The sequence below is a fragment of the Bradyrhizobium cedriense genome (assembly GCF_054602315.1).
Genome location: NZ_JBTSWB010000005.1, coordinates 319645 through 431379 on the forward strand (window position 1 = coordinate 319645; position 111735 = coordinate 431379).

108 protein-coding genes, 1 tRNA gene and 1 pseudogene (1 of these 110 only partly in view) are annotated in these 111735 nt (G+C 64.8%); 56 read left to right on the top strand and 54 right to left on the bottom strand.

Annotated elements, in window-relative coordinates:
- Positions 1-96: 96 nt before the first annotated feature.
- The 5 genes from ACYCVF_RS22730 (at position 97) to ACYCVF_RS22750 (ending at position 4892) form a co-directional block, all read left to right on the top strand.
- Positions 97-1224 carry a TRAP transporter substrate-binding protein gene (locus ACYCVF_RS22730; RefSeq protein WP_459600439.1) on the top strand — a complete coding sequence of 376 codons (1128 nt, stop codon included), beginning with the start codon at positions 97-99 and terminating at the stop codon, positions 1222-1224.
- Positions 1225-1341: 117 nt separating this feature from the next.
- Positions 1342-1944, top strand: coding sequence for a TRAP transporter small permease subunit (locus ACYCVF_RS22735; RefSeq protein WP_459600441.1), 603 nt, complete (start codon positions 1342-1344; stop codon positions 1942-1944).
- Positions 1941-3290, top strand: coding sequence for a TRAP transporter large permease (locus tag ACYCVF_RS22740; RefSeq protein WP_459600443.1), 1350 nt, complete (start codon positions 1941-1943; stop codon positions 3288-3290). The genes ACYCVF_RS22735 and ACYCVF_RS22740 overlap by 4 nt, the downstream gene beginning before the upstream one ends.
- Positions 3291-3321: 31 nt before the next feature.
- Positions 3322-4722: an amidase gene (locus tag ACYCVF_RS22745; RefSeq protein WP_459600445.1), complete on the top strand. Its 1401-nt coding sequence runs from the start codon at positions 3322-3324 to the stop codon at positions 4720-4722.
- Positions 4719-4892, top strand: a complete 174-nt coding sequence (locus ACYCVF_RS22750; RefSeq protein WP_459600447.1) for a hypothetical protein — start codon at positions 4719-4721, stop codon at positions 4890-4892. Before ACYCVF_RS22745 ends, ACYCVF_RS22750 begins: the two co-directional genes overlap by 4 nt.
- A 43-nt stretch (positions 4893-4935) precedes the next feature.
- Here the strand turns inward: ACYCVF_RS22750 and ACYCVF_RS22755 are convergent, their stop codons facing one another.
- From ACYCVF_RS22755 to ACYCVF_RS22780, 6 genes are all read right to left on the bottom strand, one after another.
- Positions 4936-5904, bottom strand: a complete 969-nt coding sequence (locus ACYCVF_RS22755; RefSeq protein ID WP_459600449.1) for an ABC transporter ATP-binding protein — start codon at positions 5902-5904, stop codon at positions 4936-4938.
- Positions 5901-6896, bottom strand: coding sequence for an ABC transporter ATP-binding protein (locus ACYCVF_RS22760; protein ID WP_459600451.1), 996 nt, complete (start codon positions 6894-6896; stop codon positions 5901-5903). The genes ACYCVF_RS22755 and ACYCVF_RS22760 overlap by 4 nt, the downstream gene beginning before the upstream one ends.
- Positions 6896-7813, bottom strand: coding sequence for an ABC transporter permease (locus tag ACYCVF_RS22765; RefSeq protein ID WP_459600453.1), 918 nt, complete (start codon positions 7811-7813; stop codon positions 6896-6898). Before ACYCVF_RS22765 ends, ACYCVF_RS22760 begins: the two co-directional genes overlap by 1 nt.
- Positions 7779-8738, bottom strand: a complete 960-nt coding sequence (locus tag ACYCVF_RS22770; protein ID WP_459600455.1) for an ABC transporter permease — start codon at positions 8736-8738, stop codon at positions 7779-7781. The genes ACYCVF_RS22765 and ACYCVF_RS22770 overlap by 35 nt, the downstream gene beginning before the upstream one ends.
- A 26-nt stretch (positions 8739-8764) precedes the next feature.
- Positions 8765-10555: a peptide ABC transporter substrate-binding protein gene (locus ACYCVF_RS22775; RefSeq protein ID WP_459600457.1), complete on the bottom strand. Its 1791-nt coding sequence runs from the start codon at positions 10553-10555 to the stop codon at positions 8765-8767.
- A 261-nt stretch (positions 10556-10816) separates the two neighbouring features.
- Positions 10817-12235 (bottom strand): M20 family metallopeptidase, encoded by a 1419-nt coding sequence (locus ACYCVF_RS22780; RefSeq protein ID WP_459600459.1) that lies wholly within the window; start codon positions 12233-12235, stop codon positions 10817-10819.
- 287 nt (positions 12236-12522) lie between these two features.
- Here ACYCVF_RS22780 and ACYCVF_RS22785 point away from each other — a divergent pair, with 287 nt between their 5' ends.
- From ACYCVF_RS22785 to ACYCVF_RS22795, 3 genes are all read left to right on the top strand, one after another.
- Entirely contained in the window at positions 12523-13494 is a 972-nt protein-coding gene (locus tag ACYCVF_RS22785; protein ID WP_459600461.1) for a S1C family serine protease, read from the top strand.
- Positions 13495-13519: 25 nt separating this feature from the next.
- Entirely contained in the window at positions 13520-14590 is a 1071-nt protein-coding gene (locus tag ACYCVF_RS22790) for a carboxylesterase family protein (protein ID WP_459600463.1), read from the top strand.
- Between the two features lie 81 nt (positions 14591-14671).
- The gene (locus tag ACYCVF_RS22795; RefSeq protein ID WP_018316294.1) at positions 14672-14878 is read left to right on the top strand and encodes a hypothetical protein; all 207 of its coding nucleotides are present in this window, start codon (positions 14672-14674) and stop codon (positions 14876-14878) included.
- A gap of 78 nt (positions 14879-14956) precedes the next feature.
- Here ACYCVF_RS22795 and ACYCVF_RS22800 read toward each other — a convergent pair whose 3' ends face one another.
- From ACYCVF_RS22800 to ACYCVF_RS22820, 5 genes are all read right to left on the bottom strand, one after another.
- A complete protein-coding gene (locus tag ACYCVF_RS22800) occupies positions 14957-15619 on the bottom strand; it encodes a DsbA family protein (RefSeq protein ID WP_459600466.1) in 663 nt (220 codons plus the stop codon).
- A gap of 86 nt (positions 15620-15705) precedes the next feature.
- Complete coding sequence (locus ACYCVF_RS22805) at positions 15706-16428, bottom strand: LrgB family protein (RefSeq protein WP_459600467.1); 723 nt, start codon at positions 16426-16428, stop codon at positions 15706-15708.
- A complete protein-coding gene (locus ACYCVF_RS22810; RefSeq protein ID WP_459600469.1) occupies positions 16425-16808 on the bottom strand; it encodes a CidA/LrgA family protein in 384 nt (127 codons plus the stop codon). The genes ACYCVF_RS22805 and ACYCVF_RS22810 overlap by 4 nt, the downstream gene beginning before the upstream one ends.
- A 44-nt stretch (positions 16809-16852) precedes the next feature.
- On the bottom strand, positions 16853-17329 hold the full coding sequence (locus tag ACYCVF_RS22815) for a PaaI family thioesterase (protein ID WP_459600471.1): 477 nt from the start codon (positions 17327-17329) through the stop codon (positions 16853-16855).
- Positions 17330-17332: 3 nt separating this feature from the next.
- The gene (locus ACYCVF_RS22820) at positions 17333-17758 is read right to left on the bottom strand and encodes an acyl-CoA thioesterase (RefSeq protein WP_459600473.1); all 426 of its coding nucleotides are present in this window, start codon (positions 17756-17758) and stop codon (positions 17333-17335) included.
- Positions 17759-17866: 108 nt separating this feature from the next.
- Between ACYCVF_RS22820 and ACYCVF_RS22825 the strand changes: the two genes are divergently transcribed.
- On the top strand, positions 17867-18415 hold the full coding sequence (locus tag ACYCVF_RS22825; RefSeq protein ID WP_459600475.1) for a TetR/AcrR family transcriptional regulator: 549 nt from the start codon (positions 17867-17869) through the stop codon (positions 18413-18415).
- A 46-nt stretch (positions 18416-18461) separates the two neighbouring features.
- Here the strand turns inward: ACYCVF_RS22825 and ACYCVF_RS22830 are convergent, their stop codons facing one another.
- Positions 18462-18944, bottom strand: coding sequence for a hypothetical protein (locus tag ACYCVF_RS22830; protein WP_459600477.1), 483 nt, complete (start codon positions 18942-18944; stop codon positions 18462-18464).
- 201 nt (positions 18945-19145) lie between these two features.
- On the opposite strand from ACYCVF_RS22830, the gene ACYCVF_RS22835 reads away from it, so the two are divergent.
- The gene (locus tag ACYCVF_RS22835; RefSeq protein WP_459600479.1) at positions 19146-19448 is read left to right on the top strand and encodes a PsiF family protein; all 303 of its coding nucleotides are present in this window, start codon (positions 19146-19148) and stop codon (positions 19446-19448) included.
- Positions 19449-19547: 99 nt separating this feature from the next.
- Positions 19548-20636 (top strand): AbrB family transcriptional regulator, encoded by a 1089-nt coding sequence (locus ACYCVF_RS22840; protein ID WP_459600481.1) that lies wholly within the window; start codon positions 19548-19550, stop codon positions 20634-20636.
- Positions 20637-20639: 3 nt separating this feature from the next.
- On the opposite strand, the gene ACYCVF_RS22845 is transcribed toward ACYCVF_RS22840, so the two are convergent.
- Positions 20640-21179: a disulfide bond formation protein B gene (locus ACYCVF_RS22845; protein ID WP_459600483.1), complete on the bottom strand. Its 540-nt coding sequence runs from the start codon at positions 21177-21179 to the stop codon at positions 20640-20642.
- A gap of 155 nt (positions 21180-21334) precedes the next feature.
- On the opposite strand from ACYCVF_RS22845, the gene ACYCVF_RS22850 reads away from it, so the two are divergent.
- The 5 genes from ACYCVF_RS22850 (at position 21335) to ACYCVF_RS22870 (ending at position 28139) form a co-directional block, all read left to right on the top strand.
- A tRNA-Leu gene (locus ACYCVF_RS22850) sits at positions 21335-21419 on the top strand.
- An 845-nt stretch (positions 21420-22264) separates the two neighbouring features.
- A complete protein-coding gene (locus ACYCVF_RS22855; RefSeq protein ID WP_459600485.1) occupies positions 22265-22498 on the top strand; it encodes a hypothetical protein in 234 nt (77 codons plus the stop codon).
- A 173-nt stretch (positions 22499-22671) separates the two neighbouring features.
- On the top strand, positions 22672-25410 hold the full coding sequence (locus tag ACYCVF_RS22860) for a DUF2235 domain-containing protein (RefSeq protein WP_459600487.1): 2739 nt from the start codon (positions 22672-22674) through the stop codon (positions 25408-25410).
- Positions 25411-25533: 123 nt separating this feature from the next.
- Positions 25534-26217: a response regulator gene (locus ACYCVF_RS22865; RefSeq protein ID WP_459600489.1), complete on the top strand. Its 684-nt coding sequence runs from the start codon at positions 25534-25536 to the stop codon at positions 26215-26217.
- A complete protein-coding gene (locus ACYCVF_RS22870; protein ID WP_459600491.1) occupies positions 26214-28139 on the top strand; it encodes a sensor histidine kinase in 1926 nt (641 codons plus the stop codon). Before ACYCVF_RS22865 ends, ACYCVF_RS22870 begins: the two co-directional genes overlap by 4 nt.
- 137 nt (positions 28140-28276) lie before the next feature.
- Here ACYCVF_RS22870 and ACYCVF_RS22875 read toward each other — a convergent pair whose 3' ends face one another.
- Entirely contained in the window at positions 28277-28567 is a 291-nt protein-coding gene (locus ACYCVF_RS22875; RefSeq protein ID WP_459600493.1) for a hypothetical protein, read from the bottom strand.
- 235 nt (positions 28568-28802) lie between these two features.
- Here ACYCVF_RS22875 and ACYCVF_RS22880 point away from each other — a divergent pair, with 235 nt between their 5' ends.
- Positions 28803-29027: a cysteine rich repeat-containing protein gene (locus tag ACYCVF_RS22880; RefSeq protein WP_061022681.1), complete on the top strand. Its 225-nt coding sequence runs from the start codon at positions 28803-28805 to the stop codon at positions 29025-29027.
- A 262-nt stretch (positions 29028-29289) separates the two neighbouring features.
- On the opposite strand, the gene ACYCVF_RS22885 is transcribed toward ACYCVF_RS22880, so the two are convergent.
- Both ACYCVF_RS22885 and mddA read right to left on the bottom strand, forming a co-directional pair.
- Positions 29290-29712: a GFA family protein gene (locus ACYCVF_RS22885; RefSeq protein WP_459600496.1), complete on the bottom strand. Its 423-nt coding sequence runs from the start codon at positions 29710-29712 to the stop codon at positions 29290-29292.
- Between the two features lie 92 nt (positions 29713-29804).
- Positions 29805-30593, bottom strand: coding sequence for a methanethiol S-methyltransferase (gene mddA / locus ACYCVF_RS22890; protein WP_459600498.1), 789 nt, complete (start codon positions 30591-30593; stop codon positions 29805-29807).
- Positions 30594-30726: 133 nt separating this feature from the next.
- Here mddA and ACYCVF_RS22895 point away from each other — a divergent pair, with 133 nt between their 5' ends.
- On the top strand, positions 30727-32274 hold the full coding sequence (locus ACYCVF_RS22895) for a winged helix-turn-helix domain-containing protein (RefSeq protein ID WP_459600500.1): 1548 nt from the start codon (positions 30727-30729) through the stop codon (positions 32272-32274).
- Positions 32275-32295: 21 nt separating this feature from the next.
- On the opposite strand, the gene irr is transcribed toward ACYCVF_RS22895, so the two are convergent.
- Entirely contained in the window at positions 32296-32784 is a 489-nt protein-coding gene (irr, locus tag ACYCVF_RS22900) for a Fur family transcriptional regulator Irr (protein WP_459600502.1), read from the bottom strand.
- 176 nt (positions 32785-32960) lie between these two features.
- On the opposite strand from irr, the gene ACYCVF_RS22905 reads away from it, so the two are divergent.
- The 7 genes from ACYCVF_RS22905 (at position 32961) to ACYCVF_RS22935 (ending at position 40333) form a co-directional block, all read left to right on the top strand.
- The gene (locus tag ACYCVF_RS22905) at positions 32961-33272 is read left to right on the top strand and encodes a hypothetical protein (protein ID WP_459600504.1); all 312 of its coding nucleotides are present in this window, start codon (positions 32961-32963) and stop codon (positions 33270-33272) included.
- A 297-nt stretch (positions 33273-33569) separates the two neighbouring features.
- On the top strand, positions 33570-35120 hold the full coding sequence (locus ACYCVF_RS22910) for an ABC transporter substrate-binding protein (protein WP_459600506.1): 1551 nt from the start codon (positions 33570-33572) through the stop codon (positions 35118-35120).
- Between the two features lie 198 nt (positions 35121-35318).
- Positions 35319-36290: an ABC transporter permease gene (locus ACYCVF_RS22915; protein WP_459600508.1), complete on the top strand. Its 972-nt coding sequence runs from the start codon at positions 35319-35321 to the stop codon at positions 36288-36290.
- A complete protein-coding gene (locus tag ACYCVF_RS22920) occupies positions 36287-37126 on the top strand; it encodes an ABC transporter permease (protein WP_459600510.1) in 840 nt (279 codons plus the stop codon). Before ACYCVF_RS22915 ends, ACYCVF_RS22920 begins: the two co-directional genes overlap by 4 nt.
- A gap of 1 nt (position 37127) precedes the next feature.
- The gene (locus tag ACYCVF_RS22925) at positions 37128-38747 is read left to right on the top strand and encodes an ABC transporter ATP-binding protein (RefSeq protein ID WP_459600512.1); all 1620 of its coding nucleotides are present in this window, start codon (positions 37128-37130) and stop codon (positions 38745-38747) included.
- A 167-nt stretch (positions 38748-38914) separates the two neighbouring features.
- A complete protein-coding gene (locus ACYCVF_RS22930; protein ID WP_459600514.1) occupies positions 38915-39088 on the top strand; it encodes a hypothetical protein in 174 nt (57 codons plus the stop codon).
- Between the two features lie 309 nt (positions 39089-39397).
- A complete protein-coding gene (locus tag ACYCVF_RS22935) occupies positions 39398-40333 on the top strand; it encodes an AEC family transporter (protein ID WP_459600516.1) in 936 nt (311 codons plus the stop codon).
- A gap of 33 nt (positions 40334-40366) precedes the next feature.
- On the opposite strand, the gene ACYCVF_RS22940 is transcribed toward ACYCVF_RS22935, so the two are convergent.
- The gene (locus ACYCVF_RS22940; protein WP_459600518.1) at positions 40367-40651 is read right to left on the bottom strand and encodes a hypothetical protein; all 285 of its coding nucleotides are present in this window, start codon (positions 40649-40651) and stop codon (positions 40367-40369) included.
- Positions 40652-40829: 178 nt separating this feature from the next.
- On the opposite strand from ACYCVF_RS22940, the gene ACYCVF_RS22945 reads away from it, so the two are divergent.
- The 4 genes from ACYCVF_RS22945 (at position 40830) to ACYCVF_RS22960 (ending at position 45699) form a co-directional block, all read left to right on the top strand.
- A complete protein-coding gene (locus ACYCVF_RS22945) occupies positions 40830-41150 on the top strand; it encodes a hypothetical protein (RefSeq protein ID WP_459600520.1) in 321 nt (106 codons plus the stop codon).
- Between the two features lie 225 nt (positions 41151-41375).
- Positions 41376-42101 carry an outer membrane protein gene (locus ACYCVF_RS22950; RefSeq protein ID WP_459600522.1) on the top strand — a complete coding sequence of 242 codons (726 nt, stop codon included), beginning with the start codon at positions 41376-41378 and terminating at the stop codon, positions 42099-42101.
- A 164-nt stretch (positions 42102-42265) separates the two neighbouring features.
- The gene (locus ACYCVF_RS22955) at positions 42266-44422 is read left to right on the top strand and encodes a methyl-accepting chemotaxis protein (protein WP_459600524.1); all 2157 of its coding nucleotides are present in this window, start codon (positions 42266-42268) and stop codon (positions 44420-44422) included.
- Positions 44423-44637: 215 nt separating this feature from the next.
- Positions 44638-45699: an MBL fold metallo-hydrolase gene (locus ACYCVF_RS22960; RefSeq protein WP_459600526.1), complete on the top strand. Its 1062-nt coding sequence runs from the start codon at positions 44638-44640 to the stop codon at positions 45697-45699.
- Positions 45700-45741: 42 nt separating this feature from the next.
- Here the strand turns inward: ACYCVF_RS22960 and aroQ are convergent, their stop codons facing one another.
- On the bottom strand, positions 45742-46173 hold the full coding sequence (gene aroQ, locus ACYCVF_RS22965) for a type II 3-dehydroquinate dehydratase (protein WP_459600528.1): 432 nt from the start codon (positions 46171-46173) through the stop codon (positions 45742-45744).
- Positions 46174-46513: 340 nt separating this feature from the next.
- On the opposite strand from aroQ, the gene hemA reads away from it, so the two are divergent.
- Positions 46514-47743, top strand: a complete 1230-nt coding sequence (hemA, locus tag ACYCVF_RS22970) for a 5-aminolevulinate synthase (protein WP_459600530.1) — start codon at positions 46514-46516, stop codon at positions 47741-47743.
- Between the two features lie 186 nt (positions 47744-47929).
- Positions 47930-51439, top strand: coding sequence for a PAS domain-containing hybrid sensor histidine kinase/response regulator (locus ACYCVF_RS22975; RefSeq protein WP_459600532.1), 3510 nt, complete (start codon positions 47930-47932; stop codon positions 51437-51439).
- A 307-nt stretch (positions 51440-51746) separates the two neighbouring features.
- Here the strand turns inward: ACYCVF_RS22975 and ACYCVF_RS22980 are convergent, their stop codons facing one another.
- The 3 genes and pseudogenes from ACYCVF_RS22980 to ACYCVF_RS22990 form a co-directional block, all read right to left on the bottom strand.
- Positions 51747-52301 (bottom strand): cytochrome P460 family protein, encoded by a 555-nt coding sequence (locus tag ACYCVF_RS22980; protein WP_459600534.1) that lies wholly within the window; start codon positions 52299-52301, stop codon positions 51747-51749.
- A gap of 73 nt (positions 52302-52374) precedes the next feature.
- Positions 52375-53403 carry an alpha/beta fold hydrolase gene (locus ACYCVF_RS22985; protein ID WP_459600536.1) on the bottom strand — a complete coding sequence of 343 codons (1029 nt, stop codon included), beginning with the start codon at positions 53401-53403 and terminating at the stop codon, positions 52375-52377.
- 31 nt (positions 53404-53434) lie between these two features.
- Positions 53435-53685 (bottom strand): annotated as a pseudogene (locus tag ACYCVF_RS22990) (OsmC family protein); the annotation flags it as partial.
- Positions 53686-53770: 85 nt separating this feature from the next.
- Here ACYCVF_RS22990 and ACYCVF_RS22995 point away from each other — a divergent pair.
- Positions 53771-54007: a hypothetical protein gene (locus ACYCVF_RS22995; protein WP_459600538.1), complete on the top strand. Its 237-nt coding sequence runs from the start codon at positions 53771-53773 to the stop codon at positions 54005-54007.
- Between the two features lie 259 nt (positions 54008-54266).
- Here ACYCVF_RS22995 and ACYCVF_RS23000 read toward each other — a convergent pair whose 3' ends face one another.
- The 3 genes from ACYCVF_RS23000 to ACYCVF_RS23010 form a co-directional block, all read right to left on the bottom strand.
- On the bottom strand, positions 54267-54947 hold the full coding sequence (locus ACYCVF_RS23000; protein ID WP_459600540.1) for a response regulator transcription factor: 681 nt from the start codon (positions 54945-54947) through the stop codon (positions 54267-54269).
- A 184-nt stretch (positions 54948-55131) separates the two neighbouring features.
- Positions 55132-57267 (bottom strand): DUF294 nucleotidyltransferase-like domain-containing protein, encoded by a 2136-nt coding sequence (locus ACYCVF_RS23005; RefSeq protein ID WP_459606624.1) that lies wholly within the window; start codon positions 57265-57267, stop codon positions 55132-55134.
- 72 nt (positions 57268-57339) lie between these two features.
- A complete protein-coding gene (locus tag ACYCVF_RS23010; RefSeq protein ID WP_459600544.1) occupies positions 57340-57948 on the bottom strand; it encodes a hypothetical protein in 609 nt (202 codons plus the stop codon).
- A gap of 269 nt (positions 57949-58217) precedes the next feature.
- On the opposite strand from ACYCVF_RS23010, the gene ACYCVF_RS23015 reads away from it, so the two are divergent.
- From ACYCVF_RS23015 to ACYCVF_RS23040, 6 genes are all read left to right on the top strand, one after another.
- Entirely contained in the window at positions 58218-58505 is a 288-nt protein-coding gene (locus ACYCVF_RS23015; protein WP_459600546.1) for a DUF4212 domain-containing protein, read from the top strand.
- 2 nt (positions 58506-58507) lie between these two features.
- Positions 58508-60487 (top strand): sodium:solute symporter family protein, encoded by a 1980-nt coding sequence (locus ACYCVF_RS23020; protein WP_459600548.1) that lies wholly within the window; start codon positions 58508-58510, stop codon positions 60485-60487.
- Positions 60488-60688: 201 nt separating this feature from the next.
- Positions 60689-61009: a hypothetical protein gene (locus tag ACYCVF_RS23025; RefSeq protein ID WP_459600550.1), complete on the top strand. Its 321-nt coding sequence runs from the start codon at positions 60689-60691 to the stop codon at positions 61007-61009.
- Positions 61006-61329, top strand: a complete 324-nt coding sequence (locus tag ACYCVF_RS23030) for a hypothetical protein (RefSeq protein WP_459600552.1) — start codon at positions 61006-61008, stop codon at positions 61327-61329. The genes ACYCVF_RS23025 and ACYCVF_RS23030 overlap by 4 nt, the downstream gene beginning before the upstream one ends.
- Positions 61330-61431: 102 nt before the next feature.
- Positions 61432-61800 carry a hypothetical protein gene (locus ACYCVF_RS23035; RefSeq protein ID WP_459600554.1) on the top strand — a complete coding sequence of 123 codons (369 nt, stop codon included), beginning with the start codon at positions 61432-61434 and terminating at the stop codon, positions 61798-61800.
- A 238-nt stretch (positions 61801-62038) separates the two neighbouring features.
- Positions 62039-63664: an MFS transporter gene (locus ACYCVF_RS23040; RefSeq protein WP_459600556.1), complete on the top strand. Its 1626-nt coding sequence runs from the start codon at positions 62039-62041 to the stop codon at positions 63662-63664.
- Positions 63665-63726: 62 nt separating this feature from the next.
- Here the strand turns inward: ACYCVF_RS23040 and ACYCVF_RS23045 are convergent, their stop codons facing one another.
- The 3 genes from ACYCVF_RS23045 to ACYCVF_RS23055 are packed head-to-tail and all read right to left on the bottom strand — an operon-like array spanning position 63727 to position 65009.
- Positions 63727-64200: a secondary thiamine-phosphate synthase enzyme YjbQ gene (locus ACYCVF_RS23045; RefSeq protein ID WP_459600557.1), complete on the bottom strand. Its 474-nt coding sequence runs from the start codon at positions 64198-64200 to the stop codon at positions 63727-63729.
- 8 nt (positions 64201-64208) lie between these two features.
- Positions 64209-64724 carry a hypothetical protein gene (locus ACYCVF_RS23050; RefSeq protein ID WP_459600559.1) on the bottom strand — a complete coding sequence of 172 codons (516 nt, stop codon included), beginning with the start codon at positions 64722-64724 and terminating at the stop codon, positions 64209-64211.
- 42 nt (positions 64725-64766) lie between these two features.
- A complete protein-coding gene (locus tag ACYCVF_RS23055) occupies positions 64767-65009 on the bottom strand; it encodes a hypothetical protein (RefSeq protein WP_459600561.1) in 243 nt (80 codons plus the stop codon).
- Positions 65010-65084: 75 nt separating this feature from the next.
- Between ACYCVF_RS23055 and ACYCVF_RS23060 the strand changes: the two genes are divergently transcribed.
- The 5 genes from ACYCVF_RS23060 (at position 65085) to ACYCVF_RS23080 (ending at position 67707) form a co-directional block, all read left to right on the top strand.
- The gene (locus ACYCVF_RS23060; RefSeq protein ID WP_459600563.1) at positions 65085-65459 is read left to right on the top strand and encodes an AtpZ/AtpI family protein; all 375 of its coding nucleotides are present in this window, start codon (positions 65085-65087) and stop codon (positions 65457-65459) included.
- Positions 65460-65563: 104 nt separating this feature from the next.
- The gene (locus tag ACYCVF_RS23065; protein ID WP_459600565.1) at positions 65564-66313 is read left to right on the top strand and encodes a F0F1 ATP synthase subunit A; all 750 of its coding nucleotides are present in this window, start codon (positions 65564-65566) and stop codon (positions 66311-66313) included.
- A gap of 52 nt (positions 66314-66365) precedes the next feature.
- Positions 66366-66596 (top strand): F0F1 ATP synthase subunit C, encoded by a 231-nt coding sequence (locus ACYCVF_RS23070; RefSeq protein WP_008541273.1) that lies wholly within the window; start codon positions 66366-66368, stop codon positions 66594-66596.
- A gap of 59 nt (positions 66597-66655) precedes the next feature.
- Positions 66656-67216: a F0F1 ATP synthase subunit B gene (locus ACYCVF_RS23075; protein WP_459600567.1), complete on the top strand. Its 561-nt coding sequence runs from the start codon at positions 66656-66658 to the stop codon at positions 67214-67216.
- A 5-nt stretch (positions 67217-67221) separates the two neighbouring features.
- The gene (locus ACYCVF_RS23080) at positions 67222-67707 is read left to right on the top strand and encodes a F0F1 ATP synthase subunit B family protein (RefSeq protein WP_459600569.1); all 486 of its coding nucleotides are present in this window, start codon (positions 67222-67224) and stop codon (positions 67705-67707) included.
- A 200-nt stretch (positions 67708-67907) separates the two neighbouring features.
- Here ACYCVF_RS23080 and ACYCVF_RS23085 read toward each other — a convergent pair whose 3' ends face one another.
- The 5 genes from ACYCVF_RS23085 to ACYCVF_RS23105 form a co-directional block, all read right to left on the bottom strand.
- Positions 67908-68558, bottom strand: coding sequence for a hypothetical protein (locus ACYCVF_RS23085; protein ID WP_459600571.1), 651 nt, complete (start codon positions 68556-68558; stop codon positions 67908-67910).
- A 140-nt stretch (positions 68559-68698) separates the two neighbouring features.
- Positions 68699-69286, bottom strand: a complete 588-nt coding sequence (locus tag ACYCVF_RS23090; protein ID WP_061022744.1) for a GNAT family N-acetyltransferase — start codon at positions 69284-69286, stop codon at positions 68699-68701.
- A gap of 38 nt (positions 69287-69324) precedes the next feature.
- On the bottom strand, positions 69325-70614 hold the full coding sequence (locus tag ACYCVF_RS23095) for a M16 family metallopeptidase (RefSeq protein ID WP_459600574.1): 1290 nt from the start codon (positions 70612-70614) through the stop codon (positions 69325-69327).
- On the bottom strand, positions 70611-72029 hold the full coding sequence (gene thrC / locus ACYCVF_RS23100; RefSeq protein ID WP_459600576.1) for a threonine synthase: 1419 nt from the start codon (positions 72027-72029) through the stop codon (positions 70611-70613). The genes ACYCVF_RS23095 and thrC overlap by 4 nt, the downstream gene beginning before the upstream one ends.
- A 542-nt stretch (positions 72030-72571) precedes the next feature.
- Positions 72572-73216 carry a response regulator transcription factor gene (locus ACYCVF_RS23105; protein ID WP_061022750.1) on the bottom strand — a complete coding sequence of 215 codons (645 nt, stop codon included), beginning with the start codon at positions 73214-73216 and terminating at the stop codon, positions 72572-72574.
- An 86-nt stretch (positions 73217-73302) separates the two neighbouring features.
- On the opposite strand from ACYCVF_RS23105, the gene ACYCVF_RS23110 reads away from it, so the two are divergent.
- Complete coding sequence (locus tag ACYCVF_RS23110) at positions 73303-74643, top strand: ATP-binding protein (RefSeq protein WP_459600578.1); 1341 nt, start codon at positions 73303-73305, stop codon at positions 74641-74643.
- 86 nt (positions 74644-74729) lie between these two features.
- On the opposite strand, the gene ACYCVF_RS23115 is transcribed toward ACYCVF_RS23110, so the two are convergent.
- The 9 genes from ACYCVF_RS23115 to coxB form a co-directional block, all read right to left on the bottom strand.
- Positions 74730-75095, bottom strand: a complete 366-nt coding sequence (locus ACYCVF_RS23115) for a nuclear transport factor 2 family protein (RefSeq protein WP_459600580.1) — start codon at positions 75093-75095, stop codon at positions 74730-74732.
- Positions 75096-75313: 218 nt separating this feature from the next.
- Positions 75314-76066: an SURF1 family protein gene (locus tag ACYCVF_RS23120; RefSeq protein ID WP_459600582.1), complete on the bottom strand. Its 753-nt coding sequence runs from the start codon at positions 76064-76066 to the stop codon at positions 75314-75316.
- Positions 76063-76464 carry a DUF983 domain-containing protein gene (locus ACYCVF_RS23125; protein WP_459600584.1) on the bottom strand — a complete coding sequence of 134 codons (402 nt, stop codon included), beginning with the start codon at positions 76462-76464 and terminating at the stop codon, positions 76063-76065. Before ACYCVF_RS23125 ends, ACYCVF_RS23120 begins: the two co-directional genes overlap by 4 nt.
- Before the next feature lie 96 nt (positions 76465-76560).
- The gene (locus tag ACYCVF_RS23130; protein WP_459600586.1) at positions 76561-77457 is read right to left on the bottom strand and encodes a cytochrome c oxidase subunit 3; all 897 of its coding nucleotides are present in this window, start codon (positions 77455-77457) and stop codon (positions 76561-76563) included.
- Between the two features lie 77 nt (positions 77458-77534).
- Positions 77535-78179: a cytochrome c oxidase assembly protein gene (locus ACYCVF_RS23135; RefSeq protein WP_459600588.1), complete on the bottom strand. Its 645-nt coding sequence runs from the start codon at positions 78177-78179 to the stop codon at positions 77535-77537.
- A gap of 5 nt (positions 78180-78184) precedes the next feature.
- Positions 78185-78349, bottom strand: a complete 165-nt coding sequence (locus tag ACYCVF_RS23140; RefSeq protein WP_061022762.1) for a hypothetical protein — start codon at positions 78347-78349, stop codon at positions 78185-78187.
- A 7-nt stretch (positions 78350-78356) separates the two neighbouring features.
- The gene (locus ACYCVF_RS23145; protein ID WP_459600590.1) at positions 78357-79301 is read right to left on the bottom strand and encodes a heme o synthase; all 945 of its coding nucleotides are present in this window, start codon (positions 79299-79301) and stop codon (positions 78357-78359) included.
- Between the two features lie 61 nt (positions 79302-79362).
- Positions 79363-80988: a cytochrome c oxidase subunit I gene (gene ctaD, locus ACYCVF_RS23150; protein WP_459600592.1), complete on the bottom strand. Its 1626-nt coding sequence runs from the start codon at positions 80986-80988 to the stop codon at positions 79363-79365.
- 86 nt (positions 80989-81074) lie between these two features.
- Entirely contained in the window at positions 81075-81929 is an 855-nt protein-coding gene (coxB, locus tag ACYCVF_RS23155) for a cytochrome c oxidase subunit II (protein ID WP_459600594.1), read from the bottom strand.
- A 447-nt stretch (positions 81930-82376) separates the two neighbouring features.
- Here coxB and ACYCVF_RS23160 point away from each other — a divergent pair, with 447 nt between their 5' ends.
- From ACYCVF_RS23160 to ACYCVF_RS23175, 4 genes are all read left to right on the top strand, one after another.
- The gene (locus ACYCVF_RS23160; protein ID WP_459606625.1) at positions 82377-82910 is read left to right on the top strand and encodes an invasion associated locus B family protein; all 534 of its coding nucleotides are present in this window, start codon (positions 82377-82379) and stop codon (positions 82908-82910) included.
- Between the two features lie 112 nt (positions 82911-83022).
- Positions 83023-84450 (top strand): metalloprotease TldD, encoded by a 1428-nt coding sequence (gene tldD / locus ACYCVF_RS23165; protein WP_459600599.1) that lies wholly within the window; start codon positions 83023-83025, stop codon positions 84448-84450.
- The gene (lepB, locus tag ACYCVF_RS23170) at positions 84447-85226 is read left to right on the top strand and encodes a signal peptidase I (protein ID WP_459600601.1); all 780 of its coding nucleotides are present in this window, start codon (positions 84447-84449) and stop codon (positions 85224-85226) included. Before tldD ends, lepB begins: the two co-directional genes overlap by 4 nt.
- Before the next feature lie 119 nt (positions 85227-85345).
- Complete coding sequence (locus ACYCVF_RS23175) at positions 85346-85912, top strand: nucleotidyltransferase family protein (protein ID WP_459600603.1); 567 nt, start codon at positions 85346-85348, stop codon at positions 85910-85912.
- A gap of 141 nt (positions 85913-86053) precedes the next feature.
- Here the strand turns inward: ACYCVF_RS23175 and ACYCVF_RS23180 are convergent, their stop codons facing one another.
- From ACYCVF_RS23180 to ACYCVF_RS23190, 3 genes are all read right to left on the bottom strand, one after another.
- Positions 86054-86620: a PAN domain-containing protein gene (locus ACYCVF_RS23180; protein ID WP_459600883.1), complete on the bottom strand. Its 567-nt coding sequence runs from the start codon at positions 86618-86620 to the stop codon at positions 86054-86056.
- Between the two features lie 113 nt (positions 86621-86733).
- Complete coding sequence (locus tag ACYCVF_RS23185; RefSeq protein WP_459600605.1) at positions 86734-88104, bottom strand: glutamate--cysteine ligase; 1371 nt, start codon at positions 88102-88104, stop codon at positions 86734-86736.
- Positions 88105-88203: 99 nt separating this feature from the next.
- On the bottom strand, positions 88204-88698 hold the full coding sequence (locus ACYCVF_RS23190; protein WP_459600607.1) for a MarR family winged helix-turn-helix transcriptional regulator: 495 nt from the start codon (positions 88696-88698) through the stop codon (positions 88204-88206).
- 604 nt (positions 88699-89302) lie between these two features.
- On the opposite strand from ACYCVF_RS23190, the gene ACYCVF_RS23195 reads away from it, so the two are divergent.
- Positions 89303-89647, top strand: coding sequence for a hypothetical protein (locus tag ACYCVF_RS23195; protein ID WP_459600609.1), 345 nt, complete (start codon positions 89303-89305; stop codon positions 89645-89647).
- Between the two features lie 52 nt (positions 89648-89699).
- Here ACYCVF_RS23195 and ACYCVF_RS23200 read toward each other — a convergent pair whose 3' ends face one another.
- From ACYCVF_RS23200 to ACYCVF_RS23215, 4 genes are read right to left on the bottom strand one after another with little or no spacing between them, the layout of a single operon-like run.
- On the bottom strand, positions 89700-91913 hold the full coding sequence (locus ACYCVF_RS23200; RefSeq protein ID WP_459600611.1) for an FAD-dependent oxidoreductase: 2214 nt from the start codon (positions 91911-91913) through the stop codon (positions 89700-89702).
- 18 nt (positions 91914-91931) lie between these two features.
- On the bottom strand, positions 91932-93140 hold the full coding sequence (locus ACYCVF_RS23205) for an acetyl-CoA C-acetyltransferase (protein ID WP_459600613.1): 1209 nt from the start codon (positions 93138-93140) through the stop codon (positions 91932-91934).
- 57 nt (positions 93141-93197) lie between these two features.
- Positions 93198-94988 carry an acyl-CoA dehydrogenase C-terminal domain-containing protein gene (locus ACYCVF_RS23210; RefSeq protein WP_459600615.1) on the bottom strand — a complete coding sequence of 597 codons (1791 nt, stop codon included), beginning with the start codon at positions 94986-94988 and terminating at the stop codon, positions 93198-93200.
- Positions 94989-95027: 39 nt separating this feature from the next.
- Entirely contained in the window at positions 95028-95411 is a 384-nt protein-coding gene (locus ACYCVF_RS23215; RefSeq protein ID WP_459600617.1) for a nuclear transport factor 2 family protein, read from the bottom strand.
- Between the two features lie 197 nt (positions 95412-95608).
- Between ACYCVF_RS23215 and ACYCVF_RS23220 the strand changes: the two genes are divergently transcribed.
- Positions 95609-96196: a PadR family transcriptional regulator gene (locus ACYCVF_RS23220; RefSeq protein WP_459600619.1), complete on the top strand. Its 588-nt coding sequence runs from the start codon at positions 95609-95611 to the stop codon at positions 96194-96196.
- 115 nt (positions 96197-96311) lie between these two features.
- Here the strand turns inward: ACYCVF_RS23220 and cax are convergent, their stop codons facing one another.
- A complete protein-coding gene (cax, locus tag ACYCVF_RS23225) occupies positions 96312-97412 on the bottom strand; it encodes a calcium/proton exchanger (RefSeq protein WP_459600885.1) in 1101 nt (366 codons plus the stop codon).
- 573 nt (positions 97413-97985) lie between these two features.
- On the opposite strand from cax, the gene ACYCVF_RS23230 reads away from it, so the two are divergent.
- The 3 genes from ACYCVF_RS23230 (at position 97986) to ACYCVF_RS23240 (ending at position 103440) form a co-directional block, all read left to right on the top strand.
- Positions 97986-101411 (top strand): tetratricopeptide repeat protein, encoded by a 3426-nt coding sequence (locus ACYCVF_RS23230; RefSeq protein WP_459600620.1) that lies wholly within the window; start codon positions 97986-97988, stop codon positions 101409-101411.
- A gap of 344 nt (positions 101412-101755) precedes the next feature.
- Positions 101756-102673 (top strand): sulfite exporter TauE/SafE family protein, encoded by a 918-nt coding sequence (locus ACYCVF_RS23235; RefSeq protein ID WP_459600622.1) that lies wholly within the window; start codon positions 101756-101758, stop codon positions 102671-102673.
- A complete protein-coding gene (locus tag ACYCVF_RS23240) occupies positions 102670-103440 on the top strand; it encodes a TIGR02186 family protein (protein WP_459600624.1) in 771 nt (256 codons plus the stop codon). Before ACYCVF_RS23235 ends, ACYCVF_RS23240 begins: the two co-directional genes overlap by 4 nt.
- A 167-nt stretch (positions 103441-103607) precedes the next feature.
- Here ACYCVF_RS23240 and ACYCVF_RS23245 read toward each other — a convergent pair whose 3' ends face one another.
- Positions 103608-104519: a DMT family transporter gene (locus ACYCVF_RS23245; RefSeq protein ID WP_459600626.1), complete on the bottom strand. Its 912-nt coding sequence runs from the start codon at positions 104517-104519 to the stop codon at positions 103608-103610.
- A 98-nt stretch (positions 104520-104617) separates the two neighbouring features.
- On the opposite strand from ACYCVF_RS23245, the gene ACYCVF_RS23250 reads away from it, so the two are divergent.
- Complete coding sequence (locus ACYCVF_RS23250) at positions 104618-105481, top strand: LysR substrate-binding domain-containing protein (RefSeq protein WP_459600887.1); 864 nt, start codon at positions 104618-104620, stop codon at positions 105479-105481.
- 23 nt (positions 105482-105504) lie between these two features.
- On the opposite strand, the gene ACYCVF_RS23255 is transcribed toward ACYCVF_RS23250, so the two are convergent.
- Positions 105505-105750, bottom strand: a complete 246-nt coding sequence (locus ACYCVF_RS23255) for a hypothetical protein (RefSeq protein WP_459600628.1) — start codon at positions 105748-105750, stop codon at positions 105505-105507.
- 202 nt (positions 105751-105952) lie between these two features.
- Here ACYCVF_RS23255 and ACYCVF_RS23260 point away from each other — a divergent pair, with 202 nt between their 5' ends.
- Positions 105953-108469 carry a glycogen/starch/alpha-glucan phosphorylase gene (locus tag ACYCVF_RS23260; protein WP_459600630.1) on the top strand — a complete coding sequence of 839 codons (2517 nt, stop codon included), beginning with the start codon at positions 105953-105955 and terminating at the stop codon, positions 108467-108469.
- Positions 108470-108658: 189 nt separating this feature from the next.
- Complete coding sequence (locus tag ACYCVF_RS23265) at positions 108659-109474, top strand: acyl-CoA thioesterase (RefSeq protein ID WP_459600632.1); 816 nt, start codon at positions 108659-108661, stop codon at positions 109472-109474.
- 168 nt (positions 109475-109642) lie between these two features.
- Here the strand turns inward: ACYCVF_RS23265 and ACYCVF_RS23270 are convergent, their stop codons facing one another.
- Together ACYCVF_RS23270 and ACYCVF_RS23275 are read right to left on the bottom strand one after the other, a co-directional pair.
- The gene (locus ACYCVF_RS23270) at positions 109643-111259 is read right to left on the bottom strand and encodes a phosphoenolpyruvate carboxykinase (protein WP_459600634.1); all 1617 of its coding nucleotides are present in this window, start codon (positions 111257-111259) and stop codon (positions 109643-109645) included.
- Positions 111260-111544: 285 nt separating this feature from the next.
- Positions 111545-111735 carry the end of a CHAT domain-containing tetratricopeptide repeat protein gene (locus ACYCVF_RS23275; RefSeq protein WP_459600636.1) on the bottom strand. It continues 2398 nt past the right edge of the window, so the window shows 191 of its 2589 coding nt (coding positions 2399-2589); its start codon lies off the right edge, out of view; it ends in the stop codon at positions 111545-111547.

Here is a 111735-nt window from a genome sequence, read left to right on the forward strand (position 1 = left end):
TGTGATCAAAGTCGCTGGAATGCGGCATACCCCCAGCGGTTAAAAACGAAGCGTACCGAAGCGCGTCAAACAACCAGGCCGCCAGGGAGGACGTCCATGACTGCAAAGTCTGAAAAGACCAGAACGACTCGTCGCAAATTCTTGCTGGCCGCCGGCGCGACCGGCGCTGCTGCAATCGCCATGCCGCAGGTCAGCCGGGCGCAGACAGTGACCATGAAGATGCAGGGCTCGTGGGGCAAGGCCGATGTCTTCAACGAGATGGCAGAAGACTATGTGAAGCGCGTCAACGAGATGGCCGGAGGCCGGCTCCGCGTAGACTATCTGGTCGGCGGCTCGGTCGTGCATCCGTTCCAGGTGTTCGACGGCGTTCATGGCGGCCAGATCGATGCGGCACACACGGTGACGGTCTACTGGTACGGCAAACACAAGGCAGCCTCGCTGTTCGGGACAGGTCCCGTGTTCGGCTTCAACGCCAACGAAGGCCTCGGCTGGATCCACAACGGCGGCGGCAAGGAGCTGTTTGAGGAACTCCAGACTCAGATCATGAACGTCAACATCAAGAGCTTCTTCGCCATGCCGATGCCGACCCAGCCGCTCGGCTGGTTCAAGAAGCCCATCACCAGCGACGCTGATCTCAAGGGCTTGAAGTATCGCACGGTGGGTCTTGCCGCCGATCTCTTCCAGGCGATGGGTGCATCCGTCGCGCAGCTACCCGGCGGCGAGATCGTGCCCGCGATGGAGCGCGGCGTGATCGACGGGTTCGAGTTCAACAATCCGACTTCGGACCGGCGCTTCGGCGCACAGGATGTCGCCAAGAACTACATGATGGGCAGCCACCATCAGGCAACGGAATATTTCGAGATCATGTTCAACCGGACCAAATTCAACGCGCTGCCGAAGGAACAGCAGGCGATCCTGCAATACGCCGCCGAAGCTGCTTCCTCCGCCAACGAATGGAAAGGCATGGACTATTATTCCAAGGACCTGCAGGAGCTAATCAACAAGGACAAGGTCAACGTCCAGCGGACGCCGAAGTCGGTGTTCGACGCGCAGATCAAGGCGTGGGACGGTCTGATCGCCCAGCTCGGCGCGGATCCGTTCATGAAGAAGGTGATGGACTCGCAGAAGGCCTGGGTGCGCCGCGTGGTTTACTACAACATGAACAACGCGACGGACTACCGCGGCGCCTTCGAGCATCACTTCCCGGGCGTGCTCAAGGTGTGACGGCTGTCGCGGCGCATCGCGTGAGGCCGTATCGTGAGGGGCGGCGCAATTGAAGCGCCGCCCACGAGTTGGGAGGGGGGACATCCGGATGTACTGCTCGCAGCGAGTTCAGCTCGCATGACGAAATTCCTGTTCTTCATCGATGAGCTCAGCACGTGGGTCGGCAAGGCGTTCGCCTGGCTGATTCTCGTCCTCACCCTCAGTGTCAGCTACGAGGTGTTCGTGCGCTACGTGCTGCGTGCGCCGACCACCTGGGCTTTCGACATCAGCTACATCACCTATGGCGCGATGTTCCTGATGGCCGGCGCCTATACGCTCTCGCGCAACGGCCATGTGCGCGCCGACGTGGTCTACCGCCTCTGGTCGCCGCGCACCCAGGCGACGATGGACCTCGTCCTGTACATCCTGTTCTTCCTGCCGGCGATTGCCGCGCTGATGTACTCGGGCTGGAACTACGCCCAGATGTCGGTGCGCTTCCGCGAAGTCAGTATCTTCAGTCCGGCCGGCGTGCCGGTGTTTCCGCTGAAGGCGCTGATCCCTCTCACCGGTTTCCTTCTGTTCCTGCAAGGGTTCGCTGAAATCATTCGCTGTGTGCTCTGCATCCGCACCGGCCGATGGCCGCAACGCCTGCACGACGTGGAAGAGACCGAGAGCCTCGTCATCCGCGAACATCAGCAGCACGCGGCCGAGCCGCAGCGCGAGAAGGGACCAGGCGCATGACCGATCCTCAACTCGGCATGCTGATGCTGGGCCTCTTCATCTTCATCATCATGCTCGGCTTCCCGATCGCATTCACGCTGATGGCGATGGGCGTCTCGTTCGGCTACTATGCCTACTACACCCCCGGTCAGGACTTCTTCCAGAACCGCATCTTCACGCTTCTGGTGCAGAAGACGTTCGAGGTCACATCCAGCGATGTGCTGGTTGCGGTTCCGCTGTTTCTGTTCATGGGCTATTTGATCGAGCGCGCAAACATTCTCGACCGCCTGTTCTACTCGCTGCAGTTGTCGATGAAGAACGTGCCGGGCGCGCTGGCGGTGGCAACCCTGATCACCTGCGCGATGTTCGCGACCGCCACCGGCATCGTCGGCGCGGTTGTCACGCTGATGGGCCTGCTGGCCTTGCCGGCGATGCTGCGCGCCGGTTACGACGTCAAGCTGTCGGCAGGCGTCGTCTGCGCCGGCGGCTGCCTCGGCATCCTGATTCCGCCGAGCATTCTGCTGATCGTCTATGCGGCGACCGCCGGCGTTTCGGCGGTCAAGCTTTATGCGGCCGCTTTCTTTCCGGGGTTCTTGCTGGCCGGGCTCTACGTCCTCTATGCGATGACGCGCGCGATCATCAATCCCGCGCTCGCGCCGAAGCTGCCGCCCGAGCAGACCAACGTGCCGCTCGGCACGGTGATCTGGGCGCTCGCCACATCGTTCCTGCCGCTGGCGTTGCTGATCGTTTCGGTGCTCGGCGCAATCCTGTTCGGCCTGGCGACGCCATCGGAGGCGGCCGCGGTGGGCGCGCTCATGAGCATCGTTCTGGCCGCCGCCTATCGTTCGCTCAACTTCACGATGATGCGCGAATCGGTCTATCTGACCGTGCGTGCGACCGCGATGGTCTGTTACCTGTTCATCGGGTCGTGGACGTTCTCCGCGGTGTTTGCTGTCCTTGGCGGACAGACCGTGGTCGAGCAGTTCTTCGCCGCGATGAACTTGTCGCCGATCGGGTTCCTGCTGTTGACCCAGGTGATCATCTTCCTGCTCGGCTGGCCGCTGGAATGGACCGAGATCATCATCATCTTCGTGCCAATCTTCCTGCCGCTGCTTCCCCAGTATGGCATTGATCCGATCTTCTTCGGCATCCTGGTGGCGCTGAACACGCAGACGGCGTTCAACACGCCGCCGGTTGCGATGGCGGCTTTCTATCTGAAGGGCGTGGCGCCGCCTCAGGTGAAGCTGACCGACATCTTCTCCGGCGCGCTTCCCTTTGTCGGCCTGGTCTTCTTCACCATGGCACTGGTTTACATCTTCCCGGAGATCGCATTGTGGTTGCCCACCTATCTCTATGGATCGCGATGAGCGCGCTCGGTAAATTGCCGAAAGGCCGCGCATGAGTCTCAATGCGCTCGGCCTCACGGAAGCCGCGGCCGGAATCCGCGACGGCCGGCTCAGTTCGGCGGAGCTCGTCGGCGACTGCCTCAGGCGCATCGACGAGGTCGATCGCGATATCCATGCATGGGCGTTTCTTGATCGCGACCACGCGATGCGGCAGGCCGAGGCTGCTGACGATCATCGTAAGCAGGGCAAGGCCGTAGGCCCGCTGCATGGCGTTCCCGTAGGCATCAAGGATATATTCGACACCGGCGACATGCCGACGGAATTCGGATCAGAGCTGTGGGCCGGACGCACGCCGCGTCGCGATGCGGCGGCCGTGGCGCGTCTGCGGGCGGCCGGCGCGGTGATCCTCGGCAAGACGGTGACCACTGAGTACGCGTACTACAATCCGGGCAAGACCCGAAATCCGCACAACCCGAAGCACACGCCCGGCGGATCGTCCTCGGGCTCCGCCGCGGCCGTCGCCGCGCTGATGGTGCCAGGTGCTATCGGCTCGCAGACCAACGGCTCGGTGATCCGTCCTGCCGCCTTCTGCGGCGTGGTCGGTTTCAAGCCCTCGCATGGCCTCATTCCGCGCAGTGGCGCGCTCGAATTGTCGCGCACACTCGATCATGTCGGCGTGTTCGGGCGCAGTGCGGAGGACGTGGCCTTGCTGGCCGAGGTCATGGTCGACTTCGACCGGGAGGATTTGGACACGCGACCTGTTGCGCGCCCGCCGTTCTCTGCGTTAGCGGCGAGCGAGCCGCCGTTGCCGCCGCGATTTGCCTTCGTGCGCTCTCCGGTCTGGGCTCAGGCCGAGCCAGTGACGCGTGAGGCCTTCGCTGAGCTTGTCGCGGCTCTGGGCGAGGCGTGCAGCGAAGTCGAGCTTGGGCCGAGCTTCGATAGAGCCGTCGATATGCACGGTATCATCATGGAAGTTGACATGGCGCACAATCTGCGGCGCGACTACCAGCGAGGCGGCGACAAGCTGAGCACGCGTCTACGCCAGGCAATCGAGCGCGGCCGCGCGCATCTTGCGGTGGATTACTGCAGCGCTCTGGCCGGGATTCCGTCACTCAACCAGGCTCTGGACCATATTTTCGACGAGTACGACGCCGTCCTGACGCCTGCGGCACCGGGTGCGGCGCCCGGCATTGAAACGACCGGCAACCCGGTTTTCTGCACGCTCTGGACCTATCTCGGTGTGCCCGCCATCAGCCTGCCATTGATGCGTTCCGAAGCCGGCCTTCCGCTGGGAGTCCAGCTCGTCGGCCGCCGCGGCAACGATGCCCGCCTCTTGCGCACGGCGCACTGGCTCGTCAAGAATATCGGGCGCACCCGTGGCAGCGGTCGGCGCAACATCGCGGGCGCTGGGTCGAACTCGGCTCCCGGCGCGGAGAAAAGGAAAGTGCGATGACCAATCTGATCACCGGACTCATCGGCCTCGCGCTTATGATGACATTCCTTGGAGTCCTGGTGGTTTGGATCAAGGCCATCCCGCTCATCGTCATTGTGGTTGGCGTGGTGATCCTGGCGGTGGTCGATTTCGTGCATTCACTGCGGACGACGAACGGCACGCTTCGCTGAGCGCCAGCGCAAAATCGTCCTCGCACGGCATGTCGCGCTCACCTCACGCCAGGTGACACGCCACGAAGTGGCCGCCCGCCCCTTCCTTCAGCGCCGGTGCGCTTTCCGCGCAGCGCGGCTGGGCGATCGGGCAGCGGGTATGGAAGTGACAGCCCGACGGCGGCTTCATCGGGCTCGGCACGTCGCCCTTGAGACGGACGCGCTCGCGCTTGAGCTTGGGATCGGGCACCGGCACCGCCGACAGCAGCGCCCTGGTGTAGGGATGCTGCGGATTGCGATAGAGATCGCTCGCCTTGGCCAGCTCGACGATGCGGCCGAGATACATCACCGCAACGCGATCAGAGATGTGCTCGACCACCGAGAGATCGTGCGCGACGAACAGATAAGTCAGGTTCAACTCGGCCTGGAGGTCCTCCAGCAAGTTGATGACCTGCGCCTGGATCGAGACGTCAAGCGCGGAGACCGGCTCGTCGCAGACGATCAGCTTCGGCTCGACCGCGAGCGCGCGCGCGATCACGATGCGCTGGCGCTGACCGCCGGAGAATTCGTGCGGATAGCGCCGCATGTGCTCGGCCTTGAGCCCGACCTTGACCAGCAGGCTCGCGACGCGCTCCTCGCGCTCCTTGGCGGAGGTCGCAAGATTATGGATGGTGAAGGCCTCGCCGAGGATGGCGCCGACCGTCATGCGCGGATTGAGCGAGGCGAACGGGTCCTGGAATACCAGCTGCATGTTCCGCCGCATCGCGCGCAGATCGTTGCCGCCGAGCTTGCGGACGTCCTGACCGTCGAAGGTGACCTCGCCGTCGGTCGGCTCGATCAGGCGCAGCACGCAGCGTCCCGTCGTCGACTTGCCGCAGCCGGACTCGCCGACGAGACCGAGCGTCTCGCCGCGGTTGACCGAGAACGACACGCCGTCGACTGCGTAGACGGTACCGACCTGGCGCGACAGCAGGCCACCGAGCACGGGGAAGTGCTTCTTCAGGTTGGAGACTTGCAGCAAGGGCTCGCTCATGCCGCGCCTCCCAGATTTGTATCGCCGAGATGACAGGCCATGCGATGGCCGGGTGCGATCTCGCGCAGCAGCGGCTCCTTCTCGGTGCAGACGTTCATCGCGAACTTGCAGCGCGCCGCAAAGCGGCAGCCGACGGGCGGATTGATCAGGATCGGGACCGAGCCGCCGATCGCCTCGAGGCGCGTCTTGTGCTCGGCGGCGAGATCGATGCGCGGGATCGAGCGGATCAACCCTTGCGTATAGGGATGGCCCGGGTTGCTGAACAGATCGTCGACCGGCGCTTCCTCGACCACTTTGCCGGCATACATCACGACGACGCGTTGCGCGGTTTCGGCAACGACGCCCATGGCATGGGTGATCAGCATCACCGCCATGCCGAAGCGCTCCTTCATGTCCTGGAGCAGATCGAGGATCTGCGCCTGGATGGTGACGTCGAGCGCGGTGGTCGGCTCGTCGGCGATGATCAGCTTCGGCTTGCAGGCGAGCGCCATCGCGATCATCACGCGCTGGCGCATGCCGCCGGAGAACTGGTGCGGATAGTTGTGCACGCGGCCCTCGGCATTGGGGATCTGCACCAGCTTCAGCATCTCGATGGTGCGTTCCAGGGCCTGCTTTCTCGTCACCGCCTCGTGGCGGCGCAGGCTCTCGGCGATCTGCTCGCCGATGGTGAGCACCGGGTTGAGCGAGGTCATCGGCTCCTGGAAGATGAAGCCGATCTCCTTGGCCCTGATCTCGTCGAGCTGATTGCTCGTCAGCGGGACGAGATCGCGGCCCTCGAAGATGATCTGGCCCGCCGCGATCCGGCCCGGCGGCATCGCGATCAGCTTCAGGATCGACATTGCGGTGACGGTCTTGCCACAGCCGGATTCGCCGACGACGCAGAGCGTCTCGCCCCTGTTGATGGAGATGTCGACGCCGTCGACGGCCTGGAGGATGCCGTCGTCGGTGGAGAAGTGGGTCTTGAGGCCCTTGATCTCGAGCAGCGGCGCCATCAGATCACCCGTCGCGCATCGAGCGCGTCACGCAGGCCGTCGCCGATGAAGTTGATGGCGACCACCGCGATGAAGATCGCGCCGCCCGGAAACAACGCCCAGTGCGGGCCGATATCGAGGAAATCCTTGGCATCGTACAGCAGCCGGCCCCAGGTCGGCGTATCCGGCGGGAAGCCGAGGCCGAGGAAGGACAGCGTCGATTCCGCGATGATTGCGGCGGCAACGTCGATGGTGCCGGCGATGATCACCGGGCCGAGCGCATTCGGCAGGATATGCCGCACCACCTGCCGCACCGGGCTGGCGCCGAGCGCCCGCGCGGCCTCGACGAATTCTTTCTCGCGGATCGACAGGAACTGCGCGCGCACGAGCCGAGCCACCGGCATCCAGCGCAGCCCCCCGATCACGAGCACGATCAGGATGAAGATGCCGCCTTCGGGGCCGAACGCGGCCTTGAGGCCGTCGCGGAAGAGATAGATCAACAGCAGCAGCAACGGCAGTTGCGGCAGCGACAGGAACAGGTCGGTGAGCCACATCAGTCCGTGCCCAAGTGCACCGCGCGACATGCCGGCGAGCGCGCCGATCAGCGTGCCGACGAATACCGACACCAGCATGGCAGCGAGGCCGACCGCGAGCGATATGCGCCCGCCATAGATCATGCGGGCGAGGATGTCCTGCCCGAGGTCGTCAGTACCGAACGGATGGGCCAGCGACGGCCCCTGCAGACCCGCCACAATGTCGATCTCATCGATCTTGACCCGCCAGACGAACGGACCGAACACCACCGCCAGGACAAGAACCAGGAGCAGGAAAGCGCTGACAACGGCAAGCTTGTGGCGGCTGTAGCGTCGCCACGTCTCGCGCCAGGGCGAGTAGACCCGCCGCTCAGCGGAGGGAGATGCGAGGGTCAAGCCAGCCATAAAGGACGTCCGCGATGAGATTGAACAGCACGACGAGGCACGCGAACACGAAGGTGACGGCCATCACCACCGGCGTGTCGTTGGACAGGATCGAGGAGATCAGCAGCGAGCCGATACCGGGGATGCGGAAGATCTGCTCGGTGACGATGGCGCCGCCGAACACCGCGGGGATCTGCAACGCGATCAGCGTCACGACCGGGATCATGGCGTTGCGCATCACATGCTTGACGATGACCTTGGCTTGGCCGAGGCCTTTGGCGCGCGCCGTAGTGATGTAGTCGAGCCGGATCACATCCAGCATTGCCGAGCGCACGAAACGCGTCATCGACGCCGCCTGGAACAGGCCGAGCACCGCCACCGGCATGATCGCCTGCCTGATCATCTCCAGCACCCAGCGGATGCCGGTTGCCTTGATGTCGGTGGTATAGACGAAAGGCAGCCAGTCCAGCGTGACCGAGAAGATCAGGATGAACAGAATGCCGGTGAAGAAGGTCGGCAGCGAGAAGCCGACGAAGGCGAGCGTATTCGCGATCTGATCGAACAGCGAATACGGCTTGGTGGCGGCATAGACGCCTACCGGGATCGCGATCAGCAGCGCCAGGATCTGCGCCGAGCCGATCACGTAGAGCGTGGTCGGCAGGCGCTGGAGGATCAATTTGTCGACGTCCATCCGGCTGACGAAGGAGAAGCCCCAGTCGCCGTGCAGCATGGCATTGAGCCAGTGCAGGTAACGAAGGTAGATCGGATCGTCGAGGCCGAACTTGGCCCGAAGTGCGGCCTGCACTTCGGGCGGGACGTTCGGGTTCGTCGCCAGTTCCGAGAATGGATCGCCGGGCGCGAGCGCGAGCACGACGAACAGCACAAGCGAGATGGCCAGCAGGCTCGGAATGGCGATCAAAAGACGACGCAGGACGTACTGACTCATAGGGAGGGCCCCCGTCTAGCCTGCGATCAAGCCTCCCGGTACCAGTCCTGGATGTTGTCAGTCTCGTTCGCCCAGCCGCTCAGCGCTGGCCTCAGGGTGTTGGCCGCGGCTTCCACCTTAAGGCGATGCATCACCGGAATGAACACGGTGTCCTGCCAAAGCAGGTCGTTGCACTTGATGTAGAGCGCGGCGCGCTTGACCGGATCGGTTTCGGTCTCGGCCGCCGCAATGGCGGCATCATAGTCTTTGTTGACATATCGCGGGAAATTCTGCCCCTGCCATTTGTTCTCCTTGGTGGCCACGTTGGCGGAGATGTAGCGGCGCATGTGCAACGCCGGATCCGGCTGCGTCATCGGGATCTGGAACTCCTCGATGTCGGCATAGAATTTGGGGTAGGTGTCAGGATTGGCAACGTCCGACGAGAAGAACACCGAGGCAACGACCGACTTCAGCTCCACATCGATGCCGGCCTTCTGGCAGGCCTGCTTGACGATTGCCTGGGTCTTTTGGCGCGGACCGTTGGTCGATGTCTGGTACAGAAGTTTGAACTTCTTTCCGTCTTTCTCGCGGATACCGTCCGATCCGACCTTCCATCCAGCATCGTCGAGCATCTTCGACGCCTTCTCGATGTTGAACTCCCACGAGGTGTTCTTGGAAACGAATTTTTCGGGACCGTTGAGGTAGTTGGCGGTGGTGCGGCCTGCACGACCGTAGATCGCCTTCTTGACGGACTCGCGGTCGACCAGCAAGGCAAGTGCCTTCCGCACATTCGGATCTGCGAGGATCGGATGCTTGGTCTTCATCGAGGACCGCTCGCCGTCGACCTCGGTGTGCGGATCGGTGAAGTTGATCGCAATGAACTCGATGTCGCCGCCGGTGGCGTAGAGCGTCTTGCCCTTGCCGCCCTTCTCCAGACGAAGCAGCACGTCGTCCTCGACCTGCATGTTCCAGGCGAAATCGAATTCGCCGGTCTGGATCACCGCCCGCGCCGCGGAGACGGCATCGCCGCCGCCCTTCATCTCGATCGTGTCGAAATGCGGCCGGTTGGGCATATGGTAGTCGGGATTGAGCTGCCCGCGGACCACATCGCCTGGCTTGAACTCCACGAACTTGTAGGGGCCGGTGCCCACGGGGGCCAGATTGTTCGGCGCCTCGCGGGACTTCGAGCCCTTGTAGTCGGCGAACAGATGCATCGGGAGAACGCAGCCATATGCGCCGACGAAGGCATTTGCCCAGAACGGCGTCGGAGTCTTGAACAGGATGCGAATCGAAAGATCGCTCACCTTCTCGACCGTGATCTGACCGTAGGTGCTGATGCTGACGGCGGCCGTTGCGGGATCGCTGGCATATTGCCAAGTGAACACGAAGTCGTCGGCAGTGAGCGGTTTGCCGTCGTGCCATTTGACACCCGGCTTGATTTTCCAGACCACCGATTTGGCATCGGCGGCGAGACCACCGTTTGCAAGCGAGGGAATCTCTGCGGCCAAAATCGGATTGAGATTGCCGTCGGCGTCCCAGCTTGCGAGCGGCTCGTAGAACAGCCGCGACCCGTCCTGGTCCTTGGTGCCGGTTGCAAAATGCGGATTCAGCAGCGTCGGCCCCTGCCACCACAACAGCTTGAGAGGGCCGCCGCCCCCGCGCTTGGTCGGCTTATAGACAGCAGGACTCTGCGCCATGGCGACGCCGCCAAGCGCGAGAATCTGGTTGGCCAAGGGTGCGGTGAGACCAACGGCGGCCACGCGCTGGATAAAGGCGCGGCGATCCATCCGCCCGTCCTTCACCTGGCCGATCATCGAACGCAGTTCTTTATCCAGCATGGCTTTCCCCGTCTGGTTCCCGGTAAGGATGCAGGCGGCCGCAAGAGCGACCGCCGGGTTTGGCTGGTGGTAGATGGCACACCGAAGGGGGTGCACGTCAACTGGGACCGTGTGTATGCAAACGGTCTTCTGGCTGCGTGTTGGGCAAAAATGCGTTCCGCAGCCCATCCATTCGGCAATCCGGCATCAAAACGTGCTGGATTGCGCGCTGCACTGCGGAAAATTTGTTCGCTGCATCAGACGAAGTATCGAGGCAGAACGCTACGCCACGGACATGTCGAGCGGCGGCGCGACGTGATCGGGTAGCGGGCAGACATACGGTGTCCTCGCCGTCCGTTTTTTCAGGTCCGCCTTGGCGGCCTTGATCAGCTCCGGGTCGGTGAGCGCCTTGATGCCGAGCCCGGCCATCGCCTTGGCCGCCTGCACCATGGCCTTGTGCGCATGCGGACTCTTGCCCTGGGCCACCACCTGCCAGGTGTGGAAGGGCGTGCCGATTGCAACCGTCGGTGCGTGCACCTGCACGGTCGGCACCACCCAGCTCACGTCGCCGACATCAGTCGAGCCGACCAGCGGGTTGCGCTTGGCATCGAGCGGCACCAAGAAGTCGGCCAGAGGCCGATCGGTCGGCTCCATGCCGATCGCGTAATAGACCGACGAAATGTCCTTGTCGCTCAGCGTCGCACGGATCTGACCGGCAAAACTCTTGTCCGCATCGTCGAAATGCGGCGGTCCGAGTTCTTCCATCACCTGGTGCAGCGCCTGCTCCAGCGGCGCGTTCGGCAAGATGTTGGAGACTGCGGAAATGATCTTCATCTCCACCTTGGTCTCGGTCATCAGCGCCGCGCCCTGCGCGATCTTGGACACGCGCTCGACCAGCTCGTTCATGCCGGGAAGATCGCGGGCGCGGATCGAATAGCGCACACGCGCATGCGCCTGCACCACGTTGGGCGCAATGCCGCCGGTATCGAGCAGGGCGTAGTGCACGCGCGCATCGCTCGGCATGTGCTCGCGCATGTAGTTCACGCCGACATTCATCAATTCCACTGCGTCGAGCGCAGAACGGCCGAGATGCGGCGAAGCCGCCGCATGTGAGGTCCGGCCGGTGAAGGTGAAATCCGCGCGCGTGTTGGCGAGCGAGGGCGTCACCGCGACTTCCCAGAAGCTGTGCGGATGCCAGGTGATGGCGATATCGGCATCTTCGAATGCGCCCGCGCGCACCATGAAGGCTTTTGCCGCGCCGCCTTCCTCCGCAGGGCAGCCGTAATAGCGCACGCGGCCGGGCACCTTGTTCTCCGCCAGCCAGTCCTTCACCGCGGTCGCGGCGAGCAGCGCGGCGGACCCGAGCAAATTGTGACCGCAGCCATGGCCATGGCCGCCGGTCTCGATCGGACGGTGCTCGGCGACGCCCGCCTCCTGGCTGAGACCCGGCAGCGCGTCATATTCGCCCATGAAGGCGATGACCGGACCGCCCTCGCCCCACTCGCCCATCAGGGCGGTCGGGATGCCCGCGACGTTCTCGGTGATGCGGAATCCCTGATGACGCAGTTCGGCGAGATGCTCGGCGGCCGACCGCGCCTCGGTGTAGCACACCTCGGGCATGCCCCAGACCCTGTCGCTGAGGTCGATGAAACGTGCCTTGATCGTGTCGATGCCACGCCAGATGTCGCTGCGGTTATCCATGCTCGTCGTCCGTGATCCCGAGGTCAAACGAAGCGGCAATGGTTAGCAGCTTCGTTTCATGCCTCCTAGCATCTCGCCGGACAGCTGCCATGCGGCGCATGCCGGATTGAGGGTTGCCTGCCACCCGTGCATGAGGTGCTCCCGTGCCTTTCGAAGATTTCACCCGGCGTTCTCACGAATAGTTGGCAACGAGGCTTTCAAGACGGCCTCCCCCGGCTTAAATTATGGGTGCTTCGCGCCTCGCTCTGGAGCAATCTCGAAGCGACGCACTCAGCCAGGAGAACTCCATGCCCGCTCTGACCGAATGGAGAGTGCCGCCGGCCAATCAGCCGCGTGCGAGCGACTACGGTTTCGATCTCGACCGCGCGCTCGGTTCCGTCGTCGGCCTGCACGCCATCATCCCGCCCGACGCCTTCAGCGCCGAGACGCTCGGCACCGAACGCGCCGGCAACGGGGTCGTGATCGACGACGGGCTGGTGCTCACCATAGGTTATCTCATCACTGAGGCAGAGTCGGTCTGGCTGCACCGTGCCGACGGACACGTGGTGGAGGGTCATGCGCTCGGCTTCGATTCCGAGACCGGATTCGGCCTGGTTCAGGCGCTCGGGCACCTCGACATCGAACCCCTGCCACTCGGCTCATCGGCGGCAACCCGGATCGGCGACCGCGTTGTGGTCGGCGGTGCCGGCGGTCGCACGCGCTCGGTCGCAAGCCAGATCGTGGCCAAGCAGGAATTCGCCGGATACTGGGAATATCTGCTGGATGAGGCCGTCTTCACCTGCCCCGCACATCCGAACTGGGGCGGCACGGCGCTGCTCAACGAGCGCGGCGAGCTGATCGGCATCGGCTCGCTCCAGCTCGAGCGCGAACGCGACGGCAAGGCCGAGCACGTCAACATGATCGTGCCGATCGACCTCCTGAAGCCGATCCTTGAAGACTTGCGCAAATTCGGTCGTGTCAACAAACCGCCGCGGCCCTGGCTCGGGCTCTACTCGACCGAGATCGACAACCGCGTGGTGGTGATCGGGATCTCCGCGAACGGCCCGGCCGCCCGCGCCGAGCTCAAGACCGGCGACGTCATCCTCGCCGTCGACGGCGAAAAAGTCACGAGCCAGAGCGCCTTCTATAAGAAGATGTGGGCTCTCGGCCCCGCCGGAGTCGACGTGCCGCTGACCGTTCACCACGAGGGCGTCACCTTCGACGTCGCGGTGACCTCGACCGATCGCTTCAAGCTCCTGAAGGCCCCGAAGCTGCACTGATCACGAGGCTTTAAGGAAGCGGGCGATGACCGAGGCCGTGGTGGACGACATCGTGGCCGTGCTGCCGCCGCTGCTCAATGCGCTGGAAGCGCTCGGCTTCTTCCAGCGGCATTTGCACCCGCCGGCCTTCGCCTCCGTGATGAACGCGATCGGCACACCGGACGAAGCGTTGCAATCGGCACGCGCGGCAATCGGCGAGTGGCCGGAGCAGTTCGCCGGTCTGCGCGAGCGGCTCGACGCCGCCTGCAACGAGACGCTCGCCGCCTTTGCCGGCATTCGCGAGGTCGAGCGTGGCAATGGCGATCTCGTCGCCGTCTTTCGCGCGCTTCGCCATGTCCCGCGCGCGCAGGAGGCGCTCTATCCGCTGGCGGTGCAGTTTCCGCCGGTAAGCAGCTTCTTTCTGAACGACGCCAATCGCGAGAATCATGATCTGCTGTCGCAACTGGAAGTCGGCGCGGGCGAGCACACGGGCATCTTCCACGATCACAATGAGCACGGCAGCCGCGGCGGCTTCTCGGTCTATGTCCCCGAATACTACACGCCCGATCGCGCCATGCCGGTGGTGATGGCGCTGCATGGCGGCAGCGGCAACGGGCGCGGCTTTTTGTGGAGCTGGCTGCGCGACGCGCGCAGCCTTGGCGCAATCCTGGTGGCGCCGACCGCGACCGGCCCGACCTGGGCGCTGATGGGGGACGACACCGACACGCCGAACCTCATGCGCATCCTCGAGAGGGTGCGCAGCCGCTGGAGCATCGACGCCTCTCGCATGCTGCTGACCGGCATGAGCGACGGCGGCACCTTCTGCTACGTCACCGGCCTCGACGGCGCATCGCCGTTCACTCATCTCGCGCCCGTCTCGGCGACGTTCCATCCGCTGATGGCCGAAATGGCGGATGCCGCGCGCCTGCAAGGCCTGCCGGTGTTCATTGTTCACGGCAAGCTCGACTGGATGTTTCCGGTGCAGACTGCGCGGCAAACGCAGGCCGCGCTGGCCGCAGGAGGCGCCGATGTGACCTACCGCGAGATCGACGACCTCAGTCACACCTATCCGCGCGAAATCAATGCGGAGCTGCTGCGATGGCTGAACGGCGCATGAACGACCGCTCCCTAGATGCGCCGCATGGCCGCGGAACCATCACTTCGGGCCGACGTTATCGCCCGTCACCGGAGGTTCGCCATGCAGACTTTTTTCGGAATGATCCTGGGCGCGCTGCTGCTTGCGGGCGGCGTCTACGTCTATGATTCCATGCAGACGTCGTCGGTTGCCAATGGCGAGGTCGCGACCACCAATCGCACCATCGTCAACTGGGATGTCGCCAAGGCCGATTGGGACGCGCTGCGCGACCGCGCGCACAAGGACTGGGTCCGTATCTCGTCGAAGTAACGACGCTTCATCATGAACAAGGCGCCGTCGCGAAACCCGCGGCGGCGCCTTTGTGTTGGGCGATGAATGCCGATCGGCTCAGTTCATCTTGGCCTTGCGTGCGTCGGCGATGACCTGCTCGAATTCTTTCATGCTGAGCACGCCGGGGACACGATACTTGCCGACGATGAAGGACGGGGTGCCACTGAAGCCGAACGCCTCGGCCTGCTCGTTGTTGCGCTTGAGAATGGCGTCGATGTCCTTGGCACGGCCGGCGAGATCGCGCTTCAACCGGTCCATGTCGACCCCGGCAGCCGCGAGCAGCTCGTTGATGCGCGGCTCGGTCAGACGCGAGCTGACGCCCATCATGGCGTCATGGGCCGGGAGGTACTTGTCCTGGAACTTCGCCGCCAGCGCCGTCCGCGCCGCCGTGACCGACACCGGCCCGAGGATCGGCCAGTCCTTCATGACCAGCCTCACCTTGCCGTCGTCCTGAACGACCTGACGCAGCTCGGGCTCGAGCTTGCGGCAATAGGGACAGTTGTAGTCGGACCATTCGACGATCGTGATGTTCCCGTCGGAATTGCCTGCGACGGGCGTGTCGGGATCTCGCAGCACCTTGGCTTCGGTCAGCACCTCGTCATCCCCGGTCGCCGCGCGCGCAAGGTTGATCGCGCTCGCTGTGACGGCGCCCGCTCCGATCAACGTCAGCACCGCACGACGGGTCGGCACCAGGCGGCTCTTGTTCCCAAATTCGGTCATATCTCGTCCCGTTTCGGCCCCATCCCCGCAAATACGGCTCAGGACCAGGAATTGTTACAGACATATAGAGTGTCGCGGCAGCGCTGTCATCGCACCAGCAGCGTGACTGCCAGCGGGACCAGCAACGAGGTCACCAAGGCGTTCAGGCTCATGGCGATGCCGGAAAAGACACCGGCGATCTCGTCGACCTGGAACGCGCGTGCGGTGCCGATTCCGTGCGCGGCAAGGCCGGCGGCAAAGCCGCGAGCCCGGTAATCGGTGATGCCGGTGCGGTTCATGAGCGGCGTCACGATGATGGCGCCCATGATGCCGGTGAGGATGACGGCGACCGCCGCCAGCGAGGGATCGGCGTGCAGTGATTCGGCAATGCCCATGGCGACACCGGCGGTGACCGATTTCGGCGCCAGCGACAGTACCACGTCGCGCGGAAGACCGGCGAGTTCGGCCAGCAGCACTACCGAGACCACGGCCGTGATCGATCCCGCGACGAGCGCCACCAGCATCGGCAAGATCGACGCGACCACGCGCTTGCGGTTCTCATAGAGCGGCACCGCGAGGGCGATGGTCGCAGGCCCCAGCAGGAAGTGCACGAACTGCGCACCGGCGAAATAAGTCGTGTACGAGGTGCCGGTCGACAGCAGGAACGCGCCGATGATCCACATCGCGTGCAGCACGGGATTGGCCAGCGGATGACGCCGGGTCGCCAGCGAGACCGCGTCCGTGGTGGCATAGACCAGCAGCGTCACGGTCAGCCAGAGCAGCGGCGATTGCGAGAGATAGACCCACAGCGAGAACGGATTGTCCTTCATCGCGCGTCCTGTTGCTTCAACAGGCGGCTGACAAGGCGAAAGGTCAGCACTGTCGCGAGCAGCGTGACGACCACGGACAGCGCGAGCACGAGGATGATGGCGATGCCGTGAGACGCGAGCAGATCGAGCTTCTGCACGACGCCAACGCCGGCCGGCACGAATAGCAATGAGAGATGGGCCAGCAGGCCCTTGCTCGCCGTCTCGACACCGTCATTGCGCAGCGGCCCGCGCGCGAGCAGCGCAAAGCGGTCACGGGCGAGCAGCAGGATCAGCAGCAGCAGCAGACCGAGGACGGGTCCCGGTAAAGGCAGGCCGAGACCACGCACGACGGCTTCGCCGATCAATTGGCAGAGCAAGATGAGGCCGAGACTTGCAAGCATGACTTTCGCATCAATGGATGCGCCGGCACGCTTGTCAATCGCCGCTATGCGGCGGACGTGCGCGGCACGTCCGAGGCCGCAACGCGGGGCAGCATCGCCATCAGAGTCCCGGTCATGGCCGCAATCAGCGTGGTCTTGCCCTCATGCTCGGCAAACGCCTTGGCCTCGCAGAAAGTCAGCGTACGGCCGGATTTGACGACTTCGGCCCTGAAGACGAAGCGCTCGCCCCGGGCCGGCGCAAGCAGCGTGGTCTTGAACTCGACGGTGAGGATGTCGGCTTCGCGCGGCATCAGGGTGAAGGCGGCGACGCCGCAGGCATTGTCCAGGCCTGCCGTGATGATACCGGCGTGGACAAAGCCGTTCTGCTGCGTGAAGGCGGACGCGTACGGCATGGCCAGTTCGACCCGGCCCGGGGCGAGATCCACGATCGAAATGCCCAGCGTGCGCATCGCCGGCTGGGCGGCAAACATCGCGGTCGCGGCGGTGTGATAGTCCGGGTGTTTCGGCTCGAATGTGGCCATCGCTTAGGCCTCCGCCGGCTCGGAAAAGTGCTTTACGGCGATCTCTCGGATGCTATCGACGAATGGCGCCGACTTCCGCAATTGACGGTCCATGTGCACGCCGGTGATCTCGCACGTCGCTGCGAGCTCGCCGGTTTCGGCATTCGTCATGTCATGCCGAAAGCGGATCGACTTGTCGCGTAGCTCGAGCAGACGGCTGCGGATCTCGACGATGTCGCCGGCCAGCAGCTCGCGCCGGTAGGCGATGTTCTGCTGAACGGCGGCCATGCCGCGGCCGGAGCTGCGCAGATAGCTCGGCGTCAGGCCCAGGCGGGCGAACAGATTCCAGTTGGCCTCGTCGAACTTGCCGACATACCACATGATGTTCATGTGCCCGACGTGATCGCATTGCCACGGATAGACCGTGCCGCGATAGGTCGCCTCCTCCATCGCACTTCCTCCCGCAATTTCGTCTTTGATCGTTGATACGGTATCGTATCAATCCCGTGTCGCGGGAGCAATACGGTACCGTATCAAGAGCCGGCTGGGGTTTCCTTCATGAGTGACGGCAAGGACGATGTCTGGGTCGAGGCAGGCTTTGCCGAACTCGCCCGCGCGGGGGTCGAGGGCGTGCGGGTCGAGGTGCTCGCCAAGAATCTCGGCGTCACCAAGGGCGGCTTCTACCGCCGCTTTGCCGACCGCGCCGCGCTGCTCGCCGCCATGCTGGAAGGCTGGCGCGAGGGACGCGTCGCCGCGATTGCGCAGCAGACGAGCCTGGAAGGACAAGAGCCCCGCGAGCGCTTGAAGGCGCTGATCCAGCTCTATTCCGAGCGGCTCAATCCGGAAGGGATGGCGATCGAGCTCGCGATCCGGCAATGGGCACGCTCGGACGAGAACGCCGCGGCGGCGGTGGCGAGCGTGGACGCGGCACGTCTCAAGCACGTCGGCGAACTCTATCGCGCGACCGGCCTTGCGGCCGAGGAGGCCGACGCGCAGGCTTTCCTGTTCTACTGCTTCATCTTCGGCCAGAGCCTGCTGTTCGTCGAGAGCGGTCCGCGCAAGCGGTCGCAGCTCGTGGCCAACTCGGCCGAAAGGCTGCTCGGTTAGGCGAAATGGCCGGAGCGCTGCTCCGGCCATCGTATCGATTCGAAGCTCAGGCAGCGCCCTTCAGCTTCTTGGTGCATTCGCTGTAATAGCCGCCGCCCTTCTGGATCCACTTCAGGCCGCCATTGCCGTTGGTGGTCTTGTTGGCGTTGTACTGGTCGACGCAAGTGTGCAGACGCGCCTTGCCGGGGGTCTCCTTGGCATATTTCGGATCGACCGCGTTCGGATAGACCGCCGGTCCTGCCGGCAGGGCTGGCGCGGCAGCGGGTGCCGCCTCCTTCGCCGCCTGCTTCGGCTCGGCAGGCGTAGCCGGAGCAGCCGCGGTCGGCGCAGCGGCGGGCGCCGCATCGGCGCCGCACTGGGCCTTCCGGAAGTCATTCCACTTCATGGTGCCGAGCGAGCCGTCCTTCTTGGCCGCCTGATATTTCGCGCTGCATTCCTGCGCGGTCAGCGCCTGCGCCGGCGCACTCGCCACCAATGCCGCGACAGCGGACGCTGCAATCGCACACAACAATTTCGTCTGAATGGTCATCCCTGGGTCTCCTCCTTGATCTTCCCCGACGGAAGCGAAACGAGAATTGCTATCCTAGCGTGTCGGCCGCTTGCGACAAGGATGCGATGCGTTGCGCCGGCAAAATATAGTAATCCCGCCGCTCAACTTCATTCATGCCGCGTTCAGCAATGCGAGCCGACGGTCCAGCCTTTCGCAATTCTCGCAAGCAGAGTGCAACACATGACCTTCACGTCCCGCCTCGCCGCCGTCGCTCTCGCCTCCCTGCTCGTCACCGGCACCGCGCTCGCGCAGACTGCCGCGCCGGCGGCCAAGACCGATACGAAAACCGATGCCGCCACTGCCGACAAGAAAGCGTCGACGGAGCGTTCGGCCGAGTCGCTGGAATGCTCCAGGCAGGCGGACGCCAAGGGATTGAAAGGCAAGGAGCGCAAGAAGTTTCGCCGCGAGTGCAAGAAGGAAGCGAGGGCGGGCGCCGCTGTCCCTGCCGCGCCCGTCGCCCCCGCCGCCCCCGACAAGAAATAAGTCCGTCACGATCCCTTGCGAGCATCCGCGAGAGCCGTGCGCATTGCGGCATGACGAGCCTGCAATTGTGTGCCTCTCGCCGATTTGCGATAAGGTGGCGTGAAGCTAATCACCGCCTCCCTTCCGTTCGAATGGCCGAGCCGTGCCGAGATCTTGAGCACGCTGGAGACGCTCGCCATCGGCACTGCCGGAGGCCTGGTGTTTCTCGGCGCGAATCTTCCCGGCGGGCTGATCTCAGGCGCGATGATCGCAGTCGGTATCGCCGCGATCGCCGGCCGCCGGCTGGCGCTGCCGCCGCTCCTGACCCAGACCGTGCTGGTGCTGCTCGGCATTTCGCTGGGCTCGGTCGTCTCGCGCCATTTGCTGCAGCAGGTCGGCGCCTATCCCCTCACCATCGGGCTGCTTGCGCTCGCCACCTTCTGCTCGACGTTCGGCTCGAGCTATTACCTTCAGCGCATCCATGGCTGGGATCGCACCTCGGCTTTCCTGGCCGGCAGCCCCGGCGCGCTGTCGCAGATCACCATGCTGGCGGTCGAGCGCGGCGCCGACCTGCCGGGCATCGCCGTGGTACAGACCCTGCGCGTCATCATCCTCACCGCCGCGCTGCCGATGGTGCTGGCCCTCGCCGGCGTCGCGCCCTCTGTTGCGCCGTCGTTCACGACGACGACGATCGCCTCGCCGCTCGACCTCCTCGAGCTGGCCGCGGCCTCGCTGGCCGCAGCGCTCGTCCTGCGGCTGATCAAGTTCCCGGCGAGCTGGATGTTCGGCGCGATGATCGCCTCCAGCGTGCTGCACGGGGCCGGATGGGTCGAGGGCGGCCTGCCGGACTGGGTGCGCGGTGTGGCGCTGGTCGGTATCGGCGCTCTGATCGGCAGTCGCTTCGCGCGAATGCAGATCATGACGCTTGCCGGCCACCTCCGCGCGGCGCTGGGCTCGTTCACGGTCGCCATCGCCGTCTCCGCCATCTTCGTCGGCATCGTGGCGCTGACCACGCAGGTGAAATTCTCCGACATCGTCGTCGCCTTCGCGCCGGGCGCGATGGATGCGATGCTGGCGCTGGCGCTGACGTTGCACATCGACCCGATCTTCGTCGGCGCCCATCATCTGTCGCGGTTCGTCTTCGTGACGATCGCGACGCCGGGCATCGTGCACCTGTTCGGGCGCACGCAGGACGACGTGGATGATTAGGCCTTAGCGCTTCGCCGTCCGCATGAATCCCCACGCGGCAATCGCGGCCATCAGCAGCGAGATCAGCACGTTGTAGCCGGCAAGTGACAGGCCGAGGAAGCGCCACTGCACCTCGTCGCAACGCACCACCTTCACGGTGTCGAGCTTCGACAGCAGGTCCGCCGCGCTGCCGAGATTGACGACGGGGCCGGAGCAGTCTGTCGGCCCCTTCCAGAAACCCCATTCGACGCCGGAATGGTAGATGCCGAGGCCGGCATTGGCGAGCGTGGCCAGCGCGAGGATCGCGAGTCCTGCGAGCAGCAGCGGCCGCGGCGCGCCGCTCCTCGCCGCCAGTGCCGTCAGCGCTCCGAGCGGGATCGCGAGGTAATAAGCGTAGCGCTGCTCGAGGCACAGTGGACAGGGCAGGATCTCCAGCACGAGCTGGAAGAACCAGGCGCCTGCGATCGTGACAGCGGCGATGAGAGTGACGAGCAGCGAGGCGGTCAGCGCGGGACCGGCGCTGGCCGGCTTGAACGCGGGTATCGCGGCACTCTGGGTCGTCACGGCAGCCTCTTTCCGGTGGGTCGCAGCTCTATGCCTCTAGCCCCGGCCCATGCGGCTGTCGAGAACGGCCGGGATCACTTTGGCGCGGGTTGACCCCGTCCTGCCCATGGCTATAGTCCGCCGGCTTCGCGACGCCGCCTCACGGCCGACCGAGGGCCCCTGTGGCGGAACTGGTAGACGCGCTCGACTCAAAATCGAGTTCCGCAAGGAGTGCTGGTTCGATTCCGGCCAGGGGCACCACGCTTCGCCCTTTGGGCTTCGCGTGGCGCGGCCATGCAAGACCGAAGGGCGAAGCGTGTCCGTCCGGCGAAGCCTCTTGGCGAAGACGAACTGTCTCCGCAACTCAAGCCACAAGTCACGCCATTGCAGCCTCGCGACGTATGACGCCCGAGTCTTTTGCTTCTCTCGACGCCCCTTCGTCTGGAAAGGGCGCAGGGAAGGCCGGGCGCCGGCTGGCACCCGCGGTCCGCTGTGCGCAAATTGCGCGAAGACAGATGCACAGCGGCATACAGGGCAGCCCGGACATCCCGGCCTTTCCCTGCGCAGTGGTTTGACGGCTTATGGCGCGCTCTCCCCGGGGAGCGATGCACTATTGCCCCCGTCGCCTTGCGGATGACCGATGCGCGGACCCGGTCGGGCCGCCACATCGCCGCAAGCCTTGACGCACAGACCCCGGGCGTCAGGACCACACGCTTTTGCCGTACGCTGGAATCGCACCGGTCGTGTGCGCGCCGCGCAACCGCTCACGGGCAAGCCCGCCCTGCGATCGCCCAGCGCGCCGATGCGCTCCACGCCCACCGCCACCCGGCCCGCGTATCGTGACGATCGCGAAACGCCCCTTATCCTTGGGCCGGGGTGATGCGCATCTACGATATTTCCGAATTTCGGTCAAGCAGAATCTTTGGAGCGGGCATCTTGACCTCGGCTGCCCCGCGAACGCAGGGCATCGCATGGGCATTGATCGCGAGCTGAGCGCACGCCTCGTCCTTCGATAAGCACGGGCCCGAACCGCCGCGAGCCGTTCGACTTCGCCGCGCCAATACCCATATCCTGTGGCAACCGAGGTGACGCAGCGGACAATTTCGATGGCCCGGAGACGCACGACAGACAACGACGCCGACGACCTTCCCCGCTATTTCGTCTGGGTCCGCGGGCTCGAAGGGCCCGAGCCGCAGAAATGGACGGCGATGGAGTTCGGTGTGGGCGATTGGAAGCGGCCGCTGGTGCTGGCCTATCTGGAGTTGCCGGAGGACGAACGGCCTCTGTCGCTGTCGGCGCTGGCGCGGCGCTATCCGCCGCCGCGCGTCGATCTTTCGTGAGCCCCTGTTGGCGTCAGCGCACCGCCCGGTGAGGCGGCATGATCCCGCTTGCTACCTCAACGGGACTGTGTGCAGAATACATCCGCACTTTCATGACGCAACCACTGATAGAGTCCGGGAAGTGCTGCCCGGTTCGGGCCTGCCGCTTTCCCGGCTGAAATGCCGGAGGGCCCATGACGCATCATGACGCCGGGCAGAACGCCGGTTCTCCTACGCCGGAACGTGCACCCAGCGACAGGAATGCCGACGGAAGCGCGAGCGCGGCCCCGTCAAAACGCAAGCTGGTGCTGTTCGCCGATGGCACGGGCAATGCGTTCACCGCCCGGGAATCCAGTGTCTGGCGCCTCTATGAGGCGCTCGACCATACCCAGCCCGACCAGATCGCATACTACATCAAGGGCGTCGGCACCGCCGGCTGGGCGCCGCTCGCCGCGCTCGACGGAGCCACCGGCATCGGCGTGCCCTCCAACGTCCGCAAGCTCTATCGTTTCCTGTGCTGGAATTGGCGCCCCGGCGACGAGATCTACATCTTCGGCTTCAGCCGCGGCGCCTTCACCGCGCGCACGCTGGCGGGGCTGATCGCGAGTCAAGGCCTGGTGCCGGCCGTCATCGACGAGGTTGCGGTGTCGCATGCGGAAATGCAGCGCAACGCGATGGCCGCCTGGCGGGAATACCGCCGCAACACCGTGCCATCGAAGAAGAGCCTGCCGACGATATGGATCGCGCGCTTCATCCGCGATGTCCTGCTCTACTTCTATCATTTGATCTTGCGGCACCGCCCCTACGGCGATGTCCGCGCGGCAATGAACGGCCGCACGGACGTCGACATCGAATTCCTCGGGCTGTTCGACACGGTCGAAGCCTTCGGCGTCCCGATCGAGGAACTGCGCGTCGCCATCGACTGGGCGATCTGGCCGATCTCGTTCCGCAATCACCGGCCCTCGCCGAAGGCGAAGCACATCTGCCACGCGCTGGCGCTGGACGACGAACGCACGACCTTCCATCCGCTACGGATCGACCAGAGCGATCTCGCGGAGGGACAGGTCGTCAAGGAGGTGTGGTTCACCGGCGTCCATTCCGACATCGGTGGCGGCTATCCGGAATCCACGCTGTCCTTCGTGCCCCTGGTCTGGATGACCGAACAGCTCGGCGGCCGGCTCCGTTTCCAGGGCGGCAGGATCGATCATTTCCGCCAGTACCAGTCGGCGATCGGCCCGATGCATGATTCGCGCAGCGGGGCGGCGGTGCTGTATCGCTACGGTCCGCGCCCGATCTACGAGGGCGCCGAAAACGGCGGCCCGCCGATCGTGCACTTCGCCGTCGTCGAACGCATGCTGCACGGCTGCGACAATTATGCGCCCATCATGCTTCCTGCCAGCGCGAAGGTGATGTTGCCGAACGGGGACATCAAGCCGCTCACCGAGCATGGAGCGCGCGCAGCAATGAAGAACGCCTATCTCGCCAAGGCTACGGGCCCACAGCGGGAGCGCGAGGCGGAAGCATTCACGGCCATGAAGACGCCAGACGCCGAGATGGCGCGGCGTACGCGCGACACCGTGTGGTGGCGGCGTGTGGCCTATTTCGCGCTTCTGTTCATGGTTGTCGTCATCACGCTCTGGCCCATGATCGCCCGCGCCCTGGTCGGAAGGTCGAAAGACACCGTCCTGGAAGGCTCGCGCTTCCTGGCCCTCATCACGGACCTCGATTGGTACCTCGGCGCGGTGATCGCGCCGGTCGCCAACCTCCTCAGGAATGTACTGCCATCCTATGCGGCGCCCTGGCTGGATATCTCACTCTACTATCCATTCATGACGACCATCATCGTCGGGTTTACGCTATGGGTCTGGCACAAGAACGGCGATCTGCGCGATGCGATCCAGGAACGTGCGCGACTGGCATGGAGCAGCCACGCCCATTCGGGGCGCCGAGTTCATACCGGACCGCCGGGTGTCCTGCTCAGGTTCGCCCGCTGGATGCGGCTCAATGCAGGACCGGTACGCACATTCTTCGCCAGACGACTGATGCCGGCGGCCTTTCTGCTCGTTATCTTCGGCTCGGCGATCCTCATCGCCTTCAACAGCTTGTTCACCGGGCGCGTCGCGCTTGGACGGGTGTGCGCGCCGCCTGAAACGGGCGACGCCGGGAAGCAGGCGAAGGGACGACCGATCCTCGAGGAGGCTCTCGATGCCGCAGGGACGTTCCACACCAGCGATTTCTGCCGATGGAGCGGCCTCGCGGTCGAAAAGAACCGCAAATACCGTGTCTGGATCCAGATCGAGGAACCATGGTTCGATCGCACGATCATGACCGGGGCGAACGGCTTCAAGACGTTCGGATGGCAACACTACCTCGCCTGGCCCACCCGCCGCCTGCTCGGCGCGGACTGGTTTCAGCCCATCGTCCGCATCGGCACGAAGGGGATGAACGATCTGCCGCTGCAGGCGGTGAACGTCATCCCCGGAGACGAACTACCGCGGCGTATGAATCCGACGACCCCCGTCGAGGAAGATACAAGACGATCGAAATATCCCGTAAAGCTGGAGGACATGGCGGGGCTGCCCGACCCTGCCGATACGGAGAAACTGAAAATCCTCCAGGGCGAAGTGGCGAAGATGGGCACGTTCGACGCGCTTCCACAAAGCGAAACGGCGCGCAAGGCGTGGGACACGCAGAGGCTGACGAGCGGGATCGTCGCCGACTTCGTGGCGCCGGACTCCGGCGAAGTGTTTTTCTACGTCAATGATGCCGTGCAGATCTTCCCTGGCTTCCTCGGAAGGATTTTGCCATCACGCATCGCCGCCTATTTCGGCCCGAACGATCAGTACTACAAGAACAATGGCGGCACGGCGCGGATCACGATGCAGCGGCTGCCGGCACCGGACAAGCCGGCGTCCTCGCCAACGAACAAATAGCCGGGTGGAGATCCGCCGCGCTCCGGAAGACTGCCCGCCCCCATGATTATGGGTGTCACGGCATCGACGCTGCGGGTAGACTTGCCTCGCGGCGCGGGGGACACGCGGTGCGGGACGATGATCATGACCGAACAGGGCGAGACGGGTGAAACCATCACCATCCTCCTCGTCGAGGACGACGCGCCGACCTGCTGGCGGCTCCAGGATGCGCTGGTCAAGGCCGGTTACGAGGTGCGCAGTGCCGGTACGCTCGCGGAGGCGCGGCAGGCCCTGAGCGCCGGCGCACCGCGCGTGCTGCTGACCGATCTGCGGCTGCCCGACGGCCACGGCGTCGAATTGATCCGCGAGACCCGACGGCGCTTTCCGGACACCGAGATCATGGTGATCTCCGCGCTCGGCGACGAGGAAAGCGTGATCTCCGCGATCACGGTCGGCGCCACTGGCTATCTGCTCAAGGACGCGTTCCCCACCGACATCGCCACCACCGTGCGCGACCTCGTCGCCGGCCATTCGCCGATCTCGGCGTCGATCGCCCGTTTCATCGTCCGCAGAACACAAGGCGCCGCACAGAATTCGGCGGAGCAGCCGCCCGGACCCGCGCTCAACACGGCGAGGCTGACCCCGCGCGAGATCGACATCCTCTGGGGCATCGCAAAAGGCTTCAGCTATGCCGAGATCGCGAGCCATCTCGGCCTGTCCAGGCAGACCGTGCCTGGCCACATCAAGAACATCTATCGCAAGCTCGAAGTTCATACGCGCAGCGAAGCGGTGTTCGAGGCCGTGCAGCAGGGCCTGATCAAGCTGTGAGCGAGATAGCGGCGAAAGCACCGGCCACACCCGCCCGGCGCCGGCTGCTGGCCTCGCGCCTCGTGCCCTATCTGTTGTTCCAGATACTCATCGCGATCGCCACCATTCTCGGCTTGCGGCTGCTCCAGCCGAGCGACCCCGATGATTTCGCACTCAGCGGATTCGCGCTACGGGAGGACGGCGTGACGCGCGCCGTGACGCTGCCGCATTTCACCTCGTCGCGCTACTCGCTGGCCGACCCGCCGGTCTACACCGGCGCCTTCACATTCCGGAGCGACGATGCGGCCTCCGGCTGGTCGGTGTTCCTGCCGCGCTTCAGCAATGCGGTGGAGGTCGCCGTCAACGGCGTCGTCGTGCTCGACTCCCGGCGCGACGCCAACGCCAACCGGCCCGACCGCAACACGCCGCAGATCGCACTCATCCCCGCTTCGCTGCTGCGCGAGGGCGGCAACGAGATCACGGTACGGCTGTTCGTATGGGGGCCGTTGAAAGGCTTCCTCGATACTGTCTATGTCGGTCCGGACGTCGCCTTGCGCCCGGCCTATGAGACACGCACGCTGCTGTTCGTCACGCTGCCGGTGGTATTCTCCGCCTGGCAGGCGATCCTGGCCGTCATCCTCGCGATCATGTGGCTTATGCGGCGCCGCGAACCGGTCTATGGCGTGCTGGCCGCGGCGATGGTTCTCGGCGTGGTGCAGGCGTTCGCGCCCCCGCCGGTGCCGCCGGCCACCGCATCCCGGCTCGCCGCGGTACTGCTGGCGTCCGCCCCGATCGAGAGTGCGCTGGTCGTCGTGTTCGGCGTGCTGTTCTTCGGCTGGCGCTGGCCGCGCTACGGCACGCTGCTGTTCCTCCCGGGCATCCTTGTTTTCGGGATCGGGCTGATCGGGGGCCCGCCGCTGCCGCGCATCCTCTTCCTGGTGCTCGGCATTCCCACCGTCGGGATCTGCCTGGTCCTGATGGCCTGCGTCACGGCAACCGCGGTGGTGCGGCGGCAGGACGCCGCCAGCTTCACGATCGGCTGCGCGGTGACGATCGTGCTGGTCTGCTGGATCCACGACATGCTGACGGTGCTCGAGATCGTGACCAACGAACGCATCTTCGTCTCGCGCCTGTCCTATTCGGCGATGCTGGTCGCGATCGGCGCCGGGCTGACCTGGCGTTTTGCGCGCGCGTTGAACCAGGTCGACAGCTTTGCCGGCCAGCTCGTGACGCGCGTGCGCGAAGCCGAGGAACGGCTGAAGGCGAGCTTTGCCCGCGAGGAGGAGCGCGCCCGCGCCGCGGCACTCGCCAACGAGCGCACGCGCCTGATGCGGGACCTGCATGACGGCCTCGGCGGCCAGCTCGTGAGCATCGTCGCATTGTCCGAGCGCGGCAGTGAGGGCGCGACCATCACGGACGCCGCCCGCGCGGCGCTGAAGGATTTGCGCCTCGTCATCGACTCCATGGACGACATCGGCGGTGACCTGATGCTCGCGCTCGGCTCCTGGCGCGAGCGCGCCACGGCCCAATTGCGGCCGCACGACATCGCGCTCGACTGGCGCGTGGCGACGCCGCAGGGTCTGCCGCTGCATCCCGAGCTGAGGCCATGGCACGTCATCCAGATCGTGCGCATCCTGGACGAGGCCGTGACCAACGCGGTCAAGCACGCACAAGCCCGCCACGTCGCGGTCACCATCGAGACGCATGAGGGAAGCCAGGGGCCGTACGGCGTGATCAGCGTCACGGATGACGGCCGCGGCTTTGCGCTGGCCGGCAATTGCGAGGCTGCAGGCGCGGGCCAGACCGCGCGCGGCCTGCGCAACATGCGAAGCCGTGCCGCGCGCTGCGGCGCGGTGCTCGACCTGAGCTCGGATGCCTCCGGCACGCGCGTGCTGCTGCAATTGCCGCAACGTTTTCCCGACAACGACATGGCCGCGGGCTGAAAGACCCCCTCCCCGAACGTGTGGGGCGCACGGAGAGAGGGGACGGGCCGGGTGATTTGCCTGCGGAGGACGGGGGATGTTCGTCCGCAGGACCCGTTGGCCCGAAGCGATGCAATCAAATCGATCGAATGAAGATATCAGCGCCGGCCGACGCGATTGACCGGGCCGCCGCGATTCATCGGCGTTCCTGCGCGCACGCCGACACCAGGCGCACCGACGCCGGGCGTTGCGACCGCTGCCCGCGCAACCGGCGCTCCCGGCGCGACCACCACCGCCGCGGTCGGCCGCACCACGCAGCCCTTGGGCACCCCGACGGTCTTGCAATAGACCACCGCCTGCGCCGGGCTCGTGCCCAGCGAGACCATCGCCGCGCCCGCCAGGGCCATGATCGTCAGCCTGGCGCTCAGCGCTCCAGCTCTCTTCGACATCTTGCTCTCCTGCTTCCCGATCGGCGTCCCGGTGCAATCACCGGCTCTCGCAGCCGAGGTGCAGTGTGAATGACAAAAGACGGCGCGCGGATACATGCCATGAAGATGGGGGTACCGCGGCCAGGAGGGCTGCCCGGTGCCATGAACATGGCATGGACCCGCGCCGGGGCTTCGCGACATGGTCCGGCCCGCGTGATCCCGGTCGGGCCGCACGAGGATTCCAAAGAGGTGCCTTATGAAGATTTCGGTTCTTGCCGCGCTGCTGCTCACTGCTGCCGCGCTGCCCGCTGCTGCACAATCCGGTCCATCGGTCCAGGAGCAAATGGCCTGCCGCGGCGACGCCAGCAAATTCTGCGCCGAACATGTCGGCAAGCCGCCGCAGATGAATGCCTGCCTGCGCGAGAACAAGTCCAAGCTCTCGGATTCCTGCCGCAAGGTCGTTGAATCCCGCGGAGGCTAGTCCTACATCCGTCTCCCTCGGGAGAAGGCAGAGAGGGCGGCACTCTGCCGCCCTCTCGAGAGACAGCTTCGGCATTGGGAGAGGCCTCAACGCACGCCTCGTCCTTCGAGACGGCACTTACGCGCCTCCTCAGGATGAGGCTCATCGGCGCGGGCGCCCGTTGAAGCTGCTGCCGCACACTCCGTCCTCATCCTGAGGAGCCCGCCTGAAGCGGGCGTCTCGAAGGATGGCCGCAGGGAGGAGCCTTCAACTGAAGGCACCGCTACTCCTGCATCATCTCGCCGCTACCACCGAACTCGGACGGAAAATCCTTCAGCTTGGGCAGGCCGTCGCGCATCGGCAGCACGGTCTCAGCATAGTTGACGTGAACGCCGGGCGTGAACGCGAGCGACGGGATGATGGCGGTGAAGACGTCGACCAGACCGAGCGGCGGATGGTTGGTCATGAGATGGCCGCCGCACTTCCTGCAATATTTGCGCTGGCTGAGCGGCGTCTTGACGAAGGTCTCGACATTCCGGGCGCCCTCGGTGATGCGCACGGCCTCGGGCTTCCACAGGCTGAAGGCGTTGACCGGACCGCCCGACCACGAACGGCAGGAGCGGCAATGGCAATAGCCCATCGCCTCCGGCACGCCCGTGACCTCAACCGTGACCGCACCGCAGAAGCAGTTTCCGACATGTTTCATTTGGACGTCTCCGTTCTTTCCTGAAGGATCGTCATCGTGCGTCGGCGCCCCGCGCGTCCTCCTTTCGGTGGACGCGCGCGGCGAGGCCGAGACTATGCCGACCGGCGCCAGGGAATGAGCATGGAGACCCGTTGCTTGTACTGCCGGTAGTCGTCGCCGAAGAGATCGACGAGGTCCTTCTCCTCCAGCGCGATGCCCACGAAGATGTAGAGCGTGGTCACGGCCGCGAACAGCAGATGGCCCGTGGTCATGGTCGGCGCCGCCCAGAACGCGATGATGAAACCGAGATAGATCGGGTGACGGACGAACTTGTAGAGCAGCGGCGTCTTGAAGCGCGGCGACGCCGCTTCCTTGCCGACGAGATGGTCGGTCACCTGATGCAATCCGAACAGTTCGAAATGGTTGATCATGAAGGTCGAGGTGAACACCAGCACCCAGCCGGCGAAGGACAGCGTGACCAGCGTCACGGCGAGATCCGGATCCCCGACGTTCCATATGACGGACGGCAACGGACGCCATTGCCAGAACAGGAGGAGCAATGACAGGCTGGCGAACAGCACGTAGGTGCTTCGCTCGACCGGCTTGGGGACGAACTGCGTCCACCAGGCCTTGAACTGCTTGCGAGCCATCACGCTGTGCTGAAGGGCGAACAGCGTCATCAGGAGGAGATTGATGATGACGGCCTCGACCGCCGACGTTTCGCTTCCGGTGTCGATGGTCTTGGGCACCATCACCCCCATGACGAAGCCGATCGCGTAGAGAATGGTGACGAAAAACACGAGATACGCCGCAATTCCGTACAGAAAGGCGATGAACTTGAAAATGCGTGAGCCCGTCACCTCCGGGCCGATGGAATGAACCTGTTGATCAATATGGGTCATGAAATGCTCCGTTGTGCCGAGGTATCGACACTGTTTGGTCTTCGCACCATGACGGATCGGACGTCCCGCGACTTTCGCGGAGGGTTGATTTTCGCCTGAGACGACTTTGATTTTTGCTTGAGACGACGAAAACGTGCGATTTCTCTTTGAAAACAACGTGCTCGACGGTCACCTGCGGGAGCTCACCTGCGACGGGGCGGCCGTTCCGTTGCAGCCGCAAGTGTTCGATCTCTTGCTTTATCTGGTCGAGCAACGCGCGCGTGTGGTCAGCAAGGATGACCTGATCAGCCAGATCTGGGGCGACCGCATCGTCTCGGATTCCGCCCTGAACAGCCGGATCAACGCCGCGCGCAAGGCGATTGGCGACGACGGCGCGGCCCAGCGGCTGATCAAGACCATTCCGCGCAAGGGCTTTCGTTTCGTCGGCGAGGTCCGGGAAGAAGCGGCAGCATCCCCCGCGCGGGCGGAAGCCAGGCCCGCTCCCCCGCGCGCGGCGGATCGTCCCGCGATCGCGGTGCTCGCCTTCGAAAACATGAGCGGCGATCCCGCACAGGACTATTTCGGCGACGGGATCAGCGAGGACATCCTCACCGCGCTGTCGAAGCAGCGCTGGTTCATGGTGATCGCACGCAACTCCTCCTTCACCTACAAGGGACGCGCGGTCGACATCAGGCAGATCGCCGAGGAGCTCGGCGTCCGCTACGTCGTGGAAGGCAGCGTGCGCAAGGCGGACAACCGGGTGCGGATCACCGCGCAGCTCAACGACGCCGTATCAGGAAATCATCTCTGGGCCGAGCGCTATGACCGCGAGCTCGTCGACGTCTTCGCCGTGCAGGACGAGATCACCAACGCGATCGTCGCGGCCATCGAGCCGCAACTTCATGCGGCGGAGAGCTTTCGCGCCCACCGCAAGCCGCCTGCGAACCTGGACGCATGGGACCTTCTGATGCGTGCACTGTCGCATTGCTGGCGCGTGACCCGGAGGGATCACGACACCGCGCGGGCACTGCTCGAGCGCGCGATCGAGATCGATCCGAACTACGGCCAGGCGCTGTCGGTGCTGGCGGTGAACGACATGTTCGGCGTGCATCTCGGCTGGGTCGAGCTGGCCGCGGTCGCCCCGGCCGCGGAAGCCGCCGCGCTCGCCGCGGTCCGCTGCGATCACGAGGACGCCTGGGCGCATGCCGCGCTCGGCAGCGTCTGCTTCTCGACGCGCCGGCTTGCGGACGCGCTGTCCGAGTTCGAGCAGGCGCTCGCGCTCAATCCGAACTTCTCGCTGGCGCAGGGCTATTACGCGCTGGCGCTGTCCTATGCCGGACGTTCCCAGGATTCGTTCGAGGCCGCGCAAAGGGCGATCCGGCTGTCGCCGCGCGATCCGTCACTGGCGATCTATCACGGCATCGCCGCCTATGCGCGCTTCACCGAACGGCGCTATGACGAGGCCATCGCGCTGGCGCGCGAGGCGATCCGCCACCGCGGCGACCTCACCGGCGCCTATCGCGTGCTCGCGGTTTGCGCCGGCATGATCGGCGACGGCGCGCTTGCGGAGGTGGCACTGGGCGAGCTCCGGCGCACCCAGCCGAACATTTCGCTCCACTGGATCGCGACGCGGCTGCCGTGGGCCAATGACGGGGATCGCGAACACTATCTGGAGGGATTCCGCCGGGCCGGGCTGGACTAGGCGGTTCGCCAGGCCCCCGGGTTACGCTACGCGCTTGCGGCGCAAATGGACGATGACGTCGAGCCGCGCGATCTCGTGGCCGGGAAGCGCCTCGGGCACCTTGGTGAAGGCCAGGCCGTCAGTTACGTCGACCAGCACATCCTCGCCTTCGAGATAGAAGTGCGGATGCACGGATGTGTCGGTGTCGAAGAACGACTTGATGCCGTCGGCCGCGATGCGACGCAGCAGGCCGGCTTCGGTGAACTGGTTCAGCGTGTTGTAGACGGTCGCGAGCGACAGATACGCGTTCGCCGCCATCGCCTCTTCGTAGAGGCCCTCCGCGGTGACGTGACGATGGCCGCCCAGGAACAACAATCGTCCGAGCGCCAAGCGTTGGCGCGTCGGACGCAGGCCGGCATTGCTCAGCAATTGCAGGCAGCGCTGCACGCCCGCCTCCGACGAAAGATCGAGGTCGGCGGCATCAGGTCCGCTATCGTCGTCCGCAGGAATAGTCGTGGCCCGAATGTCCATCGATCGTCTCGCACCCAAGGGAACGGGACGCGCAGTCCCGCTACTTGCCATTCGATCGCAAAGGCGGTGGCTCGGCTTTGATCCGGATCAAATCGGGTGCTGATCCGCCTCTGACCTATCGCAAGGCGGTCCGGCTCATTCCGAGCCAGAAGGGTTCGGCTATCGATGAGGTTCACATGTCCAGGCCGGTTCCCGACAAGGCAGAGATCGCGCTCGAATATCCCGACAAGTTCTATGTCGGCACCTTCGAGCATTCGTCCCGGTTCGAGGCGCGCCTCGATGGCAGCGGCGTTGCGCTGGTGCTGCAACATCCCGGCGCGGCCGACGAACGCAAATCGGTGCATCTGCACATCAATTTCGGCCTGCTCGCCGGCATCCTGCGGGAGCTCGCGGGCAGCGTCGCTGCGCTGCCCAAGGACGACATCGCGCACCGCGAGCAACTCGCCGACGCGCTCGACGAACTGCGACGGGCGCTCGGCGCGAAATGATGACCTGACGCTTTTGGTCGCAGGCGCAGCCTTGTGCACCGCCTCCACCGAGTCCCGACATGACTGAGGCCGCCTGATCAGCGGGAGCGGCCGATCCGCCTTGGCGGAGAGCATGTGGGATAACAGGACGCGCTGTACATTTTTTGTGCGAACACTGTCGCGACTTTCATCTTGCGGCGCCGAACGGGACTGTGTGAGCCTCGCTCCCGGATGGGGACTGGGATGGGCCGGCCGTCGCTTCGCGCGTGAGGACGTCGCGAAACGTTTACGGTCGGTCTCGCTTGAGAAAGATACGACATGCCAAAACGAGTGTTGCTTGGTCTTCTCCTGGCTTACGGCCTCACGGCCTCGGCGCTGGCACAGGCGCCGAAGACGGGGGGCACGATCAATGCCGTGATCCAGCCCGAGCCGCCCGGCCTGATGCTTGCGCAGGTCCAGAACGGCCCGACCCAGATGGTGTCGGGCAACATCTTGGAAGGGCTGTTGCGCTATAGCCCCAAGCTCGAGCCGCAGCCGGAGCTCGCCGAGAGCTGGAGCGTCAGCGAGGACGCCAAGACCTACACCTTCAAGCTCAGGAAAGGCGTCACCTGGCACGACGGCAAGCCCTTCACTGCCGCCGACGTGCTGTTCTCGATCGAGATGCTGAAGCAGACGCACGCGCGTGCCCGCACCAACCTGGCGCAGGTCGACAAGGTCGAGGCCCCCGACGACCACACGGTGGTCTTCACGCTGAAGCAGCCATTCGGCCCGTTCCTCGGCATCTTTGAGGTCGGCTCGATGCCGATGGTGCCGAAGCATCTCTATGAAGGCACCGACTGGAAGACCAATCCCTACAACAACGCGCCTGTGGGCACCGGCCCCTTCATGTTCAAGGAATGGCAGAAGGGCTCGTTCATTCGCCTGGTCAAGAACCCGAACTATTACGAGAAGGGCAAGCCCTATATCGACGAGATCTACTGGCAGATCATCCCCGACGCCGCGGCGCGCTCGGTGGCGTACGAGACCGGCAAGGTCGACGTGCTGCCCGGCGGCTCGGTCGAGAATTTCGACGTGCCGCGCCTGTCGAAGCTGAAGGACACCTGCGTCACCGGCGCCGGCTGGGAATTCTTCTCGCCGCTCGCCTGGCTGTGGCTGAACAACCGCCAGGGACCGCTCGCCGACAAGCGCGTGCGGCAGGCGATCATGTACGCGATCGACCGCGACTTCGCCAAGGACGTGATCTGGAACGGGCTCGGCAAGGTCGCCACCGGCCCGTCCGCCTCGACCATCAAATATTACACCGACGACGTGAAGAAATATCCGTACGATCCGGCCAAGGCCAAGGCGCTGCTGAAGGAAGCCGGTTACAAGGGCGAAAAGATCCGCCTGTTGCCGCTCGCCTATGGCGAGACCTGGCAGCGCTGGGGTGAGGCCGTGAAGCAGAACCTCCAGGACGTCGGCATGACCATCGAGACCATCGCCACCGACGTTGCCGGCGGCAACCAGAAGATCGGCGACTGGGATTACGACATCGCATTCACCTATCTCTATCAATATGGCGATCCCGCGCTCGGGGTCGGCCGCAACTACATCTCCAGCAACATCGCCAAGGGCCAGATGTTCAACAACGTCGAGGGTTATTCCAACCCGGAGATCGACAAGCTGTTCGCCGAAGGCGCCGTCGCGACCCCGGACTCCAAGCGCAAGGAGATCTACGAGAAGGCGCAGAAGATCCTGGTCGAGGACGTGCCGGTGGCCTGGATGCTGGAGCTGCAATTCCCGACCATCACGCGCTGCAAGGTCAAGAACCTGATCACCACGGCGATCGGGGTCAATGACGGCTTCAAGGATGCATGGCTCGACAAGTGAGGGCGGTTGCTCCGAACTCCGCTTACCTCTCCCGCTTGCGGGAGAGGTCGCTACGTGCGAAGCGCGTAGCGGGTGGGAGCTTTCTCCTCTTGGCGCTCTCTCTGCGGAAAAACCCTCTCCCCTACCCTCTCCCGCAAGCGGGAGAGGGAGCGCACCGTGATTGCGGCTGCGTTCAACCCGATCTGATCGCCATCTAAGATGCTCTCCTTTGTTGCCCAGCGTGTCGTGAAGGGCGTGATCGTCCTGCTCGCGATCGTCGTTCTCAATTTCTTCCTGATCCGGCTCGCGCCCGGCGACCCCGCCGTCGTGATGGCGGGCGAGGCTGGGGCCAGCGATCAGGTCTTCGTCAAGCAGCTCAGGGAGAAGTTCGGCCTCGACAAGCCGCTGCCCGAGCAGCTCTTCATCTACGTCAAGGGCGTCGTGACGCTCGACCTCGGCTTCTCGTTCCGCCAGCAGGCGCCGGTCGCAAAGCTGATCGGCGAGCGACTGCCGGCGACGCTGCTGCTGACGCTGACCGCCTTCGCGATCTCGCTCGCGCTCGGCGTCCTGTTCGGCACCTTCGCCGCGCGCTTTGCCGGAACTTTCCTCGACACCGCCATCACCGTGTTCGCGCTGATCTTCTACGCCATGCCGATCTTCTGGGTGGCGCTGATGGGCATACTGCTGTTCTCGGTCACCATGGATTGGTTGCCGAGCTTCGGTTACGAGACGGTCGGCGCCAATCTCACCGGCCTTGCCCATGCGCTCGACGTCGCAAAACACCTGATCATGCCGGCGATGACGCTCGGCCTGTTCTTCATGGCGACCTACACCCGCATGACGCGCGCCTCGATGCTGGAGGTGAAACGGCTCGACTTCGTCAAGACCGCGCGCGCGAAGGGTCTCTCCGACGCCGTGATCCAGCGCCGCCACGTGCTGCGCAACGCGCTGCTGCCGGTCGTGACGCTCGCCGGCGTGCATTCCGGCACGCTGATCGGCGGCGCCGTCATCACCGAGACCGTGTTCGCCTGGCCCGGCATCGGGCGCCTGATGTACGACGCGCTTTTGCAGCGGGACTACAATCTGCTGCTCGGCGTGTTCGTGATCTGCTCCGCCATGGTCCTCATCTTCAACCTCATCACCGACCTCGTCTATCGGCTGGTCGATCCGCGCATCGAATTCGCCTCATGAAACAGTTCTGGAAATCGATGCTCAGAAGCCCGAGCGGCGTCATCGGGCTCGTCATCCTCCTGCTCGCGATCTCCGTCGCGGTGTTCGGACCGATGCTGTTCCCGAATTCGCCCTGGCGCATGGTGCAGCGGCCGTTCCTGCCGCCGTTCACGCTCTCGACCGTGCCGCTCGGCACCGACGCGCTCGGACGCGACGTGTTCGCCGGCATGATCTTCGGCGCAAGGGTGTCGCTGCTGGTCGGCCTCGTCTCCACGCTGGCCGCACTGATCGTCGGCGTGCCGATCGGCGCCATGGCCGGCTATTTCGGCGGCAAGGTCGACGACGCCCTGATGCGCTTCACCGAATTCTTCCAGACCATTCCGAGCTTCGCGCTCGCGATCGTGCTGGTCGCGATCCTGCAGCCCTCGATCTATTCGATCGTGGCCTCGATCGCGGTGGTGAGCTGGCCGCCGGTGGCGCGCCTCGTCCGCGGCGAGGTGCTGTCCCTGCGCACGCGCGAATATGTCCAGGCCGCCGTGGTCACCGGCCAGAGCAACAGCTGGATCATCCTGCGCGAGATCCTGCCCAACGCGCTGTCACCCGTGATCGTGCTGGCCTCCCTGATGGTGGCCACCGCGATCCTCCTGGAATCCTCGCTGTCGTTCCTCGGCCTCGGCGATCCCAACCTGATCTCCTGGGGCTACATGGTCGGTGCCGGCCGCACCGTGATCCGCCAGGCGTGGTGGATCACCGTGTTTCCCGGCGTCGCCATCCTGATCTCGGTGCTCGGCCTCAATCTGATCGGCGAAGGCCTCAACGACGCGCTCAATCCGCGCCTGTCGCGCGAGGGACGCTGACATGACCGCCCCCGCCACCGTCTCCATCAAGAACCTGCGGATCGCGCTGCCCAAGAGCGCCGAGCGGCCGTACGCCGTCGACGGCATCTCGCTGGACCTGCGGGCCGGCAAGATCGTCTGCGTGGTCGGCGAATCCGGTTCCGGCAAATCGATGTGCGCGCACGCGCTGATGGGTCTCTTGCCCGATACGGTCGACGTCACGGCCGGCGAGATCATGTTCGAGGGCCGCGACCTGCTCAAGCTCGATGACGACGGCTGGCGCGATCTGCGCGGACGCCGGCTCGCGATGATCTTTCAGGAGCCGATGACTGCGCTCAATCCGTTGATGCGGATCGGCGACCAGATGGCGGAGATGTTCGAGGCGCACGGCCTGCTGACGCCGAAGGAGCGGCGCGCGAGGGCGCTGGCATTGGCACGCGAAGTCGGCCTGCCCGACCCCGAGCGCATCGTGCGCGCTTATCCGCACCAACTCTCCGGCGGCCAGCGCCAGCGCGCCATGATCGCGATGGCCCTCGCGCTCGAGCCGGCCGTGCTGGTCGCGGACGAGCCGACGACCGCGCTCGACGTCACCACACAGGCGCAGATCCTGAAGCTGATCCGCAACCTCCAGCGCAACCGCAACATGGCGGTGATGTTCATCACCCATGATTTCGGCGTCGTCGCCGACATTGCCGACCAGGTCGTGGTGCTCAGGCACGGCAAGGTCGTGGAGGAAGGTCCCGCCGCAACGGTCTTCAGCGCGCCGCAGCACGACTACACCAAAGCGCTGCTCGCCGCCGTGCCGTCGATGGATCCGCCGGCGCGCGCTCCTCTCGACGATCGGGCCAGGGCCGTCGAGGTGATCGGGTTGGACAAGACCTATGTCACCTCGGGCGGCTGGTTTCGCCAGGACCGCCGCGTCGATGCTGCGCGCGCGGTCAATTTCGACATCCTCAAGGGCGAGACGCTCGGCCTGGTCGGCGAATCCGGCTCCGGCAAATCGTCGGTCGCGCGTCTGGTGATGCGGCTGATCGAGGCCGACCGCGGCACCGTGCGGATCGGCGAGACCGATCTCACCTCGCTGTCCGGGAAGGCGCTGCGCGCCGAGCGTCATCGTATCCAGATGATCTTCCAGGATCCGTTCGCCTCGCTCAATCCGCGGCGTAAGATCGGCCACATCATAGCAGACGGCCCGATCGCGGCCGGCATCGACCCGAAAGTTGCATTCGACCGCGCCCGCGACCTCCTCAAGATGGTGGGCCTCGACGCCGGCGCTCTCGAACGCTATCCGCACGAATTCTCCGGTGGCCAGCGCCAGCGCATCGGCATCGCCCGCGCGCTGGCGCTCGAGCCGGAGATCATCGTCGCAGACGAAGCCGTCTCCGCGCTGGACGTCTCGGTCCAGGCGCAGGTGTTGAGTCTGCTCGAAGACCTCAAGGCGCGCCTCGGCCTCTCGATGCTGTTCATCACCCATGATTTACGTGTCGCCGCGCAAATTTGCGACCGCATCGCGGTGATGCAACGCGGCGCCATCGTCGAGCTGAAGCCGACCGCGCAGCTGTTCGCCGCGCCCGAGCACCCTTACACGCGCGAGTTGCTCGCGGCGGTGCCGGGTCGCAAGGAGCACGCGCCGGCGGCGTGAGAGGCATTTCGCGGCGGTACTCCGATCCGCGTCAGGCACGGAACGGTCACGGGCTTTTTATTCCTCGTGACCGACGACGCTGCAGCAAAACCGAAGCCGTGATCCCACATCCAAATGAAATGATTTCCATCATCAGATGATGGATCTGCCGATTGATTGGAGCCGATATGGGAGAGGTTGTTCAGTTTGTCTCGAAATCCGAGCGCGAGCGCGTTCGCCTCATCCAGGAGGCGCGGGCGATCTACGACAGCATTTTTCCGCCGACCGATGCGGCCGGCGAGCAGCAGGACCGGGCGGCCACCGGACGCGCGTCCGGCGGCGACGTGGGAAATCTGACGTGATCAAGATCTTTGCCGTGCTCTGCAGCCTCTCCACTTCTGGGAAATTGTCGCGACCAGATCGTCACCGCGTCGGACTTCGCTGACGTGTCGGTACGGTCTTGTCTGATGGGTGCGCCCCAGCGCGACGAATGGATGAATCAACATCCGGCGGCGCGCTTGGCGGCATGGCGTTGCGTGTTCGGCAACAAACAGGCAGGGGCGCCTGAGGCAAGGGAACGCCTGATCGGGCGGCGCGGTCCGGTTGAGCCGTGACGAGCATGCGTTGCCACGTTAGGATGACCTCCAGTTGCCTGGCACAGGGGGAGCCGGATGGAGGTCGCCAGCCTCGTTCTTCCCGTCTTCGCGATCATCGTCACCGGCTGGCTCGCTGGCGAGTTCGGCTATCTCTCCCGCGCGCTTGCCGATAGCCTGGTTCACTTTGCCTACAATGTCGCGATGCCTGCGCTGCTGGTCGTCACGATCGCGCAGGAGCCGGCGCGCAACCTGCTGGAATGGCGCTTCCTGCTCGCATTCGGCGGCGGCTCCCTGATCTGCTTCGCGATGGTCTTCGTGGCCGTCCGAGCGGGTGGCAAGCACGATCTCGCCAGCAGCACGATCCATGGGATGGCGGCGGCGATGACCAACACCGGGTTCGTCGCGCTGCCGATCCTGCATGCGATCTATGGCCAGCCGGCCGTTCTGCCTGCAGCCGTGGCGACGGTGTTCGTGGCCGCCGTGATGTTTCCGATCACGGTGATCCTGCTGGAAAAGGACGCGCGCGAGCCTGCGCATTCGGCGGGGCTGGCCAAGCAGATCCTGCTCAATCCGATGGTGCTGTCGACCCTCATTGGGCTCGTGTGGGCGATGACGGGCCTGCCGATCCCGGCGGCGGTCGCGGCCTATCTGAACATCATCGCCGCCGCGCTGACGCCCTGCGCGCTGTTTGCCATCGGGCTGGGATTGTCCGTCGAGGGCCTGCGTTCGAACATGAAGGCGTCGTTTGCGCTCGCGGCAGTGAAACTGGTGGTCATGCCGCTGATCGTCTACGGGCTCTGTGTGGCCCTGGACCTCGACCCTCTCTCCACGGTCGCGGCGGTGGTCTGCGCGGCCGTGCCGACGGCGAAGACCGTGTATGTCCTCGCGCACGAGCACAAGGTCGAGGAGAAGCTGGTTGCGGCCACGGTCTCGATCACGACGATGCTGTCGGTCGCAACGTTGCTGGTGGCGCTCTACGCCCTCTCCGGCCTTACGACGGCCACGCGCTGACTTGCACCGGCGTCCGCCTCGCAGCAATGCCGTCTACCTCGTCGTATTGCTCCAGGTGGGGACCGAGTTGGTCACGCCGACCGAGGGCCAGTTGTAAGAGCCGATCGATGGCGCGGTGACCGTGCCGACGGTCTGCCCGGACGACCCATAGGTCGGCCTGGATTGCGCGGCCGCTGAACCGACGCCTCCATAGGTCGGCGCCACCACACCGGTGCTGTAGTGCCGGCTCGAGCGGACCTTCTTCGCTTCAGCCGCGAAAGGCGCGGCAAGCAGCCCGGCAGTGACGAGCGCGGCAATGGCGAGTTTGGCTATGGTCATGGCTGATCCTTTCGCCGGTGGGCCCCATTTGCCAATTATTCATCATTGGAGAATTTCCATGGGTCTTCCTTCATAATTTCGTGCGCGTACGAATGTACCGCCGCTTGCTCGCGGTCTTCGGAAGGCCCCGAATCAGCGCTAGTGCATTGCGTTCAGTGACTTCCTGGACGCAAGCAGCATGACCGGCGCCGAACTGAAGCAGCTTCGCAACGACCTCTCCGACGCCCTCCAGCGGCAGCTCACGGCGGCCGACATGGCGAAGCTGTGCGGATTGCCGGAGAAGGGTGGCGCCGACACCATCCGGCGCTGGGAGGTCAGCGGCCCGACGCCGGAGGCGACCAAGATCCTGCGCGTGCTCGCGATGGCGAGCGAGCGCTATCCTATCCTGGAGAAGTTCGACATCTTCGATCGTCACGACGTGCGCGAGGAAGACCGGCCGGCGAAGCGCGCGGCCTTTCGCGAGCAGATGCGCGATGAGGCGCGGCGGCGCCTTGGTTAACGAGAGGCGCGCAGGAGTTACCGGAGAGGCGCGAAGTTAAGCCTTCCTTCACCATTTCTTAAGCCGTCATTAAGCACGAAAATCATTTACGCCCCAACAAGTTAGGTTGGCTGTCGTTGTGCCATGCATGTGACAGCATTTTCATCAAAAGCAAGCTATCTGCAAAACCAACGACGGCGCGGAAAGCGCGCCTGCCGGGGACCTTACGTGTTGGAGTTCAAGACGATGAAGAAGATTCTGTTTGCGACCGTGGCGCTGCTCGTGGTGGGCGCGGCTGCGCCGGCCGTCGGCGCCGATCTCGGCAACCGCAACTACTACAAGACGCCCGCTCCGGCCTACGCCGCGCCGATCTACAACTGGACGGGCTTCTATCTCGGCGCCCATGTCGGCGGCGCGTTCTCCAGCGACAACAATTTCAACGGCCTCTCCACCGGCAACAACGGCAACGGCCGCTTCCTCGGCGGCGTGCAGGTCGGCGCCGACTGGCAGCTCAATCCGAATTTCGTGGTCGGCGTCGAAGGCCAGTACTCCTGGCTCTCCGGCAGCGTCGGCGCAGTGTTCCCGGGCGGTGTCGCCTATACCAACGACCAGCGCGGCCTCGGATCGATCACCGGGCGCGTCGGCTACACCTGGGGTCCCGGCCTGCTCTATGTGAAGGGCGGCTACGCCTATTCGGACAACAACGAGAAGGTGACGGTCGGCGGCGTTCCGACTGCCTTCATCATCGACGGCGATCACCGCAACGGCTATACGGTCGGCGCCGGCCTGGAATACATGTTCGCCCCGAACTGGTCGGCCAAGGCCGAGTACCAGTACTACAATTTCGGCGACGCGCACTTCACCGCAGGCCCGCTGGCGGGCACCGGCAACTTCACCACCGACGACCATACCTTCAAGGCGGGCGTCAACTACCGCTTCAACTGGGCAAGCCCGGCCTTCGCGCGCTACTGATCGGTTATCAAATCCTTACCGCGATGAAGGGCCGGCCTCGTTGCCGGCCCTTTCTTTTTCGCTCTGCGGAACGAGCGCAACCGATTGCGGCAATTGCGATTATTTTAACCGGTACTGCCGATACTGCCGTCACAAGCAGAAGCAAGAACATTGGGGGAATTTCGATGGCGATCCGTCTGGGCCTTGGCCGCATCCTTGGCCGCTTCCGTCCTCGTTTCAAAATGCCGAAATGGGGCGTGCGCGGCAGCCTGTTCGCGGCCTTCGCGGTGATCGCGGGCATGGGTCTCGTGATCGCGGCAGGCGCCGGCCTGGCGCTGCAGACTCTCGGCGGACGCATCACTGAACTGAGCGGGCGGGACATTCCGCGCCTTTCCGCCAGCCTGCAATTGTCGGCATTGAGCGCGAGCCTTGCGGCGCAGGGGCCAGCCCTGCTTGCGGCGCAAAGCGAAGAAGCGCTGACTGAGCGCACCAAGAAGCTCAGGGAATTGCAGGAGCAGACGCAACAGAAGCTCACGGAGATCATCGAGCTCGGCGGCGACAAGAGCGTCGTCTCCGGGCTCAGCGACACGATGAAGAGCATCAACGAGGCGGCTCAGAGCCTGGCGAAGGCGGCCCGCGAACGGCTCGATATCGCAGCCCTTCATGACAAGCAGTATGATGCGCTTCGCAACGCGCAGGGCGCGTTCGTCGGCGCGGCGAGCCCGGCGATGCTGGACGCGCAGACGCGCGTCAACGCCATTCTCGGTTCGGCCGACCTGTCCGCCGCGGATGCAACCGAAGCCGCGCAGACCGTCGGTCAGCTCGGCAACGTCGTCGCCAGCGGCAATCTCGCCGCCGCGAACATGAGCGCGGCGCTATCGGCGAACACGAGCGACAAGCTCGACGACATCCAGAAGGAATTCAAGACGGCACAGGGGCGCCTGCGGTCCAACCTCGATCTGTTGCCGGACAACCAGGGCAACAAGATGCTGCGCGAGACGGCGGAGAAGCTGCTCGCTCTCGGCACCGGCAAGACCGGCGTGTTCAATCTGCGCGAGAAGGAGCTCGACTCCATCGACTATGGCCAGACCATCCTCGACGAGACCCGCAAGCTGAATGTCGGCCTCGGCATCAGCGTGCAGCAGCTCGTCGACGGCGTACAGAAGGAAACCAACGCCTCGACCTCCCAGGCGCGGCAGGAGATTTCACTCGCCACGTCGGTCATGCTGGCGCTGGGCGCGTTGATGCTGGTCGGCTCAGCGCTGTTCGTCTGGCTCTATGTCGGCCGCAACATCCTGCGTCGGATCGGCGCCTTGCATCAGTCGATGCAGTTGCTCGCGAACGGCGATCTCGAAACCGAGATCTACCGCTCGAAGAACCACAACGACGAAATCTCGGTGATGGCGAACACGCTGCAGGTGTTCCGGGAAAGCATGATCGAGACCCGCGCCCTGACGAACGAGCAGGACAAGGACCGTATCGCCAAGGCCGAGCGTGCCGCGCGCATGGAAGCGAAGATCGCCGAATTCGAAAGCACGGTGCGCTCGGCGCTCGACAATCTCGCGCAGTCGGCCAACTCGATGCAATCGACCGCGCAGAGCATGTCGAACACCGCCGACCAGTCCAACGCGCTGGTGAACGCGGTGGCTTCCGCGGCGGAGGAAACCTCGGTCAACGTGCAGACCGTGTCGGCCGGCACCGAGCAGCTGTCCTCCTCGATCCAGGAGATCAGCCGCCAGGTGGTGACCTCGGCCGAAATCGCCAAGAAGGCGGTCGACGAGGCCGGCGCCACCGACGCCACGGTGCAGAGCCTCGCCGACGGCGCGAGCCGCATCAGCGTCGTCGTCGACCTGATCCAGACCATCGCCTCGCAGACCAACCTGCTCGCGCTCAACGCCACCATCGAGGCGGCGCGCGCGGGCGAGGCCGGCCGCGGCTTCGCGGTGGTTGCCTCCGAAGTGAAGAGCCTGGCGAGCCAGACTGCCAAGGCGACAGACGAGATCCGCACCCAGATCGCCAGCATGCAAGAGGTCACGACCTCCGCGGTCGGCGCCATCCAGGGCATCGGCCGGATCATCGGAGAGATCAACGACGTCACCACGACGATCGCGGCCGCGGTCGAGGAGCAGGGCGCCGCCACGCGCGAGATCGCCCGTAACATCCAGCATGCCGCCGGGGGCACCAGCGAAGTCTCCAGCAACATCGTCGGCGTCTCCACCGCCTCCGCAGAAGCGGGCGCTGCGGCCGGCGAAGTGCTGAGCGCCTCGGACGCGCTCCGCCGCGAGGCCGACATGCTGCGTGGTGAAATCGACTCGTTTCTCAACGACATGCGGGCGGCTTGATCGTCATTCCGGGGCGCCTCGCAGAGGCGAACCCGGGATCACCCACCACAATCTCGGGATTTCCGGGGCTCGTTTACGCGCCTCCCGGAAAGACCACGCGTTTTTGCGGCTTCAACCGCGAGGCGGAAAACCGCACCGGTATGACGGCCATGCGGTTGCCGCCGGGCATCCTTTTTCGGCTGGCGCCCCGCTCGCGCTGGGTTTAAGCCCATAACATGAGCTCGAAAACCGACACCGCACAGTCCTCGGCCGAGGCACTTCGCTATCCCTGGGAACAGCACCCTGGCCCGGAAGAGGTCGTGGAGATCAGGCCCGGCGTGTTGTGGGCGCGGCTGAAGCTGCCGTTCCGCCTCAACCACGTGAACATCTACCTGCTCGCCGACGGCGACGGCTATGCCATGATCGACGCTGGCTTCGGCAACGAGGAGACGATCGAGGCCTGGACCAAGCTGTTCGAGGGACCGCTGAAGGGCGTCAACATCACGCGCCTGATCGTCACCCACTCCCACCCCGATCACGTCGGCCTCGCCGGGTGGATCGTCGAGCGCTTCAACTGTCCGCTGGTGATGTCGCAGGTCGAATATCTGCAATCGGTCTATCACCAGAACCGCGGCACCGAGGAACGGCGCGAGGCACAGCGGCTGTTCTTCCGCCGCCACGGCATGGACGAGACGCTGACCGAGAAGCTGCTCGGGCGCGGCCAGGATTATCTCAAGCGCGTCTCGGTTCTGCCGCCGTCCTACCGCCGCATCTCGCATGGCGACGAGATCGTGATCGGCACGCGCCGCTTCAAGGTGATCACCGGCGGCGGCCATGCGCTCGATCAGGTCATGCTGTATTGCGCCGACGACAAGCTGTTCCTCTCCGCCGACCAGGTGCTGAGCAAGATCTCGCCCAATGTCAGCGTCTGGGCGGTCGAGCCCGACCAGAACTCGCTCGGCGAATACCTGGCTTCGCTCGCAAGCCTCACCACCACCCTGCCCTATGATCTGCTGGTGCTGCCCGGCCATGGCGTGCCGTTCTATGGACTGAAGACCCGCATCAAGCAGCTCGCCGACCATCACGAGGAGCGCTGCCGCCTGATCGCGGAAGCCTGCCGCGAAATGCCACAAACTTCGCGCGCATTGGTGCCTGTCGTGTTCAACAAGCACGTGCTGGACGAGCACCAGATGGGCTTTGCCGCCGGCGAACTCGTCGCCCACGTCAACTACATGATCGTCGAGGGCCGGCTGACGGCGGAGACGAAGGACGGCGTCCTGCAGTTCAAGACGACGTGAGTTTGTCTTCGCCTTCTCGTTCGGCGGAGAGGGAGTTGACCTTCACTTCATGTTGGCGATCGCGTGCAGCGCCGCGATGTAGCCGAACGGGCCGAGCCCACAGATCACGCCGGTCGCCACGAACGAGATCCTGGAGTGGCGATGATATTCGTCGCGGGCGTGGATGTTGGAGATATGCACCTCCAGCACCGGGCCCTCGAACGTCTTGATCGCATCCATGATCGGCACCGAGGTGAATGAGAGGCCGGCCGGGTTGATGACGATGGCATCGGCGTCCTGCCGCGCCGACTGGATCAGATCGACGAGCACGCCTTCATGGTTGGACTGGTGGAAGGCGAGCTTGAGGCCGAGCCCGGCGGCGGCGTCCTCGCAGCTCGCGTTGACCTCTGCCAGCGTCGTCGTGCCGTAGATGTGCGGCTCGCGGATGCCGAGCATGTTGAGGTTGGGACCGTTGAGGATCATCACGCGCTTCATGGAAGGGTCCTTTCGAAGACCTGGTTCAGCATGCTCTTGGGGCAAACGGCGCATGCGCTGCGAAAATCGGATCGATCCGGGCCGGCAGCCGCGGTCAAGAAAAGCGCATGCCGGGCGGCCAAGGAAGATCGAGGCTGGCCAGAATCGCACCCCGACGGATGCTGCAAAGCAGCATCATATGTTGCGCAAACTTGATCGGGATCAAATTTCAAATCGCACGATAGGGCATTTTGCCCAAATGCTTCTCACGGCCAAATGTGGGATAGCGCATAGACATTGGAGCTGGAAAAGCTCTAAGAAGATGCGGCCCTCTTGGTCAGTTCCGTCTTAGGTTTTGCCGATGGATTACGCCCAGTTCTTCGATTCCGCCCTCGATCGTCTCCACACCGAGCGGCGCTATCGCGTCTTCGCCGACCTCGAACGCACGGCCGGCCGGTTCCCGCATGCGGTCTGGCACTCGCCCAAGGGCAAGCGCGACGTCGTGATCTGGTGCTCCAACGACTATCTCGGCATGGGCCAGCATCCGAAGGTGGTCGGCGCCATGGTCGAGACCGCCACGCGCGTCGGCACCGGCGCCGGCGGCACCCGAAACATCGCCGGCACGCACCATCCTCTGGTCCAGCTCGAAGCCGAGCTCGCCGATCTCCACGGCAAGGAAGCCGCGCTGCTCTTCACCTCGGGCTATGTCTCGAACCAGACCGGCATCCCGACCATCGCAAAGCTCATTCCGAACTGCCTGATCCTGTCGGACGAGCTCAACCATAATTCGATGATCGAGGGCATCCGCCAGTCCGGCTGCGAGCGCGTCGTGTTCCGCCACAACGACGTTGCGCATCTCGAGGAGCTGTTGAAAGCGGCCGGCCCCAATCGGCCGAAGCTGATCGTCTGCGAGAGCCTCTATTCCATGGACGGCGACGTCGCGCCGCTCGCCAAGATCTGCGATCTCGCCGAGAAGTATGGCGCGATGACCTATGTCGATGAGGTCCACGCCGTCGGCATGTACGGCCAGCGCGGCGGCGGCATCGCCGAGCGTGACGGCGTCATGCATCGCATCGACATCCTCGAGGGCACACTGGCCAAGGCGTTCGGCTGCCTCGGCGGCTACATCGCCGCCAATGGCCAGATCATCGACGCCGTGCGCTCCTACGCACCGGGCTTCATCTTCACCACCGCGCTGCCGCCGGCGGTCTGCTCGGCCGCGACCGCCGCGATCAAGCACCTGAAGACCTCGAGCTGGGAGCGCGAGCGTCACCAGGACCGCGCCGCCCGCGTCAAGGCGATCCTCAATGCCGCCGGCCTGCCGGTGATGTCGAGCGACACCCACATCGTGCCGCTGTTCGTCGGCGATCCCGAGAAATGCAAGCGGGCCTCCGACCTCCTGCTCGAAGAGCACGGTATCTATATCCAGCCGATCAACTATCCGACCGTCCCCAAGGGCACCGAGCGCCTGCGCATCACGCCCTCGCCCTATCATGACGACGGCCTGATCGATCAACTTGCCGAGGCGCTGCTACAGGTGTGGGAGCGTCTGGGCCTGCCGCTGCGCGAGAAGTCCCTAGCGGCGGAGTAGGGCTTACTCCGCCCTCCTTCCCCTCGCGGGGAAAGTAAATATCGCCTCCGCATCTACGGGCCTGACGCCAACGCCGGTTCCCGCTCCGGCGCGGCATTTCGCTGTCGCCTGCACCCGTACAACGCGCTAGATTTACAGGGAAAATGAGACCGGGCGCGTCGGCGCCCAGGGAGAAGTGCGCTCACCATGCTGCACGACTGGGGCGTGATCGCCGCCGCTTTCGGCTATATCGGCTTCCTGTTTCTGGTGGCGAGCCATGGCGACCGCCGCTCGCCGGCCGGGCGTGGCCGCGCCTCCGGACTGATCTATCCGATGTCGCTGGCGATCTACTGCACCTCCTGGACCTTCTTCGGCTCGGTCGGCTTCGCCACCCGCACCTCGACCGACTTCCTGGCGATCTATGTCGGCCCGATCCTGATGATCGGACTCGGCGCCGGCGTGCTGCGCCGCGTGATCCAGCTGGCCAAAGCCCACAACATCACCTCGATCGCCGACTTCATCGGGGCCCGCTACGGCAAGAGCCAGGCGGTGGCAGCGACCGTGGCGCTGATCGCGATCATCGGATCGGTGCCCTATATCGCGCTCCAGCTCAAGGCGGTCGCCTCTTCGCTGGGGACGATCCTGAGCGAAGACCAGGCCTTCTCCCACATCCCGATCCTCGGCGACGTGGCGCTGATGGTGACGCTGGCGATGGCGGCGTTCGCGGTGCTGTTCGGCACGCGGCAGACCGACGCCACCGAGCACCAGCACGGCCTGATGCTGGCGGTCGCGACCGAATCCATCATCAAGCTGGTCGCCTTTCTCGCCGCCGGCATCTTCGTCACTTTCTGGATGTTCTCGCCGCAGGAATTGATCGAGCGCGCAATGAAGACGCCAGAGGCGGTGCGCGCCATCAACTATTCCCCGTCGATCGGCAACTTCCTGACCATGACGCTGCTGTCGCTGTGCGCGATCATGCTGCTGCCGCGCCAGTTTCACGTCAGCGTGGTGGAGAATTCCTCCGATGCCGAGGTCGGCCGCGCGCGATGGCTGTTCCCGCTCTACCTCGTCGCCATCAACCTGTTCGTGATCCCGATCGCGATCGCCGGCCTCGTGACCTTCCCGTTCGGTGCCGCCGATCCCGACATGTACGTGCTGGCCCTGCCGATGGAAGGCGGCGCGGACCTGCTCAGCGTTGTCGTCTTCGTCGGCGGATTGTCGGCGGCGACTGCGATGGTGATCGTCGAATGCGTCGCGCTCTCCATCATGGTCTCGAACGACCTCGTGGTGCCGCTGGTGCTGCAACGGCGGCCGGAGGGACGCGCCGGCGGCGCCGACTTCAGCGACTTCCTGCTGCGCTCGCGCCGGCTCGCGATCTTCGCCATCATGGTTTTGGCCTATTTCTACTACCGCGCGCTCGGCAATACCCAGCTCGCGGCCATCGGCCTGCTCTCCTTTGCCGCCATCGCCCAGCTTGCACCGAGCTTCTTCGGCGGCCTGCTGTGGCGGCGCGCGACCGCACGCGGCGCCATCGGCGGCATGCTGGTCGGCTTCGCGGTGTGGCTCTACACGCTGTTCATCCCGAGCTTCATGGATTCCTCGACGGCCGGCATCCTGCTGCTCCAGCACGGCCCGCTCGGCATCGAGGCGCTGCGGCCGCAGGCGTTATTCGGCGCCGACCTGCCTCCCCTGATGCACGGCGTCATCTGGTCGCTGTCGCTCAACATCCTGACCTATGTGCTTCTGTCGCTGGCGCGCCGGCCGTCTTCGATCGAGCTGTTGCAGGCCGATTTGTTCGTGCCCAATACGCTCGCACCGATCTCCCCGAGCTTCCGCCGCTGGCGCAGCACGGTCACCGTGCAGGACATCCAGACCACGGTAGCGCAATATCTCGGACCCGACCGCGCGCGGCATTCCTTCGAGGCATTCTCCGCACAGCGGAACCTGCGGCTGGAGCCCGGAGCACCTGCTGATTTCGAGCTGCTGCAACACGCCGAGCACCTGATTGCCTCCTCGATCGGAGCGGCCTCCTCCCGCCTCGTGATGTCGCTGCTGCTGCGCAAGCGCACGGTCTCCGCCAAGGCCGCGCTCAAACTGCTCGACGATTCCCACGCTGCGCTGCATTTCAACCGCGAGATCCTCCAGACCGCGCTCAATCACGTGCGCCAGGGCATCGCCGTGTTCGATGCCGATCTGCAGCTGATCTGCTCCAACCGGCAGTTCGGCGATCTCCTCAACGTTTCCCCGCATCTGATCCAGTTCGGCACGCCCTTGCGGGAGATCCTGGAATTCATCGGCGTCGGCGATCCGGACCATCCGCTCGAGAGCGAGGCCCTGCTGGAGCGCCGCCTTGCCGCCTACACCACCGACAGCGAGCCCTATCTCGAACGTCTGCCGGACCGCCACATGGTGATCGAAGTGCTCACCAACCGCATGCCCGGCGGCGGCTTCGTCATCACCTTCACTGATGTCACGCCCAGCTTCGAAGCCGCGGAAGCGTTGGAGCGCGCCAATGCAACGCTGGAAAAGCGCGTGCGCGACCGCACCGAGGAGCTGACGCGACTGAACTCCGAGCTGGCACTGGCCAAGAGCGCGGCGGAGGACGCCAGCATCTCCAAGACGCGCTTCCTCGCCGCTGCGAGCCATGACATCCTCCAGCCGCTGAACGCGGCTCGGCTCTATGTCACGAGCCTCGTCGAGCGCCAGCACAACGGCGAAGAGACCCGGTTGGTCGAGAACATCGACGAGTCGCTGCAGGCGATCGAGGAGATCCTCGGCGCCCTGCTCGACATCTCCAGGCTGGATGCCGGCGCGATGACGACCTCGATCTCGAGCTTCAAGATGGCCGATCTGATGCGCTCGCTGGAGATCGAGTTCGCACCGATTGCGCGCGCCAAGGGCCTGGAGCTTGCCTTCGTGCCCTGCTCGCTCCCGGTCGAGTCGGACCGCCTGCTGCTGCGGCGGCTGCTCCAGAACCTGATCTCGAACGCGATCAAGTACACGCCGCGCGGCCGTGTGCTGGTCGGCTGCCGCCGCCGCGGCGCCTCGCTCAAGATCTGCGTCTACGACACCGGCGTCGGCATCCCGGCGGTCAAGCGCGGAGAGATCTTCAAGGAATTCCACCGCCTCGAGCAGGGCGCGCGGATCGCGCGCGGCCTGGGGCTCGGCCTCTCGATCGTCGAGCGGCTGGCACGCGTGCTCAGCCATGGCATCGCCATCGACGCCAATGCCAGCGGCGGCTCGGTCTTCTCCGTGACGGTGCCGACGGCAAAGGCGATCACCCATACCGCGGCCGTGACCAGCGCAACGCCGCTGGCGCGCACGCCGATCTCGGGCGCGCTGATCGTCTGCATCGAGAACGATGCGGCGATCCTCGATGGCATGCGCACATTGTTGAAGGCCTGGGACGCCGAGGTGATCGCGGTCGCCGATCCCGAGGGCGCGATCGCGGCGATCGAGACCGCCGGACGGCGCGTCACCGGCCTGCTGGTCGACTATCATCTCGACCGCGGCAACGGCATCGCCGCCATCCGCGAGATCCGCCGCCGCTTCGGCGACGGCATCCCCGCGATCCTGATCACCGCCGACCGCAGCCCCGCCGTGCAGGTCGCCGCGCGCGAGGAGAAGGTCGCCGTGCTGAACAAGCCGGTGAAGCCGGCCTCGCTCCGCGCCCTGCTCGGTCAGTGGCGAACGCAGCAGATGGTGGCGGCGGAATGAGACGGGCGGATCATTAGTCGGTCGAGACGCTGAGCGCGCGCCACGTCTCCAATTCCTCCAGACGACGCCGGTCCGTTGCAGCAATGGCGTTCACGGGCATCGCTGCCGAGCGCGATTCGCAAGGGCGGACGGGCCATCTCGGCGAGCTTCATTACCACCGCGGCAGCCTTGGCGGGGTCACCGGGCTGGCGGCCGTCATAGTCGCGCTGCATCCTGACGGCAGCGCCGACGATCGCGTCGTACTCCGGCCGTCCCTCGCCGGCCACATGCGAACCATGTCTTCGACATGTCGATCTCCAAATGGCCTTTAAGGCGCCAGCCGCGTGAAGACGTAATCGTGTCCCTTGGCCCGCGCTTCATGGCAGGCGAAGCAGGTGCGGTGCTGGGCCTCGTCGACCGGCTTGCCGTCGATGAACCGGCCGAACCCCCAGCCGCCGGTGGCGGCGTATTTCCTGGAATCCTTGACCATCACCTGGACGGTGGTCGCTGCACCGGGAATGGTCGCGGACGCAAACTCTGATGACCGTTTCCGCTTCCAGGCACGCTTGACCAGAATGGTGCCGTCGGGGAACGGAAGCTTGCCGGCTTGATAGGCATCGATTGCGGCCTGGTTGCCGACGACGGCACGAAGCTCGTCGAGCGGCGCCGCCTCTTCGGCCGGCGCGATCAGTTCCCACTGCTTGTAGCCCGGCGGAATCGTGACGCCGAAGATCGGCGAGGCGTCCGCCGTTGCGGGCCCCTCCGCAGAGGCGATCGTGACGAGATACGGCACGCAGGTCAGGAGGACGACGAGGAGGACCACGGCGAGCAGGATAAACGCAGAGACGGTGAATCTCTTCTTTTCAGGTTCGGTTGGCGACATGACGCTTCTTCGAGCTGGGATCAACGGGGCGATCCTCGGTCCGGCCTGACCGGACCGAGGTGCCGACAGATGCTCAGGCGCCATCGGCGTCGATGACGGCCTTGGCAAAGGCTTGCGGTGCTTCCTGCGGCAAATTGTGTCCGATGCCGCCGGTGACCAGACGAAACTCGTACCGGCCCGAGAACTTCTTGGCGTAAGCGCTCGGGTCCGGATGCGGCGCCCCGTTGGCGTCGCCTTCCATCGTGATCGTCGGCACGTCGATCACCGGAGCTGCCGCGAGCTTCTTTTCGAGATGCTCGTACTTCGCCTCGCCCTGGGCGAGCCCGAGCCGCCAGCGGTAATTGTGGATCGTGATCGCGACGTGATCCTTGTTGTCGAGCGCCGCCGCACTGCGATCGAAGGTGGCGTCGTCGAACTTCCACTGCGGCGAAGCGAGCTTCCAGATCAGCCTGGCGAAATCGTGCGTGTACTTCTCGTACCCGGCGCGGCCGCGCTCGGTGGCGAAGTAAAACTGATACCACCATTGCAACTCGACCTGTGGCGGTAGCGGTGCATTGCCCGCGGCCTGACTGGAGATCAGGTAGCCGCTGACCGACACGAGTGCGCGGCAGCGATCCGGCCATAGCGCGGCGATGATGTCGGCCGTACGCGCGCCCCAGTCGAAGCCGGCGACGACCGCCTTCTTGATATCGAGCTTGTCCATCAGCGCGATGATGTCGGCGGCCATCGCGGCAGGCTCGCCGTTGCGCGGCGTCTCGCTGGAGAGAAAATGCGTCGTGCCATAGCCGCGCAAATAAGGGATGATCACGCGATAGCCGGCCTTCGCCAGGATCGGCGCGACATCGACGAAGGCGTGAATGTCATAGGGCCAGCCGTGCAGCAGGATCGCGACTGGTCCGTTCGAGGGCCCCACCTCCGCATAGCCGACGTTGAGGACGCCGGCCTCGATCTGCTTGATCACCCCGAAAGACGCATTCGCTGCGGAGGATCGCGGCACTTCCGTGTCGGCGCGTGCGAGCTCGACCACGCCGAGACCGACGGCGACGGCTCCTGTAGCGATGCCGAGGAACTGGCGGCGGTGCTGATCGATGATCCGCTTCATGACGTCGTACCCTGTGATTGTTGATGGTGCGTCAGATCAGCGCGACCGTGACATCGATGTTGCCGCGGACGGCTTGGAATAGGGGCAGGTTTGATGCGCCTCATCGGTGATGCCCTGTGCGGTCTCTCGATCGAGACCCGGCAGGCTGACGTTGAGGCGCGCCCGCAGGGCATAAGTACCTTCATCGAGAAGAAGATCTATTTCCGCATCGATCGCCCTTTTGCTGGGAAGCACGATTTTCCGCTTGAGGGCCGCGATTTCCATCGCGCCTTCGAAGCAGGCGAGAACGCGGACGAGAACATCGAGCGCTTCGTTGCACATGCCCAATCGCGCTCGATGGTCCCTCCTCGCGGCCGGCCGCGGTGTGATGGCGAGTTGGCAATTCGGCGGGGAGACGCCGCCGGTGGCGTCGAGACGATCAAGTCCTGTCTGCGAGTTCCACAATTCCGGCTACGAGCTGCTCACCACCACCTTCAACATCGCGATTGTCCAGGGCCTCTTGGCACTCGGGCAGATCGAACAGAGCGCGCGCTTGACCGACGATGCGATCCGCCTCGTCGAGCAGAGCGGGATCATCTCTACATGCCCGAGCTGTTGCGCATGAAGGGCAAATTCGTGTTGTCGCTGCCAGCGTCCGGGGGGCGAGCAAGCAGAAACCCGCTTGATGCAGTCCCTGGAATTGAGCCGGCGCCAAGGCGCCAAAGCTACGGGCCGCGATCGATCTCGCCAGACTATTTGCCCCGCGCGCGCAGCGCGAGGAGACGAAACGATTGCTCCAAACATCCCTCATGGGCTTTGCCGAGAGCTCCGACACGGCGGACACCGGGACGGCCGGCGCGCTCCTGGCGATGCTGTAGCGGAAATCACCCCGCCGGCGTGCCCTGCTTCCACTGGCCGCCGGCGATCTTCGCGGCGGCGATCACGGCCTGGGTGCGGCTCTCGACGCCGAGCTTTTGCAGGATCGCCGAGACATGCGCCTTGATGGTGGCCTCGGAGACACCGAGCTCATAGGCGATCTGCTTGTTGAGAAGGCCCTCCGACAGCATCATGAGGACCCGGACCTGCTGTGGAGTCAGCGTCACCAGGCGGTCGCGCAGACGGGTCATGTCGGGGTCGGCCGCAGCGGACAGGTCGGTGTCGGCGGGAACCCAGACGTCGCCTTCCATCACCTTGAGGATGGCGTCGCGCAAGGTCTCGACGCCGAAACGCTTTGGAATGAAGCCAGAAGCGCCGAAATCGAGCGACCGGCGGATCGTGGCGCTGTCGTCGGACGCCGAGACGATCACGACCGGAATCGCCGGATATTGCGCACGCAGATAGATCAGGCCGGAAAAGCCGGAGATCCCGGGCATCGAGAGGTCGAGCAGGACCAGGTCGACCTCGGAGGTCTGTTCCAGCAGCCCGGTCAGGTCCTCGAAGGAGCCGGCCTCGTCGATCCTGGCCGACGGGAGAACACCCGCCACCGCCTGCCGCAGCGCGTCGCGGAACAGCGGATGGTCATCGGCGATGACGAGGTGGGTGCTTGCATTAGCTGTTGCAGTCATCTGTTCCGCAGGCCGACGAAAGATCGGGAAAGAATATCAACTCATTGCTGATCAAGCAGCAATTGATGATTGTTCACTGACTGGACCCGTCTTGCAAGGCAACCTTCCGCCCGTAGTCGCAAGGCAGTTAATCACAGACGCGAACCGGTTGATGCTGCAGCGCAAAAGCCGCTGACGGGGCTCCTCAATCCCTGAGCAGCAGGTCTCGGGTCAAATCATCGATCACGGTGACCGCTTGAAGCGCCGCCCTCAATCGCTCGCGGTCGCGGGCCGACAATCGCTTTACCAATACCGCATTGGAGGGCGGCGTTCCCTGCGCCACATCCTCAATCTGTTGCGACACGATCAGCTCCAGAAAGACATCATGGGCCTCATCGAGCGCATCGAGATCGGTCTCGCCACGGCCCACCACGGCCTTCACACCCGCAAGTCGCTGCGATGTCGACCGGCCCATCACATGGTAGCGAATCGCCATCGCACGCGCTGCAGCGACCAGGCCGAACAGCCCGGCCGCCTTGAGATCGATGCGACCGCCTTCCGTGCGGATGCCGCCGAAGAGTTTCAGGCTCGCAGGGACGCTGATCCCTTCGACCAGAAGCTTGGCGAATGCGACCTGCCCCTCGGCTGCCGCGAAGGCCGCCTGCCTGACGGAGACGGCAAGGCTGCCGTCGCCATGAACGGCCCGCAGATCGAAGAAGATATCCACCGACAGCAGATCCTTTGGACTGGAGCGCCAGATCCAGTGCTCGATGCGGTCCCGCCACGTTGCAATCGAGCCGCGCCAGGGCGGGTTTTTCGCCATGACGCCCCCCTTGCAATAGGGCACACCGGCCTCGTGCAGAATATCTGCAACATGCACCCCGAACGCCTCAAACCAGCGATCCTCGTCGCCTCCCGGTTCGCCTTGCGCGAAGATCAGGGCATTGTCCTGATCCATCGCCAGCAGGCTTTCGCCGCGGCCGGCAGACCCGAGCACGACCAGCGTGTATGGCGATGGGGGGGCGCCCTCGCCGCACTCCCTCATGAGCCGCTCGGCAATCACGGCGGCCTGACGGGTGAGGGCGCAGAGCTCGCTGGAAATCACGTCCGCAATCTGACGGCCGGACAATCCTTCCGCCAGGAGCACCTCCGCAACCCGCGGCAGCTTCGCCCAGGCAACCGCCAGTGCCTGCGTGTCTGCTGCATCCTCGATTTCGTCTCCGAGCGATATGGCCTCTCCTGCCCGCAGACGCAGCAGGTCCCGCGCGGACAACGCACCGACGACGCGGCCAGCCTCATCGACAACGCCGAGATGACGGGTCTTGAGGCGATTCATCCGGCCGATCGCGCGATAGACAAGCGCGTCCTCGGGAATGGACGCCAACGGTCTGCTCATGATCCGGTGCACCGGCAGCTCCAACGCCGAGGCACCGAGCCGGGCGATCGCCCGGAGCACATCGCGCTCGGTAACGATCCCGGCCTCGACGGCCTTGACGTCAGCTGCGGCCGCATGCGGCGCGCCGACATACACAGCCGATATTCTCTCGCTCGTCATTCGCGCCAGGGCGCCACCCACCGACACATCCGCGGCGACGAAAATGGCCGGACACCGCATGATGTCGCGGTTGCGATGGCGGTAGGCATAGGCGTCGAATCGCTTCAGCGTTTGCTCTGCATCGACGCGAGCCGTCGCTTCGACCGCCTCGATCCAGCCCATCCGCACCTGATCATCGAGTACAGCGATGAGCGCGCGACAGGCCCGCTCGGCCTCGGCAACGGTCCGGATACCGTGCTCGCGAAGCCTCGGCAGCAGCGCCAGGAAGACCCGCGCCGTCGTGATCGCATCGCCGAGAGCGGAGTGCCGACCGACCACGTCGATACCAAGCCAGCTTGCGAGATTCCCCAGCTCGTATCCGCCGAGGTTCGGCGCAACGATCTCCGCAAGCAGCCTGGTATCGAGGGTTCGAGGCCGGGACCATGGCAGCCCCGCCAAGTCGCATTCGCGCTTCAGCACCGCAAGATCGAAACCAATCATGTGCCCGATGACGACGGCCCGGCCGAGGAACGCCTCGAAATGCGGCCAGACATCCACAAATAGCGGCGATTCAGCGACCGTGGCATTGTCGATGCCGTGAATGCGCGTCGTCTCGGCGGGAATTGGTTGATCGGCCGGCCGCAGCAATTGAACGAACGAACCGCCATCGATCAACTTGCCGGCCGACAGACGCACGCCGGCAAGCTCGATCACCCGCGCCTTGCGCGGATCGAGCCCGGTGGTTTCGGCATCGATGACAACGGCGTCGATCGACAAAAGCGGGGCAGCACCACTTGTCGTATCCATCGTCCTCCCCTCGGAAGGCCGGACCGCGCGATGCCGGCCGGCAAACCGGGCATTGGCAGAGGCCGGGCGATCCTACTCCAGCAGCGTGTTGGTCACCGCAGCCGCATCGATGCGATCGGCCAATTCGTCATGGATGTTGCACAGGCTGACACGCAGGTAATTGCGTATCGTCTCGAAATCCCGTCCGCGCAGTTTCTCGTGGATCGGCATCATCGTGAAATAGGTTTCCGCCAGCGGTTCGGGAATGTCCATCGCGCGCTTGGGCGCATGCCCGCCGACGCGGTCGAGCCGATGCTCCAGCTCGCGCCGGGCCTGAAGCCAGGCGACCTCGCCAATCGAGGGCGGCACTGAATAGCGGTCGAAAACCGAGAGGACGACGAGGATCATCCGGTCAAGAACCGCCCGGCTCTGCATGCCGGCGTGCGGGCGCAATACCCCGTCGACCATCTCGCCGACCATCGCAAGCCCAAGCGGATAGGCCTGCCAGCGCGAACGTTCAACGGCTCTTGCAAACCCTTCCTCGGCAAACAGGACCTTGGAATAATGGCCGGCGCGAGCACGCGAATACTCGTAGATGCCCTTTTGTACGATGAACGCCGACTGCGCATCGATGAAGTCGGCAAGCGCCTCGCGGTCGCGAATCGGGGGCCGGGGACGGAAGAATTTTCGCAGCAGCTTCATCGCAGTCCGATCCTGCCAGACGGAATCGCCGTGCTATCCCGTGCTCGCTGCGCAAAATTGTCAACTGCCGCAACGCTGTTCGCATCCGCAGCACCGGTTCCCTCCGAAAGTATAATAAAGACCTCGGCACTCCTGATGTTAGCCTTCAACATTCCAAATTGGCGAAAGACCGATTGGAAAGCGGCACGGGGGGGCCGCAGCGACGGGTATGCAACCCCTCGATTCCTCCGGCTCGTATGCCGGAGTCCTGAAAAGAGGAAATGCAGCCCATGCCTGACTCCCACAATCTCAGAGAACGAGAAGAAGCCCACTGGGGCAAGACTTCGCGCCTGATGCTGATCAACCTCGGCATCTGGTTCTTCTTCGGATACGTCATCCACATGTTCGTGGTTCCGCTCAACAGCATCCAGGTGCCGATTCTCGGCTTCCCGCTCGGCTTCTACATGGCCGCGCAGGGTTCGCTGATTGCCTTCGTGATCATCCTGTTCGTGTTCGCCAGACAGCAGGACAGGATCGACCGTGAATTCGGCTTCGCCGAAGACGATCGGGAGGATTGAACATGGCTACACGGGCCACAACCGGCGGTTCCGACTTTCTCAGCAACCTCGGGCGGATCTACGGTTTCTACACCGGAGGATTCGTCGCGTTTGTCCTTCTGCTCGCCGTCCTCGAGATCATCGGGGTGCCGAACAAGATTCTCGGCTACCTGTTCGTGTTCTTCACGCTCGCGGTCTACGCGATCATCGGGATTCTGTCGCGAACGGCACAGGTGTCCGAATACTACGTGGCGGGCCGCAGCGTGCCAGCGTTCTACAACGGCATGGCTACGGGTGCCGATTGGATGTCGGCAGCGTCCTTCGTGGGCATGGCGGGCACGCTGTTCCTGCTTGGCTATGACGGCCTCGCCTGGGTGCTCGGATGGACCGGCGGTTTCGTGCTGGTTTCCATCCTGATCGGACCCTATCTGCGCAAATTCGGCGCCTATACGGTGCCCGACTTCCTGTCCTTCCGTTATGGCGGCAATTTCGCCCGGGCGCTGGGCGTGATCGTGCTCGTCGCCTGTTCGTTCACCTATGTGACGGCGCAGATCTACGGCACGGGCATCATTGCCTCGCGCTTCCTCGGAATGCAGTTCGAAATCGCAGTTTTCGCAGGATTGGTCGGCATCCTGGTCTGCTCGATGCTGGGCGGCATGCGCGCGGTGACCTGGACGCAGGTGGCCCAGTACATCGTGCTGATCATAGCCTACCTGACGCCGATCGTGATCCTGTCGACCAAGATCTACGGGATTCCCCTTCCCCAACTGACCTATGGACATGCGATCGCGGACATCACGGCGCGCGAACAGGAGATGCTCTCCAACGGACTCGCTGCGGCAGCAAGCCTCAAGCCGCACATTCAGCCGTTCATCAACTACAGTCCGCTGAACTTCTTCGCGATCGTCCTGTGCATGATGGTCGGCACGGCCTCGCTGCCGCATATCCTGATGCGCTACTTCACGACGCCGTCGGTGCGTGAGGCGCGGCAGTCCGTGGCATGGTCGCTGCTGTTCATCTTCCTCCTGTACTTCTCGGCACCTGCCTACGCAGCGTTCTCCAAGCTGGAGGTGTACACGAACATCATCGGGCGCGATCTGTCCGCGATCAGGCCCTGGCTGTTCAACTGGGGCGAACTCGGGCTGATCCAGATCTGCGGCAAGAACGCCGTCAACATCGACGCCGTGATTGCCGCGTGCAAGGCCGTTGCCGGTCACCCCGGAGTGGTCCGGCTTCAGGACTTCGTCATCAACACGGACGTGATCGTGCTCTCGACACCGGAAATCGCGGGGCTTCCGTACGTGATTTCCGGTCTCGTCGCGGCCGGCGGTCTCGCGGCGGCTCTGTCCACCGCCGATGGATTGCTGCTCGCGATTGCGAACGCATTGTCGCATGACGTCTACTACAAGATGATCGATCCGAACGCGCCGACGGCACGCCGGCTGATCATCGCGCGCGTGCTCCTGCTGGTAGTCGCGGTGGTCGCCGCGGCGACGGCCGCCACCAAGCCCGGGGATATCCTGGCCATGGTCGGCTGGGCGTTCTCCCTGGCGATGGCGGGCAACTTCCCGGCACTCGTGATGGGCGTCTGGTGGAAGCGCACGACGTCCACGGGCGCGGTCTGCGGCATCATCGCCGGATTCGGGCTCTGCCTGTTCTATCTCGTCACCACGCGCTATTTCCCGGGCGCGGGCGTCAAGTACTTCGGCATGACGTCGCTGCTCAATCCGGTCACCGGAGCACCGCTCGTCGACATCGCCAAGGCCATGGCGTTGCCCAACGCGATGGAGAGTTGGGCAACACTGGCCCACCCGCTGGCCAACAAGGTAGGCTGGTTCAACCTCAACAACATCGCCTGCGGCTTGCTGGGTGCGCCCTTCGGCTTCGCCGTGATCATCATCGTGAGCCTGCTGGGAAGGGCGCCGTCGCGGGAAATGCAGGCCTATGTCGACGAGATTCGCAAGCCGCGAGGCCGCACGGTGCTCGAGGAGAAAACGACCTGAGCGGATCGGACACGTTGCGACAAACGGGGCCTTGCGAGGCCCCGTTTTTGTTCGCGACCGCCCATGCTCGCTTGCCCCGAAACGCCCGCCTTGACATTGTTGCGTACGAACGCTGGTCAAGAATGCCCGACGGCCTGGGCGGAGCGAGCGCCATCGCAGGACCATACTGCTTCCAGAGCGACGCCCGGAGGAGGACAGATTTTGGATATCGCCGACTCATTCGCCAGATACTGGTATTTTCATCTGCCGAACTTCGTTCTGGCGGCGCTGATGTACACCATGCTCGGCCGCTTCCTGCTCGGCCTCTTCGTAGACGCCGACTCGCCAAACTATATCTGGCGCTTCTTCTGCCGCCTCACCGATCCGGTGCTCGCCGCCATTGCGATCGTCACGCCGAAGGCAGTTCCTCCAGCGGTCGTGTGGCTGTTCGGTTTTGTCTGGATGTTCTGGCTGCGGATCGTGCTCCACTACACCTTGCTCGTGCTCGATCTCGCGCCGCGGCTTTCGGGAGGAGCATCATGAGCCACAACTTCTACCTGATCGGCATTGCCTTCTTCGGAATGATCAACGGCATCTTCAACCAGCTTTGGCTGATCTTCGCCTTGCTCTATGTCCAGCCGCTTGCCGGCCCGCTTCTGTTCGGAAGCGTCTCGCTGACGCTGATGTTCGCCTCGCTGATGGTCTCGACCGCTACCGTCATCCTGGGCGGCATTCCCGCCGCCATCTACGAACGCGTCACCGGCGCCCGGGAGTCCAACAACGTCTCGCTTTGGATCTGGCTGGCCGGCACGGCGATTCTGGCGCTCCCGGCCGCCGGTAATTTCATCAGCATCGGCCTCTGAACCAGGGGCAGGAACCATTGAAGACAGGCCCCGCAGGGACTACCCTAAGCCGCGTCTCAATTCCCCCGACCCCCAGTGAGCCAGGCGACGGAGTCCCTCCTCATGGAAGAAATGCGCCGCATCGCCTTCGAAACGGTTTTGCGCGCCTGCGGATTTGCCTCCCTCGCTATATTCTGCGTCATGATCGGCCTTTCGTTTCTGCCGCGCTCCGCGTTTCAGGCGGGAGGCTTTCTGAGCCTGATCACAACACTGGTGCTTCTCCTGAAAGCGGAGGAGGCGCGGACCAAAGACCACCGCCGCACCGAGATGTGGCTGTATCTTCCAAAGGACCGACGCCCGCCTCAGTCGCATGCACAAAAAGCAGTCTCAACGGTGATGCGGGAGACCTATCTGGTGTTTGCATACTGGTCTGCGGCGGTGTCCGTGGTAATGTGGATCGTCGCGATAGGCTTTTCCGTACTTGGACTTTAGTTTGAGTCCACAGACCCACGGTATTTCGTTCCTGCAGTCCCGTGATTTCCTGATAGATATCTGCGCGGTCCTTCCGATTCGCGTCGAAAGTACTATTGGGCCCGCCGCAACAGGCATGTAATTGCTGGCCCCGATTGGTGGCGCGCCTGCATGGCGTGGATCGATTCTAAATCCAAGAAGACAAGGGGAGTGAATCGGAATGTCGACAATGGCTGTGTCTCAAGCAGGCGCGGGAGGGATGACGAAGGACGAACGGTTCGTCATTCTCGCATCCTCGCTCGGTACCGTCTTCGAGTGGTACGACTTCTACCTCTACGGGTCGCTCGCCGGCATCATCGGCGCCCAATTCTTCTCGGCCTATCCGCCGGCAACCCGCGACATCTTCGCGCTGCTGGCGTTTGCCGCAGGCTTCCTGGTCCGTCCGTTCGGCGCGATCGTGTTTGGCCGCGTCGGCGACATCGTCGGCCGCAAATACACCTTCCTCGTCACCATTCTGATCATGGGTCTGTCGACCTTCATCGTCGGCCTGCTGCCCAACGCGGCCACCATCGGCATCGCGGCGCCGATCATCCTGATCATACTGCGTCTTGCCCAGGGTCTGGCGCTCGGCGGCGAATACGGCGGTGCTGCGACCTATGTCGCGGAACATGCGCCGAACGGCAAGCGCGGCTACTACACCTCCTTCATCCAGACCACGGCGACGCTTGGCCTGTTCCTGTCGCTTCTGGTGATCCTGTTCACCCGCTCCGCGCTCGGCGAAGCGGACTTCGCGGCCTGGGGCTGGCGCATTCCGTTCCTGGTCTCGGTGCTGCTGCTCGGCATCTCGGTCTGGATCCGGCTTCGCCTGAACGAATCGCCGATCTTCCAGAAGATGAAGGACGAAGGGAAGGGTTCGAAGGCGCCGCTGACGGAAGCCTTCGGCAACTGGCAGAACGGCAAGCTCGTGCTGCTCGCCCTGCTCGGCGGCGTGATGGGCCAGGGCGTGGTCTGGTACACTGGTCAGTTCTACGCACTGTTCTTCCTGCAATCGATCCTGAAGGTTGACGGCTATACCGCCAACCTCCTGATCGCCTGGTCGCTCCTGTTCGGCACCGGCTTCTTCATCGTGTTCGGCGCACTCTCCGACAAGATCGGCCGCAAGCCGATCATCCTCGGCGGCTGCCTGATCGCGGCGCTGACCTTCTTCCCGATCTTCAAGATGATCACCAGCAACGCCAACCCGGCGCTGGAGAAGGCGATCGAGCAGACCAAGGTCGAGGTGGTGGCCGATCCCGCAGGCTGCGGCGACCTGTTCAACCCGGTCGGTACCCGCGTCTTCAGCGCGCCTTGCGACATCGCACGCGCCTTCCTGTCGCAGTCGTCCGTCAAGTACTCGACGAGCTACGGAGCGGCCGGGTCGGGCGTGAAGGTGGTGGTCAACGGCAAGGAAGTTCCCTACACCAACGCCAAGGATAGCAACCCGGCTGTCCTGGCCGCCGTGCAGGCCGCCGGCTATCCGAAGGCCGGTGACGCCGGCGTCGTGAAGATGGCGCATCCGTTCGACATCTTCCGTCCGCAGGTGGCAGCGATCATCGGTCTGCTGTTCATCCTGGTGCTGTTCGTCACCATGGTGTACGGCCCGATCGCCGCGATGCTGGTCGAGCTGTTCCCGACCCGCATCCGCTACACCTCGATGTCGCTGCCCTACCACATCGGCAACGGCTGGTTCGGCGGACTGTTGCCGGCGACCGCCTTCGCCATCGTGGCCTCGACCGGCGACATCTACGCCGGCCTCTGGTACCCGATCATCTTCGCCTCGATCACCGTGGTCATCGGCTTCCTGTTCCTGCCCGAGACCAAGGACGTCGACATCAAGTCAAACTGATCGAAAGCCCGATCGACGACACGAACCGGCCGCGGACTCCGCGGCCGGTTTTGTTTCAGGGGCTACAGATTGGTGCCGATGAATTGCAGCACGATCTCGCGCCGGTGCGGGCGGCTGCGGTGCTCGATCAGATAGATCGCCTGCCAGGTGCCGAGCGCAAGCTTGCCGTTCAGGACCGGCACATGAAGCGAGGTCTGCGTCAGCATGGTCTTGATGTGCGCGGGCATGTCGTCGGGCCCCTCCGTATCGTGCGTCCACCCGCCGTTCTCCGGCGCGAGCCGTGACAGCGCCGTGGCGAGATCGACGAGCACGGAAGGATCGGCATTCTCCTGGATCGTCAACGAGGCCGAGGTGTGTCGAACGAACAGCGTCAACGCGCCGTCGCGCGCGAGAACGTCCTTGATGAACTTCCTCGCTTCCGCGGTGAGATCGACGAAGCCTCTCCCCGGCGTCGGCACAGTCAACAGGGCGGTACTGATGACCTGGGCCTGCACGGTCGATGGCACGGAACGCATCAGCGGTTTCTCAGGCGTCATCCAAACTCTCAGATCTTCCCCGACACGTCCTTCTGGACGCGGTTGGCGATGTCGATCAGCCGTCGCCAGGCCTTTTCCAGGAACGACATCACGCGGTCGAGGTCCTGGTCGCTCGGCAGCGGGATCTCGATCTTGCGCTCGCCTTCGGCGACCTTGGGCTCCGCTTTTTTCAACGGGTCGGATTTCGGCAGCGCCTCGTCGATCTTGCCCGAGACGGTCGGCCCCGCCGCGAGCTGTCCCTTCAGCCTCTCGACCTCGGCCTGGAGCCTGCCGATCTCGGCGTCGAGGGCGGTCCGCTCGTCGGGCACCGCATAGCAGGCCCAGCCGGCGCCGTTCTTGTTGCAGGTCGACACCGTGCCGGTGCGCGTGTCGAGCCGCAGCACGCCCTCTGGGATGGGCGTCATGCTGTAGCGACCATTTTCGCCGTCGGGCGCGGATTGCGCAGCCACGAGGCCGCCGCTGACGATCATCACCGCGGCAGCCGCGGCAAACCATGATGTTGTGGATGACGCTGCTGGTCTCATCGCCCTCTCCGCCGCGGCGCTGCTAGCGGCTTCCGTGCAATTCTACACCCCGATCGGGCGAGCCGCCGCCAAAAACCCGCCTGCGAAATCAACGAACGCGATGGCTTCTTTGATCCCGGCAGCTCCGCGAAAGCACAGCTGCATCCGCCGATCGTGAGCAGACCTGCTGCGGTGCGGCGTCACGCTGTGCGCAGCGTTGTCGCGCACGGCGATATCATCAACAAAATCAAACACATAAACGAAGGCGACGCAATCGTGACTTGGCTTGACTTGATTATGGGCCATCAGTATGGTCCGCGCGGCTTTTGAGGGTGACGGGCGCAATTTCCATTCAGCCGAAGCGTTTCGGGTCTTCGTTGCATGACACAGGGCACGGGACACGGCGAGGATGGAGATCGCGATAGGTCGTCCGAGGAAGCCGCGCTTTCCGAACGGCTCGGAAGTCTTGATCAGCGGTTGTCCGAAATTCGCGACCGCCGGGCCAGGACCGAGCAACCCGCAGGTGACGGAGGAGACGGAGCGGCCAGAGCCTCGGCGATGGCGCTTGGTTTTCGGTTATCTTCGGAGTTGATCGCCGGCGTCGCTGTCGGAGCGGGGATTGGCTGGGGTTTCGACCGCTTGCTGTCGACGTCGCCTTTCGGGTTTATCGTGTTCCTGTTGCTTGGCTTCGTCGCCGGCGTGGTGAATGTGGTGAGAACGGCGGGCGCGGGTCGAAACAGGCGCGGTGGTTCGTAAGCTGGTCCCACCAGAAGAGGAATGATCGTACCGGCCTCGCCGGCACGGCCGGCCGGCCGACCTTGACTGGTCGGCTTGTCCGGCAGACGAGAGATGGCGCGCGGATGAAAATCGACCCGATCCACCAGTTCAACGTCGAACCGCTCTTCACGATCGGCCGTATCGGCGATCACACGATCGCCTTTACCAATGCCTCTCTCTACATGTTCGTGGCGGTCGGGATCATTTCGCTGCTCCTGCTCACGAGCGGCAGGCAGCTCGTTCCCGGGCGCATGCAATCCGTGGCCGAACTCTCCTATGAGTTCGTGGCCAGCATGATCCGGAGCACCGCCGGCGCGGACGGCATGCGGTTCTTCCCGCTGATCTTCTCACTGTTCATGTTCATCTGCGTCTCGAACCTCGTAGGCATCGTGCCCTACACGTTCACGGTTACGAGCCACATCATCGTCACCGCGGCACTCGCCCTGCTGGTGTTCTTCACGGTCCTGATCTACGGCCTCTACAAGAACGGCCTGAAGTTCCTGAAAGTGTTCGTGCCCTCCGGCGTTCCGGGCTACATCCTGCCGCTGGTGATGGCGATCGAGGTGCTGTCGTTCTTCCTGCGACCGGTCTCGCACAGCGTTCGACTGTTTGCGAACATGCTGGCCGGCCACATCGCGCTGAAGGTGTTCGCCGGCTTCGTCGCCATGCTCGGCGCTTCTCTTGGCGTGGTCGGCTGGATCGGCGGGGTCATGCCGCTGGCGCTTGCCGTTGCGCTCACCGCGCTCGAACTGCTGGTTGCGTTTTTGCAAGCCTATGTGTTTGCGATCTTGACCTGTATCTACCTCAACGACGCCATTCACCCTGGACACTGAGTGATCCGGGTGCTTTTCCACCCACACCTGTCTTTCTTCGAAGGAGTCAAAAATGGATCCGCAAGCAGCGAAATTTCTCGGCGCGGGCATCGCGTGCATTGGCATGGGCGGTGCCGGCATCGGCGTGGCCTTCATCTTCGGCAATTATCTGTCTGCAGCCATGCGCAACCCGGCAGCTGCTCAGGGCCAGTTCGGCAACCTGATTTTCGGCTTCGCCGTGACCGAAGCGCTCGGCATCTTCTCGCTGCTGATCGCTCTGCTGCTGCTGTTCGTCCCGCTCTGAACGCGTTTCGCGCCGCTTCCTGGTGGGGGCGGCGCGTCTGACAGCAACAGGAGAACTCCATGGCTGAAAGTCATGGCGGCGCCAAGGGTACCGGCGCTCACACGGAGGCCGATGGCGGTCACCACGGCGGTGGCTTTCCGCCGTTCGATAGCAGCACGTTTGCTTCGCAACTGGTGTCGCTCGCGATCGCCTTCGTCGCGCTGTATCTGATCGTCTCCCGGTTCGCGCTGCCGCATGTCGGCGGTGCGATCGAGGCGCGTCAGAACAAGATCGAGGGCGATCTCGCCGAGGCGCAGAAGCTGAAGGATCAGTCCGAGGCGGCGCTGAAGGCCTATGAAGGCGAGCTCGCGTCGGCGCGCGCGCGTGCACAGGCGATCGGCAACGAATCCCGCGAGAAGGCGAATGCGCAGGCGGAAGCCGAACGCAAGGCGCTGGAAGAGCAACTGGCCGCCAAGCTCGCTGAGGCCGAGAAGACCATCGCCTCGACCCGCGCGGCCGCCATGAGCAACGTGCGCGGCATCGCGGCCGATGCGGCCGGCACCATCGTTCAGCAGCTCACGGGCGTCGTTCCGGATGCAGCCTCGGTCAATGCCGCCGTTGACGCGTCCTTGAAGGGTTAGTCGAGATGTTCCTCACACCTGAGTTTTGGGTCGCCGTCGCCTTCGTGATCCTGATGGTGATCTTCGGCTATGTCGGGGTGTTCAAGACGGCGATGTCGGCGCTCGATCATCGTGCCGCTCGCATCAGGGCCGAGCTGGACGAGGCGGCGCGCCTCAAGCAAGAGGCCGCCAAGGTGCTCGCCGACTACAAGGCGCGCACTGCATCGGCTGAGCGCGAGGCTGCCGACATCATCGCCAACGCGAACGCCGAAGCGGAGCGCATTGCGGCCGAGGCCAAGGCGAAGATGGAAGACTTCGTCGCCCGCCGCACCAAGACCGCGGAAGGCAAGATCGCGCTTGCCGAGGCCCAGGCGCTGGCCGACGTCCGCGCCGCCGCCGCGGAAGCCGCCGTCCAGGCCGCCTCCGCGATCCTGTCGCGGTCGGTCAAGGGCCAGGTCGCCGACGACCTTCTCGCCAAGGGCATCAACGAAGTCAGGCAGAAGCTGAACTAGGATTTCTGCCTGCACCAATCAGAAAGCCGGCGCGATGAGCGCCGGCTTTTTTGTTGGGCCAGTCCGGATCCACGCATCGGATGTCATCAGCCGCGAAGGCGGGTGATCCAGTACCCGAGACGGTCGTGATTGGTCGATAGGGTGGGGCGTATTGGATGCCCCGGTCAAACCAGGGCATCACAGCTGAACTTGCGGCCTACCTACTTCTTCTTCCGCCCCTTCGGCTCGGGCGAGAGCGCCTGCGGATCGAAGCCGACATAGAAGATGTAGGAATCGGCGACGGCGGCGGACGGCACGGGATAGGCCAAATCCTCGGCGACGAAGGTGAAGGGCACGCTGCCGCTTCCCGACATATCGACCGTGGTCCGGTAGGCCTTTGAGGCGATCACCTTCTCGCCGACGCCGCCCTGCACCACTGCGATACGCAGGGGGACGTCGACCGTAGCAGGCGCACCGGCGGGGCCAGCGATGACGCGGCCCTGGATACCGATGCGGGCGGCGATGTCGCCGCCGTTCCGCGCGCATTCGCGTGCCATCTTGGTGATCGTGGCCTGAAAGCGGATGTCATTGCCGACGGCCTGCTTGCCGCTGGCACCGACCGCATAGGTGGAGGCGCCGGAGCGCACCGTGACCTGCGGGCAATCGATCTCGTCATCGGCCGGTTGGCCGGGCGCAGGTGCCGGCGCGGGCTGGGCCGGCTCGTCCGGCTTGCCGCCGAACAGGCTCTTGAAGCGGTCGCTCAAAGACTGGGCCGCCACCGGCGAGACGGGGGCGAACGCAACCGACAGCGCCAACGCGACCACCGTTCCCCGCCGCAACGCATGCTGCGTTGATCGAAGCTCCTTCACCATCGACACCCATACTCCATCACGACATCCGGCCGATCCACCGGCCGACCCGGCGCCCTTATATCGCCAAAATCGGCGAACCCAAGGCAAGCGAATAGGCTCAAACAAGGCGGGACCATCAAGACTTTGACAGCGCGAGATGCTCAGCCGCGGAAATCTTCGTGCAGCAGGCCGAACAGCAGATGGTCCTGCCAGACCCCGTTGATGCAGAGATATCGGCGCGCCAGGCCCTCGCGTGAGAAGCCGCACTTTTCCAGCACCCGGATCGACGGCGCATTGGTCGGGATGCAGGCCGCCTCGACCCGGTGCAGATTGAGCTCGCCAAACAGCGTCGGCAGCAGCACCCGCAGCGCTGCCGTCATGTAGCCGCGATGGGCATGGGGCTGCCCGACCCAATAGCCGATGGTACCCGCCTGGACGATGCCGCGCCGGACGTTGGCCAGCGTGATGCCGCCGACCAGGGCACCGTCGAGCTCACGGAAGATCAGGAAGGGATAGGAGCGATCCGCGGCAATGTCCTCGGAATAGCGGCGCAGGCGACGGCGGAAGCCGGACCGGGTGAGATCGTCAGACGGCCAGATCGGCTCCCACGGCGTGAGATAGTCGCGGCTGGTTTCGCGCAAATGGGCCCATTGCAGGAAGTCCGACATTTGCGGCGCGCGCAGCAGCAGCCCGTTACCGCGCGGCGCGAGGGCGGCGGGTCCACTGGATGGCAGGCGAAAGAGAGCCATGGTGATGCTTCCGGGGGCGGTCGCCCTTTGGGCGGCTCCTAGTGCAGCCGCGCCTTGGCGCGCGCCCGGGTCAATCCTTCTGCGAAAGAGACCGCCGTGTCCAGACCCCTGCCGCTGCCCAATGCGACAACGGCGGGCCTGCTCCGCGACAGCAGCGCACGTGCCGCGTCCCTGGTCGATTCGATGCTCACGGCGTCGATCCGGGCCACCAGCTCCTGCGCCGTCTGCGGTCGCCCGTAGGCGAGCACATGCCGGGCCAGCTGCTCGGCGCGGGAGGAGCAGCTCTCCAGCGCCATCAGGAGACCCGCCTTCATCTGCGCCTTGGCCCTGGCAATCTCCGCCTCGGTGAGCGTCTCCACCGAATCATTCATGATGTCGACCACGACCTCCATCATCTCCGGCGCGTCGGCCGGGTCGGTGCCGGTGTAGAGGCCGAAGAAGCCGGTGTCGGTGTAGGGCGCGTGGAAGGTGTAGATCGAGTAGCAGAGGCCGCGTTTCTCGCGCACCTCCTGGAACAGCCGCGAGGACATTCCGCCCCCGAGGATGTTCGTGAAGACCTGGAGCGAGAACAGGGAGGGGTCGGTTTGCGGCACCCCTTCGAGCGCCAGCGTCAGATGCGCCTGCTCGAGCTCGCGATGCACCACCTTGGTGCCGCCCTTGCCGAACTGAGCGGTCTGCGGCTTCGGCCCCGGCGTCCCCTCGAAGCTGGCGAAGCGCTTCTCGACTTCGGCGACCACCTGCTTGTGGTCGACCGCGCCGGCCGCGGCCACCACCATGTCGGGCCCGCGATAATGCGTCGACAGATAGCCGCGCAGCATGTCGCGGTTGAAGGCGCGCAGCGTCTTGGCCGTGCCGAGCAGGGAACGGCCCATCGGCTGGTCGGGATAGCAGAGTTCGTTCAGATGCTCGAACACGACGTCGTCGGGCGTATCCTGCGCGGCACCGATCTCCTGCACGATGACGTTCTTCTCGCGCTCCAGCTCGTCGGGCTCGAAGGCCGGATTGGCGAGGATGTCGGCGAGCACGTCGAGCGCGAGCGGCACGTCGGCCTTCAGCACCCGCGCGTAATAGGACGTGGTCTCGGTCGAGGTGCCGGCGTTGAGGTCGCCGCCGACCGCCTCGATCTCCTCGACGATCTCGCGCGACGAGCGCTTCGTCGTGCCCTTGAACGCCATGTGCTCGAGCAGATGCGAGATGCCGTGCTCGTTGGGTTTTTCGTCGCGTCCGCCGACGCCGGCCCAGACGCCGAGCGCCGCGGTTTCGAGGTGGGGCATCTCGTCGGTGACGACGGTGAGGCCGGAGGGAAGCTTGGAGATCTCGACGCTCATCCGGCAACTCCTTGCTTTGCGGCGCGGCTGACCGACAGCACGAACCGCTCGACCTCGGCCTGTTCGTTCTTCATCACCCTCATGTGTTCGGATTTGGTCATCAAGCCGTCGAGCCAGGCCGGCAGTTGCGGCCGCTGGCCGCAGGCCGCCTCGACAGCGTCGGGGAATTTGGCCGGATGGGCGGTGGAAAGCACGATGCTCGGCACCCTCGTATCGGTGGTGTCGCGGTCAGCGACAGCGAGCGCCACGGCCGTATGGGGATCGACCAGTTCGCCTGCTTCGCGCCAGGCGGCGCGGATCGCAGCCGCAGTCTCGGTCTCGTCGGCGCGCCCGGCATCGAATTCCTCGCGGATGGCGGCGAGCGTCGCATCGGGCAGCACGAAACGTCCGGACTGCTTCAGCGACTCCATCAGGCGGCGAACGCCCGCCGCATCGCGCCGGCCGGCCTCGAACAGCAACCGCTCGAAATTCGAAGAGATCTGGATGTCCATCGACGGCGACGCCGTCGCGTGCACCTCGCGCACCTCGTAGATTCCGGTCTTCAGCGTGCGCGCCAGGATGTCGTTGACGTTGGCGGCGATGCGCAGGGTCCGCACCGGCAGCCCCATGCGCTTGGCAACATAGCCGGCGAAGATGTCGCCGAAATTGCCCGTCGGCACGACGAAATCGACCGCGCGCGCCGGCGCGCCGACGGCAACGGCCGACGTGAAATAGTAGACTACCTGGGCGACGATGCGCGCCCAGTTGATGGAATTGACGCCGGACAGCGCGGTCGCATCGCGGAAACGGTGGTTGTTGAACATCCCCTTCACGAGCGCCTGGCAATCGTCGAAGTTGCCCTCGATCGCGAGCGCATGGACGTTGGCCGCGCCTGTCGACGTCATCATCCGCCGCTGCACCTCGGAAATGCGGCCGTGCGGAAACAGCACGATGAGGTCCACATTTTCGAGGCCCGCAAAGGCTTCGACCGCAGCGCCGCCGGTATCGCCGGACGTGGCGACCACGATGGTGGTGCGCTGGCCGCGCTTGGCGAGCACATGGTCCATCAGCCGCGAGATCAGCTGCATCGCCACGTCCTTGAAGGCGAGCGTCGGACCGTGGAACAGCTCCAGCACGAATTGATGCGGCGACATCTGGCGCAGCGGCACCACCGCGGGATGGCGGAAGGTGGCATAGGCCTCGTTCGCCATACGACCAAGCTCGGCGTCCGAGATCTCGCCGCCGGCGAAGGGACGAATCACATCGACCGCGACCTCCCAATAGGGGCGGCCGAAGAAGCCGGCGATCGCCTCGGTCGGGAGCTGAGGCCACGTCGCCGGCACATACAGGCCACCGTCGCGAGCGAGGCCCGTCAGCATCACGTCGCAGAAGCCGAGTTCGGGGGCCTCGCCCCGGGTCGAGATATAGCGAGTCAAACTGCCCTCCAAAGGCCGGCCGAGCCGGAGCTCATCCCTTTAAGCCTTTGATTTCACGAAATTACTTATCAACAGCCAGAGGCTTTGGGCCACCATAGAGTGTTTTGCGGCATCGGGAAACCGCTTCCGGCTCGCCTCTCGCCCAATGAAAAAGGGCTGCGGCATTGCCGCAGCCCTTCTCTTGGAAGGTCTGTCGTTGTGTGCAGACCGGTTTGCCTCGTCGGGGTCCCCGACCCGCCAAAACTGTTCTCGCAAGCTTTCGTCGCCTGTCACGAAATCGTCAAGGGTCAAAACAGCGCGCGCCGAAAAATGTTCCTGTTTTTCCCGACAGTCTTCGGACCTTCGCAAATGCAAACGGCGTCGCTTTAGTCGCAAATGCCACTTTTTCCCGCGTTCTCGCCTGCCTCGGGAACGAACGCAGCCCCGGCCCATTGTGATTTCGGATGGTGTCAGCCCGTTGTCCATGCATTGCCCGGCCAACGGCGGCACCATCCTGCGATCGAACCGCTGCATCTCCTGGAGCAGCCGGTTCGGTCGCTGGGTCAGTTCATGCCGATCTCCACCGCGATCCGGATCAGGTCGGAGTGATTCTTGGCGCCAAGCTTCTGCTTGAGCAGGGACGTGGTGTTGGCGACGGTCTTGTAGGAGATGCCGAGCGCCTCGGCGACCTCGACGATCTTGTCGCCGCGTCCAAGCAGGCGGAGAATTTCGAGCTCACGCGGCGTCATCTGCGAGGCCGGATTGGCCTTGATCGCGGCGCCGGAAAACGTCACGGCTTCCGCCAGCTGCGGCGAGATGAAATTATCGCCTGCGACCACTTTGCGCACGGCCTTCAGCAGGATTCTGGGGTCATCGCCCTTGGAGACATAACCCTGCGCTCCCAGCTCGACTGCCCGCACCACGAAGGCCGGATCGTCGTTCATGCTGAACATGATGATCTTGGCGTCGGGGTCGTCCTTGCGGATGCGTCGCATCAGCTCGAAGCCGGAGACGTCAGGCAGGCTGATGTCGATGACGGTGACGTCGGGCCGTTTGCTGACATAAGCACGATGCCCGGATTTGGCGTCGGTCGCTTCGTCAATGCGTATTGAATGGTCAGAAGCGAACAGGGTACGGCACCCCGACAACACCACGGGATGGTCGTCGACAATCAGCACCTTGGTGGCCGGCTTGGCGGTATCTTGCATCGCGCGCTCTCTCGTTCTCCGACTCATAGACCCGCGGGAATAAATGGAAAGAGCAAAATCCGCCGATGGGCGTTAGAATTGACCTAATGTGGCAACGCCTCTCGTTCAGAGCGCAACTGTTTGTTCCGATCGGCGCCGGCTTTCTGACGGCGCTGATCCTGGGCGGCGTGCTGCTCCAGACATTCGCAGCGGGCCAATTGGCGGAGGAGAACGAGCCGAGGCGGCGCTCGACAGAGGCCATCGCCGCCGCGCTCAACAACGCCCTTCGCGCATCGAACAAACCACGGCAGACGCTCGAGGCCTTTGTCCATTCTTTGGACGCCTCCTCGGATATCCAATTCCATGCGCTGGAAGCAGGTCCCGCACCTTCGACGAAGGACGGCCTGCGCAATCCGCATGGCGTGCCGCAATGGTTCATCGACCTTCTCGGCGTCCCCGATATGGACGCGGCGTCCCCGGTGATGATCGACGGCAGACGTATCGGCGATATCGTATTCCTGCCGGACATGTCGGCGGATCTGTTCGAGAAATGGATCGGCTTTCTTGCGTTCACCGGCCTGGTCGTCGTGCTGATGGTTCTCACCGGCACAATCGCCTATTCCTTGGCGGGATCTGTACTGCGCCCCCTGCAAGACCTCGGCCATGGGCTCACGCGAATACGAAAGGGCGACTACACCAAGCCGATTCCGGTCGGAGGTCCGCCGGAAATCCGGCGAGGCTGCGAGGAGGCGAATGCGTTGGCTGCAACGCTGGCGCAGTTGAGTCAGGACAATCGGGACCTGATGCACCGTTTGCTGTCGCTCCAGGATGACGAGCGGCGCGATCTCGCCCGCGAACTGCACGACGAACTCGGACCGTTGCTGTTCAGCATCCGCGCCGGCACGATCGCGCTGGTTGAAGCCTCCCCGCCTGCAGGAAATCTAGGCAGTTCGGCGCAGGACCTGCTGCAATCGGTCGAGGCGCTCCAACAGACCAACCGCCGTATCCTCGACCGACTGCGGCCTCTCTACATCGAGGAGCTGGGCCTTTCGACCAGCGTGCAGACGCTGCTCCAGAACTTTCGCAAGCAGGCACCGCATATCGTCCTGACGGACACGATCGGTGCCGGTCTGAACGTGATCGACGGGCCGTTGGCCCAGACCGTGTATCGGGTAATCCAGGAGGCCCTGACCAACGTGCTGCGCCATGCCAGGGCCAGCAACGCCCATGTGCAAGCGACCGTCGCCGGCGAGACGCTCGTCATCGAGATCTCCGACGACGGCGGCGGCTTTCCTGCGGGCAACGTCTTCGGCCGAGGCCTGACCGGCATGCATGAGCGCGTGCGCGCGCTCAACGGATCGCTGTCCCTGTTGCGCGTGGATGAGCAAACCCATGTACGCTGCCGCCTTCCGCTCGAGACGACGCGGGACGGGGCCCGATCAAGCTAAAGCATGATCCTGACAAGTGTGCGGTTTTCTGAAACGGTCATGGCGAAAGACGCGGGTCGCGTTGACGATTCAAGTCCCAGCGCGCTTCAGCATGCGCAGCCACCATGCGCGTTCTGCCGTGCCGGCTCGCACACCGTGCTGCGGATCTTGCCTTCGGGGTTGAAGCGAAACGAAGCACGAAAGCGCAGGTCTCCGGCGACGGAGTATTCGAGATCGACGCCCGGAGGCGCGGGATGGATATCCTCCAGCCCGAAACCGGCCGACGAGAAGGCGCCGAGCCGCGGTTGCCAATAAGCCTCGATCTCGCTCCGGCCGCGATACCGCTGCATGCCGCTGCACGTGCATTCGAGCTGCGCATCGTCCGCATAGAGGGCGAGCAGTGCCGGGAGGTCGCCCTTCCGGCAGGCGTCCACCCAATCGACGACAATTCCCATCTGGTCGAAGTCGCTCACGCCGCAATCCTGTCTGCCCCGGAAAATGCCGGCGGCTTAACGCATGATCCGGAAAAGTGCGCAGCGGCTTTCCGAAAGGATCATGCTTGAACAACAACCTGAAGCGCGATGCCGATTCTTCCTGATCGCATCGTGCATTGGGACCCACACTCGTGAATATGCGCCGAACAATAAACCCCGGGCGATACCGGGTCCCCTCAAGGCATCTCCGGATGAGTTCAGCTCTGCAGCCGGCCCCTTGCCCACACGGCGAAGGCGATCAGCACGGCGCCTGCGAGCGTGAACCAGGTCACGGCATATTGCAGGTGGTCGTCCTTCAGATTGACGTCGAGCGGTCCCGGGCGCGGAATCCCGTTCGCGGGCGCGGGTTGCTCGAGATCGACATAGAACGGCGCAACCGCGCCCCAGCCCAGCGCGCTTGCGATCGTCAGATGATCGCGCACGAACCAGAGCCGCTTGTCGCGATTCTCCGCCGGCGTCAGCCAGCTCCGCGCCTCGGGAAAGCGCAGATAGCCGGTGAGCGCAACCGGCTGGCCCGTGACGAGCTTCTTCACCGCGCGATCCTCGACGGCGCGGTCCTGCATCGTGTTCTCGACGAAGCCCGCATCGATCACCACCGTCTCCCCGCCGGGAAGCCGCGCCGGCAGGAAGGCCCAGGTGCCCGGGCCGGAGGCGTCCTTGCGCACCGCGGAGCCGGAGGAATAGACCATCGCATCGGGCAGGGCGGCGTAGGTGGCGGTGAAGCTGACGCGGCGGAATTCATCGCGGGCGGGATTCAGCGCGGCCCATTGCGCGGACGGCGGCAGCGCCACCGGCGCCGCCGCAAGCCGTTCCGTGAGTGCCGCAATCAGCTCGTGCTTGGCTGTCCGGCGCTGTAACTGCCAGACACCGAGCGCGACGAACACAGCCGTCAGGAACAGCGTGAACAGCGCGAAGCCGGTCACGCGGGCCTTGCGCGCAGGCTCGCTCATTTCGGGCGATCGACCAATCGGCCCGGCGCCGCCTTGTGGTGGAACTGCAGCGCGATCAGCAGCGATTTCATCGCACGTAGCGGCAAAAGCGTGGTGGCGAGGATCAGCGGCAGCCAGAGCGCCGCATGCAGCCAGAACGGCGGCTGGTACTTGACCTCGACGACGAGCGCGCAGCCGACCACGATGGCGCCGGCCAGCATGATGATGAAGATCGCCGGGCCGTCGCCGGTATCGATGAAGGCGTAGTCTAGGCCGCAGCGGTCGCAGCGAGGCGCAAGCGTCAGGAAGCCTGCATAGAGCTTGCCCTGGCCGCAACGGGGGCATTTGCAGGCGAGCCCACGCAGCGCGCTCTGCATGACGGTCGCTTCGGGCTCGGATGGGGCGGCGCTGTCGTTCATGAGGAGGACTCTATCACAGTTTCCGCCGAAACATCCGGCGGCCGGAAAGCGAAAGGGCGGCCCTGCGGCCGCCCTTTCTGGTCGGTACGATGCGGCTCAGTGCGCGCCGTGGGCCATGGTCGTGGCGCCGTGTCCCCAGACGTAGATGCAGAGGAACAGGAACAGCCAGACCACGTCGACGAAATGCCAATACCAGGCAGCGAACTCGAAGCCGAGATGCTGCTTCGGCGTGAAGTGGCCGGCATAGGCGCGGATCAGGCAGACCAGCAGGAAGATGGTGCCGACCAGCACGTGGAAGCCGTGGAAGCCGGTCGCCATGAAGAAGGTGGCGCCGTAGACGTTGCCGGCGAAGGAGAACGCCGCGTGGCTGTACTCATAGACCTGCACGCAGGTGAAGAGCGCGCCCAGCACGACGGTGAGGATCAGGCCGTATTTCAGGCCCTGGCGGTCGTTCTCGAGCAGTGCATGGTGCGCCCAGGTCACGGTGGTGCCCGACGTCAGCAGGATGAGCGTGTTGAGGAGCGGCAGGTGCCAGGGATCGAAAGTCTCGATACCCTTCGGCGGCCAGGTGCCGGGGACCGAGCACGCGCCGGGCTGGGTACCGAGGCCGCAGCCGAACACCGCGTCGCGGGTGGCGTGGACGGCGTCGGCCGGAAACAGCGCCGCGTTGAAATAGGCCCAGAACCAGGCGACGAAGAACATCACTTCGGAGGCGATGAACAGGATCATGCCGTAACGGTGATGCAACTGCACGACGCGGGTGTGGTCGCCCTTGTACTGAGCTTCCTTGATCACGTCGCCCCACCAGCTCGCCATGGTGTAGAGCACACCCACGGTGCCGACGCCGAACACGATCGGCGCCGCGGAGAACATGTGGTGCATCCAGGCGATCGCGCCGACCGCCATGATGAAAGCCGAAAGCGAGCCGACGGCCGGCCAGGGAGAAGGATCGACCAGGTGATAGTCGTGATGCTTGGTGTGCGCCGTAGCCATTCCGTCTCTCTCCTCAATCCCGTGCCTGTCGGGCACTTATCCCCTTGTTTCCAACCGCCCGAGCGCGAGGCCGGCGGTCAGAGATTTCCCTTGCGCTTGTCGTCCTCGCTGGCGGCGAGCGGCTTCACCACGGGATCGCGCACCGCATAGAACGTGTAGGACAGCGTGATCGTATTGAGCCCGTCGTTCTCATGGTCCTCCGCGATCGACGGATCGACGTAGAACACGACCGGCATCTCGCGCTTCTCGCCGGGCGCCATGGTCTGCTCGGTGAAGCAGAAGCAGTTGATCTTCTGGAAGTAGGAGCCGACCGTCAGCGGCGCGACGTTGTAAGCGGCCTGGCCCGCAGTGGTGCGCGCGGCCTGGTTGGTCACCGTATAGAAGACAGTCACGACCTGGCCGACATTGACCTCGATCTCGCTCTGCTCCGGCTCGAACTTCCAGGGCAGGCCCGGCGCGACGTTGGAATCGAAGCGCACCGAGATCTTGCGCGCGATCGGGCCGGTCGCCGGCGCGGAAGTCGCGACCTGGGTCGTGCCGTTGAAGCCCGTGGCGCGGCAGAACCAGTTGTAGAACGGCACGGCCGCATAGGAGGCTCCGACCATCAGCGCGACCACGCCGCCGCAGATCGAGGCGACCAGCGCGTCGCGGCCAAGCCCACCGAAACGGCCTTTGACGGCCGTCCGGCTCTGATCCCGCGATATGGTCGGCTCGTGACCCATCTTTGCTACATCGGCCGCACTAGAACTGCCGGCCCCTTGACCATGGTGACGGCGAAGAACAGCACCACGAGCACGCCGAGCGCGAGCGCGATTGCGATCGAACGCTGACGACGGCTTCTCTGCTGCGCCTCGGTGAGGACGATTCCATCTGGCTCGCGTTTGTCTGCCATCTCGTGATCATGCGCCCCCTGCCATGCGAGCAAGCACAGGGAATACGACCTCGGCCAGCAAGGTCGCGAACAGCGCGAACAGATACAGGATCGAGAAGGCAAACAGCTTGCGGGTGGCGCGCAGCGACTGGCTGCGTTCGCGGCGCACATAGACGTTGATCGCGAGCACAAGCATGCCGGCGCCGAGGATCAGCGAGACGATGCCGTAGACGGCATCGAAATAGCCCAGCGCCCAAGGCGCCGCGGCGACCGCGATCAGCACGATGGTGTAGAGCAGGATCTGGAGGCGGGTCGCGTCGGGACCGGCGACGTTGGGCAGCATCGGAATGCCGGCGCGCGCGTAATCGTCGGACCGGAACAGCGCCAGCGCCCAGAAATGCGGCGGGGTCCAGAAGAAGATGATGGCGAACAGCAGCAGCGGCTCGACATCGACCGTCCCCGTCACCGCGGCCCAGGCCACCACCGGCGGCAGCGCGCCGGCGGCGCCGCCGATCACGATGTTCTGCGCGGTCCAGCGCTTCAGGCCCATCGTGTAGATCACGACGTAGAAGAAGATGGTGAAGGCGAGCAGCGCGCCCGCGATCCAGTTGACGAGGATGCCGAGCGTCATCACCGAGAAGAAGGCGAGCGTCATGCCGAACGTCATCGCCTCGGGACGGGTGATGCGGCCGCGCGGGATCGGCCGGTTCGCCGTGCGCGACATCTTCGCGTCGATGTCGCCTTCGAGCGCCATGTTGAGCGCCCCGGAGGCGCCGGCACCGACCGCGATGCAGAGCAGCGAGGTGATCGCGAGCACTGGGTGGAAGTGTCCCGGCGCCATCGCCATCCCGACCAGCGCGGTGAAGATCACCAGCGACATCACCCGCGGCTTGAGCAGCGCGAGATAGTCGCCAACCTCCGCCTCGGAGATGCGGGGGTTGATGTCGATGGCGTTCTGGTCGAGGACGGACACTTAGATCTACTCGCTTCGTTATAGCGCCACGGCGCCCGTCACGGGCGCCGCGGCCGATCGCTTACTGCACGCGGGGCAGCACTTCGAACTGGTGGAAGGGCGGCGGCGAGGACAGCGTCCACTCCAGCGTGGTTGCGCCGGCACCCCAGGGGTTGTCGCCAGCCGGCACCTTCTTCATGAACGCATCGAGCACGCCGTAGAGGAAGATCAGCACGCCGAAGCCGGAGATGTAGGAGCCGAACGACGAGACCAGATTCCAGCCCGCGAAGGCGTCGGGATAGTCGATGTAGCGGCGCGGCATGCCCGACAGGCCGAGAAAGTGCTGCGGGAAGAACACCAGGTTGACGCCGACGAAGGTGACCCAGAAGTGCAGCTTGGCGATCCCTTCATTGTACATGTAGCCCGACATCTTCGGGAACCAGTAGTACCAGCCGGCGAAGATCGCGAACACCGCACCGAGCGACAGCACGTAGTGGAAGTGCGCGACGACGTAGTAGGTTTCCTGGAGCACGCGATCGACACCCGCGTTGGCCAGCACGACGCCGGTGACGCCGCCGATCGTGAACAGGAAGATGAAGCCCACCGCCCAGATCATCGGGGCGCGGAATTCGATCGAGCCGCCCCACATCGTGGCGACCCAGGAGAAGATCTTCACGCCGGTCGGAACGGCGATGACCATCGTGGCCGCGACGAAATAGGCCTGCGTCGCCGAGGACATGCCGACCGTGTACATGTGGTGCGCCCACACCACGAAGCCGATGCCGCCGATCGCGACCATGGCGTAGGCCATGCCGAGATAGCCGAACACCGGCTTGCGCGAGAAGGTCGAGACGATCTGGCTGATCATGCCGAAGCCGGGCAGAATCAGGATGTACACCTCGGGGTGACCGAAGAACCAGAACAGATGCTGGAACAGCACGGGGTCGCCGCCGCCGTCGGGGGCGAAGAACGTCGTGCCGAAATTGCGGTCGGTGAGCAGCATGGTGATCGCACCGGCAAGCACCGGCAGCGACAACAGCAGCAGGAACACCGTCACCAGAATCGACCACACGAACAGCGGCATCTTGTGCAGGGTCATGCCCGGCGCGCGCATGTTGAAGATGGTGGTGATGAAGTTGATGGAACCGAGGATCGAGGAGGCGCCCGCCAGATGCAGCGACAGGATCGCGAAGTCGACGGCCGGCCCCGGATGGCCGGAGCTCGACAGCGGCACGTACATGGTCCAGCCGGCGCCGACGCCGTTGGCGCCCGGCTCGCCCTCGACGAAGGTCGACATCAGGAGCAGCGCGAAGGAGGCCGGCAGCAGCCAGAAAGAGATGTTGTTCATGCGCGGGAACGCCATGTCGGGCGCGCCGATCATCAGGGGCACGAACCAGTTGCCGAAGCCGCCGATCATCGCGGGCATGACCATGAAGAAGATCATGATCAGGCCGTGAGAGGTCACGAACACGTTGTAGGTGTGCGCCTCGTGGAAGATCTGCACGCCCGGGTACATGAGCTCGGCACGGATCGCGATCGACATCGCGGCGCCGATGACGCCGGCGACGACCGCGAAGATCAGGTACATCGTACCGATGTCCTTGTGGTTGGTCGAATAGACGTAGCGCCGCCATCCGGTCGGATGGGCGTGCTCGTCATGTCCGTGGGCCTGCGCGTGATCGCCGTGTGCCGCTGCGCTCGTTGCCATTTTCAAATCCTGCCTTGCGTCCCATTCGGACCCGTGTAGGTCCCGCCCTTTATCGCTGTCAGTCCCTCAAGCCGTGGACCCGACGCCTACTGCGTCGAGCCGGCCGCGGAGGCGTAGGTGCTGGTGCCGCCGCTCGCATATTTCTTCTTCGCTGCCTCGACCCAGGAGGCGAACTCCTGGTCGTCGACCACGCGGATCGCGATCGGCATGAAGGCGTGATCCTTGCCGCACAATTCCGAGCACTGGCCGTAATACATGCCGGTCTTGGTGGCCTTGAACCAGGTCTCGTTCAACCGACCCGGAATGGCGTCGATCTTGACGCCGAAAGCCGGCAGCGCGAAGGCGTGAATGACGTCCGCACCCGTGGTCTGGACCCGAATCACCTTGTTGACCGGCACCACCATCTCGTTGTCGACGCCGAGCAGGCGGGGCTGCTTGTCCTGGGCCATCAGCGAGTCGAACTCGAACTTGCCGTTGTCGGGATAGGCATAGGACCAGTACCACTGCTTGCCCGTCGCCTTGACGGTCAGGTCAGCCTTCGGAATGTCGAGCTCCAGGAACAGGAGCCGGAACGAAGGCACCGAGATGCCGACCAGGATCAGCACCGGAACCAGCGTCCAGGCCACTTCGATCAGCGTGTTGTGGGTGGTCCGCGACGGCACCGGATTGGCCTTCGCGTTGAACTTGATGACCACGATCACGAGCAGCGCCAGGACGAACAGCGTGATCAGGGTGATCAGCACGAACAGGAAGTTGTGGAACCAGACGATGTTGTCCATCACCGGGGAACCGGACTGCTGCAGCGTCCACTCCCACGGCGCCGGCTGCCCGAGTTCGGCGAACGCCGCACCACCTGTCGCAAGCGTGACGCCAGCCGCCACCACGGCGATGATGGCCAATCCCAGCAACTGCCGGCCCATCCGACCCATCGACATCCTCATGCCGTTCGCGCTCCCCTAACGAAATCACCCCACGTGCATTCCCCTGCTTGCGGGGAATGCTTATTCGATCCGCCAGTCCGACAAACCGCCACGCAAGAATACCTCTAAGAGGAATTGGGGCCAGATCGCTAGAACGCGAAATCAAGCCTCTCAAACCATAATTCTTGATCTATCGCAATGCAGTCTTGGGCCTCATCTGCCAAGCATCACCCGCAAGATATTTCCCAACAAGATCAGACAAGAATACCGTTTGCCGGTATGCTGCGGCTTGACAGCGGAATTGCCCGCGTTAGGCACTGGCAGACAGCCGCGCTGAAACCTGATTCGTGCGTGCGATGGCGGCGCTCGGCGGCGCGGAATTTGCTTGGGAATTGCCTTCAAGACGCCGTCATTCCCGTATCAGTCCGCCAGGTGCGAGCGACCCAGGCGAGCAGAGGGACCGACCCGATGGGGTTTTCGAGATCGATGGCAAGGGCGGCGAACGGCCTCCCGGCACTGGCCGCCCTGCTGGCTGCGATTCTCCTCCTGGCACTTCCGGACCTTGCCCATGCGCAGGGCGCGGTACGCTCCGTCCATGGCGACTGGCAGATCCGCTGCGACACGCCGCCCGGCGCCCAGACCGAGCAATGCGCCCTGATCCAGAGCGTGGTGGCGGAAGACCGCTCCAACGCCGGCCTGACCGTGATCGTGCTCAAGACCGCCGACCAGAAGAGCCGCCTGATGCGCGTGGTCGCCCCGCTCGGGGTCCTCCTGCCCTCCGGTCTCGGGCTCAAGCTCGACAACCAGGACGTCGGCCGCGCCGGTTTCGTCCGCTGCCTGCCCAATGGCTGCGTTGCCGAAGTGGTCCTGGAAGACAAGCTGCTCGGCCAGCTCCGCAGCGCCAAGACTGCCACCTTCATCATCTTCGAGACGCCGGAAGAAGGCATCGGCTTCCCGCTCAGCCTGAACGGGCTCGGCGAGGGCTATGACAAGCTGCCGTAGGGCGGCAATGTCCGCAGCGAACCTATTGTTTCCGTAATGTGAGGCTTCACGCCCTCGCGGAACCGATGCGAAACCATTATCTTGCCCCACATCCCCGATGATGGACGGACGCATGACCAACCCTGCCACGACATCCCTGCTCGACCGCGCCAATCTCGACCGTGACCAGGTTCGCACCGAGGTCGCGCGCGGCCTCGCCGGCGCCGACGACGGCGAACTGTTTTTGGAATACAGCCAGACCGAAGCGCTGATGTTCGACAATGGGCGGCTGAAGCAGGCGACCTACGACACGTCGCAGGGCTTTGGCCTGCGCGCGGTCAAGGACGATGCAGTCGGTTATGCGCATTCCTCCGACGTGTCGCTGCCGGCGCTGATTCGCGCCGCCGACGCGGTCGCCGCCGTGCGCGGCGGTTACTCCGGCAGCTTCGCCGCGCCGCCGGCGCATACCAACGTGCGGCTCTATAGTGACGACAATCCGCTCGATGCCCCCGGCTTCGAGACCAAAGTGAAGCTGCTCGCCGAAATCGACGCTTACCTGCGCGACAAGGATCCGCGGGTGCGGCAGGTCAGCGTCAGCCTCGGCGCAACCTGGCAGGTCGTCGAGATCCTGCGCCCCGACGGCGAGAGCTATCGCGACATCCGCCCGCTGGTGCGCGTCAACGTTTCCGTCGTGGCCGGCCAGGGCGACCGCCAGGAGAGCGGCAGCAAGGGCTATGGCGGCCGCGCGGGCTATGCCGAATTCATCGAAAGCAGATCCTGGCGCGAGGCCGCCGACGGCGCGCTGCGCGAGGCGCTGGTCAACCTGGAATCCATTCCGGCGCCGGCCGGCGAGATGGACGTCGTGCTGGGCGCCGGCTGGCCCGGCGTGATGCTGCATGAAGCGGTCGGCCACGGTCTCGAGGGCGACTTCAACCGCAAGAAGACCTCCGCCTTTGCCGGGCTGATGGGCCAGCAAGTCGCGGCCAAGGGCGTCACCGTGGTCGACGACGGCACCATCGCCTCGCGGCGCGGCTCACTATCGATCGACGACGAGGGCACGCCGACCAACCGCACCGTGCTGATCGAGGACGGCATCCTCGTCGGCTACATGCAGGACCGCCAGAACGCGCGCCTGATGAACATGAAGCCGACCGGCAACGGCCGCCGCCAGGGCTACGCCCATGTCCCGATGCCGCGCATGACCAACACCTACATGCTCGCGGGTGACCGCGATCCCGCCGAGATCCTCGCCTCCGTGAAGAACGGCGTGTTCGCCGCGAATTTCGGCGGCGGCCAGGTCGACATCACCTCGGGCAAATACGTGTTCCAGTGCACCGAGGCCTACAAGATCGAGAACGGCAAGCTGGGAGCGCCCCTGAAGGGCGCCATGCTGATCGGCAACGGGCCGACCGACCTGCATCGCATCCGCATGATCGGCAACGACCTCGCGCTCGACACCGGCATCGGCACCTGCGGCAAGAACGGCCAGGGCGTGCCCGTCGGCGTCGGCCAGCCGTCCCTCCTGATGGAACGTATCACGGTGGGTGGGACGGGCGCATGAGCGTGGAAGACAAGGTCACCGTCACCCCCAAGCGAAAGAGCAGCGGCTGGGGCGGTCAGCTGGTGCAGCTCGCCGGCATCGTCGCCGCGGTGTTCATCGCCAAAGGCGCGCTGGCCGAGCCGTTCTACGTGCCGTCGGGTTCGATGGAGCCGACGCTGCTGATCGGCGATGCGCTGATCGCCTCGAAGTTCCCCTACGGCTACGGCACCTCGTCGCTGCCGATTCAGATCAGCCTGCCCGAGAGCGGCCGCGTCTTCGCGGAGACGCCGAAGCTCGGCGACGTCGTGGTCTTCCGCTGGCCCGGCGATCGCTCGCAGGCCTGGGTCAAACGCGTCGTGGGTCTGCCCGGCGACCGCATCCAGATGCGGCAAGGCCAGCTCTTCATCAACGACCGACCCGCCGAACTGAAGCCCGATGGCGTCGGCGCCGCCGAGGACGATCATGGCGGCAGCGAGCCCGCCTACCGCTATGTCGAGACGCTGCCGAACGGCGTCTCGCATCTGATCTTCAAGATGCGCGACAGCGGTCCGCTCGACAACACGCCCGAAGTGACGGTGCCGGCCGGCCACCTCTTCGTGCTCGGCGACAACCGCGACAACTCGGCCGACAGCCGCGTGCCGCTGCGCGCCGGCGGCGTCGGCCTGTTGCCGATCGACAATCTGATCGGCCGCGCGGATGCGGTGCTCGGCTCCTGGGATCTCGGCATGCGCGGCCAGCCGGTGTGGACCTGGCTGTCCGGGTTCAGGCTGGCACGGTTCTTCACCGCCGTGCATTGACGGGATCGTAGATTGTAGGGTCGGCAAGGCGGAAGGGCGCCCACCGCTTCAGTCGTAGCGTGGCGAGATGGTGGGCTCGACGCGCGAAGCGCGCGCCTCTGCCCACCCGGCGAGTCCCGATGAGCCGCGACGAATTCCTCGCGTTGGCGCTTCGCAACCCGGTCAACGTCGCCATTGCCGACGCGCTCGCGCAGCTTGCGCCGCCGGATGCCTGGCTGGTCGCAGGTTGCCTGGTGCAGACGGTGTGGAACGTGCTCACCGGTCGTGCGATCGATCACGGCATCGCCGACTACGACGTCTTCTATTTCGACCCTGATACGTCGTGGGAGGCGGAGGACGCAGTGATCCGCAGGCTGCATGCGCGGCTCGCGCATCTCGGCGCCAAGGTCGAGATCCGCAACCAGGCGCGCGTGCATCTGTGGTACCCCGACAAGCATGGCGTGCCCTATCCGCCGCTGACGCGCTCGACGGATGGCATCGACCGTTTCCTCACGGAGAATACGCAACTGGGCATCCGACCCGCGGGTGGGGATTTCGACGTCTATGCGCCCCACGGATTCGATGACGTCGCAAGCCTGATCGTGCGACCCAACCGGACGCCGAACTTCTCCGCCGCCAATTACGAGGCGAAGGCCGCGCGGTGGAAGGCACTGTGGCCCGAGCTCACGGTGATTGCGGCGGAGTGACCAAGACTCTCATGTCCCGGACAAGACGCGAAGCGACGCGGCGCAGAGCCAGGACACATCGTGCAAAGATTGCGGGGCCGCAATGGGCTCCGGTTCAGCAGCGCATCGCTTTGCGCTGCGCCCGGGGCACAAGTACGAGCATCACCGCACCACGCCCGACGTGAATCCCGCCTTCCGCCGCGGCGGCTTGATCTCCTTCTTCAGGAAGCAGCGCGCTTCGCGCCCGGTGTAGCCGGGGCGGGCATAGGTGAACGCGCGGCATTTGTTGTCGGCGGTGCAGGCGGCCTTGCAGGCCTCCACGCCGTCCCCCTCCTTCAGGTCGAAATTGCGCAGGTCCCCGCCCGGGCGGTCGATCGATGTCTCCACGCCCTCGATACGCGGCTCGATCACGCCGGCGCCACGCACCCCGGAGATGCAGCAACTGCCCGGCACCCGCGCCGGCACCGTGTTCTTGAGCCAGCATACCGCCGAGCCGCCCTCGACGTCGGGATAGCTGAAGCTCCAGGAGCGGCAGCGGCGATCGCGCTCGCACAGCAGCGCACAATCCTCCGGATCGCCCGAGGTGACCGGCGTGCTGAAATAGTCGCCGCCGGGCCGGTCGAACGCCGTCTGCGCGCGCGCAGGCACACTCGCAAGCGCGAGCAAAAGCAGCGCGGCACAAGCCAAGAGACGTGCCATGACGGCCCCAGGCAGGCGGCCCTTCCCCATCGCAACAGCTTTCGAGTTATTGAGGACGCTCAGGTTTTTCCGGCCGGTCATTTGATCGCCGCAAACCTGTACGGGCGATGAACGGCTCGGATCCCGCTCGCTCGCCTATGACTCTAGAAAGCGTATTCCGCGTAGGCTGGTTCCACCGAGCCCTGCCAGGGACCATTAAACTTGTCCAGCATCTCCTCGGCCGGCGTCCGGCCGGAATCGATGATGCGATCGAGCGGCTCCAGATGACGGGTCTCGTCGCGGCCGAGCTGGTCGATCCGGCCACGCCGGCGCAGACCGGCATGCGCCAGGACGAGGCATTCCTTGGCGATCTCGAACAGATAGCGATCCTTGATCCGCGCCTTGAAGCCGAAGCGCGGCACGTCGTCGCGCAAGGCCTGACGCTCAGGCGCGCTCCAATGCTTGACCAGGTCCCAGGCGGCATCGAGCGAAGCGTCGTCGTAGAGCAGACCGACCCAGAAGGCCGGAAGCGCCGGCAAGCGGCCCCAGGGCCCGCCATCGGATCCCCGCATCTCGAGATAGCGCTTGAGCCGCACTTCCGGGAAGATCGTCGAGAGGTGGTTGGCCCAGTCCGACAGCGTCGGACGCTCGCCCGGAAGGTTGTTGTTGCGGCCGTCGAAGAACGCGCGGAACGAGGAGCCCGACACGTCGATGTACTCCTCGCCGCGCTTGACGAAATACATGGGCACGTCGAGCGCGTAATCGACATAGCGCTCGAACCCCATGCCGTCCTCGAACGCCCACGGCATCATGCCCGCGCGCGCGTTGTCGGTATCGCGCCAGATCTCGGAGCGGAAAGAGAGGAAGCCGTTCGGCTTGCCTTCGGTGAACGGCGAATTGGCGAACAACGCGGTTGCGACCGGCTGGAGCGCGAGCGAGACGCGCAGCTTCTTGACCATGTCGGCTTCCGAGGAGAAGTCGAGATTGGTCTGCACCGTGCAGGTCCGGTACATCATGTCGAGGCCGTATTGTCCGACCTTCGGCATGTAATTGGTCATGATCTTGTAGCGCCCCTTCGGCATCACCGGGATGTCGGCGCGCGACCAGGACGGCGTCATGCCGAGGCCGAGGAAACCGATGCCGAGCGGCGTCGCGATCTCGCGCACCTGGGCGAGATGCGCCATCAGCTCGCTCTGGGTCTGGTGCACGTTCTCGACCGGCGCGCCGGACAGCTCGAACTGCCCGCCGGGCTCGAGCGAGATCGCGCCGCCGCCGGTCACGTCGTAAAGGCCGATGATGTTGCCTTGCTCCATGATCGGCTCCCAGCCGAGCAGGAGCTTCATGCCCTCGAGCAGCGCGCCGATGCCGTGTGCGCCTTCGTACGGCACCGGCCGGTGGCCTTCGAGCGTGAACGGCGTCTTTTCGTGCTCGGTACCCATGCGGAATTCGGACGGGTCCTTGCAGCCGGCCTCGAACCACGCAACGAGCTCGTCGCGCGATTGCAGTGGCGTCATATCGATCTGGTCTCGCGCCATATCAAACTCTAATCAAAAGGCGCTTCGACCGAACGCGCGCGGTGGCAGGAATGGCCCGCGAACCGACCGGTTGCACGGACGAGCGGGTTTGCCGCGCGATCATCGCGACGGCATGATTTCGTTGACGCCGGCGGGCGGCAGTTTCATCTCGCCGCACGAGCAGCCCAGACGATCGAGCAGATTGCTGAGCTTGACGGCCTCGGTGTCAGACAGTTTCGAACCGACATATTTCTCGATCGCAGCCGAATAGGCGCCCCACATCCGCTTCTGCAACTCGCGGCCGGCTTCCGTGATCTCGACGAACTGGCCGCGCTTGTCGATCTTGCATTCGCGCCGCGAGGCGAGGCCCTCGTCGACCAGGCGGTCGATCAGCCGCGACGTGGAATATTGCGGGATCAGCATCTGCCGCTCGAGTTCAACCGGCCGCAATTCGCCCGACGGCGCTCGCGACAATTCGAGCAGCGCGTCGTACCAGGCGAGCGGCGGGAACCCCGCCTTCTTGAGATCCTGCTCGACGCAATCGAGCACGCGGCTCTGCACCCGCATCAGGCGGATCCAGGCGGCTGTTGCCTCGGTCGATGGTTTGCGTTTCATGGTCCCGCTCAAGCTCGTCGCCCGTCTCTTACTCCATTCGATGCACCTGCATCAATCTTGACTATTTCAAGCAAGTGCATGTAGTCGTTCGTTCGGGCCGAACCAGGGATCAGGCGGAGGAAATTCCGTGAAGCCGCATTATTCGCCCGGTGCCTGGCTCGCTGTCCCCGCATCGCGCTCCTGGAAGCCGGCCCTGAGCTGGTCGAGGTCGATATCGCGCCAAGAAGCTCGAAAATAGTGAGGATTATCTGAAGCTGCCCCCCCAGAATCAGGTCCCTGCGGCGGGCCTCGACGGCGGCGGGATCGTGACCGAAGGCCCCGCGATTGTCCAGATGATCACCGACCAGGTCCCGCCGTGACGCCGGCGCAGGCCCGCAGTTCCAAGTGCCTCGAGCTGCTCGAACGGCTCACTATCCGCACCTCGGAGGCGCACAACAGCCTTGGCCCGCTGTCCCGGCGCTGAACGGTCGCCGACGGCTGTCTCTTCACTGAGCGCTCGCAAGACCCGACAAGCGAAGGGCCGGATCGACGATCCGGCCCCTTCATCGTGAACCCTTTGACCGGCGACGACGTCGAAGGAACGCTTCCAGGAGACAGCTGCCTCATGAACATGATCGTCCTCATGACCGCCGCCGGGGCGCCGCTCGCGATGCTCGGCTTGTCGACTCCGGCCGCGCCGCACCGCAATTGCATCTTCATGGTCCACCCACAGATCACCTCGGCCGTGTTCGAGAGCAAGGAAGGAAAGATCGTCTTTCCGGACCGGCCGACCGAATATCCGTGCAGCTACGCCAGGAAGAAGGGCACAACGGATATCGCCTTCACCAACCAGAATGGCTGGCGCTTCGAGGTGCGCATTGGCCGCGGCGACGAAGGCACCTGGAAAGCCAATCTCGCCGACGATGCGGTATCGGGCCGGGCATTCTCGCCGTTCGGCGACCGAAAATGAAGAAGGCCGGATCGATGATCCGGCCTTGTTCTTGCTTTTACTTAGCCCGTCCCTAGGCGGCCGCCTTCTTCGGCGCGAAGCGACCGTAGAAGGTCTCACCCTTTGCCGCCATTTCCTCGAGCAGCTTCGGCGGCGTGAAGCGCGAGCCGTACTTGGCCTCCAGCTTGCGGCAGAGCTCGACGAACTTCTTCGTACCCATGAAGTCGATGTAGGACAGCGTGCCGCCGGTGAAAGGCGCGAAACCGAAGCCGAGGATCGAGCCGACATCCGCTTCGCGCGGATCGGTGATGACGTGGTCCTCCACCGTGCGCGCGGCTTCCACCGCCTGCACCACCAGGAAGCGCTGCTTCAGCTCCTCGACGTCGAGCGTGTCAGGGTCGAGCTGCTTCGGCTGCAGCGCTGACAAGCCCGGCCACAGGCTCTTCTGGCCTTTGCCCTTCTCAGGGTAATCGTAGAAGCCCTTGCTGTTCTTGCGGCCGAGGCGGCCCTGCTTCTCGACCATCTCCACCATCAGCTTCTTCTGGTCGGGATTGATGGCGTTGGGACCGAGATCGGCTTCCGTCGCCTTCATGATCTTCAGGCCGAGGTCGAGCGCGACCTCATCCGAGAGCGAGAGCGGGCCGACCGGCATGCCGGCCATCTTGGCGCAGTTCTCGATCATCGCCGGCGGCACACCCTCCAGGAACATCTCGTTGCCTTCGGCGACGTAGCGGCCGACGCAGCGGTTGGCGAAGAAGCCGCGGCTGTCGTTGACCACGATCGGCGTCTTGCCGATCTGCCGGACGTAGTCGAGCGCGGTCGCGAGCGCGAGATCGCCGGTGTTCTTGCCCTTGATGATCTCGACCAGCACCATCTTCTCGACGGGCGAGAAGAAGTGGATGCCGACGAACTTGCCCTGGTCCTTGAAGCTCTCGGCCAGCGAGGTGATCGGCAGCGTCGAAGTGTTCGAGGCGAAGATCACGTCGGGCTTGAGATACGCTTGCGCCTTCGCGAAGGTCTCGGCCTTGACCCTGCGGTCCTCGAACACGGCCTCGATGACGAGGTCGACGTCCTTCAATGCGGCATAGTCCGCGGTCGGCGTGATACGCGCGAGCAGCGCCTCGGCGTCACCAGGCTTGGCGCGGCCCTTTTTGATCTGCTCGTCGATCACCTTCTGCGCATGCGCCTTGCCCTTGTCGGCGCTCTCCTGATCGCGGTCGATCAGGACGACGTCGAGGCCGGCGCGGGCCGAGACGTAGCCGACGCTGGCGCCCATGAAGCCAGCGCCGATCACCGCGATCTTCTTAACCTTGGTCGGCGCCACGTCCTTCGGACGGCGCGCGCCCTTGTTGAGCTCCTGCATCGACAGGAACAGGCTGCGGATCATCGCGGCCGCTTCCTTCGAGCGGAGCACCGAGGTGAAGTAGCGCGACTCCACGCGCAGCGCGGCGTCGATCGGCAGCTGCAGGCCTTCATAGACGCAGCTCATGATCGCGCGCGCGGCCGGATAGTTGTCGTAGGTCTCGCGGCGGTAGATCGCGTTGCCGGCCGGGAACATCATCATGCCGGCCTTGGAGAACACCGGTCCGCCCGGAAGCTTGAAGCCCTTCTCGTCCCAGGGCGCGACGGCCTTGCCGCCGCCCTTGATCCAGTCCTTGGCGGCCTTGATGAGGTCGGCGGCGGGAACGATGGCGTGGATCAGGTTCAGCGCCTTGGCCTTCTCGACCGTGACGGGATCGCCCTTGAGCAGGATCGTCATCGCATCCTGCGGCGGCACCAGGCGCGGCACGCGCTGCGTGCCGCCGGCGCCGGGGAACAGGCCGACCTTGACCTCGGGCAGGCCGAGCCGCGTCTTGGGATTTTCGGCCGCCACGCGATAGTGGCAGCACAGCGTGATCTCGAAGCCGCCGCCGAGCGCAAGACCATTGATTGCGGCCGCCCAAGGCTTGCCTGACGTCTCGATCGAGCGCAGCACCAGCGAGAAGCGCCGGCTCTGCTCGAACAGCATCTGGTTTGCGGCCGTCTCGCCCTGCTCCTTGAAGACCTTGGCGTAGGCCTGGTTCATGCCTTCCAGCATCGACAGGTCCGCGCCGGCGCAGAATGCCTCCTTGGCGGAGGTGATGACGACGCCCTTCACCGCGGCGTCTGCCGTGGTCGCCTTGACGATCGCATCGAGCTCGTTGGTCGAGGTCTCGTCGAGCACGTTCATCGAGCGGCCCGGGATGTCCCAGGTGACGAGCGCGATGCCGTCGGAATCGGTCTCAACCTTGAAATTCTTGTACGACATGTTGGTTGCTCCCTACCCTTAGACGCGCTCGATGATGGTCGCGGTGCCCATGCCGCCGCCGATGCACAGCGTGACCAGGGCGGTGGACTTGTTGGTGCGCTCGAGCTCGTCGAGCACGGTGCCGAGGATCATCGCACCGGTCGCGCCGAGCGGATGGCCGAGCGCGATCGCGCCGCCATTGACGTTGATCTTGGCGTTGTCGATGTCGAAAGCCTGGATGTAGCGCAGCACGACCGAGGCGAAGGCCTCGTTGAGCTCGAACAGGTCGATATCGGACTTCTTCATGCCCGAGCGCGCAAACAGCTTTTCGGTGACGTCGACCGGCCCGGTCAGCATCATCGCCGGCTCCGAGCCGATATTGGCGAACGCCCGGATCTTCGCACGCGGCTTCATGCCGTATTTCGCGCCCGCTTCCTTGCTGCCGAGCAGCACGGCGCCGGCGCCGTCGACGATGCCCGAGGAGTTGCCGGCATGGTGCACGTAGTTGACGCGCTCGATCTCCGGATGCGACTGCACCGCGACGCCGTCGAAGCCGCCCATCTGCGCCATCATGGTGAACGACGGCTGCAGTTGCGCCAGCGACTGCATCGTGGTCGAGGGACGCATGTGCTCGTCCTTGGCGAGGATGGTGAGGCCATTGATGTCCTTCACCGGGACGATCGACTTGTCGAAGCGGCCCTCCTCCCAGGACTTCGCGGCGCGCTGCTGGCTCTGCACCGCATAGGCATCCACATCGTCGCGCGAGAAACCGTATTTGGTCGCGATCAGATCGGCCGAAATACCTTGCGGCATGAAATAGGCCGGCACCGCGATCGAGGGATCCATCGGCCATGCGCCTCCGGAGGCTCCGATGCCGACGCGGCTCATGGACTCGGCGCCGCCGCCGATCACCAGTTCATGCTGGCCGCTCATGATCTGCGCGGCCGCAAAGTTCACGGCATCGAGGCCGGAGGCGCAGAAGCGGCTGATCTGCACGCCGGGCACGGCTTCGCCGAGACCTGCCTTCAGCGCCGCGAAGCGCGCGATGTCGGAGCCGGCTTCACCGACCGGATCGACCACGCCCAGGATGACGTCGTCGACGGAATCCTCAGGCAGATTGTTGCGGTCCTTCAGCGCCTTCAGCGGCACCGTCGCGAGCGCGAGCGCCGTGACTTCGTGCAGCGAACCGTCCGCCTTGCCGCGGCCGCGGGGGGTGCGAACGTGGTCGTAGATGAATGCCTCAGGCATGACGCCCTCCTGATGTGACTTTTCAGATTCGTTTGGGAGCAGACGACGGAAGCCGGATCAGAACGCTTCCGCCGGCAGTTCCATGATGGTGGCGCAGCCGGCCTGGATGCGCGCGAGATTGGCCGCGGTCTCCGGCAGCATCCGCTCCATGAAGAAGCGGCCGGTGACGAGCTTGGTCGAGAGATAGGGCGTCGCCCCGCTCTCGGCAATCTTGGCCTGCGTCACCTTGGCCATCTTCGCCCACATATAGCCCAGCGCGACAAAGCCGAAGAGATGCAGGTAGTCGGTTGCGGCAGCTCCCGCATTGTCCGGCTTCGCCATCGCATTCTGCATCAGCCAGGTGGTGGCCTGCTGGAGATGGCCGAGCGAGGCCGAGAGCGGGGCGATGAAGGGCTTCATCGCCTCGTCGCTGCCGTTCTCCTTGGCGAATGCCATGACCTCGCCGAAGAAGGCCATGATGGCGCGGCCGCCGTCGCGCGGCAGCTTGCGGCCGACGAGATCGAGCGCCTGGATGCCGTTGGCGCCTTCATAGATCATGGCAATGCGCGCATCGCGCACGAACTGCTCCATGCCCTGCTCGGCGATGTAGCCGTGGCCGCCATACATCTGCTGCGCCTGCACCGCGTTGGCGAAGCCGTAATCGGTGAGGAAGCCCTTCAGCACCGGCGTCATCAGGCCCATGTGGTCGTCCGCGGCCTGGCGGTCCTTGGGATCCTCGGAGCGGTGGGCGACGTCGCTCTTCAGCGCGGTCCAGATCACGAAAGCCCGCGCAGCCTCGTTGAAGGCGCGGATCGACAGCAGCGTGCGGCGCACGTCGGGATGCACGATGATCGGATCGGCCGGCTTGTCCGGCGCCTTGGCGCCGGTGAGCGAGCGGCCCTGGATGCGCTCGCGGGCATAAGCGACCGCGTTCTGATAGGCGACCTCGGACTGGGCGAGGCCCTGCACGGCGACGCCGAGCCTCGCCTCGTTCATCATCACGAACATGCCCTGCATGCCCTTGTTCTCTTCGCCGATCAGCCAGCCGGTGGCGTTGTCGTAGTTCATCACGCAGGTGGAATTGCCGTGGATGCCCATCTTGTGCTCGATCGAGCCGCAGACGACGCCGTTGCGCTGCCCGACCGAACCATCGGCATTGACCATGAACTTCGGCACCACGAAGAGCGAGACGCCCTTGATGCCGGCGGGCGCACCCTCGATGCGGGCGAGCACGAGGTGAATGATGTTGTCGGCGAGATCGTGCTCGCCGGCCGAGATGAAGATCTTGGTGCCCGTGATCTTGAAGCTGCCGTCGGCCTGACGCACCGCCTTGGTGCGGAGCATGCCGAGATCGGTGCCGCAATGCGGCTCGGTCAGGTTCATGGTGCCGGTCCATTCTCCGGCGACCATCTTCGGCACGTAGGTCTTCTTCTGCTCAGGGCTTCCATGAACGATCAGCGCCGCGGTCGCGCCCATGGTGAGGCCGCCATACATCGAGAACGCCATGTTGGCGGAGATCTGGAATTCGTTGACCGCCTGGCTCAGCGTCACAGGCAGGCCCTGGCCGCCATATTCGGTCGGCGCCGAGAGACCGAGCCAGCCGCCTTCGACGACCTGCTTGAACGCCTCCTTGAAACCCTTCGGCGTGGTGACGCTGCCGTCATCGGCGCGCTTGCAGCCCTCGAGGTCGCCGACGCGATTGAGCGGCTGCAGCACCTCTTCGGCGAGCTTGGCGGCTTCGCCCAGGATCGCCTCGCGCACGTCGCTCGATGCATCGGAGAAGCCCGGCAGATTGTCGTAACGATCGATCTGGAAGACGTCGTTGAGCAGGAAGTTCACGTCTTCGACGGGGGCTTTATAGATCGGCATGGCGTTCTCCCGGCATGAGCCTTGAAGTGGTGGAATTCGCTAGGATTGGGCGGCGAGCTGCTCCGCCATCAGGCGGTGCAGCATGTTGATCGCCTTGAGCGGACGCACCATCACCTTGAAATGGGTGATGCGTCCCTCGCTGTCGAAGCTGATGATGTCGACGCCGTTGATCTCGATGCCGTCGATGACGTTCTTGAATTCGAGCACGGCGCCGTGCGCATTCTTCCATTCGCCGACATAGGTGAAGCCGGGACCGCCGAGGACCTTCTCGGCGCTGGAGAGGTATTTGAAGGTGATGTCGCGGCCGCGCTGCGGCGAATGCACCACGGGGCTTTCGAAGACGGCGTCGGGGTGGAGCAGGTCCCAGAGCGCGGCGCTGTCGTGGGACTTCATATAGGCGTACCAGGAATCGAGACCGGTCATTCTCGTGGTGCCTCCCTAGGGCAAGGGCAAATATGCGAAAACAACCCCATGCACAGTAGCCAGATGGTTGATTTCGCTTGATTTTCAGGTGGGGTTTTGGCCCCGCCCGCAAGCCGCCTCATATGCACATTGACGCATATGCGCCAATGCGCATAAAGTCAAGCTCGTTGGTCAGAGTCCGAGAAGGGAGGCCGGTCATGGCACTCGGCGACGCAATCCTCGCATGCCTGACGGAGCGTCCGATGACGGGCTACGAACTCGCCAAGACGTTCGATTCCTCGATCGGCTTCTTCTGGAAGGCCGACCACCAGCAGATCTACCGCGAGCTCTCCAAGCTGCGCGACCGCGGCTACATCCAGGGCCGCGAGGTCGTGCAATCGGGCAAGCCCAACAAGCTGGTTTATACGCTTACGCCCGAGGGTAGAACAGCGCTGCGGCACTGGGCCGCGCGGCCAAGCACGCCGGCCTCGACCAAGGACGACCTCCTGGTCCGCCTGCACGCGCTCGACAGCATCGACATCGAGCCGCTGCGGACCGACCTGATGGCGCGCCTGGAGCACCACCGCGACCGCCACGCCAATTACGAGCGGATCCTGAAGAAGCGTTTTCCGGACGGAACGGCGGAGGGCAAGCTCGACCTCGGCAATCTGCTCCTGCTCCGCCTCGGCGCGCGCCACGAGCAGATGGTGGCAGATTTCTGCGAGGAGGCGCTGGAGGCGCTGTCGGCAACGAGCGGCAAGGCCACGGTGGTGCCGCTGGAGGACGGCAAGCGCGAGAAGGGCTAGGCCGCGAACCTATCGGTCTGCCGGGCTGGCGAAGCCAAGATCCATCTGCAACGACAGCCGACGGACGGTTGCAGAGCGACGAAATGACGCGACGGGGCGGGCACCCTTAAAGGCTTCACCCCGTGCTTTGGCCGGCCGGTGGGACCACGTAGAGCGTCAAAGCAAAGATCGCATAGATGAAGAGGAGTAGCGCGCCGACGAACCATGCCGATCGTCCGCTGCTCGTGATGAAGCTCGCCGTGACGGTCGCGATCATCACCATGGTCACCGCTCCCGGCCAGAACTGCAGGCTCATCGGCGATGGCCCGACGACATAGCTGAGCAACACCAGAGCAGGTGCCACGAACAGCGCGATCTGGGACGCGCTGCCGAGCGCGATGCTGACGCTCATGTCGAGGCGATCTTTGCGAGCCGCGGAAAAGGCGACCACAAACTCGGCAGCAGCACCGACCAGCGAGACGATGATGAACCCGACAAAGGCCGGGCTCATCCCAAACGTGTCCGCTGCCTTCTGGACGGACTCGACAAAGATCTCGCTGACGACCGCGACAAGCACCGTGACGACGAGCAGCGTGGCGACCGCGAGCCCAATCGGCCAATGCGCCCCGCCCTCGTCATGCTCCGCGCCTGCGAAGAGCTCCTTGTGGGTTTTCAGCGAAAACAACAGGCCGAGGCCATACGCAGCAATCAGCAAGACGGCGATGCCGACGCTGAGCTTCTGCATGATCGCCCCTCCCTGCGAGAGGTCGAGGTCGGCCACGGCGGACGGGGCGAGCAGCGCAACCGTCGCCATCAACAGCAGGCCGGAATAGAGCCGCGCGCCGGACCGGTTGAACTCCTGGACATGATAACGCAGCCCCCCGATCAGCAGGCAGGCTCCGAGCATGAACAGTACGTTGGTCACGATCGCGCCAGCGATCGAGGCCTTGACGAGCGTATACTGGCCGGCGCGCAGCGCCGTGATCGCAATGATCAGTTCCGTAAGATTACCCAACGTCGCATTGAGCAGCCCGCCGACGGCATCGCCGGTCTTGGCAGCCACCGCTTCGGTTGCGTGGCTCAGCAGAGCAGCCAGCGGTACGATGGCGAGCACGGCCAGCACGAACAACAGGGTATGGGAATGCGGAACCGCCCCCTCTGCGATCAGCACGGCAGGCACGAAGACGAGCATCCAGAGCAAGGGGGTCTGCCTGATTTCCTTCAGCAAAGGTTGCATGATGCCTGCCCCGGACCGAGTGCGTTGGCCCAAAGTCCGGTCCGGCGCGGGACAGGCGTTGATCTGGCTCAACATTCGCCAAGACCTCGCCACGGCGCATCGGCAGCCCTGGCATCCATCGGCACGGCACCGCGCGAGCCTGACGGAGGCTCTCTGCGTCGTCGCCGTGAACGAAGCAGATGTTCGCAGCACACCCGCGATTGCGCAGTGTGCGGCAACAGTTTCAGCGGGCACTGACGCCGATTAGCCTCATCCTGAGGAGGCGCGTAAGCGCCGTCTCGAAGGACGAGGCGCACGCTCAGGCCGCCGCCAAAATGATTGGGGATTATCGACGGCGGAAAGCCCCTCTCCCACCCCTGCCCCGCAGGCGGGGAGGGAGCGTGTCCGGGAGCCGGCCTGCCGCCCAATTTTAAGACAGCGGCGACGCGTTCCTTAACCCGTTATTTACCGTAACAGGAAAAAGTCGGTTTTCGAGGCAGACGACCCGCGCCGAATTCGATTGTCTTGCAACCGGCACGCGTGGGGAGACTGGAGGCGTCGGGTGAGGCGCCGGAGTCGGAACCGGACAGAGTCATGAATTCGCGCGTATCGTGGAGTGTTGACGGCATCGATCCATCCGTGCGGGAGCGGGCCGAAGCTGCTGCGCGCAGAGCCGGCATGACGCTCAACGATTGGCTGAACTCCACGCTCGGCGAGACCGCCCCGCCGAACTTCCGCGGAGCTTACGAGCAGCGTCCGCAGCACATGCCGCAAGGGCCGAGCCAGGAACTTGGTCGAGGACCTGGTCAGGAGAGCCGCGAAGTCGCCGACATCCACCAGCGGCTCGACGCGATCACCCAGCAGATCGAACGGATTTCCAAGCCCGCGCAGCGCCAGGACCCTTCACGACAACAAGACGTCTCGCGCGAGCACGGCGTCGCGCGCCAGCTCAACGACGCGATCTCGCGGCTCGATGCACGGCTGTCGCAGATCTCGAAGCCGCAGCAGCCTCAGATCCAGCGGCCGCCGCCGTCACCGGTCGACACACGCCAGCGCCAGGCCGATGCCGTCGAGCGCGCGGCAGCGCAGGTCTATCGCAGCTCACCGCCCCTGAGCCCGGCTTCGTTCGACGTCGCGGTCGCCGAGATCACGGCGCGCCAGAGCGAGCTCGACGGCTTCGCGCCGCGTCAGATGCCGCCGCGTGCCGCGCCGCCGATTGCGCCCGGTCCCGTCGCGCCCCCGATGGCGCCGCCCGCGCCTGCCTACGCGCCGCCGCCACCGCAGCCCGGGCCGGATTTTTCGTCTCTCGAACGCCATCTGCTCAAGATCACGAGCCAGATCGAGTCGCTCCAGCGTCCCGACAATACCGAGCAGGCGATCGCGACGTTCCGCAGCGAGCTCGCCGAAATCCGCGCCGCCATCACCGAGGCGATGCCGCGGCGCGCGATCGAATCGATCGAGAACGAAATCCGCTCGCTGCACCGCCGGATCGACGAGACGCGCTCCAACGGCACCGACGGGCAGGTCCTGTCAGGCATCGAGCGCGCACTGTCCGACATCAAGCAGGTGCTGCGCACGCTGACGCCCGCGGAGCAGCTCACCGGCTATGACGAGGCGATCCGCAATCTCGGCGCCAAGCTCGACCTGATCCTGCGCGCCAATGACGATCCCTCGACCGTGCAGCAGCTCGAAGGCGCGATCTCGGCGCTACGCGCCATCGTCTCCAACGTCGCTTCCAACGAAGCGCTGGCGCGGCTTTCCGAAGACGTACAGCTCCTGTCGTCCAAGGTCGACCAGGTCACCCGCGCGTCCGGCCAGAGCGACAGCTTCGCGGTGCTGGAGCAGCGCATCGCCGCGCTCACCGCCGCGCTGGAAACCCGCGAGCGGCCTCAGCCGTCCGAGAGCACCGAGCACCTCGAAGCCGCGATCCGCGCGCTGTCGGACCGGTTCGACCGCATGCAGGTGGGCAACGATTCCGCCTCGACCTTCGCGCATCTCGAACAGCGCGTCTCCTATCTGCTGGAACGGATCGAAGCCGCCTCCGATCCCCGCAACGGCAATTTGAGCCGCGTCGAGGATGGGCTGCACGACATCCTGCGGCACCTCGAGCGACAGCAGGCGACCTATGCCGCGCTGGCGGAGAGCCGCAATTCGGCGCCGCCTCCTGATTCCGGCATGGTCGATCTCGTCAAGCGCGAGCTCTCCGACATCCGCTTCAGCCAGGCCGAGACCAACCGGCACACCCAGGACTCGCTCGAGGCCGTCCACAGCGCGCTCGGCCACGTCGTCGATCGCCTCTCCTTGATCGAGGGCGATCTGCGCGCGGTGCGCACCGTGCCGCCGGCCCCTGCCCCGCAGCCGATGCCGATGCCAATGGCAATGGCCGCTCCGATGGAGCCCGGGGCGATGGCACGCGAGCCGCGCCAGCAGCCGCCGAAACACGATCCGAAGCCTGAGCTGCCCAATCCCGCTGCCGCACAGGGCGCGCAAGCCGCCTTCGTCGCCGCGCCGCGAGAATTCCACGCAGCCGCCCCCGCCTCACCGCCGCCGGTGCCGCAAGTCACGCCCCCTCTGCCGCCGCGTGCGATCAGCGAGATCCTGGAGCCGCACACCGCTCCCGCGCGCGCAGCACTCGCGCCGGAATTGCCGCCGGATCATCCGCTCGAGCCGGGCACACGGCCGGGCGGACGCATCGCGACGCCGTCGGAGCGGATCGCCGCCTCCGAGAGCGCAATCAGCGAAATTCCGACTCCGCCGAAAGAGCCGGTCTCGTCCTCGAGCTTCATCGCCGCGGCGCGCCGCGCCGCGCAGGCCGCTGCCGCGCAGCCGGAGAAGACTGGCCGCGCTGCCAAGGCCGGGGCCGATCGCTCCAAGGACAAGGGCAAGGACGGCGGTTCGACCATCACCTCGAAGATCCGCTCGCTGCTGGTCGGTGCGAGCGTTGTCGTGATCGTGCTCGGCACCTTCAAGATGGCGATGAACCTGCTCGATGGCGGCAACCCGCCGGCGCCGCAGGCGATGGACAATACGTCGAGCGAGCCGGCACCGCTGGCTCCGCCGCCCCCGGTCGAGACCAAGCCCGCCACGCCCGAACAGATCACACCGTCGATGACGTCGCCGACGCCGATCGGACGGCAATCCCAGAACAATGCCGCGCCGGCACCCGCCGCCAATCCGGCGAACTCGGCCTCGGTCGAAATCCCGCCCGCGCCTGCCGCGGCCCCGCCGCAGGCCTCCAGCGACGTCACCGGCGCACTGTCGGGCACGAGCCGCGCGAAGCTCGGCCTGGTCCAGGTGCCGCCGAGCGAGAGACTGCCTGACGGCATCGGCGGCCCGGCCCTGCGCACCGCCGCGATGAAGGGCGATGCGACGGCGGCCTACGAGATCGGCATGCGCTTTGCGGAAGGAAAGGGCGTCGCCACCAACTACGACGAAGCCGCCAAATGGTACGACCGCGCGGCGCAGGCCGGCGTCATCCCTGCGACCTTCCGCCTCGGCACGCTCTACGAGAAGGGCCTTGGCGTGAAGAAGGACGCCGACATCGCCCGTCGCTACTACACCCAGGCCGCCGAGCGCGGCAACGCCAAGGCGATGCACAATCTCGCGGTGCTCGACGCCGACGGCGGCGGCCGCGGCGCCAATTACAAGAGCGCGGCGCAGTGGTTCCGCAAGGCGGCCGATCGCGGCGTCGCCGACAGCCAGTTCAACCTCGGCATCCTCTATGCCCGCGGCATCGGCGTCGAGCAGAACCTCGCCGAATCCTACAAATGGTTCAGCCTGGCGGCCGCGCAGGGCGATGCAGATGCGGCCGGCAAGCGTGACGACGTCGCCAAGCGCCTCGACCCGCAATCGCTCGCCGCCGCCAAGCTCGCGATCCAGACTTTCAGCGCCGAGCCGCAGCCTGACGATGCAGTCAATGTCGCGGCGCCCGCCGGCGGCTGGGACACCGCACCGCAGGCAAACGCAAAGCCGGCGCCAAAGGCTGTCGCGACGAAACGCTCGGCCTCGGCGGCGCATTAGACGCGAACAGCTCTTAGGCAGGCAGGACGCGCCGCGCGCTCGGTGCACCTCTCCCGCTTGCGACCCGCTTGCGGGGGAGGTCGACGCACGAAGCGCGGCGGGTGGGGGTTCTCTCCTCTGGGAGAGTCCCACTGCGGAGACAACCCTCTCCCCAGCCCTCCCCCGCAAGCGGGGGAGGGAGCGCACCGCTGTTATCGCACGCTCTCAACGCGCTCATTCACCACGCGCGAAATTCCCGGTCCCTCCCGCGCCAAATTCCGCTATTGAGGGACGCGGCAATCGTTCCGAGCTTCCCGCGAGCATTCCGCGCCAGTCAATCCGTCTCGCCGGAGCGTGGTCCCACGATGCAGCTCTACCTTCCGATCGCCGATCTCCCGGTCAACGTCTTGCTCGTGCTGGCGATGGGCGCCGCGGTCGGCTTCGTGTCCGGCATGTTCGGAATCGGCGGCGGCTTCCTGATGACGCCGCTGCTGATCTTCATCGGCATCACGCCGGCGGTCGCGGTCGCCTCCGTCGCGAGCCACATCGCCGCCTCGTCCTTTTCCGGTGCGCTCTCCTATTGGCGGCGGCGCGCGATCGATCCGGCGCTGGCAAGCGTCCTGCTCTGCGGCGGCGTGACCGGCACGGCGCTCGGCGTCTGGACCTTCACGCAGCTGCGCGCGCTCGGCCAGCTCGACCTGATGATCGCGCTCTCCTACGTCGTGCTGCTCACCACCGTCGGCAGCCTGATGTTCTCCGAGGGCCTGCACGCGTTGATGCGGACCCGGCGCGGCGCGCCGCCGCCGCGACGCACGCACAACTGGATCCACGGCCTGCCCCTGAAGATGCGGTTCAAGCGCTCGAAGATCTACCTGTCGGTGATTCCCGTTGTGGTCGTCGGCATCGTGATCGGCTTCATCGGCGCGATCATGGGCATCGGCGGCGGCTTCATCCTGATCCCGATCATGATCTACCTGCTCAGGGTGCCGACCTCGACGGTGATCGGAACCTCGATGGTGCTCACGCTGGTCACGATGCTGTTCGCGACCATGCTGCACGCCGTGACCAATCACCTCGTCGACGCCGTGCTGGCGCTGATCCTGATGGTCGGCGGCGTCACCGGCGCGCAGTTCGGCGCCCGTGCCGGCCAGAAGATCCGCGGCGAACAGCTGCGATTGCTGCTCGGCCTTCTGATCCTCTCGGTCGGCGTACGCTTCGCGATCGAGCTGGTGGTCCAACCTGCGGACCTCTTCACCATCCGCGAGCTCGGAGCGAGCGGATGACGCGCACCCTTCTCGCAGTCGTTCTCGTCCTGCTGCTCGGCGGCGCTGCACGCGCCGAGCGGCTGATCGTGTCGGTCTCCAACCACCGCGTCACGGTGACGCCGGACTATTCCGGCGAGGAACTGGTGCTGTTCGGCTCGGTCGAGAGGGACGGGACGACGCCCGCCGACCGCACGGCTTACGATCTCGTCGTCACCGTGAAGGGCCCCCGCGCCGACATGGTGACACGGCGCAAGGAGCGCACCTTCGGCATCTGGATCAACACCGACTACCGGCAATTCCTGCAGGTGCCGAGCTATCTTGCGCTCTTCGCCAACCGACCCTTCGATGCGATCACCTCGCCCGAGATCGCACGGCGGCAGCAGATCGGGCTCAACAACGTGCTGCTGACGCAACGGGTCAGCGGCGATTATGCCGACGTCGTGCCGAACGATGCGTTCCGCTCGGCCTTCATTCGCCTGCGTACCCAGCGCGGCCTCTATCGCGAGGATCCGAGCGCGGTGACGTTCCTGACGCCGACCTTGTTCCGCACCGGCATTCCACTGCCGGCGGAAGTGCCGATCGGGACTTATGAGATCGAGATCAAGCTGTTTGCCAACGGTGCGTTCATCGGCAAGACCGAGACCGCGTTCGAGATCGTCAAGGTCGGCTTCGAGCAGTTCGTCGCCACCACCGCACGGCAGAACGGGCTTCTCTACGGCCTCGCCACGGCGGCGATGGCGCTGATGACGGGCTGGATGGCGTCCATCGTGTTCCGGAAGGACTAGCCACACACTTCAGGCGCCACTCTCTCCTCTCGTCATCGCCCGGCTCGACCGGGCGATCCAGTATTCCAGAGACGCTCGTTGGTTAGCTCGCCTTCACTACAACCGCCGCGGCGTACTGGATGCCCCGGTCAAGCCGGGGCATGACAGTTGAGATTGTGGCGACGTCCTCAGGCCGCCGCCTTGGCCGGCCGCGTCACCAGATAGATGCCGAGCGCGACCGGAATGATGCCGAGCAGGTCGCGGGCCTCGACGTGCTCGCCGAGCACGAGGAACGCGAACAGCATGCCCAGCGGCGGCATCAGGAAATGATAGGCGCTGGCGGCGGTGGCGCCGCACACTTTCAACAGGTGAAACCAGAGCCAATAAGCGAGGATCGAGCCGCCGAGCACGAGGAAGGCGAAGGCGCCGATCAGGTTCGGCGTAGTGTCGATCGCGTGGATATCGGCGAATGTGAGCGCGACCGGCGCAAGCACGATTCCGGCGGCGAGGTTCTGCACGCCGTTGCCGATCCAGAGACTCCCCTTCGGCGCGAGCAGCTTGAACAGGATGGTGCCGGCGACGAGCGAAGCCAGCGAGGCCAGCGTGAAAAGGATACCGTGCAGGGAATCGCTGCCGACCGAGAGGCGGTGCCAGACGATCGCCGTCACGCCGATGACGCCGAGGAGGAGACCGCTCGCCTTGCGCCAGGTCATGTCTTCGCCGAGCAGGATCGCCGCGAGCGCCGCTGTGAACACCGGATTGGCCGACACGATCAGGCCGCCGAGACCGGCGGAGACCGATTGCAGGCCGGTGTAGCCGAGCCCGAGATAGAGCGCATTGTTGGCGATGCCGAGCACCGCGAAGACGGTAGCATCGCGCCAGGACAACGACCAGCCCTCGCCGCGGATCAGGGTGGCGCCAAGAATCAAAATGCCGGCGAGCGAGAAGCGCGCGGCGAGCAGGATGAGCGGTGGGCAATGGGTGACGCCGATCTTGCCGGCGACGAAGGCGTAGCTCCAGAGCAGGCAGAACAGGCCGATGGCGAGCGGCAGCGTGTTGAAGCGGCTGCGAGGCGCGGGAAGCGAGGGGGCGAGCGACATGACTGCATTCTCCTGAGCGCTCGATCTAAGGACGCCGCTTGTCATTTGGAAATTAAATGATTAACTCATCGTCAGTGGATTTTTCGATGGAGGCGGCAATGCTCGATCTGGAGCTCCTGCGCAGCTTCGTTTCGGTGGTCGAGGCCGGCGGCTTCACCCGCGCCGGCGTGCGCGTCCACCGCACGCAGTCGACCGTGAGCCAGCAGATCAAGCGGCTGGAAGAGGACGTTGGCCAGGTTCTGCTGCACCGCGATGGCAAGGAGGTGCGTCCGACCGAAGCCGGCGAGCGGCTGCTCTCCTATGCGCGGCGGCTGCTCTCGCTCGCCGAGGAGGCGCGCGACGTGTTGCGCCAGCCTGATGGCGAAGGCGCGATCCGGCTCGGCATTCCCGAGGACTTCGCGGCTTATCGGCTGGCGAAACTGCTGGGTGCGTTCTCGCGCTCCCATCCGGGCTTGCGGCTCGACGTGCGTGCCGACCAGAGCAAGCATCTCGCCCGCGATCTCGAGCGCGGCGAGCTCGATCTTGCGCTCTACAAGCGCGAGGCCGGCGCCAAGGACGCCATCGCGGTGTGGCCGGAGCGGGTACACTGGGTCACCAGCAAGAGCCATCCGGTCGACGTCAACGTGCCGTCGGTGCCGCTGATCGGCTTTCCGCTCGGCTGTATCTATCGCGCCGGGGCCATCCACGCGCTGGAAAGTGCGGGCCGCGCCTGGCACACCGCCTACACGTCATCGAGTCTCGCCGGCATCCAGGCCGCGGTCGCCGCCGGCATGGGGCTGAGCATCCTGTCGGAGATGTCGATCCAGTCCGACCACCGCGTGCTGACGGCGAAGGAGGGCTTTGCGCCGATCAACAAGACCGAGCTCGCACTGATGGCCTCGCCGGATGCAAGCGCCGCAACGCTGCGGCTCGCGGATCGTCTCGCGGAGTTTTGCGATGCGGTGCAGGCGAAGGCGGCTTGAGCTCGCCGGACCTCCGGCGGCTCTCAATTCGCTGCGGACATCAATTTGTCGCCGCACGCATTTGCGTAGAATTTGCCGCCGCATTGGCGCTTGATCGCAGCGCAGCGAGCTGCGGGCGACGCATTCGGTGGTGCCGTGAAGCCGCAGCTGAGACCATCGGCGCTGCGGCCGGACTTGCCGGCGGCGATGGCCGCGGTCGTGGCGCCGGTGCAGACGACGAGCAGGGCCGCGATGGCGATTTCGATCCGCAGTCGCGTCAGCAGTCTCATGGGACTTCTCCACACTGATGGCTGAATCTTCCGTAATCTAGCACCGAATCCCGGTTTCTCCGTGCTCGTCCGGGTACCCAACTCGGCCCGTTCCTTGCATAAATTTGCGTCAGCGCAGTGCACGACCGCACGGACGACAGTTCCGGTGCAAGGGCAGGACGCGTAAGTTGGTAGAGTTCTTTCGACCTAGGAAGTGACGGCTTTGCAGGATACATCGTTCCAACCCGGTTCTCCGGCCCCCGGTCAGCCCATCGACGAACTCGCGCTGGCCGAGATCAAGGGCGCGATTCTCGCGAAGCTGCGCCTTGCCATCGGCAAGGATGCCGGCATGGCGACGAAGCACGACTGGTACCAGGCCGCGGCGCTGGCGCTGCGCGACCGCATCGTGCATCGCTGGCTCACGGCCGAGAAGCACAGCTACGACACGGGGCGCAAGCGGGTCTATTATCTCTCGCTCGAATTCCTGATCGGCCGTCTCTTCACCGACGCGCTCAACAACATGGGCCTCCTCAAGATCTTCGAGGTCGCGCTCGGCGATCTCGGCGTCTCGCTGCCGGAGCTGCGCAAATGCGAGCCGGACGCCGCGCTGGGCAATGGCGGCCTCGGGCGGCTCGCCGCCTGCTTCATGGAAAGCATGGCGACGCTGTCGATCCCCGCGATCGGCTACGGCATCCGCTACGATTACGGCCTGTTCCGCCAGATCATCAATCAGGGCTGGCAGCAGGAATATCCCGACGAATGGCTGGGCTTCGGCAACCCCTGGGAGTTGCAGCGGCCCGAGGTGATCTACGACATCAATTTCGGCGGCGGCGTCGAGCATGTCGACGACAAGGGCCGTGACCGCGCGATCTGGCATCCCGGCGAGACCGTGCAGGCGATCGCCTATGACACGCCGATCGTCGGCTGGCGCGGCCAGCACGTCAATGCGCTGCGGCTGTGGTCGGCGCGCTCGCCCGATCCGTTGAAGCTCGACGCCTTCAACAAGGGCGATTATGTCAGCGCCAGCGCCGAGCAGTCGCGCGCCGAGGCGATCTGCAAGTTCCTCTATCCGAACGACGAGAGCCCGGCGGGCCGCGAGCTGCGGCTGCGCCAGGAATATTTCTTCGTCTCGGCCTCGCTCCAGGACCTGGTGAAACGGCACCTCGCCTCCGACGGCCAGCTGCGCAGCCTCGCCGGGAAGGTCGCGGTGCAGCTCAACGACACCCATCCGAGCCTTGCCGTCACCGAGCTGATGCGCATTCTCATCGACCTCCACAATTTCCGCTGGGACGAGGCCTGGAAGATCACGGTCGCCACGCTCTCCTACACCAACCACACGCTGCTGCCCGAAGCGCTCGAGACATGGCCGGTCGAGCTGTTCGAGCGGCTGTTGCCGCGGCATCTGGAGATCATCTACCGCATCAACGTGCAGCATCTGGCGCTTGCCGAAGCGCGCTGCCCCGGCGACATCGACTTCCGTGCCTCGGTCTCGCTGATCGACGAGAAGAGCGGCCGCCGGGTGCGCATGGGCCAGCTCGCCTTCGTCGGCTCGCACCGCATCAACGGCGTCTCGGCGATGCATTCCGACCTGATGCGCGAGACCGTGTTCCACGATCTCAACCATCTCTATCCCGGCCGCATCACCAACAAGACCAACGGCATCACCTTCCGCCGCTGGCTGATGCTGGCGAACCCGAAGCTGACCGACCTGCTGCGCGAGACCTGCGGCGATGCCGTGCTCGACGACCCCACCCAGCTCAGCCTGATCGAGGCGCGCGCCAGCGACGTCGAATTCCAGAAGAAATTCCGCAGCGTCAAGCACCACAACAAGACGGCGCTGGCGCGCCTGATCGGCGAGCGGCTCGGCATCAAGGTCGACCCGAGCGCGCTGTTCGACGTGCAGATCAAGCGCATCCACGAATACAAGCGCCAGCTGCTCAACGTCATCGAGACGGTCGCGCTGTACCAGGCGATCAAGGACGATCCCAACGGCAATTGGGTGCCGCGGGTGAAGATCTTCGCCGGCAAGGCTGCGGCGAGCTACCGCTATGCCAAGCTCATCATCAAGCTGATCAACGACGTCGCGGAGGTCGTCAACAACGATCCCGCGATCGGCGGCAAGCTCAAGGTCGTCTTCCTGCCCGACTACAATGTCAGCCTCGCCGAGGTGATCATTCCCGCAGCCGATTTGTCCGAGCAGATCTCCACCGCGGGCATGGAGGCCTCCGGCACCGGCAACATGAAGCTGGCGCTCAACGGGGCCATCACCATCGGCACGCTCGACGGTGCCAATATCGAGATCCGCGACCATGTCGGCGCAGAGAACATCGCGATCTTCGGCATGGAGGCCGGCGACGTGATGATCCGCCGCAAGCAGGGGCTGGACGCCTCAGACGTGATCCGCAATTCGCCGAAGCTGCAGCGTGCCATCAATGCGATCGGCGCCGGCGAGTTCTCGCCCGGCGATCCCGGCCGCTTCGAATCCATCGCGCACGCGCTGCGCTATCTCGACCACTACATGGTCAGCGCCGATTTCGATTCCTATTACGAGGCGCAGCGCGCGGTCGACGCCCGGTGGCAGGTGGCGCCGGCATGGACCCGCGCCTCCATCCTCAACGTCGCGCGCATGGCGTGGTTCTCCTCGGACCGCACCATCCGCGAATATGCCGAGGAAATCTGGAACGTGCCGGTCAACCCGACCACGCCGCTGCTGCCGAACCTGCGTGACGCCGCGGGCTGATTTTCCGCGGCGTGAAATCGGCGTTACGCCATAGGTAATTGCACAGCGAAGCAATGACTGTGATATGACGACCGTCATTCCGGGGCGGCTCGCAGAGCCGAACCCGGAATCTCGAGCTTCCGGGTTCGAGGCTCCGGGCCGCTACGCGGTCCCGTCGCATCGCCCCGGAATGACAGACGGAAAACGAAAATGCACGCCAAGCTCCCGCATCCCTTCGACGACGCCACCCGCGTCACCGCCGGCGACTCCAGCTGGCAGGGGCACACCAGCGACGATTACTGGGCCTTTGTCGGCCCGTTCGGCGGTGCGACGGCCGCGACCATTTTGCGTGCGCTGATCGAGCATCCCCAACGCGCCGGCGATCCGCTCGCCCTCACCGTCAACTACTGCGCGCCGATCGCCAAGGGGCCGTTCGATCTCGACGTGCGCCTGGTGAAGGCCAATCGCTCCAGCCAGCATTGGAGTGTCGAACTCAGCCAGGGCGGCGGCGAGGTCGCAACGCTCGCCACCGCGGTATTCGCCGAGCGGCGGCCGTCCTGGGAGCACCGGGTGGCGCAATATCCTGAAGCAAAGCCGTTCGAAGAGACGATGCCGTTCCCGAAAATCTCGGCGTCCTGGGCCAATCAGTACGAATTCCGCTTCATCGAGGGCGAGATGCGGATCGGCCCGCCGCAGGCCGAGCTCGCCAGCACCTATTCGAAAATCTGGATCAGCGATCGCACGCCGCGCAAGCTCGACATGCTGTCGCTGACGTCGATGTCGGATGCCTTCTTCGGCCGCATCTTCCATGCGAGGCGCGAACTGGTGCCGTTCGGCACGGTGTCGCTGACGACGTATTTCCACACCGACAGCGACGAACTCGCCTCCGAGGACATCACGCGCGTGCTCACGACGGCCGATTCGAAGATCATGCACAAGAGCTACGCCGACCAGAACGCCGAGCTGTGGTCGCCGAACGGACGCCTGCTCGCGACCTCGACGCAGATCGCGTATTTCAAGGCGTAGATGCTTCCACAAACTCGTCATTGCGAGCGCAGCGAAGCAATCCAGACTGTCTCCGCGGAGGGATTCTGGATTGCTTCGCTGTGCTCGCAACGACGGTGGAGAGATATCGCGACAAACAAAAAGGGCGGCCTCGCGGCCGCCCTTTTGTATTGAAGACAGAGCGCGAAATTACTCCGCCGCGAGCTTCACGTCCGGCGCGGCGGCGCGCACTTCGGCGTCGACCTGGGCTTCGAACTTGGCGAAGTTCTTCTGGAACATGCCGACCAGCGCGCGCGCGGTCTTGTCGAACTCGTCCTTGTCCTTCCAGGTGTTGACCGGATTGAGGATCTCGGCCGGCACGCCCGGCAGCGCGGTCGGGACCGCGAAGCCGAAATATTTGTCGGTGCGGAATTCGACGTTACGCAAGGAGCCATCGAGCGCGGCGGTGAGCAGCGCGCGCGTCACCTTGATCGGCATGCGCGAGCCGACGCCGTACTTGCCGCCGGTCCAGCCGGTGTTGACAAGCCAGCAATCGACATTGTGCTGGGCGATGAGGTCGCGCAGCATGTTGCCGTAGACGGATGGATCGAGCGGCAGGAAGGGCGAGCCGAAGCAGGTGGAGAATTCCGGCTGCGGCTCGTTGCCGAGGCCGCGTTCGGTGCCGGCAACCTTGGCGGTGTAGCCGGACAGGAAGTGATACATCGCCTGCGCCGGCGAGAGCTTTGCGATCGGCGGCAGCACGCCGAAGGCGTCGGCGGCGAGCATCACCACGTTCTTCGGCTGCGGCGCACGGCCCGTGCGCGAGGCGTTCGGGATGAAGTCGAGCGGGTACGCCGAACGCGTGTTCTCGGTCTTGGAGCCGTCGTCGAAATCGACCACGCGGGTGTCTTCGTCGAGCACGCAATTCTCGAGCACCGCGCCGAAGCGGGTCGAGGCAGCAAAGATCTCAGGCTCGGCCTCCTTCGAGAGCTTGATGCACTTGGCGTAGCAGCCGCCCTCGAAATTGAAGACGCCGTTCGGGCCCCAGCCGTGCTCGTCGTCGCCGATCAGCGTGCGGTTGGGATCGGCGGACAACGTGGTCTTGCCGGTGCCGGATAGCCCGAAGAAGATCGCGGTGTCGCCCTTGGCGCCGACATTGGCCGAGCAGTGCATCGGCATCACGCCGCGCTCGGGCAGATAATAGTTCAGCGTGGTGAAGACCGACTTCTTCATCTCGCCGGCATAATAAGACCCGCCGATCAGGACGATCTTGCGGGCGAAATCGATCGCGACGACGTTCTCCGAGCGCACGCCGTGGCGTTTAGGATCGGCGCGGAAGCTCGGCATGTCGATGATGGTGAGCTCCGGCACGAAGGTCGACAGCTCGATCGCCTCGGGGCGGATCAACAGCGTGCGGATGAACAGCGAGTGCCAGGCGAGCTCGGTGAAGACGCGTGTCTTGATCCGGTAGGCCGGATCGGCGCCGCCATAGAGGTCCTGCGCGAACAGCTTCTTGCCTTCGGCGTGCTTGAGGAAGTCCTGATAGAGCGTCTCGAACTGCTCGGCGGTGATCGACTGGTTGCCGGCCCACCACATCTTCTTGTCGGTGGTGGCGTCGCGGACCGTGAACTTGTCCTTCGGGCTGCGCCCGGTGAACTCGCCCGTGTCGGCGCAGAGCGCGCCGTCGGCGGACAGCACCGCCTCACCCGCTGCCAGCGAGTATTGATAGAGTTGCGGCGCACCGAGGTTCCAGTGAACCTGCTTGAGATTCTTTAAGCCGAATTTGTCGGCGCCGAAGGCACCGTTGCGCACGCCCGTCTCTTGCACGAAAAAATCCTCCTAGAACCCGCGACACTCAGCGCGACCAAGTTTGGCGCCATCGCGGTCACCGTGATTAATGGGCCATTCGGCCTCGGCTGAACGACCTAATAACTGATGAACGCTGGCGTTGCCAAGCTGATCCCGCAGGATTTGGTTTATTCAAGGACCGCGCCAAACCTCGCGCATGTCAGCTCTGAGCGTGCGCATCGAAAAAATGGGAATGATCGCGCAACCATCCGCGCGTTTGCGCGTTATGTGGGGTTATTGCGACGCACAATCCCTCCCGCGTCCCTATCTAACTTCACCCTCGCCGATCAGTGCGAAAGGCCCCCACATCGCGGGATAGGCGTTGCGGGGGGACGAGGCATCGTCGAGATAGGTCAACATCGCGCGGCGCAAGGCCTCGGCACGACCGATCTTCGGTTCTTTCTTGAGCAGCTCGAACGTCGCCGTGGTCAGGCGGGTGGCCGCTTCCGAATCCA

Bases quoted from the DNA above. Each gene is read 5' to 3' on its own strand.
- ACYCVF_RS22730 (WP_459600439.1), top strand. From the start codon at position 97: ATGACTGCAAAGTCTGAAAAGACCAGAACGACTCGTCGCAAATTCTTG.
- ACYCVF_RS22735 (WP_459600441.1), top strand. From the start codon at position 1,342: ATGACGAAATTCCTGTTCTTCATCGATGAGCTCAGCACGTGGGTCGGC.
- ACYCVF_RS22740 (WP_459600443.1), top strand. From the start codon at position 1,941: ATGACCGATCCTCAACTCGGCATGCTGATGCTGGGCCTCTTCATCTTC.
- ACYCVF_RS22745 (WP_459600445.1), top strand. From the start codon at position 3,322: ATGAGTCTCAATGCGCTCGGCCTCACGGAAGCCGCGGCCGGAATCCGC.
- ACYCVF_RS22750 (WP_459600447.1), top strand. From the start codon at position 4,719: ATGACCAATCTGATCACCGGACTCATCGGCCTCGCGCTTATGATGACA.
- ACYCVF_RS22755 (WP_459600449.1), bottom strand. From the start codon at position 5,904: ATGAGCGAGCCCTTGCTGCAAGTCTCCAACCTGAAGAAGCACTTCCCC.
- ACYCVF_RS22760 (WP_459600451.1), bottom strand. From the start codon at position 6,896: ATGGCGCCGCTGCTCGAGATCAAGGGCCTCAAGACCCACTTCTCCACC.
- ACYCVF_RS22765 (WP_459600453.1), bottom strand. From the start codon at position 7,813: ATGGCTGGCTTGACCCTCGCATCTCCCTCCGCTGAGCGGCGGGTCTAC.
- ACYCVF_RS22770 (WP_459600455.1), bottom strand. From the start codon at position 8,738: ATGAGTCAGTACGTCCTGCGTCGTCTTTTGATCGCCATTCCGAGCCTG.
- ACYCVF_RS22775 (WP_459600457.1), bottom strand. From the start codon at position 10,555: ATGCTGGATAAAGAACTGCGTTCGATGATCGGCCAGGTGAAGGACGGG.
- ACYCVF_RS22780 (WP_459600459.1), bottom strand. From the start codon at position 12,235: ATGGATAACCGCAGCGACATCTGGCGTGGCATCGACACGATCAAGGCA.
- ACYCVF_RS22785 (WP_459600461.1), top strand. From the start codon at position 12,523: ATGCCCGCTCTGACCGAATGGAGAGTGCCGCCGGCCAATCAGCCGCGT.
- ACYCVF_RS22790 (WP_459600463.1), top strand. From the start codon at position 13,520: ATGACCGAGGCCGTGGTGGACGACATCGTGGCCGTGCTGCCGCCGCTG.
- ACYCVF_RS22795 (WP_018316294.1), top strand. From the start codon at position 14,672: ATGCAGACTTTTTTCGGAATGATCCTGGGCGCGCTGCTGCTTGCGGGC.
- ACYCVF_RS22800 (WP_459600466.1), bottom strand. From the start codon at position 15,619: ATGACCGAATTTGGGAACAAGAGCCGCCTGGTGCCGACCCGTCGTGCG.
- ACYCVF_RS22805 (WP_459600467.1), bottom strand. From the start codon at position 16,428: ATGAAGGACAATCCGTTCTCGCTGTGGGTCTATCTCTCGCAATCGCCG.
- ACYCVF_RS22810 (WP_459600469.1), bottom strand. From the start codon at position 16,808: ATGCTTGCAAGTCTCGGCCTCATCTTGCTCTGCCAATTGATCGGCGAA.
- ACYCVF_RS22815 (WP_459600471.1), bottom strand. From the start codon at position 17,329: ATGGCCACATTCGAGCCGAAACACCCGGACTATCACACCGCCGCGACC.
- ACYCVF_RS22820 (WP_459600473.1), bottom strand. From the start codon at position 17,758: ATGGAGGAGGCGACCTATCGCGGCACGGTCTATCCGTGGCAATGCGAT.
- ACYCVF_RS22825 (WP_459600475.1), top strand. From the start codon at position 17,867: ATGAGTGACGGCAAGGACGATGTCTGGGTCGAGGCAGGCTTTGCCGAA.
- ACYCVF_RS22830 (WP_459600477.1), bottom strand. From the start codon at position 18,944: ATGACCATTCAGACGAAATTGTTGTGTGCGATTGCAGCGTCCGCTGTC.
- ACYCVF_RS22835 (WP_459600479.1), top strand. From the start codon at position 19,146: ATGACCTTCACGTCCCGCCTCGCCGCCGTCGCTCTCGCCTCCCTGCTC.
- ACYCVF_RS22855 (WP_459600485.1), top strand. From the start codon at position 22,265: ATGGCCCGGAGACGCACGACAGACAACGACGCCGACGACCTTCCCCGC.
- ACYCVF_RS22860 (WP_459600487.1), top strand. From the start codon at position 22,672: ATGACGCATCATGACGCCGGGCAGAACGCCGGTTCTCCTACGCCGGAA.
- ACYCVF_RS22865 (WP_459600489.1), top strand. From the start codon at position 25,534: ATGACCGAACAGGGCGAGACGGGTGAAACCATCACCATCCTCCTCGTC.
- ACYCVF_RS22875 (WP_459600493.1), bottom strand. From the start codon at position 28,567: ATGTCGAAGAGAGCTGGAGCGCTGAGCGCCAGGCTGACGATCATGGCC.
- ACYCVF_RS22880 (WP_061022681.1), top strand. From the start codon at position 28,803: ATGAAGATTTCGGTTCTTGCCGCGCTGCTGCTCACTGCTGCCGCGCTG.
- ACYCVF_RS22885 (WP_459600496.1), bottom strand. From the start codon at position 29,712: ATGAAACATGTCGGAAACTGCTTCTGCGGTGCGGTCACGGTTGAGGTC.
- mddA (WP_459600498.1), bottom strand. From the start codon at position 30,593: ATGACCCATATTGATCAACAGGTTCATTCCATCGGCCCGGAGGTGACG.
- irr (WP_459600502.1), bottom strand. From the start codon at position 32,784: ATGGACATTCGGGCCACGACTATTCCTGCGGACGACGATAGCGGACCT.
- ACYCVF_RS22905 (WP_459600504.1), top strand. From the start codon at position 32,961: ATGTCCAGGCCGGTTCCCGACAAGGCAGAGATCGCGCTCGAATATCCC.
- ACYCVF_RS22910 (WP_459600506.1), top strand. From the start codon at position 33,570: ATGCCAAAACGAGTGTTGCTTGGTCTTCTCCTGGCTTACGGCCTCACG.
- ACYCVF_RS22915 (WP_459600508.1), top strand. From the start codon at position 35,319: ATGCTCTCCTTTGTTGCCCAGCGTGTCGTGAAGGGCGTGATCGTCCTG.
- ACYCVF_RS22920 (WP_459600510.1), top strand. From the start codon at position 36,287: ATGAAACAGTTCTGGAAATCGATGCTCAGAAGCCCGAGCGGCGTCATC.
- ACYCVF_RS22925 (WP_459600512.1), top strand. From the start codon at position 37,128: ATGACCGCCCCCGCCACCGTCTCCATCAAGAACCTGCGGATCGCGCTG.
- ACYCVF_RS22930 (WP_459600514.1), top strand. From the start codon at position 38,915: ATGGGAGAGGTTGTTCAGTTTGTCTCGAAATCCGAGCGCGAGCGCGTT.
- ACYCVF_RS22935 (WP_459600516.1), top strand. From the start codon at position 39,398: ATGGAGGTCGCCAGCCTCGTTCTTCCCGTCTTCGCGATCATCGTCACC.
- ACYCVF_RS22940 (WP_459600518.1), bottom strand. From the start codon at position 40,651: ATGACCATAGCCAAACTCGCCATTGCCGCGCTCGTCACTGCCGGGCTG.
- ACYCVF_RS22945 (WP_459600520.1), top strand. From the start codon at position 40,830: ATGACCGGCGCCGAACTGAAGCAGCTTCGCAACGACCTCTCCGACGCC.
- ACYCVF_RS22950 (WP_459600522.1), top strand. From the start codon at position 41,376: ATGAAGAAGATTCTGTTTGCGACCGTGGCGCTGCTCGTGGTGGGCGCG.
- ACYCVF_RS22955 (WP_459600524.1), top strand. From the start codon at position 42,266: ATGGCGATCCGTCTGGGCCTTGGCCGCATCCTTGGCCGCTTCCGTCCT.
- ACYCVF_RS22960 (WP_459600526.1), top strand. From the start codon at position 44,638: ATGAGCTCGAAAACCGACACCGCACAGTCCTCGGCCGAGGCACTTCGC.
- aroQ (WP_459600528.1), bottom strand. From the start codon at position 46,173: ATGAAGCGCGTGATGATCCTCAACGGTCCCAACCTCAACATGCTCGGC.
- hemA (WP_459600530.1), top strand. From the start codon at position 46,514: ATGGATTACGCCCAGTTCTTCGATTCCGCCCTCGATCGTCTCCACACC.
- ACYCVF_RS22975 (WP_459600532.1), top strand. From the start codon at position 47,930: ATGCTGCACGACTGGGGCGTGATCGCCGCCGCTTTCGGCTATATCGGC.
- ACYCVF_RS22980 (WP_459600534.1), bottom strand. From the start codon at position 52,301: ATGTCGCCAACCGAACCTGAAAAGAAGAGATTCACCGTCTCTGCGTTT.
- ACYCVF_RS22985 (WP_459600536.1), bottom strand. From the start codon at position 53,403: ATGAAGCGGATCATCGATCAGCACCGCCGCCAGTTCCTCGGCATCGCT.
- ACYCVF_RS22995 (WP_459600538.1), top strand. From the start codon at position 53,771: ATGGCGAGTTGGCAATTCGGCGGGGAGACGCCGCCGGTGGCGTCGAGA.
- ACYCVF_RS23000 (WP_459600540.1), bottom strand. From the start codon at position 54,947: ATGACTGCAACAGCTAATGCAAGCACCCACCTCGTCATCGCCGATGAC.
- ACYCVF_RS23005 (WP_459606624.1), bottom strand. From the start codon at position 57,267: ATGGATACGACAAGTGGTGCTGCCCCGCTTTTGTCGATCGACGCCGTT.
- ACYCVF_RS23010 (WP_459600544.1), bottom strand. From the start codon at position 57,948: ATGAAGCTGCTGCGAAAATTCTTCCGTCCCCGGCCCCCGATTCGCGAC.
- ACYCVF_RS23015 (WP_459600546.1), top strand. From the start codon at position 58,218: ATGCCTGACTCCCACAATCTCAGAGAACGAGAAGAAGCCCACTGGGGC.
- ACYCVF_RS23020 (WP_459600548.1), top strand. From the start codon at position 58,508: ATGGCTACACGGGCCACAACCGGCGGTTCCGACTTTCTCAGCAACCTC.
- ACYCVF_RS23030 (WP_459600552.1), top strand. From the start codon at position 61,006: ATGAGCCACAACTTCTACCTGATCGGCATTGCCTTCTTCGGAATGATC.
- ACYCVF_RS23035 (WP_459600554.1), top strand. From the start codon at position 61,432: ATGGAAGAAATGCGCCGCATCGCCTTCGAAACGGTTTTGCGCGCCTGC.
- ACYCVF_RS23040 (WP_459600556.1), top strand. From the start codon at position 62,039: ATGACGAAGGACGAACGGTTCGTCATTCTCGCATCCTCGCTCGGTACC.
- ACYCVF_RS23045 (WP_459600557.1), bottom strand. From the start codon at position 64,200: ATGACGCCTGAGAAACCGCTGATGCGTTCCGTGCCATCGACCGTGCAG.
- ACYCVF_RS23050 (WP_459600559.1), bottom strand. From the start codon at position 64,724: ATGAGACCAGCAGCGTCATCCACAACATCATGGTTTGCCGCGGCTGCC.
- ACYCVF_RS23055 (WP_459600561.1), bottom strand. From the start codon at position 65,009: ATGGCCCATAATCAAGTCAAGCCAAGTCACGATTGCGTCGCCTTCGTT.
- ACYCVF_RS23060 (WP_459600563.1), top strand. From the start codon at position 65,085: ATGACACAGGGCACGGGACACGGCGAGGATGGAGATCGCGATAGGTCG.
- ACYCVF_RS23065 (WP_459600565.1), top strand. From the start codon at position 65,564: ATGAAAATCGACCCGATCCACCAGTTCAACGTCGAACCGCTCTTCACG.
- ACYCVF_RS23070 (WP_008541273.1), top strand. From the start codon at position 66,366: ATGGATCCGCAAGCAGCGAAATTTCTCGGCGCGGGCATCGCGTGCATT.
- ACYCVF_RS23075 (WP_459600567.1), top strand. From the start codon at position 66,656: ATGGCTGAAAGTCATGGCGGCGCCAAGGGTACCGGCGCTCACACGGAG.
- ACYCVF_RS23080 (WP_459600569.1), top strand. From the start codon at position 67,222: ATGTTCCTCACACCTGAGTTTTGGGTCGCCGTCGCCTTCGTGATCCTG.
- ACYCVF_RS23085 (WP_459600571.1), bottom strand. From the start codon at position 68,558: ATGGTGAAGGAGCTTCGATCAACGCAGCATGCGTTGCGGCGGGGAACG.
- ACYCVF_RS23090 (WP_061022744.1), bottom strand. From the start codon at position 69,286: ATGGCTCTCTTTCGCCTGCCATCCAGTGGACCCGCCGCCCTCGCGCCG.
- ACYCVF_RS23095 (WP_459600574.1), bottom strand. From the start codon at position 70,614: ATGAGCGTCGAGATCTCCAAGCTTCCCTCCGGCCTCACCGTCGTCACC.
- ACYCVF_RS23105 (WP_061022750.1), bottom strand. From the start codon at position 73,216: ATGCAAGATACCGCCAAGCCGGCCACCAAGGTGCTGATTGTCGACGAC.
- ACYCVF_RS23110 (WP_459600578.1), top strand. From the start codon at position 73,303: ATGTGGCAACGCCTCTCGTTCAGAGCGCAACTGTTTGTTCCGATCGGC.
- ACYCVF_RS23120 (WP_459600582.1), bottom strand. From the start codon at position 76,066: ATGAGCGAGCCTGCGCGCAAGGCCCGCGTGACCGGCTTCGCGCTGTTC.
- ACYCVF_RS23125 (WP_459600584.1), bottom strand. From the start codon at position 76,464: ATGAACGACAGCGCCGCCCCATCCGAGCCCGAAGCGACCGTCATGCAG.
- ACYCVF_RS23130 (WP_459600586.1), bottom strand. From the start codon at position 77,457: ATGGCTACGGCGCACACCAAGCATCACGACTATCACCTGGTCGATCCT.
- ACYCVF_RS23135 (WP_459600588.1), bottom strand. From the start codon at position 78,179: ATGGGTCACGAGCCGACCATATCGCGGGATCAGAGCCGGACGGCCGTC.
- ACYCVF_RS23140 (WP_061022762.1), bottom strand. From the start codon at position 78,349: ATGGCAGACAAACGCGAGCCAGATGGAATCGTCCTCACCGAGGCGCAG.
- ctaD (WP_459600592.1), bottom strand. From the start codon at position 80,988: ATGGCAACGAGCGCAGCGGCACACGGCGATCACGCGCAGGCCCACGGA.
- coxB (WP_459600594.1), bottom strand. From the start codon at position 81,929: ATGAGGATGTCGATGGGTCGGATGGGCCGGCAGTTGCTGGGATTGGCC.
- ACYCVF_RS23160 (WP_459606625.1), top strand. From the start codon at position 82,377: ATGGGGTTTTCGAGATCGATGGCAAGGGCGGCGAACGGCCTCCCGGCA.
- tldD (WP_459600599.1), top strand. From the start codon at position 83,023: ATGACCAACCCTGCCACGACATCCCTGCTCGACCGCGCCAATCTCGAC.
- lepB (WP_459600601.1), top strand. From the start codon at position 84,447: ATGAGCGTGGAAGACAAGGTCACCGTCACCCCCAAGCGAAAGAGCAGC.
- ACYCVF_RS23175 (WP_459600603.1), top strand. From the start codon at position 85,346: ATGAGCCGCGACGAATTCCTCGCGTTGGCGCTTCGCAACCCGGTCAAC.
- ACYCVF_RS23180 (WP_459600883.1), bottom strand. From the start codon at position 86,620: ATGGGGAAGGGCCGCCTGCCTGGGGCCGTCATGGCACGTCTCTTGGCT.
- ACYCVF_RS23185 (WP_459600605.1), bottom strand. From the start codon at position 88,104: ATGGCGCGAGACCAGATCGATATGACGCCACTGCAATCGCGCGACGAG.
- ACYCVF_RS23190 (WP_459600607.1), bottom strand. From the start codon at position 88,698: ATGAAACGCAAACCATCGACCGAGGCAACAGCCGCCTGGATCCGCCTG.
- ACYCVF_RS23195 (WP_459600609.1), top strand. From the start codon at position 89,303: ATGAACATGATCGTCCTCATGACCGCCGCCGGGGCGCCGCTCGCGATG.
- ACYCVF_RS23200 (WP_459600611.1), bottom strand. From the start codon at position 91,913: ATGTCGTACAAGAATTTCAAGGTTGAGACCGATTCCGACGGCATCGCG.
- ACYCVF_RS23205 (WP_459600613.1), bottom strand. From the start codon at position 93,140: ATGCCTGAGGCATTCATCTACGACCACGTTCGCACCCCCCGCGGCCGC.
- ACYCVF_RS23210 (WP_459600615.1), bottom strand. From the start codon at position 94,988: ATGCCGATCTATAAAGCCCCCGTCGAAGACGTGAACTTCCTGCTCAAC.
- ACYCVF_RS23215 (WP_459600617.1), bottom strand. From the start codon at position 95,411: ATGACCGGTCTCGATTCCTGGTACGCCTATATGAAGTCCCACGACAGC.
- ACYCVF_RS23220 (WP_459600619.1), top strand. From the start codon at position 95,609: ATGGCACTCGGCGACGCAATCCTCGCATGCCTGACGGAGCGTCCGATG.
- cax (WP_459600885.1), bottom strand. From the start codon at position 97,412: ATGCAACCTTTGCTGAAGGAAATCAGGCAGACCCCCTTGCTCTGGATG.
- ACYCVF_RS23230 (WP_459600620.1), top strand. From the start codon at position 97,986: ATGAATTCGCGCGTATCGTGGAGTGTTGACGGCATCGATCCATCCGTG.
- ACYCVF_RS23235 (WP_459600622.1), top strand. From the start codon at position 101,756: ATGCAGCTCTACCTTCCGATCGCCGATCTCCCGGTCAACGTCTTGCTC.
- ACYCVF_RS23240 (WP_459600624.1), top strand. From the start codon at position 102,670: ATGACGCGCACCCTTCTCGCAGTCGTTCTCGTCCTGCTGCTCGGCGGC.
- ACYCVF_RS23245 (WP_459600626.1), bottom strand. From the start codon at position 104,519: ATGTCGCTCGCCCCCTCGCTTCCCGCGCCTCGCAGCCGCTTCAACACG.
- ACYCVF_RS23250 (WP_459600887.1), top strand. From the start codon at position 104,618: ATGCTCGATCTGGAGCTCCTGCGCAGCTTCGTTTCGGTGGTCGAGGCC.
- ACYCVF_RS23255 (WP_459600628.1), bottom strand. From the start codon at position 105,750: ATGAGACTGCTGACGCGACTGCGGATCGAAATCGCCATCGCGGCCCTG.
- ACYCVF_RS23265 (WP_459600632.1), top strand. From the start codon at position 108,659: ATGCACGCCAAGCTCCCGCATCCCTTCGACGACGCCACCCGCGTCACC.